This is a genomic window from Burkholderia theae (assembly GCF_048565265.1).
GTDB classification, from domain to species: domain Bacteria; phylum Pseudomonadota; class Gammaproteobacteria; order Burkholderiales; family Burkholderiaceae; genus Burkholderia; species Burkholderia theae.
The window spans coordinates 398956-510945 of sequence record NZ_CP183462.1 but is presented as its reverse complement, the minus strand read 5'-3'; the positions used below and the strand labels follow the sequence as shown (position 1 = coordinate 510945).

Genomic DNA, 111990 nt, shown 5'->3' with positions numbered 1-111990 from the left:
TTCCACGTTCTGCAGCACGGTGAGCCACGGGAACAGCGCGAAGGTCTGGAACACCATCGCGACGCCTTCGGCCGGGCCGCTCAGCGGCTTGCCGAGGTAAGTCACTTCACCGCCGGTCGGCTCGATCAGGCCGGCGATGATCCGCAGCAGCGTGGACTTGCCCGAGCCGGAGCGGCCGAGCAGCCCGACGATCTCGCCTTCGCGCAGCGACAGGTTCGCGTCGTCGAGCACGAGCAGCTCGCCTTGCGACTTGTTGAAGCCGCGGTTGACGTGCTCCACGCGCAGGATTTCGTCGCCGAGGCGCGGCGGCTGGGGCGTCTGGACAGGGGCGTTGATAACGGTCGAATTTTGCATCGCGAGTACTCTCAATCGAGACGGAGCCGGGCTTCCGCGTAGGCGTACATCGGACGCCACAGCAGACGGTTGAACAGGGTGACGAACAGGGACATCACGGCGATGCCCAGAATGATCTTCGGGAAGTCGCCGGCGGCGGTCGTCTGCGCGATGTACGCGCCGAGGCCGTGCGCGACGACCTTCGTGTCGCCCCACTGCACGAACTCGGACACGATGCTCGCGTTCCATGCGCCGCCCGATGCGGTGATCGCGCCGGTCACGTAGTACGGGAAGATGCCGGGCAGGATCGCCTGCCGCCACCACTGCCGGCCGCGAATCCGGAAGTTCTTCGTGACTTCCTTGTAGTCGTTCGGATAGGACATCGCCCCCGCGATCACGTTGAACAGGATGTACCACTGCGTGCCGAGCACGATCAACGGCGACAGCCAGATATCGGCGTTCAGGTGGAAGCGCACGATCACGATCACGAACACCGGGAACAGCAGGTTGGCCGGGAACGCGGCGAGGAACTGCGCGATCGGCTGGACCTTTTCGGCGAGCGCCGGGCGCAGCCCGATCCACACGCCGACCGGCACCCAGATGACCGACGCGATCAGGATCAGGAACAGCACGCGCAGCAGCGTGATGAGCCCGAGCACGAGCACGTGGCCGACCTCGGCCATCGTCACGCCGGTCGACACGAAGGTGACGACGCGCCACACGACGTACACCGTCAGCAGGATCACGAGCGCGCCCCAGATGATGTCGCCGATCCGCGACGAACGGCGGCTCAGTGCGACGCGCGCGCCGACGCCCTTGAACGACGGCACGCGCAGCGGCACGCGGGCCGCCTGCGACAGCAGCCAGCCGGCCGGCACCAGCAACTGGTGGATCAGGTGCGTGCGACGCATCATGTCGAGCAGCCAGGACTGCGGCGCATCGCCGGACGCGGTGTTTTCCATCCGGAACTTGTCGGCCCACGCGACGAGCGGACGGAACAGGAACTGGTCGTACGCGAGAATCACGACCGTCATCGCGACGATCACCCAGCCGACCGCGCCGAGGTTCTTGTCGGAGATGGCCTGCGCGAGATACGCACCGATCCCCGGCAGCGTGATCGTCTGGTTGCCGACGGTGATCGCCTCGGACGCGACGACGAAGAACCAGCCGCCCGACATCGACATCATCATGTTCCAGATCAGCCCCGGCATCGAGAACGGCACCTCGAGCTTCCAGAAGCGCTGCCACGACGTCAGGTGAAAGCCGCGCGACACTTCATGCAGATCGCGCGGCACCGTGCGCAGCGACTGGTAGAAGCTGAACGTCATGTTCCACGCCTGGCTCGTGAAGATCGCGAAGATCGCGGCCAGTTCGGCGCCGAGCACGCGGCCCGGGAACAGCGCGAGGAAGAACGTGACGGTGAACGAGATGTAGCCGAGCACCGGCACCGACTGCAGGATGTCGAGGATCGGGATCAGCACCATGCCCGCGCGGCGGCTCTTGGCCGCGAGCGTGCCGTAGACGAGCGTGAACACGAGCGACGCGACCATCGCGGCGAGCATCCGCAGCGTGGTGCGCAACGCGTATTCGGGCAGGTTCGACGGATCGAGCGTGATCTTCTGCGTCTGCAGCACGCCGATCGGCGCCATCGTCTGATGGAAGCCGACGATCGCCATCGCCAGCAGGCAGATGATCAGCGGAAACGCGATGGCATCCCAGCGATTGGGGAGCACGCGCCACGCGGACGCGTTCGCGGTCCGGTTCGGATTGAAGAAACTGATATCCATCGGTAGCGTCTTGTATCGGATTGAAATTCGATGGGGTCGGCCGCGTGCCGCGCGGCCGGCGTTACATCAGCGGGCCCGGATCAAAAGAGCCCGTGCAGTGCCCAGTACAGGCCGGCCGACAGTGCGATCGATGCGGGCAGCGTCAGCACCCACGCGAGCACGAGATTGCGCACCGTGTCCCAGCGCAGGCCCGCGCCGCTCGCCGTCATCGTGCCGGCCACGCCCGACGCGAGCACGTGCGTCGTCGATACCGGCAGCCCGTATGCGTCGGCCATCCCGATCGTCAGCATCGCGACGGCCTCGGCCGACGCGCCCTGCCCGTAAGTGAGATGCGACTTGCCGATCTTCTCGCCGACCGTCACGACGATCCGCTTCCAGCCGACCATCGTGCCGAGGCCAAGCGCGATCGCGACCGCGACCTTCACCCAGGTCGGGATGAATTTGGTCGAGCGGTCCATCTGCTTCTTGAACGCATCGAGCACGCTCGCGTCCTCGACCGAGAACGCCGGCGCCTTCGCCTTCTCCATCAGGCGGATCGCCTCGGACGCGACGTACATGTTGTTGCGCACGTTGTCGACGAGGTTCTGCGGCACGCTCGAGATGCCGCCGGCCTGCGCGACCTGGTCGGCGATCGTGTCGGTGAGCTTGCCCAGCGCGGGGAGCGTCGCGGGCGTCAGCTTGTGCGTGCGCACGTACGCCTCGACGTCGGCGCGCGGGTCGGCGGACTGCACCGCGGGGGCCGTGTACTTGCCGAGCGTCGTCGACGCGTGGCGCGCAACCGCGACAAAGGTGCTCGTCTGGTCGGGTGTCACGGCCTTGTTCAGCGCGTACGCGGTCGGCATCACGCCGATCAGGATCAGCATGATCAGGCCCATGCCCTTCTGCCCGTCGTTCGAGCCATGCGCGAACGACACGCCCGTGCAGGTGAGGATCAGCAGCAGGCGGATCCAGAACGGCGGCGGCTTGTTGCCCTTCGGCTCCTGGTACAGCGCCGGCACGCGCACGAGCGCCTTCAGCAGCAGGAGCACCAGTGCGGACAGCACGAAGCCGATCAGCGGCGAGAACAGCAGCGCCTTGCCGACGCCGAGCGCCTGGTTCCAGTCGACGCCGCTCGTGCCCGACGGGCCGCTGACGATCTGGTTCATCAGGCCGACGCCGATGATCGACCCGACGAGCGTATGCGAGCTCGACGACGGCAACCCGAAATACCAGGTCGCGAGGTTCCACGTGACGGCCGCGATCAGCAGCGAGAACACCATCGCGAAACCCGAGCCGCTGCCGACCTGCAGGATCAGCTCGACGGGCAGCAACTGCAGGATGCCGAACGCGACGGCGCCGCTCGATACGAGCACGCCGAACAGGTTCCAGAGGCCCGACCAGACGACTGCCAGGTGCGGGTCGAGCGAATGCGTGTAGATGACGGTCGCGACCGCGTTCGCGGTGTCGTGGAAGCCGTTCACGAACTCGAAGCCGAGCGCGATCAGCAGCGCCACGACGAGCAGCACGAACGGCAGGACCGAACTTTCCTTGACCGGGCTGAGATCCGCGCTCAGGTGGATCGCGATATAGACGATGCCGCAGGCAATGATCAGAAAAAACAGCGCGAAGCTGAGGGTGCGCGTGCGCTGACTGGCCGCGCCGCTGGTTTCCGTTGCCGCGAGATTCGGCATGAAGGTGGCTCCGGATAGGTGACTCGGTGTCGCAGGCTATCGGGCGGTCGTGACGCAAATGTGACGTGTCACTTACAGGACATTAACAAGTCGTCGCCCGGCATCCGGACGGCCGCCTCGCGGGCTCCCAACTCCCCTGCGCGAATTTGCGGATCGCGGGAATAAAACCGTCGTCGCGCCGGTATGGCACGCGAAGGCGCCGGTTTATTCCAGGACGATCCGGCCGTCCCGTTTCGTCATACGATTGCGAGGCTCCCATGTCTTCATCGAATCCCACCCGCCCGTCGCGCCGCAAGGCCCTGCAATGCATGGCCTTCGGCGGCCTCGGCACGCTGTTTACGCTGTCGGGCGGCATCCTGACGCCGTTCGACCTCGCGCTCGCGCAGGCCGGCGACGCACTCCCGGCCGGTGCGGGCCGGCCGCTGTTCGTGCAGATCAGCGACTCGCACATCGGCTTCAACAAGGAAGCCAATCCCGACGTGTCGGCCACGCTGCGGCAGACGATCGACCTCGTGAACCAGATGCCCGCGATGCCCGCGCTGGCCATCCATACCGGCGACATCACGCACCTGTCCAAGCCCGAGGAATTCGACCACGCGTCGCAACTGCTGTCGGCGCTGCGCGTGCCGGAACTGCACACGGTGCCCGGCGAGCACGACGTCACCGACGGTTCGGGTGCCGAATATTTCAGCCGGTTCGGCAAGGCGTCGGACAACCGCGGTTATTACAGCTTCGATCATGCGGGCGTGCACTTCATCGGCCTCGTCAACGTGATGCACTTCAAGCCGAACGGGCTCGGCAGCTTCGGCGACGACCAGCTCGCGTGGCTCGAGCAGGATCTGAAGGGCCGCTCGTCGAGCACGCCGATCGTCGTGTTCTCGCACATGCCGATGTGGACCATCTACGAACCGTGGGGATGGGGCACCGGCGACGCGCCGCAGACGATGGCGCTGCTGCGCCGCTTCGGCTCGGTCACCGTGCTGAACGGGCATATCCACCAGATCGTGTCGAAGGTCGAGGGCAACATCACGTTCCATACCGCACGCTCGACCGCGTTCCCGCAGCCGACGGCCGGCAACGGCCCGGGCCCCGTGCCGCTCACGGTGCCGCGCGACCGGCTGCCGTCGATGCTCGGCTTGACGACCGTCGAATTCGCGGGCCATCCCGCCGCATCGACGCTGCATGACGCGACGCTCGCCTGACCCATACGCAAGGAGACCGACATGACCCGTTTCAAGCAACCGACAATCATCGCGGCGCTGATCCTGTGCGCGGCCGCCGCCGGCGCCCCGCTCGCCGCGTTCGCGCAGGGCCCGGACGGCCCGCTCGTGACGATCCACAATTTCATGTTTTCGCCGATGTCGACCACGATCAAGGCCGGCACGACGATTACGTGGAAAAACCTCGACGGGGAGCCGCACACCGTCGTCAACGACGCCGGCATCTTTCACTCGTCGGCGCTCGACCAGGGCGACACGTACTCGTTCCGCTTCGACAAGCCGGGCGTCTACAAGGTGTTCTGCGGGATTCATCCGTACATGAAGGAGACGATCACCGTCGAATGACGCGGCCTCCCGTGAAACGCGCGGACGAACCGCGGGCGGCGGCCGCCTACAATGAGCCCCGTCCCATTCGCCCGCGTGGCAGCCGGAGCCGCCCATGCCCAGGATAGATATCAGCGCCGTGCCCGAACGCCCGGGCAGCGGTTATCCGAAGCCGTTCGACGCGCCGTGCGCGCAGCGCATCCGCCAGCGCGTCGGCGACGCCGGCGGGCTGCGTGATTTCGGCGTCAACCTGATGCGCGTGCCGCCGGGCGGCTGGTCGAGCCAGCGCCACTGGCATTCCGACGAAGACGAATTCGTCTACGTGCTCGACGGCGAACTCGTGATGATCGAGGACGGCGGCGAGACCGTGCTGTGCGCGGGCGACTGCGCGGCGTTTCCGAAAGGCTCGGGCAACGGCCATCATCTGGTCAACCGGTCGAATGCGGTCGCCGTCTATCTCGAGGTCGGCTCGCGCTCGCCGGACGACGTGATCACGTGCCCGGACATCGACATGATGAGCCCGAGCCGCGACGGCCGGTTCCTGCACAAGGACGGCACGCCGTACCCGGACGCCTGACGCCTGACGCACATCCTCGCGCTGTGGCGTGGCGGGCATTGCCGCGCCGCCGATCGCCTACACTGAATCGAACTGTTCGGATCCGACCCACCGTCACACGCAGCGAGGCAAGCCATGACCGCGAGCCAGCCGGCACGAATGGACCTCCCCGGGCAAGTCGTGCTCGTGCTCCAGGGCGGCGGCGCACTGGGTGCGTTCCAGCTCGGCGTCTTTCAGGCGATGGACGAAGCCGGTATCCGGCCCGACTGGGTGGTCGGCACGTCGATCGGCGCGATCAACGCGGCGCTGATCGCCGGCAACCCGCCGGAACAGCGCTACGAGAAGCTGCTGGCGTTCTGGCAGCGCGTGACCGAACGGACCCGTTTCGACGTCCCCGCGCTGCTGCCCGGCTGGGACCGGACGCTGGCCGAGATGATGATCATCGGCGGCGGCATCGCGGGATTCTTCCAGCCCAATCCGGCGTCGTGGTTCGGGCCGATGGTCCGCCTCGGCGTCGATCACGCGTCGTATTACCGGATCGCGCCGCTGCGCGATACGCTCGTTTCACTGATCGAGCCCAGCCTGCTGAACGCGGGCCACCCGCGCCTGACCGTCAGCGCGGTCAATGCGTGCACGGGCGCGATGCGCTATTTCGATTCGCGCGATACACAGCTGGGGATCGACCACATCATGAGTTCGGGCGCGCTGCCGCCCGCGTTCCCGGCGATCCGGATCGACGGCGAGCCGTACTGGGATGGCGGCGTGTATTCGAATACGCCGGTCGAGGTCGTGCTCGACGACAATCCGCGCCGCAGCTCGATCATCTTCTCGGTGCAGGTGTGGAATCCGGCCGGCCCCGAGCCCGAGAGCATCTGGCAGGTGTCGGAACGGCAGAAGGACATCCAGTACGCGAGCCGCACCGACAGTCATATCGCGCGCCAGCAGCAGATCCACCGTCTGCGCCACGTGATCCGCGAACTGGCCCGGCACGTGCCGGAAGCCGAACGCGCGTCGCCGGCCGTGCGCCGGCTTGCCGCGTGGGGATGCGAGACCACGATGCACCTGATCAAGCTCGCGGCGCCGCGACTCGCCGGCGACAATCAGTTGAAGGACATCGATTTCACGCCGGGCGGCATCGCAGCCCGCCGGCAAGCCGGCTACGAGGCCGCGAAACGGGCCATCGCGGCCCGTCCGTGGGACCTGCCGACGGACCCGACGGAAGGCCTGACGGTATTCGACCCGGACGCACCGCCCGTCGCCGAAAAACCGGCATGACGCGCGGCGCCGCAGCCGTGCGCCGATCGCCCCGGCGCGATCACGCGCGATCGGCCTGAAGGCGCGCGCGGCCGGCCGCACTCACCTCGACCTGGGCCACGCCGCCGGGCGCATGGTGCCGGATCACGTAGCCGCGCACGCAGGCCTCCTCCCACACCGGCAGGCGCGGGCACGACGTGCGCCATGCATCGATCACCTCGTCGTACGGCCGCGCGCCGGGCCCGATCCATTCGAGCAGGTCGAGGATCAGCGGCTCGATCGACGCCGCTTCGCGCGCGAGCACGTCCGGGTTGACCACGTGGATCGGCTGCCCGGCCGCATAGGACACGATCTGGTCGAACACATCGGAGAACTGCGTCTCGTATTCGTCCTCGGTCACGTAGCCGATATGCGGCGTACACACGACATTCGGCAAGCGCAGCAACGGATGGCGAGGGTCGCGCAGCGGCTCCGTGTCGTAGGCGTCCACCGCCGCCATCCCGGGCCGGCCGGCCTGCAAGGCCGCTTCGAGCGCGCCCGGTGCAACGAGGCCCGCACGGCTCGTGTTCACGAGCAGCGCGTCGGGTTTCATCCGGCCCAGATCCTCGGCCGTCACGATGCCGCGCGTGGCCGGCACGAGCCGCATGTGCAGCGAAAGCACGTCGCATGTTTCGAAGAACGATCGCTTGTCCGGTGCGGTCTCCCAGCCGTCGTCGCGCGCCCGCTGCAGCGACGCTTCGCGCGCCCAGACCAGCACGTTCATGCCGAACGCGGCGCCGTATCGGGCGACTTCCGCGCCGATCCGGCCATAACCGTAAATGCCCAGCGTGCGCCCGCGCAGCGTCCGTCCGACGCCGATCTGCCAGTGGCCGGTTTGCAGCGCGTGCATCTGCTGCGGAATCTGACGCATCGCGGCCAGCACGAGGCCCCACGTCAGCTCGGCGGCTGCATAGGAAGGTGTCCCTGCATGCTGGTTCGACGACACGATCACGCCTTGGGCGGTGCACGCATCGATGTCGATGTGCGGATAGACGCTGCGCTGGCTGATCAGCCGCAGCTTCGGCAGCCGCGCGATCAGCGGCGCGCGAATCTGCGTGCGCTCGCGGATCAGCACCAGCACTTCCGTGTCGCGCAGGCGCTCGGCCAGCGCGTCGACGTCCTGCACGTGATCGTTCCAGATCGTGACCGCGTGCCCGTCCAGCTTGCGGAAGCTCGGCAGCGTGCGCAGCGTGTCGAAATAATCGTCGAGAATCGTGATGTTCATGGGGGCGCTCCTGGCAACGCCGTCATCCTGAACCGCGAGCGATCAATCGGGAAATGAATTTATCTTGCCGATTCCTGCATTTTTCTGATCGATCCTCTGGTGCCGCCGCGGATGGCGCACGCTCACTGCCCGGCCGCGCGCACGACCGGCGCCGTACCGGCGACAACCGGACACGATTGCGGCAATGTCTGGTCGAACAGCACGGCCAGCCCGCAAGCGGAGGTGAACATGCCCAGATTGTCGTGCCCGATGCCCGGCACTTCGACGACCTGCTGCGCAAGGCCGGCCGGGTGCCGCTTCTTCAGGTAATCGAAGTAAGCGAGCCCGCGCGCGAGCCGGTACGGGCCTTGCGCCATCGCCGCGCACGAGCGGTCGATGAAATGCGTGTACGGGTTCGTGTCGGCCTGGCCGAGCAGGTACACGACGTTGCGCGCGACGTAGCGCGTTTCGAGATCGCCGACGTCCTGCGACGCAACGTACGGCGGCGCCGACTTCAAGCCATATTTCCATTCCGTCGCGCTCGGGCACGCGCCGCCCGCGAGCACCTGGTCGTCCGGCCGTTCGTCGTCGAAATACAGGTAGCTCGACGGATTCGCGACCACGTAACGCACCGCAAGGCCGGCGCGCGCCAGCGCGTCGCCGCCGTGCCCGGCCACCGCGTAGCGCTGCAGCAACTGCGCGCCGGCCGAATGGCCGATCACGACCACCGTCGACAGCGCGGGGTACAGGCTGCGGTCGGCGAAATGCGCGAGCAACGCATCGAGCGCGGCGAACGAACTGATCGGGCCCGGCTGGCGGGCCGGCTCACCGCCCTTCCACCCTTCCTGCGTCCACGCGAGCGTTTGGGCCGGCAACGAGAATGCGCGCGTATCGGCGCGCGTCAGGAACTGCGGCGCGACGACCATCGTGCCCTTGCCCGCTGCGCCAGCCTTCTCGACGACCTTGAGCCCGGATGCGTAATACGCGTCGGCATTGCGCAGCGTGCCGTGAATCACGATGAAGACGCGCGTGACGCCGGGCGCGGGTTGGTCGAGCGGATGGTCCGCATAGACGGGCAGCACCGCGCTGCCCTGCGGTGTATCGACGGCCACGCGCTGGTCGGCAACGGCCTTGACCGGCGCTTCGAGACGTTCGCGCTGCGTGGCGGCTTCGGCCGGACGCGCGCCGCCCGGCACGCCGGCCGTGGCGCAGGCTACCGCGAGCGGAATGGCACATGACAGCATGCGGGAGGACCGGATTCGGGCAAGAGCGACGGAAATGAGCGACATGGTGGCGGACCTGGTGGCGGGTATGACTTTAACGGCGATGGTCGCAGAATCCGTCGCTCGCTGCCGACCGGTTGCGGAACACGGTTCAGCCGGCCGGTTCGGACACCCGCCCGGCATCCGCGCGGGATGCTCGCCCGTCGCCGCGCGGCGCGTTCGCGCCACCCGCCGGCGGCGGCGAGCCATCCGTCGCCACGGCGAGCAACGGCCGCTCGGGGTGCACGAACAGCCACAACACCGCGCCGCAGGCCGCCGCGGCGCCGATCACGATCATCCCGCTGCCCCAGTTGCCGGTGACCTTGACGACCAGCGCGAGCGTCATCGGGCCCGCGACGTTCGACAGCGCACCCCACACGTTCGTCCAGCCCGACATCACACCGGCGAACGGCCGCCCGAGATCCTGCGCGGCCGACCACACGACCACCTGCGCGAACCCGACCGCGGCAAACGACAGGCACAGCAGCCCGATGACCACCGCCATCGCATCCGCGCGCGACGCCGCGACCAGCGCGAGCGTGCTCACGACGAATCCGGCGATCGCGACCGGCGTGCGCGCCCAGTAGATCGAGCCGGTTTTCCGGAGCAGCCGGTCGCTGACGGTTCCCGCGACGAACACCGCTGCGAACACGGCCACCCACGGCAGCGACGCGTACAGCCCCATCGCCTTCAGCGACAACCCGCGCGCGCGCATCAGGTAGGTCGGCAACCAGGTCGTGTAGAAGCTCTGGATCAGCACGAGCAGGAAGTACTGGATGCCGAAGATCCAGAAACGCCACAACCGCAGGCAGCGCAAGAGCGAGCCCGACTCGGCCGCTTGGCCGGGCGGCTGGTCGGCCGCGATGGTGTCGGCCTCGGCCTGCGTGATGAGCGGATGCGACGCCGGCGCATCGCGATAGCCGAGCCACCAGATCGCACCGAGCAGCAGGCCGAGCGCGCCGAACCCGTAGAAGACCGCATGCCAGCCGAACCGCACGATGGTCCATGCGGTGAGCGGCGCCGACACGATCGGGCCCAGATACAGCCCCGCGAGCAGCACCGCGTTGCCTTTCGCGCGTTCACCGGTCGGGAACCAGCGCTTGAGCGCGACGACGCTGCTCGACCAATCGGCCGACTGCGCGGCGCCGAGCACCAGCCGGCAACCGAACAGCCAGGCGAACGACCCGCCGAACGGCGTGACGATCATCATCAGCGACCACAGCGTGCTCGTGCCGAACAACACCTTGCGCGACCCGAAGCGTTCGGCCGCGCGCCCGGCCGGAATCTGGCCGATCGCGTAGGCCCAGAAATAGACCGTCAGGATCATCGACATCTCGACGATCGACAGGCCGAGTTCGCCCTGGATCGTCGGCGCAGCCACGGCCATCGCCGCGCGATCGAGCGTCATCACGAAGGTCAGCGGTGCGACCAGAAAGGCGACGATCTTCCAGCGGAGATGGTTCACGTGGCGCGGCATCGTGCGATTCCCGATTCAGGAGGAGGCGCGGTGCGCGCCGTCAGGCGTCGCGCCGACCCGGCGCGTCGGCCGTGTCGTGCTGTATCCGCTGCACGATTTCGGCCAATTCGCCGATATGCGTGTTCACGGCCTGCTTGCCCGCACGCGCCCATGCGTCGAACGACGTCATGCCGCTCACCGCGCCGACGAACGGCATGCCGGCGCGCTCGGCCGCCTGCGCGTCCACCGCATGATCGCCCACGTAGATCGCCGCGCCGGCCGGCACGCCGAGCCGCGCCAGCGCCAGCGCCAGCACGAGCCCTTCCGGATCCGGCTTGTGACGCTGCACGTCTTCCCCGCCGATCAGCACGTCGACCAGCGCTTGCAATCCGTTCAACGCGAGGATCGCGTCGATCCGGTAACGAAACTTCGACGACACGATCGCGACCGCGAGCCCCTGCTCGCGCAGACGCGCAAGCAGCGGCGGTACTTCGGGATAGATGCGGGTGCCGTGCACCATGATCTCGTCGGCGCGCGCCACGAAGTGCCGCGCGAACGCGTCGGCCCGCGCCGGGTCGGTTTCACCGGTCAACGAACGGAACATTTCGTGCAGCGGCAAGCCGATCACGACACCGATCTGCGCAGGCGTCGCGCCGGCGGCGTCAAGCTGATGCAGCGCGTACTCCGTGCATTCGATGATCGCGGCGGACGAATCCGCCAGCGTCAGATCGAAATCGAATATGACAGCGCGAACAGACATGAAAGGACTCCGCAAACAAAAATGGCTCACGCATGACGCATGAATCGGAATGATGTTGCAATGCGCGCCCGCCTGCCGATCGGTCAGCGCTCCTGACCCGATTGCTCGCGATCGGCTGCGTCAAACCCGTCCGGATCGCGCTTTGCCCACTGCCTCGCCCACCCCAGCAACGGCTGAAGCGCCGCTTCCAGCCGACGGCCTTCGGCGGTCATGCAGTAGCCGCCGTCGCCATGTTCGACCAGGCCCGACGCCTTGAGCTCGGCCAGCCGCGTATTGAGCAGGCGCGCATTCGTTTCGCAGGCCTCCTGCAGCGCGCGGAACGTGAGCGGCGGCCCGCGCAGCTCCCACAGGATGCGCAGCGCGGTGCGCCGCCCGAGCAGATCCAGCACGACCATGATGGGTCGTCCCGTCTTGGATCCGCGAACGCGTTGTCCGATTCTTGGTGTGGTCATGCTTTACTTTTTAAAGCAAGATTCCGGCAGTGTCAATGCGTCGCCGTGATGGCGAAGCGAGGCTTTCGTGATCGGTTCGTTGCTTTACTTTTTAAAGCATGATGCCTACGCTATCACGCATGCATCGCTCACGCACCGGAGTTCGCATGACTCAGCGTATTGCCAGCGCATCGCCGCCATTCGCGCCCGACATCGCGGCTTCGATCGACCGGATCATGCGGGGGCGGCCACCGTTGCGCCTCTTCACCACGCTGGCGCGCGACGCGCGCCTGTTCACGAAATTCTTTGCGGCGGGTCTGCTGGACAAGGGCCATCTCGACATCCGGCAGCGCGAAATCGTCATCGACCGCACCACCGCGCTTTGCCGGTCCGAATACGAATGGGGTGTGCACGTCGCGGTGTTCGCGCGGGCAGCCGGATTCAGCGATGCGCAGATCCTGTCGCTGGCACGCGGTTCCGCGCAGGACGCTTGCTGGACCGGCGAAGAACGGTTGCTCGTGCGGATGTGCGATGCGCTTCACGAGCGCTGCGACATCGACGACGACCTGTGGGATGCATTGCGTGCGTACTTCAGCGACGAGGCGCTGCTCGAGTTGCTGATGCTCGCGGGCTTCTACCGGACGGTCAGCTATCTCACGAACGCGCTGCGCCTGCCGCTCGAAGAACATGCCGCACGCTTTCCGGCGTAAGCGACGCTGCGAGCGTTTCATTCCTGCGATTTGCCGATGGAGGATGTGCCGTGATTACCGAAATTGTCTTCTTCAAGCTGCAACCCGACGTCGATGTCGCCACGCTGCAGGCGCGCTACGAAAGTACCGCGGCGAAATGGGCGCAGAACCCGGACCTGCTGCACAAGTGGTACTTCCACGACGCGGAAACGCACGAAGGCGGCGGTGTGTACGTGTGGCGCACGCGCGAAGCCGCGGCGCGCTGGCACGGCGCCGAGTACAAGGCGATGGTCGAGCGGGTGTACGGCCACCCGCCCGTGATACGCGTGCTCGATACGCTTGCGCATGTCGATGCGACGCAGGGGCGGTACGAGATCGTCGGGAAGACGGACTAAAAACCTGGCGCCCTCGTCGCGGAGCGGTCCGCCCCGCGACCTCCCTGTTCACCACGCTCCGACCCCACTATTGCCTGTTGCCTATCAACCCCATAGCCAGCAGTGCTTTCAAACATATCGTCAATTCCCGATATAAGATTCGCCCATCGACGATACCCGTCTGCCCGACCGAAACACCTGCTCCATCCATGCCGACCGAACTCGACATCGACGCGATCCTGAAAGCGCTCTCGAACCCCGTGCGCCGGGAGATCCTCGTCTGGCTGAAAACGCCGGGCGAGTACTTCCCGGCACAGACGCTGCCGCACGAACAGGGCGTCTGCGCGGGCCAGATCGACGCGCGCTGCGGGCTGTCGCAGTCGACCGTCTCCGCGCACCTCGCCACGCTGGAGCGCGCGGGGCTCGTCACGTCGACACGGATCGGCCAGTGGGCGTTCTTCCGACGCAACGAGGCCGTCATCGACGCATTTCACGACGCTTTGCGCCGCGATCTCTAGTCAACCGGCCGTATCGGCCATGCGGGCCCGCGTTGCGCATGACGCGACAGCGCGCCCGCCTTTCGTGAAGAGGTTATCTGCCATGCCCACGCTGTTCGACCCCGTTACCCTCGGCGACCTGACCCTGCCGAACCGCATCGTGATGGCGCCGCTCACCCGCTCCCGCGCGGGCTCGACGCGCGTGCCGAACGCACTGATGGCGCGTTATTACGCCGAGCGCGCATCGGCCGGCCTGATCATTACCGAAGCGACGTCGGTCACGCCGCAGGGTGTCGGCTACGCGGACACGCCCGGCATCTGGTCCGATGAGCAGGTCGAGGGCTGGAAGCGCGTGACGCAGGCCGTGCACGCGGCCGGCGGGCGCATCGTGCTGCAACTGTGGCACGTCGGCCGAATCTCCGATCCGATGTTCCTGAACGGCGACCTGCCGGTCGCGCCGAGCGCGATCGCCGCGGGCGGCAACGTGAGCCTCGTGCGTCCGCAGCGTCCGTTCGTGACGCCGCGCGCGCTCGAGCTCGACGAGATTCCGGGCATCGTCGCCGCGTACCGCAAGGGTGCCGAGAACGCGAAGGCGGCCGGCTTCGACGGCGTCGAGATCCACGGCGCGAACGGCTACCTGCTCGACCAGTTCCTGCAGGACAGCACCAATCGCCGCACCGACGCGTACGGCGGCCCGATCGAGAACCGTGCGCGCCTGCTGCTCGAAGTGGTCGACGCGGCGATCGACGTGTGGGGCGCCGGCCGCGTCGGCGTCCACCTCGCGCCGCGCGGCGACGCGCACACGATGGGCGATTCCGATCCGGCGGCAACGTTCGGTTATGTCGCGCGCGAGCTCGGCCGCCGCAAGATCGCGTTCATCTTCACGCGCGAATCGTATTCGGGCGACCATTTGAGCCCGCGCCTGAAGGAAGCGTTCGGTGGCCCGCTGATCGCGAACGAGCAGTTCACGTTCGACACCGCGCAGGCCGCACTCGCGGACGGCAACGCCGACGCGATCGCATGGGGCAAGCTGTTCATCGCGAACCCCGACCTGCCGCGCCGCCTCGAACTCGGCGCGCCGCTCAACAAGCCGGTGCCGGAAACGTTCTACGCGGAAGGCGAAACGGGCTATACCGACTACCCGGCGCTGAGCGACGCGGCCTGACGGCCGGGCAGCACGTGTTCAGGCGCGCACGTCCGCGCGCATGAACACGCGCTGCGTTTCGTCGAGCCCGCGCTCGACGTGGTGCGCGCGGATCGCGCGCAGCGTGTCGTCGAGTGCGGCCTCGTCGACGATCCGGAAACCGAGGCGCGCGTAGTACGGCGCATTCCACGGTGCATCGCGGAACGTCGACAGCACGACCTGTGCAATGTGTTGCTGCGCCGCGCGCGCCGTCACCTGTTCGATCAGGCGCGCGCCGATCCGCTGTCCGCCATGCGACGGCGCGACATCCAGTTCCTCCAGATAAAGCCGCTGCGCATCGAGCAGCCGGTAGAACGCAAACCCGACGCAGGTGCCCTGCGAGTCGACCGCGACATACGCGCGACCGCCGTCGATGCGCGCGAGCACGTCGGACGCATCGGTCGGCTCGGCATCGGCGATGTCGGTCATGCCGATCTCGCGAAACCGCTGCGCGGCGGCGACTTCCACGGCGGCCATCGCGGTCGCGTCTTCCCGCGTGGCGGGGCGAATCAGGATCGATGCGGACATGAAGGCAATTCAGGCAGGCAGTCTGGAACGGCCGTCACTATAATCGAAACCTCATACGTTTCGAACGCCCCACCCCCGAGGTCCGTCATGACGTTGTCCGCACTCGCCGTCTTCGCCTTCGCCCTGCTCGTCACCTCCGGCACGCCCGGCCCGAGCGTCGCCGCGCTCGTTTCGCGCGTGCTGACGAACGGCGTGCGAGACGTGCTGCCGTTCCTCGCGGCCATGTGGCTCGGCGAAGCGCTGTGGCTCACGCTCGCGGTCGCCGGGTTGTCCGCGTTCACGCGCACGTTCGCGGCGGGCCTGATCGTGCTGAAGTTGCTCGGCGTCGCGTACCTGCTGTTCCTCGCGTGGAAGATGTGGACCGCGCCGACCGACACGCGTGCGGACGAACTGCCGCGCGGCCAGTCGCCGTGGCGCATGTTCGTCGCGGGCATGCTGGTGACGCTCGGCAATCCGAAGATCATGGTGTTCTATCTTGCGCTGCTGCCGACCATCGTCGACCTCACGCACGTCGGCGTGACGGCCTGGGCCGAGCTGGTCGGCACGATGCTCGCGATCCTGATCGCCACCGACTGCGTCTGGTCGCTGCTCGCGTCGCGGGCACGGGCTTTCCTGACGTCGGCGCGCGCGAAGCGGATCGCGAATCGCACGAGCGCGGCGGCGATGGCCGGTGCGGCGGTGGCGATCGCGACGCGCTGAGCAATTTAGCGGAGTCGAAAGCCAGGGCCGCACGTCAGCGCATCAGGCACTACACCGAAATGCGTGTCTTTGTTACGAAGTCCCGATCAGCACGTCTGCAGGGATATGCAGCCCAGCATGCAGCTTGCGGATCATGGCAAGGCTCAGCGCCCGCCGGCCGGCCAGCACCTCGTACACGCGATTGCTGTTTCCAATGTACGGCCGCATGTCAGGAACCGACAGCTCTGCCTGCTCCATTCGGAACTTGATCGCATCGATCGGATTCGGTGCCTTCAATGGGAAGTGCTCGCTTTCGTAGCGCTCGATCAGGATCGCCAGAATCTCCAGTTCGTCGCCTTCCGGCGTGTCAGGCGCGGGATCGGCATCGACAAGCGCGGACACTACCTTCAACGCGGCATCGTAGTCAGCCTCGGTTCGAATCGGGTGAATGTTCATTTCGTTACTCCATGTCCACGGTTGCTGCATCCACCTTGTCGTATTCCGCATGCGTGCCGACAAACTTCACGTACACCACGCCGATCTGGTAGGCCACCGCAACGATCAGCCGAAAGTCGTTGCCCTTGATGTTGAAGACCACACGATTCCGACCGACAAAGCTGGCGCTAGCGTACTGATCCTTGATGTGCTGCGGAGCCTTCCAATCGGCCTTCGACGCTTCCGCATGCCACGCGAGCAATGCCTGCTCGGCCTGCACATGGCGCGCGATGAAGTTGAGCAGGGTTCTTTTGGCGACAATTCGCATGGGTATAATCCTAGTCCCAATTTGGGACTTGTGCAACTAGTGAAAGGTGCGCGTTGTCTGCAACCGAATCGAATCGTTCCGCTGCTCCGCGTTTCAGCAAGCACCCAAGCGCCCGGCGGCCTGGCAATTGCGCCAATTCAATCAGTTCGTGCACCGAAGCAGTCAACTCGAGGGTCTCCTGGATTTCCTTGAACGCGCCGTAACAGGCGTTGCATTGAGTCATGCACAGCGCGCATGGCAAAACGGAAATTCTAGCGATGACGATAGATATCGACGAACCCGCCGGACGCCTCAAACCTGATTGCGCAGCATTCAAACGACCCGACACCCTCCACCTCACTACCGCGAATCTTTCCGCGCATGCGCACCTGTCGCCCGATTATTCGTTATGAAGTGTGGCGAACAAGCCAGATCGCAGGCAGAACTCTCGCAGCGCCGCGACACGGCTGGCAGAGCCAGGTCGGCAAAGGCGCCTCTGTACACGGCTGCGGATTTTCGTCACGATACGCCGCATCGTGATGGCGATCTGCCAACGCCCTGCTCCGGGAACCATACACAATGAAAACCTGGCTATCGGCTGTCCTGCTCTGCCTGTCCGCAACCGTCGCGCACGCGGCCGGCGTCAAGTTCATCCGGATCCCGGCCGATGCAGGCGGCCCCGAACTGAAGGCCATCGTGTGGACGCCCTGCGCGGACGCCGCGCAGGCCCTCACGATCGGCCCTTACGAGCTGAAAGGGAAGCGCGATTGTCCGACCGTCGGCGACAAACTGCCGCTCGTCGTGATCTCGCACGGCCACGGCGGCACGTTCCTCGACCACCACGATCTCCCGGAAACGCTCGCTGACGCGGGCTTCGTGGTCGCGGCGATCAATCATCCGGGCGACACGTTCTCCGACATGAGCCACGCGGCCGACATTCAGGAGTTCGTCGAACGCCCCGTCGACATCAAGCGCCTGGTCGACTACATGCTGGGCAATGCATCCGACGCCGCTCGAATCGATCCCGCACGGATCGGCTTCTTCGGCTTCTCGCGCGGCGGTTATACCGGCCTGGTGCTGGCCGGCGGCAATCCCGATTACGTGCATGCGCCGGTCGCGTGCACGGACCCGACCTTGCTGATCTGCCGGCAGATTCGCGACCGCGACCTTGTCCTCCCGCCACTGACGCACGACCCGCGCATCAAGGCCTACGTGCTGGCCGATCCGCTCGACGAATTCCCGACCGCCGACACGGTGAAGAACGTTCATGCCCCGATCCAGCTCTGGGCGTCGGAGGAAGGCGGCGACGGCGTCGAGCCGGCCACCCTCCCCGCGCTGGCCGGCCTGTTGCCGCAGCGGCCGGAATTCCACGTCGTTCCGCATGCCGCACATTTCGCGTTCGTCGCACCCTGCTCCGACGCATTGAAACAAAAGGCGCCGCGCGTGTGCGTCGACGCCGGCGAATTCGATCGAGTCGCCTTTCACCAGGCATTCGACGCAAAGGCGCTCGCGTTCTTCAGCGCCAATCTCCGCTAACAGCGAAACGCCTTGCGCCACACACCTGACGCCGGCGCATGGTCGTTGCACGCGATCAGCGCGCGCACCAGCGCCCAGTCGTCGTCATCGCAGAAATCGAGCAGCATCGCGCCGTACGGGCCTGGCTGCTCGCGCAATCGTTCGGCCAGCCGCGCATGGATGCCTTGAACGCGACCGTCGCCATGTGCAACCACCGACGGATTCGCGCCCATCCCGGTCCCGCTGCAGAAATTGAGCGCCCAGCGGCCGCTATCCGGCATTGGCAGGTGCGTCAGGAGTGTGTCGATCGCGCGCCACTTCCAGCCGATCGACGCGGCAACGGGCACGCGATACTCGTCCTGGATCACGAACGCACCATCGGGATGATCGATCGTGAACGTCGCGTTGTCGGGCCACGCGGTCAGGTCGATGCCGAGCGGCCGGCCGCTGCGAAAGCGCCGCAGCAGCACGACCGCGCCGCGCACGTCGGCGAGCGCGGGCAGCGTACCGCCGGCATGCCAGCGCAGTCGCGGGTGCCGCGCGCGATGTGCGTCGAATGTCGCGTCGAAACCGCGCGTGCACGCGTGCGCCGGCCATTCGTCCTTCACCGACATCACGATGCATTCGCGCGGATGCGCATCGAGAAAGCTTGTGCAGGTTGCCAGCACGTCGTCGAAGGTCATGCCGAGCGCGATGCCGCCGTGATGGATGTCGAACGCATCGCGCACATGCCGGCAGCGAATGTCGAGCAGCCGCACGCCGTGCGCAAGCTGCGCGTCAAGCGGTGCGCGCTGCGTGCGCACGAGCCCATCGTCGACCGTATACGCACAGGTGTCATGGCTGCCCGGTAGGGTCAGCGTATGCAGCAGCCGCGCATCGTCGAGCGCCGACATCCAGTCGGCAGGCGGCATGCACGTATCGTGGTTCGAAGGAATCATCAATCAATGAATGACAAGGAAAGAAAACCGTGGGTGACGGCGTCGGATGTCGCGGCGCGTGCCGGTGTATCGCGTTCCGCGGTGTCGCGTGCATTCTCGCCGACGGCAAGCATCGCGCCGCAAACGCGCGAGCGCGTGATGGTCGCCGCGCGTGCGCTGGGCTATCAGGTCAACCTGATCGCGCGCGACATGATCACGCAGCGCAGCAGCATGATCGGCGTCGTGACGGCCGGTTTCGAGAACCCGTTCCGCGCGCGGCTGCTGTCGGACCTGATGGCCGCGCTCGGACAGCGCGGGCTCACGCCGCTCGTGACCAATGCGGAAGATCCGCGCCAGGTCCGGCAATCGCTCGAACAGCTGCTCAGCTACCGGATCGCGGGCCTCGTGATGACATCCGCGTCGCCGCCGCTGTCGGTGGCGCAACAGTATCTCGAACACCGGATCCCAGTCGTGATGATCAACCGCGAGGCGAACCTGCCGGGCGCGGATGTCGTCGTCAGCGACAACGCGGCGGGCGCCGTCCATGCGGCGCAGCAGCTCGTGCGGGCCGGCGCGCGCCGGCTCGCGTTCGTCGGGCCGCGCGGCGCGAGCTATAGCGCGCAGTCGCGCGCCGCGGCGTTCGAGCACGCGATCGGGCGCGGCGACGCGTTCGACGCGACGCTTGCGCGGGTACTCGACACACCGTCCGACACGCACGCAAGCGGGATCGACGCCGCGCGGCAGTTGTTCGCGGCCGGCGAGCGACCTGACGGCGTGTTCTGTTCGTCCGACCTGCTCGCGCTCGGCGTGATCGACGTCGCGCGCAGCGAATTCGGGTTGCGCGTGCCGGACGACCTGCGCGTGATCGGCTTCGACGACATCCCGGCCGCCGAATATGATGCGTATCGGCTGACGACGCTCCGGCAGGACACGCGCGGCCTCGCACACGCGGCGATCGACCTGCTTGCCGACCGGATGCAGACGTTCGACGGCCCGTCGCGCACACGCATCGTGCCGGTGACGCAGGTGGTGCGGCATAGCTGCGCGTAACAACGTGAGATGGGGCGCGGCATCGCCGCGCGTCACTTCAACCCGCCCGCGAATCCGCGCAACAGGTAGCGCTGCACATAACCGGCCACGGCCAGCGTGGGCAGCGATGCCATCAGGCCCGCGCTCATCAGGTCGCCCCAGTCGATGCCGTTCTCCGTCACGTAGCCGGCGATCGCGAGCGGCAGCGTGAAGCGGCTCGGCGTCGACACGAACAGCAGCGCGATCAGGAATTCGTTCCACGCGGCGATGAACACGAAGATCGCGGTCGCGATCAGCCCCGGCGCGCACAGCGGCAGCACGATCTGCACGAGCCGCCGCGCGAGCCCCGCACCGTCGATGCACGCCGCCTCTTCATACTCGACGGGCACGTCGCGCACGAACGCAAGCAGCATCCAGATCGCCATCGGCAACGCGTAGATCTGATACGCAAGCATCAGACCGAGCGTCGAATCGAGCAGGTGCAAGCGCTTCGCGAGCGCGAACAGCGGCACCGCGATCGTGATCGGCGGCATCAGCTTCAACGCGAGCACGAGCACCAGGAACAGCAGGTCGAGCCGCGCCGGAAACCGCAGCCGCACGAGCGCATATGCGGCCGGAAACGCGAGCGCCAGCGCCAGCAGCGTCGTGCCGAACCCGACCAGCAGCGAATTGAAAAGCGGTGCGCCGATGCCGTTGGACCACACCGACGCGAAATGCTCGAAGGTCGGCGCGGCCGGCCAGATCCGCAACGGATGATCGAGGCGCTCGAGCGTCGGCATGAACGCCGCACCGGCCATCCACAGGCACGGCAGCAGCAACAGCGCGAGCGCTGCAACACGCAGCGCCCACGGCATCGCGCGACCGAATGCGGCGCCCGTTCGCGCGCGAGTGATGCCCGCGGATTGCGCCGTCATGCGCGCCGCTTGCGAACCGTCTGCCATACATACCCCGAGACCAGCAGCGCGGACGCCGCAAGCATCAGCACCGACGCGGCACTCGCCGGCCCGACGTTGAAGAAGCGGAAGCCCGTGTCGTAGATATAGGTCGACAGCGTCTGCGTGGCGTTGCCGGGGCCACCGCCCGTCAGCGCATAGACCTTGTCGAACAGCTTGAACGTGTCGATCGAGCGCAGCAGCAGCGCGAGGCCGATCTGCGGTGCCGCGAGCGGCAGCGTGATGTCGCGCAGGCACTGCCACTCGCTCGCGCCGTCGGTGCGCGCGGCTTCGTACAGCTCCTGTGGAATCGACTGGAGCCCGGCCAGCACGATCAGGAACGCCATCGGCGTCCACTGCCACACGTCGACGAGCGCGAGCGACCACAGCGCGAGATGCGGATCGGACAGCCAGCGCACGCCTTCGACGCCGAACGTCGCGAGCAGCGCGTTCAGGAAACCGTCGAAGTTGAGCCAGTTGCGCCAGATCGCCGAGCACACGAGCGTGGACAGCATCATCGGCAGGATCGCGAGCGGCAATGCGATGCGTCGCCCCGGAAACGCGCGCACGAACAGCAGCGCGAGCCCGAAGCCGAGCGCGACCTCGGCGAGCGAGGCCACGATCGTGAAGCGCAGCGTGTTGCCGAAGCCGGCCGTGAACGCGTCGTCGCCGAGCACCGCGCGATAGTTCGCGAGCCCCGCGAACGCACGGCGGCCAGCCGCATAGTCGACCTGGCAGAACGAATCGATCAGTACCTGCGCGACCGGATACAGCGCGAGCGCGGCGAGCACCAGCAGCGCGGGCCCGAGCAGCGCGACGAACGGCAGACTGCGGCCGAGGGCTTTCATGCTCGGTGTCCGGGCGGCGAGTCGAGGCGGGCCGTCACTTGCCGGCCGTGGCCATCGCCTGCGCGATCTTCTGCTGCGCCTGGCGCAGCGCGGCATCGGGTGCCGACTGCCCGGTCAGCGCGAGCTGCAGCTGGTCGCCGAGAATGCTCTCGACCTGCTGCCAGTCCTTCACGCGCGGCCGCGCCCGGCCGGCCTCGAGCGCCTTCAGCTGATCCGGATACCAGCGGTACTGGCGCACCAGCGCCGGATCGGTGAACACGCTGCGGCGGGTCGGCGGAATGCCGATGCCGGCGAGGCGCGTCTGCGTGTCGCGGTTGGTCAGGTACGCCAGGAAGTCCTGCGCGAGCTTCGCGTGCGGCGCGTCCTTCGGAATGCCCATCTGCCAGATGCCGAGCATCGGCGCCGGCCCTGCGGTCTGCCCGGGCGGCGGTTGCAGCGCGATCTGCCCGACCACGCGCGACTGCTTCGGATCGTCGAGCGCCGGCACCCACGCAGGCCACACTTCGATCGACTGCGCGGCCGTGCCGCGTTGCAGCGCATCGCGCACTTCCGCCGCGCCGTACACGTCGACGTCCTTCGGCGCGGACGCCTTCAGCGCGAGAAAGGTCTTCAGCGCGGCCTGCGCCTCGCGCGAATCGATCGTCACGTTGCCGGCATGGTCGAACACGTCGCCGCCGTAGGCCCACAGGATCGGCAGGAAGCCCGTCACGACCGGGTTGCCCTTGGTGCCGCGAAACACCACGCCCGACACGCTCTTGTCCGCGCCGCCGACGGTCTGTGCGATCTTCAGCACGTCGTCCCAGTTGCGCGGCGGCTGCAGCTTGTACTTCGCGAGCAGGTCCTTGCGGTACGCGAACATCTCGACGTTGCCGACGATCGGCAGCGCGTACAGCGCACCGGCCGCGTTGCGGCCGAGCGCGACGGCGGACGGCACGAGGTCGGCGTCCGCGAGCGACGCGGGCAGCGGCTTCAGCCAGCCGTTGCCGATGAATTCGGGCGCCCAGGTGTCGTCCATCATCACGAGGTCGTACGCGCCGGTGCCTTCGCGCATCGACAGCTTGAGCTTCTGGTACAGGTTCGCGTTCGGCAGCTTGAGCAGCTCGATCTCGGTGCCCGGGTGCAGTTTGTTGAAGCCGGCGACGGCGTCGGCCAGCCCCTTGCCGTAAATGTCGTCGCGGCCCGCGATGACGAGATCCGCGGCAACGGCGTGCGTGGCGGCGAAGGACAGCGCAAGGGCGGCGGACAGCGCGCGCAGGCGGCTCAGCAAGGTCATGGGGTCTCTCTCGTTCGGCGTGGTGGCGGGACGGCCAGGCGTTGCACACGTGTGCAACACGAGTGGCGCTGCTGGCCGCCTGAAGCGAACGCCATTGTTCACGCCGATCGTTAAGAATTTATGGCACACGGCGGAACAGGCGGCCGCCGTGCCCGGCCGCCCCGCCCGCCCGGCTGCCCCGGCCCCGCCTTCCCGGCCGGACCTTCCCGGCCAGACCTTCCCGGCCAGATCAGAAGTTCACGCGGATCCCGGCCATCACCGCCAGCTGCCGGCTCGAGTTGCTGTTCGCGAGCACCGGGATCTGCGCGTAATTCACCGCGTTGCCGTTCGCGTCGGTGCCGAGCCCCGTCCCGCTCGCGATCTGGCCGATCGCGACCGCATACAGCGCCGTGCGCTTCGACAGGCTGTAGTTCGTGCCGACGTTCACCTGGTGGAAACGCGTCGTGCCGCGCCCGTCCGTATGGGCGGCGTTGAAGATGTACGCGACGCCGCCCTGCAGCGCGGGCGTGAACATGTACGTGACGTTCAGCTCGCCGATGTCGAACGTGAACGCCTGCGTGCGCGGCTGCGCCGTGGTCGAGAAGTAGCGGCTGTCGCCGAGGCGCGTATGCGTGTAGGTGAGCGCGACCGTCGCCGCGCCGAGCGTCAGCGAGCCGCCCGCGCCGAACGCGCGCATCGAGCCGGCGTCCTGCAGCAGGCAGTACATCGCGCCCGGGTTGCTGCACGCGAAATCGCCGATATAGCCGCTCGCGCCGCCGAGTGCCGCGTCGAGCGGCTGGTGCAGGTCGAGATAACCGACCGAGAACGCCACCGGCGCGCGCGTGTACGTCGCGGCCACCGAATAACCGCGCTTCGCGGAAAAGTCGCCGGCCTGCCCGCCGAAGCTGAACGTGCCGCCGACCGTGAGGCCGTTGAAATCGGCGCTCGTGAACTTCACCGCGTTGTTGAAGTTGAACGCGGCATTCAGGTTGTCGACGTCGCCGAGATGCGAGCCATACGGCGTCGCCCAGTTGTTGCTCGACACATACGCGCCGAGCATGTCCGTGTACGAATCGTATTGGCGGCCGAGGCCGAGCGTGCCGATCGTGTCCTTGCGCAGCCCGACCCACGCCTGCCGGCTGAACGCGGTGCCGCCCTGCAGCGCCTGCCCGTTCGCGGACAGGAACTGCTGCTCGAGGTTGAACACCGCGTCGAGCCCGCCGCCGAGCGGCTCGGCACCCTGGAACCCGAAGCGGGACGGCACGAGGTTGCCGCCGCCCATCTGCCACGCATGGCCGCCGCCCGTGCTGCCGTCGGCGCGCGTGAACTGCTGGTTCGTCGAATAGATGATGCCGGTGTCCACCGTGCCGTACAGCGTCACGCTGCCCGAAGTCTGCGCGTGTGCGTGCATGCAACCCAGCGTGGCCGCGGCTGCGGCCAGTCGTCGTCCGATCTTCATGTCCCGCCCTTTGTGATGATCGATTCGCAGTGCAAACCGATGGTGTTGTCGATATGGGTGACAGGACTCTATCCAGCGAAAATTCAGGACCTCTATCGCAAATCGGCAAACGGTGGAATGTGCGGCGTGCGACGCGGCCCGACGGCTGCGTCGCGGGGCGCGTGCGTCATGCGGGACGTGTCGTCTGGGAAGGCAGCTCGCCGAACAGGTCGCGATACTCGCGCGCGAAATAACCGAGATGCGTGAACCCCCAGCTCGCGGCGGCCTCGCCGACACCGAGCTGCTGCACGGAGGTCGTGCGCAGCATGCGCCGCACCGCGTTCAGCCGGATCGTGCGCAGATAACCGACGGGCGTGACGTCGGCGACACGCTGGAAGCTCGTTTGCAGCGTGCGGCGGCTGCAGCGCAGCGCGCGGCACAGTTCGAGCACGGTGACGGGTTCCTCGGGCCGGTCGCGCAGATGCTTCTCGCAGCGGCTCACGATGTCGCTGTAAGTGGCGTGCGTGATGTCGCGGCGCTCGACGCCGATGCCCTGTTCGAGCGCATCGAGAAACATGCCGAGCATCGCGTCGCGGAACATCTTGCGGGTGGCCGCGTACTCGAGGTGACCGGGGTTGCGCTGCGCATCGTCGATCAGCGACGACAACCGCACGCCGAGCGCGACGCCCTGCGCATCGGACAGCCGCGTCACGTGCCGCAGCTTGCGCGCGCCGGCCGCGCCGAATTCGGCCTCGCACAGCTCGTCGACCATGTCGGAGGCCGCGCTGATCCCGACGAGCCCCATCCCTTCCGGCGTGTGGAATTCGAAATCCTCGCCGGCGCGCAGCGCGAGCAGCGCATAACCGTCGACCGGCTGGCCCTGGAAGGTGCCGGCGAGCGGCACGGACAGCGGCACCGCGAGCGACGTGCGCCCGGCCGGCGCGAGCCCGGTTTGCGCGACGCGCCGGTTGGTCGTTTCGCGGAAGAAGTGGAAATCGTCGTACAGCACCTGCGTGACCGTGCCCTTGAAGCGGCCCGGCGTCATCTGGCGGTAGACCTGATGCCAGCCCGCGATCGCGAGCCCGTGATCGTGCACGTCTTCGTGTGAGCGAGACTGGAACAACATCGGCGCCTCCGGTGAAACCCTGATTCCTGGATGCGGCCGTGGCGTTCGCCCGGCCGCAACGCCACAGCTTACCCGCGCAAAAACCTGTGCAGTGCGGTTTCGAACGCAAGACAGGCCGCCGACAGCGCGGCGGCCTGCTCGCCGGTCAGGCGGACATAACGGCGAAACGACGGCATCCGGTTCACGATCTCGCTGCCGCCGAACGGCACGATCGCAAGCGTCCACCGACCGTCGCGCGCGTCGATCGCGCAGTCGGTCAGGTGCAACGGCCGCAGCGCGTCGGCCAGCGACGGCTCGGCAACCAGCGCCGCCACCGTGTCGACGAATCCGGGGTCGCATCCGGGCACGAGCACCGCGTCGATGCCGGTGCGGCGCAGCCAGCCGGTCTGCCGTATGCGGGCGCGGCCCTGCACTGCCGGGCCGCAGACGGTCGCCGCCACCTTCACGCTGACCGTATGCATCAGGAACTGGCGCTCGACGCGCTCCTCGACGCTCACGCGCACGCCGTTCGGCAGCCGCGCCGCCGGACTGCCGGCACCGTCGGCGTCGCGCGCGGCATGCAGGTCGGCGAGCACGCGCGCGGCGATCGCGCCGGGCCGATGGCCGAGTGGCAGCTCATCGGGCGCCGCGCGCCACCGGGCGAGCGCGGCCTTCACGACGCGACGTGCTCGTTGCGCAGCACTTCCTCGACCGGCACCGGCTTGAACGGATGCCGGCGCTGCACGACCAGCGTCCAGAACAGCGCGTACAGCGCGGTGAGCCCGAGCATCGCGCCGAACGGCACGTAGATGTCGCGCGCGTTCATGCCGGGCGGCGTGATGTACCAGATCGCGAGCACGATGCCGACGCTCGACACGATCTGCGGCAGCGGGAACAGCGGCGAACGGTACGGGCGCGGCAGGTCCGGGCGGCGGATGCGCAGCATCACGACCGACGCGGTGACGAGCAGGTATGCGGTACCCCACGCGCAGGTCGCGGCGAGCACGAGGTGCAGGATGCTGTCGAGATTGCCGTTGATCAGCCACGCGTGAACGATCGGCACGACGGCCGCCGCGACGATGCCGACCACGGGCGTCTTGAAGCGCGGATGCAGGTACGCGAAGCAGCGCGGCAGCGCGCCGTCGATCGCCATCCCGTACAGGATGCGCGGCAGCCCGGCCATCAGCGTGTTGATCGTGGCGGCGCCCGCGAACAGGAACGCGACGCCGAACCAGATACGGCCGAACGGGCCGAGCACCTGCAGCGCGAACGCGGGAATCGCACCCGGCGTGTCGAGCAGGTGCGTGAGTCCGTCGGGGCTCACGGGCACGTTCGCGACCTGGCGACGGATCGCCGCGCCGTACAGGAACATGCAGATCGCGACGCCGACGAGGCCGATCGTCATCGCGCGCGGAATCGTGCGGCCCGGCGCCTTCATTTCCGGCGCGAGCGGCGTGACGAACTCGCAACCGACGAACATGAACATCGCCATCCCGACCAGCGACAGCACGGCCGGCACCGACGTGCCGACTTCCGAGCCGCCGAACCAGCCGTCGAGGTGCACGGCCGGCGCGGCCACGAGCCCGAGGATCCCGAAGATCATCAGCGACAGCCACATGCCGGCCGTCAGCACGATCTCGAGCTTGCTGAACACCTTGATGCCGATGATGTTGGTGATCGCGAACGTGATCACGAGGCCGACGCCGACGAGCCACGAGCTGTTGTGCTTCTCGAATGCCGCGTTCAGCGATTCGAAATTGACGAGCGCCATGATGCCGCTCAGGATCGTTTCCGCCGTGCCGGCGAACACGTGCACGAGGAAATACGCGGAGATCGTGCCGGTGATGGCCCAGAAGCGGCCCAGCCCGCACGACAGGTAATCGTAAACCGAGCCGGCCGTTGGCAGCATCGCGGCGGCTTCGGAGAACGTGGTCGCCTGCGCCTGCATCATCACGAACGCGATGATCATCGCGACCGCGAACGCCCAGCCGCCCATCCCGAAGCCCGACGTCGCGGTGAGGATCACCGGACTTGCCATGATGAGGCCGACGGCGCTCGCCAGCGCGGTCGGAAAACCGACCGCGCCCGCCTTCAGCGCCGTACCGCCGCCTGCTTCGGCCGGCGAGCCGGCGGGCGTGCCGCCCGCGGCGCCGGTAACTCCTGACCATCCCGACATCTTTGTCTCCTTCCTTTGTTGACCCGAACCCGCGCTGCGCGCCCGGGCTTCCTGTCGATCAAAACGCGATCCGATGTCGAAAAAATACGCAGGCAAAATAATCCGGTCATAGCGCAAATCGGCAAACCCGCGACGGCGGCCACGCCGCCCGCCACAGGCCTGCCGTCACGCGGTCGCGTCGTCAGGCAAACGGCACGGCCTCGAAGCCCGCCGCGAGCGCATCGACGATCCGGTCGAGCTGCTCGCGCTGGATCACGAGCGGCGGCGACAGGATGATCTTCGTGCCGACCGGGCGCACCATCACGCCGTTCTCGCGCGCGACTTCCGCCACCGCGTTCGCATAACCGGACAGCGGGTCGATCGGCTCGCGCGTCGCCTTGTTCGCGACGAGGTCGAGCGCGAGCATCAGCCCCTTGCCGCGCACTTCGCCGACCGCCGCGAAGCGTTCCACGAACGGTTGCAGCGCTTCGAGCAGATACGCGCCCTGCTTCGCCGCATTCGCCGGCAGGTCTTCCTTCACGACGATGTCGAGGCTCGCGATCGCGGCCGCGCACGCGACCGGGTGGCCCGCATACGTGTAGCCGTGCATGATCGCGCCGCCGAAGTCCGCATTCTCGGCGAACGCGTCCTCGATCCGCGCGTTCACGACCGTCGCGCCGAGCGGCACGTAGCCCGACGAGATCCCCTTCGCGAGACACATGATGTCGGGGCGCACGCCCCAGCCGCGGCTGCCGAACATACTGCCGCTGCGGCCGAAGCCCGTCACGACTTCGTCGGCGATCAGCAGCACGCCGTAGCGGTCGCACACCTCGCGCACCAGCGGCCAGTAGTTGGCCGGCGGCACGATCACGCCGCCCGCGCCCTGGATCGGCTCCGCGATGAACGCGGCGACCGTATCGGGGCTCTGGAACAGGATCTCGCGCTCGAGCATTTCCGCGCAGATCCGGCCGAGTTCCTCCGGATCCTGCGTGAACGGGTTGCGATACAGCCACGGCGTCTCGACGTGGAAGCAGCCGGGCAGGTTCGGCTCGTAGTTGCGGCGGAACACCGTGTTGCCGTTCACCGACGCGCCGCCGAAGTGCGTGCCGTGATAACCCTGCTTCAGCGAGATGAACTTCGTGCGATCGGCCTGGCCGCGCACTTTCCAGTACTGGCGCGCGATCTTCAGCGCGGTCTCGATCGAATCGGAGCCGCCCGAGCTGTACAGCACGCGGCGCATCCCTTCCGGTTCGAGCAGGTCGATCACTTTCTTCGACAACTCTTCGGCACGCGGATGCGAAATGCCGTCGAACAGCTGGAAGTATTCGAGCTCGTCGAGCTGGCGCACGATCGCGTCCTTCACTTCCTGGCGGTTGTGGCCGACGTTCACGTTCCACAGGCCCGCGACGCCGTCGACGAGCTTGCGGCCCTCTTCGTCGAACACATAGCAGCCGTCGCCGCGCACGATGCGGATCGGCTTGCGCTGCTTCATTTCGTTCGGGTGCACCATCGGATGCCAGAATTTCGCTTCGTTGTAGCTCATTGCAGTCTCCACTGTCGGATCGTTTGAACGTGGGTCGTTCGGGTTCGAGGTTCGCGCCGCGCGTCAGTGCGCGATGCAGACGGATTTGGTTTCGGTGAAGCCTTCGATCGCGTACTGGCCGAATTCGCGGCCGATGCCCGATTGCTTGTAGCCGCCGAACGGCATCGACGGGTCGAGCGGGATATGGCAGTTCACCCACACGGTGCCGGCCTCGATCTGCGGCACCAGGTTCATCACGCGCTTCAGGTCGTTGCTCCAGATGCTCGCGGCGAGGCCGTACGGCGACGCGTTCGCGAGGCGCACCGCGTCGGCCGCATCGTCGAACGGCACGACGACGATCACCGGGCCGAACACCTCGTCGCGCACGATCGCGCTGTCCGGGTGCGGATCGGCGATCACGGCCGGCTTCACGAAATAGCCGGGCAGGTCGTCGGCCGGCGTGCCGCCCGCGAGGAACGTGAGGCCCGCGCGGCGCGCGCCTTCGATGTGCTGAATAACCTTGTCGCGATGGTGCGCGGACACGAGCGGGTTGATCTGCGCGGTCGTGTCGAGGCCCGCGCCGAGTTTCATCGACTGCGCGACGCCCGCGAGGCCGTCCGCGAGCTGTGCGTACTTGCTGCGGTGCACATAGATGCGCGACGCGGCCGCGCACACCTGCCCCTGGTTGAAGAACGCGCCGGCGGCGACACCGTCGAGCGCCTGCGCGACGTCGATGTCGTCGAGCATCACGATCGGGTTCTTGCCGCCGAGCTCCAGCGAGAAGCGCGTCATGTTCTGCACGGCCGCCGCGCCGACCAGCTTGCCGGTCGCGGTCGAGCCCGTGAACGAGATCTTCGCGATCGACAGGTGGCTCGCGAGCGCGGCGCCGCACGTGCGGCCGCCGGTGACGACGTTGAACACGCCGGGCGGCACGCCGGCTTCGCGCGCGAGTTCGGCGAGGCGCAGCGCGGTGAGCGGCGTTTCCGGCGACGGCTTCAGCACGATCGTGCAGCCGGCCGCGAGCGCGGGGATCAGCTTCCACACCGCGATCATCAGCGGGAAATTCCACGGCACGATCGCGGCGACCACACCGACGGGCTCCTTGCGCGTATAGGCCGTATAACGTGCGCCGGGCGGGAACGGGATCGACACGTCGAGCGTCTGGCCGGTGATCTTGGTCGCCCAGCCTGCCATGTAGCGCACGTATTCGACGCTCGCGCCGACCTCGATCGCACGCGACACGTGGATCGACTTGCCCTGGTTCAGCGTTTCGAGCTGCGCGAGCGTTTCGGCGTCGGCTTCGATCAGGTCGGCGAGTTTCAGCAGGATGCGTTCGCGGTCGGCCGGGCGCAGCCCGCTCCACACGCGGGCGTCGAACGCGCGCTTCGCGCTGGCGACCGCGCGGTCGACGTCGTGCTCGTCGGCGTCCGCGACCGTCGCAAGCCGCTCGCCCGTCGCGGGGTCGTACACGTCGAGTCGCGCGGCCGCGTGCGCGGGCTGCATGTCACCGTCGATGAAGAGGCCGAAGTCGCGCGCAACGAAGGTGCGCACGGTGTCGCTGACGGCGACGAAGTTCGTGTTGCTCATGGGCGTCTCGATGATTGTCGTGGCTAGGCCGCGTGTGCGTGGGCACGCGGGCGTCGTTCCACTGTATCGACGAGGGATCGCGCTCGGTGAGCGCAAATTGGCAGCGCGTGGGGGGAACGCGTCGGTGGGCACCGGGGACGGCAGGCAGACGCGCAGCGCCCGCCGAACGGGGATGAACGCCCCGTCGGCGTATTCAGTCAGCCGGCATCCGTATCAACTGGCGGTCAGCCGCTGACGTCCATGCAGCTCGCGGGCCCGACCAGTTCGTTTGCCGTGGCGCGGCCCGATGTGAACAGGCAGAAGCTGGCGCCGAGGTCGCTTTCGAATTCCATCAGGAAGTCCGGCCGGCCGTCGCGATCGAGATCGCCCGCCCAGATCAGCGACGCGCTGAACGGCGGCGAGCTGCCGCCGAAGTCATGCAGGACTGACCGCTTGCCGCCGCCTTCGGCAATCACCGAACCGGATGCGGTGTAGCGCAGATCGTACCGGTGGCCGTGAAAACCGAAACGCAGCGGTTTGGCGCCGGGCTCGATTGCCCTGCCGTCCTTCGGGAAAGTCAGGTTCGCCGCATCGACCTTGCCGGGCCTGAGCGACTTGCAACGAAACAGCGCCACGGCTTTTTTCAGGTCGGACTTGATGTCGACGATATCGCCTTCCGGCTGCACCGGTTCGAACCGGACGCGTGCCGGCGCGAGCTTCCAGTGGTTCCCGTCGGGTACCAGTCCCAGCCACCCGGCGCCTGAATGGTCGCCGGCTTCGCCGACGTCCTCCGGGGCAATCCGGGTCGGTTGCAGCACGAGACACGTGTCGGGTTCGCCCTCGTGTGCGAAGGCTGGGGTGGAGGCACCCAGCGAGACGAGCAGCACGACCAGCAGCGCTTTGGCTTGGGTTTTCATGAATCGGCGATCGCGATGGTTCGAAGTCCGGACCGCAATTATCCGATGAATTACAGGAACAACGCCCCGACCAGCTCGGTGCGGTTCGACACGCCGAGCTTGCGATACATGCGCATCAGGTGCGTCTTGATGGTCGGTTGGCCAAGCGCGAGATCGCGCGCGATCTCCTTGTTCGAACGGCCGTCGCGCACGAGGCGCGCGATCTGCTCCTCGCGGTAGGTCAGCCGCTCTTCGCAGCCGATCCGGTGGATTCCGCGGCGCGCGCGCAGCAGCGGGCTCAGCGCGGCTTCGGCGACCGGCTGCAGCCGCGCGAGCGCGTCGACCTCGCCGGGCGCGAACCGCCCTGCCGTGCTGTTCCCGGCCCCGCCACCGCCCGCTTCGCCCGTGCCGAAGCGCAGCAGCGAGAATGCGCCGACCGTTCGGCCCGCGTCGCGCAGCCAGATCTCGACGACGTCGGCCACGTCGTGCCGCCGCAGGAAACGAGTCCAGTACGCGGACGCCTCGCGTCTTTCGTCAGGCAATTGGGAAGCGAGCGTGACGACCGCGCATTCCCCTGCCGCGCAGCGCGACGGATGCAGCGGATCGAGCATCCGGTAGCGCGCGACATAGGTGCGATGCATCGATTCCGGCATCCCGAACAGCTCGAAATCGGCCGGTTCGCCGCTCTGGTCGAGCCGGTAGAACACGATCGCGGACGGGCTCGCGAACGCGTCGAACGCGTCCACGCACGCACGCAACGCGCTTTGCCAGTCGGCGGCGCCCTGGTCGGCGGGAACGGAGGGGGTCGGCATGGTGGAATCGGCTGGCGGGCGAACGCATCGAAGTTCGGGCCAGCCTACCGGCGCCGAAAAGCGCCGGTGAGCACAAATCGGCAAATCGTCCCGGTGGGGTCGGTGTGGCGGGTAAACCGGGACGACACGGGCGCGACGGTGCGCGCCCGCCCTGTCAGCGCGCGTTCGCCGCGAACGTGTCGCAGGCGCTGATCTCGCCCGACTCCATCCCGCGCCGCAGCCAGTACACGCGCTGGTCGCTGGTGCCGTGCGTGAAGCTTTCCGGCACGACGTAACCCTGCCCTTGCTGCTGCAGGCGATCGTCGCCGATCGCGGCCGCCGCCTTCAGCCCCTGCTCGAAATCGCCGGGTTCCATCAGCCGCTGGTTCGCGCGCTGCGCGTTGTTCGCCCACACGCCGGCGAAGCAGTCGGCCTGCAGTTCCATCCGCACCGACAACGCGTTCGAGTGCGACTGGCTCGAACGCCGGCGCGCGGCATCGACCTTGTCGGAAATGCCGAGCAGGTTCTGCACGTGATGGCCGACTTCGTGCGCGATCACGTAAGCCTGCGCGAAATCGCCGCCGGCGCCGAAACGCTTGCGCAGCTCGTCGTAGAAGCCGAGATCGATATACACCTTGCGGTCGGCCGGACAATAGAACGGCCCCATCGCCGTCTGACCGGTGCCGCAGGCGGTCGGCGTCGAGTTCGTGAACATCACGAGCTTCGGCGGCTCGTACTGCGCATGCAGCTGGGTGTTGAACACACCCGTCCACGTGCGCTCGATATTGCCGAGCACCTTGCGCGTGAACACCGCGCCCGGATCGCTCGACGGTGCGCCCTGGCGCTGCGTCGGCGCGGGCTGCGCCTGCTGCTGGTGGCCCTGCAGCGCCGATGCGCCTTCGAGCACCACGCGCGGGTCGATCCCGAAGAAATACGATGCGGCCAGCGCGACCACGATCGTGCCGATGCCGATCGTCGCGCCGCGCCCGCCGCCGAAACCGCCGGCACCGCGGCGATCCTCGACGTTCATGCTTTCTCTTTCGTCGTCCAGCCTCATGACCGGCCCTCCCTGTTCTTGTCGATGGTCCGATCGCGCCAGCGCGCAACCGGGCGATCCGCCGTGGCCACACGATCCACCGGCAGGCGCGATGTCTGCGCATCGGGCGCATGCTCGCGCCGATCTCGCCGGCCTGCCGCTCCGCTCGCACGACGGAATCGGCCGGCCGACGCGCCGCGCGTCGATGCGCGGGCACGCCCGCGCTATTGTGCCGGGCTTTCGTGACTTATCCCAAAAATGTGGAGGATAGAGCGATTCGGTGCCGGACATCGTCAGCCTTTGCAAAATGGGCCGCGACCGCTCCGGCCAGCCGGACGCCGTCCGCGTTCATCCTTTCGGCTGATACCGGCACTCGCCGGCGCCGCCTAAAGTGACCGGCAACGCCACCTTTCCGGAGAACGACATGACGCACCCGCAACCCCGCACGATCGCGATCACCGGCGCGGGCACCGGCATCGGCGCCGCGTGCGCGCGCCACTTCGCCAGCCGTGGCGACCGCGTCGTGCTGATCGGGCGCCGCCAGGCGCCGCTCGCCGCGCTGGCCGCCGAGACAGGCGGCCTCGCGCTCGCCGGCGACGCCGCGAGCACGGCCGACTGGGCGGGCTTCCTGCCGCGGATCGCCGAGCGTTTCGGCCGCGTCGACGCGCTCGTCGCGTGCGCGGGCGGTCACGGCGTCGGCCGCGCGGACGAAACCGACGACGCGCAGTGGCGCAACGCGATGCATGCGAACCTCGACACCGCGTTCGTCAGCGCGCGCGCATGCCTGCCCGACCTGATCGCGCAGCGCGGCAGCATCGTGCTGGTCGCATCGATCGCCGCGCTCGCGGCCGGGCCCGGCGTCTGCGGCTACACGGTCGGCAAGCACGCGCTGCTCGGGCTCGCACGGTCGCTCGCACGCGACTACGGGCCGCACGGCGTGCGGGCGAACGCCGTCTGCCCGGGCTGGGTCCGCACGCCGATGGCCGACGCGGAAATGGAACCGCTGATGGCCGCGCACGGCGACACGCTCGACGGCGCGTATGCACGCGTCAGCGCCGACGTGCCGCTGCGGCGCGCGGCCGATCCGGACGAAATCGCGGCCGTCTGCGCGTTCCTCGCGTCGCCCGACGCGTCGTTCGTGACCGGCGCGACGCTCGTCGCCGATGGCGGCGCGATGGTCGTCGACGTGCCGACGCTCGCGTTCGACACGCTTTGATGCCGCCGGAACGCGCGGCTCACGCCTTCGCTGCCGCCGAAATCCATTAACATCGACCCGATCCGCCGCTTGCGCGGCACCGCCTCACATTCGGGACGCGATGAACATCCGGTTTCTTGAAACCTTCGTCTGGCTCGCGAAGCTGGAAAACTTCCGGCTCACGGCCGAAAAACTGCATACGACGCAGGCCGCTGTGTCGAGCCGCATCGCATCGCTCGAGGAAGCGTTCGACGTGCGCCTGTTCGACCGCAACACGCGCTCGGCCACGCTCACGCCGGCAGGCCGGCGCATGCTGGCCTACGCGGAGCGGATCGTGCGGCTCGACGGCGAAATGCGCCGCGATATCGATGCCGCGAGCGACGCGGGCCTGATCCGGATCGGCGTGATCGAATCGATCGTGCACAGCTGGTTTCCAGCGCTGATGGCGCAAATGCGCGAACGCTATCCGCGCCTCGACGTCGAGATCACGAGCGACACGACGCTGCACCTGATCCGACTGCTCAGCACCGACGGCGTCGACCTGATCCTGCAGACCGACCCGGTGCCGGGCCCCGACTTCACGAACCTGCCGCTGTGCGAATTCCCGGTGCACTGGGCGGCGAGCCCGCGCCTCGGGCTCGGCGGCCAGCCGCTCGACGTCGCACGCCTGGCTGAATATCCGATCATCAGCTTCTCGCGCCACTCGGGGCCGCACGCGACGATCGAGCGGCTGTTCGCGGCCGTCGAGCGACCGGCCAGCATCAACTGCATCACGTCGGTTGCGGCAATGATCCGGCTCGTCGCCGACGGCTTCGGCGTGGCCGCGCTGCCGCCCGCGATCATCGGGCGCGAGCTGCACGAAGGTGCGCTCGAACTGCTCGACGTCGAGCCCGAATTCCCCGCGCTGCCGCTCGTCGCGACCTACCGCTCGCAGGGCCTGCCCGTCGCCGCACGCATCGCGGAACTCGCGAGCGAAGTCGCGCGCGCAACGTCGGCCGCCGCGAACCTGGCGAAACCGGCCGCACCTGCCAGGCCCGATGGCGTCGACGCATCGCCCGCCCGTACGGCGGCAAAAACACCGACGAAAGCCAAAGCGAAACGCACGACGAAAGCCGCGCCGCCCGCCGCCGCCCCTGCCGCGAAACGCCGCCCGCGCCGCTCATAAGAAAACCTGTTCACCGCGAATTTGTTTTCTTGTTGGACGGGCGCGGCCCGTCTTCGGGAAACTGCGGTTCCTGACACACCCCCGTCACGAGGAACCCCGCGATGACCCGCCTTTCCCTTCCGCACGGCCAGCTTTGCGTCTGGACGGATATCGACCCCGCGCACGAAGCCGACTTCAACGCGTGGTACGACCGCGAGCACATGCAGGAACGTGTCGCGATTCCCGGCTTCACGCACGCCCGGCGCTTTCGCGCGACCGATCGCGGCCCGCGCCAGTACCTCGCGCTGTACGTGACGGACGTACTCGACGTGTTCCGTAGCGACGCATACCGGCGCGCGTTCACGCAGCAGACCGCGTGGTCGCTCGCGAACTTCGAACGCATGACGGGCACGCAACGACGCGTCGGTGAACTGACGATCGAAGCCGGCGACGGTGAAGGCGCGCATCTCGCGCTGTTCGTGCTGCCGCCGGATCGCATCGACGTGCCGCAGCTGCGCGAACGCTTCGACGCCGCGCTGAACGAGCCGGGCATCCACGCCGCGCGGCTATTCTGCACCGCGCCGGAGCTGTCCGCGCCGATCGGCGCCGATGCGGCCGCCCGCCCGGCCGCCGATGCGCTCGTGCTGATCGAAGGCAGCGACGCGGCCACGACGCGCCGCGTAGCCGCCGCGCTCGCCGGACACGACGACGTGCGCACCTTCGACCTGCTGTGGCGCGCCGCCGCGCCACTGCCGGTGGCGCACCGCGGCAGCGAAGCCGAGCCGGCCACCGCCGCCGCACTGCCTGCCTGAACGCACGAACGCACGAACGCAAACGCCGACATCGGCCGCGCCGCATTCGCCATGCGGCCGACGCGTCGGCCCCGCGCTTCATCCCGCCATCCGTCACGACATGCCCGAACCCATGAGCACTCTCGCCCAGCCCGCCGCCCACGCGCCCCGCCGCGTCCGCAACAGCCGACTCGCGACCGCGAGCATGATCGGCACGTCGCTCGAGTGGTACGACTTCACGATCTACAACACGCTCGCCGCGCTCGTCTTCAACCACCTGTTCTTCCCGTCGGTCGATCCGCTGGCCGGCACGATCCTCGCGTTCTCGACCTATGCGGTCGGCTACGTGTCGCGCCCGCTCGGCGGCTTCGTGTTCGGCAATCTCGGCGACCGCATCGGCCGCCGCGCGGTGCTGATGTTCACGCTCGTGCTGATGGGCGTGACGACCGCGTTGATGGGTGCGCTGCCGACCTATGCGCAGGCCGGCATCCTCAGCCCGATCCTGCTCGTCGCGCTGCGCTTCGTGCAGGGCGTCGCGCTCGGCGGCGAATGGGCCGGCGCGGTGCTGCTGTCGGTCGAGCACGGCGACCAGAAACGGCGCGGGCTGTCCGCGTCGTGGACGCAGATCGGCCCGTCGTTCGGCACGCTGCTCGGCACCGGCTGCATCGCGCTCGTGACGCTGTCGACCACGTCCGAGAACTTCCTGTCGTGGGGCTGGCGCGTGCCGTTCGCGGCCAGCGCGCTGCTCGTCGTGTTCGGCTTCTGGCTGCGTCGAGGCGTCGACGAAACGCCGCAGTTCGAGCAGCTCGCCGAATCGCACGCAACCGCCGAAGTGCCCGTCGCCGACGTGCTGAAGTTCCACTGGCGACGCCTGCTGATCGCGGGCGGCTCGCGGATCGGCTCGGACGTGCTGTACGCGCTGATCGTCGTGTTCACGCTGACCTACGTGACGACCGTACTGCACCTGTCGCGCCCCGTCGCGCTGACGGCCGTGATGATCGGCACGGCCTGCAACGCGCTCGCGGTGCCGTTCTTCGGTGCGCTGTCGGACCGTTTCGGCCGCCGCCCCGTGTATCTCGCCGGCGCGATCGCCGGCATCGTCTGGGCGTTCGCATTCTTCGCACTGCTCGATTCGGCGCGGCCTGTCGCGATCGTCGCGGCCGTCACGATCGGCCTCGTGATCCATGCGGTGATGTACGGCCCGCAGGGTGCGTTCGTCACCGAGCAGTTTCCGACGCGGGTGCGTTATGCGGGGTCGTCGCTGGCCTATACGCTCGCCGGCATCGTCGGCGGCGGCTTCGCACCGCTCGTGATCGCCACGCTGTTCCGGCAGACGGGCTCGACGACGGCCGTGTCGCTGTACGTCACCGCCGCGCTCGTCGTCACGTCGATCGCGCTCCTCGTCGCACGCGAGACCGCGCACCAGCCGCTCGCGGATTGAGCGTCGCCGCATTCCAGTTCATGCCTTTGCACTTCAAACGGATACCCGCATGCAAGCCCTGTCGTTCAGTGTGATTTCCCTGCAAGACGCGCCGGCCGCCGTCGACGTCGAGATCGAGCGTGTCGTGATCGCCGGCTGGGCCGGCCGCGATCCGGAAGCGATCCGCGCGCATATCGACGAACTCGCGGCGCTCGGCGTCGCGCCGCCTTCGACCACGCCGTGCTTCTATCGCGTATCGGCCGCGCTGCTCACGCAGGCGCCGTCAATCGGCGTGCTCGGCGCACGCTCGGGCGGCGAGATTGAATGCGTGCTGGTCGACAGCCCGGTGGGCACGCTGGTCACGGTCGGCTCCGATCATACGGATCGCGAAGTCGAGGCGTACGGCGTGGCCGTGTCGAAGCAAGTGTGCGCGAAGCCGCTCGGGCGCGATGCGTGGCGATATGCCGACGTCGCCGATCACTGGGATGCGATCGAGATGCGCTCGTGGCTGATTTCGCGCGACGGCGAACGGATGGCGTACCAGCACGGCGCGGTCAGCGGCCTGCTGGCGCCGGAAGCGCTGTGGCAGCGCTTCGACGACCGCCGCACGATACCCGCGCGCTGCGCGATGTACGGCGGCACCGTCGCCGTGCATGGCGCGATCGCGACGATGGGCGACGGCGCTGCGTTCGAGATGGAACTGCACGATCCGGTGCTCGGGCGCAGCCTGCGGCACCGGTATTCGGTCGAGGTGTTGCCGGTTGTGGCGTGATGGACAGCGGGAAACCGCACGGGACGCGGGCGGGCGGCTTGCAGTCGTCGCGCCTGTTCTTACCTGGACGACTCAAAGCAGTGGTAGTCCGGGAAGTTGAACTGCGAGTTGTCGCAGTACAGCACACCGGCCAGGTTGGTACATCCACTCAATGTGAACATGATTGCGCCCGCAACCGACATTTTCCATCCGGAATACCCCATCGCTCCCCCGTTTTCGCCTTATCGGTGCTGACCGACATGATGCGCATCGGACACGCGTGGGTATGTGGAGAATTGTCGTCCCGGCGTTCTTCAATTCGCGATGACGCTTTCCCGTGCCCGGGCGTAGCCGTGGCACGGGCCCTGGCTCACTTCAGACACCCCAGCCCCGCCAGCGTCGCCTCCACCGCCGTATCGAGCGGCGTCAACGGTTCACGGCCGAGCACCGCGGTCACGCGTGCGTTGTCCATCCGGAGCGGCTCGCGCCACAGGTAGCGCATCTCCAGCATCTCGCGCAGCGTCGTGACGAACGGCGCCGCGGCCCACACGACCCACCACGGGAATTTGCGCACGGCCGGCCGCATCCCGTGCCGCTGCGCGACGCGACTGATGGCTGCGGCCATCTGCGTGCCGTCCGCATCCCAATGCCCGCCGAGATGGAAGCGCGCAAACGGCTCCAGCGTGTCGCGCCGCTCGATCAGCTCGACCATCGTGCGCGCGACGTCCGGCAAGTACGACCACTGATGGCCGACACCCGGCCGCCCCGGCACGCTGATGGTCGACACGGGCCGCCCCGCCTTGATCAACCCCTGCGCGAACCAGTTGTTACCGGCCCGCACCCCGAAGAAGTCGCCCGCGCGCACGATGATCGTCCGGACGCCCTGCGCGGTCGCTTCCTGCAGCCGCCGCTCCAGTTCGACGCGGATCGCGCCCTTGCGGGTCGTCGGATGCTGCGGCGCGTCTTCGCGCAGCACCGGAAACGCGTCGGCGCCGTAGTTGTAGACCGTGCCGGGCAGTATGACGGTCGCCTGCGCCACCGTCGCCGCCGCGATCGTGTTGTCGATCATCGGCAGCACCTGGGTCGGCCAGTTCCGGTAGCCGGGCGGGTTCACCGCGTGCACGATCACGCTGCAGCCGCGCGCAGCCCGCACGACCGCCTCGCGGTCCAGCGCGTCGCCGCGCATCCACGTGATGCCATCGCGCTCCACCACCTCGGCGTCGAGCCCGCGCTTGAGCGCGCGCACCTGCCAGCCGGCATCGCGCAGCTGCCGCGCGACTTCCCCGCCAATCCCGCCGCTCGCGCCGAGCACGAGTGCCTGTCGTTGCGTCCCGCCTGCGTTCGTCGTCATAACCGCGCTCCTTGAATGAATCGTCGTGAGATGCATTCTGGCGTGCGGCCGACTAATAAGGAATTGCTTAACCTGGCAGATCAGCTATACATTTATGTATGACCATCGATCTGAACTGGGAGCGTTACCGCACCTTCCTCGCGGTGCTGACGGAAGGCTCGCTGTCGGCTGCGGCTCGCGCGCTCGGCATCACGCAGCCGACGGCCGGCCGCCACGTCGCCGCGCTCGAAGCCGCGTTCGGCCAGACGCTGTTCACGCGCTCGCCGTCGGGCCTGCTGCCGACCGAAGCGGCCCTCGCGCTGCGCGGCCATGCGGAGGCGCTGCGCAGCGCGGCAGCCGCGTTCGAGCGCGCGGCCGCGAGCCACGGCGCCGGCGTGCGCGGCATCGTGCGGATCTCGGCCAGCGACGTGATCGCCGTCGAGGTGCTGCCGCCGCTGCTCGCGCAGTTGCGGCGCGACCATCCGGGGCTCATCATCGAGCTGGTGCCGACCGACCGCATCCAGGACGTGCTGAACCGCGAGGCCGACATCGCGGTCCGGATGGCGCCACCCGCGCAGGACGCGCTCGTCGCGCGGCGCGTCGGCGACATCGAAGTCGGGCTGTTTGCGCGTGACGACTACGTGGCGCGCAATGGTGCGCCCGCGACGATCGACGAACTCGCGCATCACGCGCTGATCGGCTTCGATACGGTCACGCCGTTCATCCGCTCGGCGGGGCGCGGGATGCCGCTGTGGAAGCGCGATGCATTCGCGCTGCGCACCGACAGCAACCTCGCGCAGCTCGCGATGATCCGCGCCGGCTACGGGATCGGCTTCTGTCAGACGGGGCTCGCGAAACGCGACGCGCGGCTCGTGCGCGTGCTGCCGGACGGGCCCGTGATGAAGCTGGAAACCTGGGTCGTGATGCACGAGGACCTGCGGACCAGCCCGCGCTGTCGGGCCGTGTTCGATGCGCTGGCGGACGGGCTGCGCGCGTATGCCAACGGCGAAGCCGCCGAATAGACGGCGCGAAGCGATTGCACGAATTGCCCGGAACGCGTTACTCGTAGATTTTCCCGGCGAACAGGATGTCGGCGATACGCCGCCACGGATTGTCGGGCACGTCGTAGAAGCGCAGCCCTTCCTCCGACGCCTCGGCCCAGTCGATCATCGCCTCCAGGTACTCGCCGATCGAGCGGTTTTCCCAGCCGAGCGCCGCGCGCGCGTACGGCGACGGCGGCAGGTCGGCTTCGAGCTGCCGCTCCGTGTTCCAGTCATGGCCGAGCACGCGCAGGAAATGGATCAGCGAGCGCTCGTCGACCACGCGCTCCAGCGCGTCCTGCAGCCGTTCGGCCATCTGGCTTTTCAGTTCGTCGTTCATGCTTGTCGTCCCTTGGCGCGCCTCTCGAATACGCACCGCCGCGTGTTGCGCGGCACGGTTTTACATCAGCAGTTGCCGCGACAGCACCTCGCGCGCCTGCGTGACCGACTCGCGCTCGCCCGGCATCGGCGGCGTCAGCGAAAACACCGCGTCGGGCAGCGGCGGCAGCCGGTATTTCGCGCCGAGCCGCATCAGGCCGTCGCCGATCGCCGATGCGCACAGGCAGCCGACGCCGAGCCCCGCCGCGAGCATCGACTGCAGCCCCGCGACACCCGACGCGCTGTGCACGAGCACGTACGGCGTGTGCTGCTCGTCGAGCGAGCGCACCGCGACCTGATGCATCATGCAGTCGTCCGGCAACAGCACCAGCGGCAGCGGCTCGGGCAACTGCTCGGCGAGCGCCGGCGACGTGACCCACGACAGCGGCTCGCGCCGCAACACCCAGCGCGTATCGGCCGACGCCGGCCGGAACGGCCCGCTCGACATGTTCATCACGACACCGAGATCGATCTGCCCCCGTGCGTGCGCCGTTTCGATATCCACGCTCTTCATCGCGCTCACATGCAGGCTCAGCTGCGGATAACACTCCCGCAGCCGCGCCAGCATGCCCGCGACTTCATTCGTGCGGTAGTAATCGGTGATCGCGACGCGCAGCTCGCCCTTGATCGCCTGCCCGCGCAACTCGTCGAACGCAGCCTCGTTCAGCGCGACGATGCGCCGTGCGTGCTGCAGCAGCCGCGTGCCGGCCGGCGTCGGCTCGACGCCGCGCTTGCTGCGCACGAACAGCGGCACGCCGGCGCGCGATTCGAGCTTGCGCACCTGCTCGCTGACCGTCGACTGCGACAGGTGCAGCAGCGGCGCCGCAGCCGTCAGGCTGCCGGCGTCCGCGACCGCCGCGAAAGTACGCAACTGGTCCAGATCGAAACCGCGCATCGCCATTCTCCATCCATCGATTAACCCGATGGATGCTACCACTCTTTCCCGCTTTTCCGAATCATGAGCCGCCACCAGAATACGGGGTCAATGGCCTGCCTGCGCCACTCACGCATACGGCCCTCATTTTTCGGACCCTGCTTCCATGACCAACCCTACCCTTGCCTCCTGCGCGCCGGCCGGCGCGGCCGCCGCGGCGACACCGCGCAGCCATCACGGCTGGGCGCTCGTGGTCCTGCTGGTCGGCGCCATTCTGCCGCCGCTCGACTACTTCATCGTGAATCTCGCGCTGCCGGCCATCCGCGACGGCATCGGCGCGCGCCCGGCCGAGCTCCAGCTCGTCGTATCGGCCTATGCGTGCGCGAACGCGGTCGTGCAGATCACGGGCGGCCGCCTCGGCGACCTGTACGGCCGCAAGCGCATGTTCATGCTCGGCATGGCCGGCTTCGTGCTCGCGTCGACGCTGTGCGGGCTCGCCAACAGCGGCACCGTCCTTGTCGGCGGCCGCGTGCTGCAAGGCCTGTTCGCCGCGATCCTCGCGCCTCAGGTGCTCGCGACGATCCGCAGCGTGTTCAGCCCGCAGGAACAGGTGCGCGTGATGGGCTTCTACGGGTTCGCGTTCGGCCTCGCGGCCGTGATCGGACAGCTCGGCGGCGGCGCGCTGATCAGCCTGCATCCGTTCGGGCTCGGCTGGCGCGCGATCTTCCTCGTCAATCTGCCGATCGGCATCCTGGCGCTGATCGGCAGCTGGCGCTTCATCCCGGAAAACCGGCCGCCGGCCGGCCAGCGTATCGACGTGCCGGGCATGGTGCTGATGTCGCTGTTCCTGCTGATGCTCGTGTACCCGCTCACGCACGGCCGCGAAGCCGGCTGGCCACTGTGGATGATCGCGTGCCTCGTCGGCGCGTTGCCGATGCTCGGCGCGCTGCTGGCGGTCGAAGCACGCAGGCTCGCCGGCGGCCGCGATCCGCTGCTCGACGTGCGCCTGTTCCGCAACCCGGTCGTCGCGCTCGGGCTAATGCTCGCGTTCCTGTTTTACATGCTGAGCGCGTTCTTCCTGAGCTACGGGATCTATCTGCAGGGCTGCCTGAACTGGTCGCCGCTCGCGGCCGGGTTCGCGATCCTGCCGCTCGGGCTCGGCTTCCTCGCGAGCCCGCTGCTGATGCCGCGCCTCGTCGGCCGGTTCGGCGGGTATCGCGTGCTGACGCTCGGCTACGTGATGCTGGCGGCCGGCGTCGCGACCGCCGCCGTGCTCGCCCGCGAAAGCGCGCCGGGGCCCGGCTTCTACGCAGGCATCGCGGCGATCGGCATCGGGCAAGGGCTCGTGCTGCCGTCGGTCGTGCGGATCGTGCTCGCGGAAGTCGACGCGGCGCGCGCGGGCGTCGCATCAGGGATGGTCAGCGCAATGCTGCAGATCGGCGCGGCCGTCGGCGCCGCGACGATCGGCGGCGTGTTCTTCGCGCGGCTCGGCGTGCATCCGGCCGCGGTCGATTACGTGCAGGGGTTCAGGACGTCGATGTTCGTGCTGACGGTCGTATTGGTTGCGTGCGTCGCGCTGTCGACGGCGCTCGGACCGCTGCATCGGCGACTGCATGCGGGTGCGTGACACGGGGCGGAAATCGCACCACTAGCCAAGCCCCCAGCGTAGAAGCGGTGCATACGCGCCGCTTGCCAGAATCCGGCTCAGCGGTGATGCGGGTGTTTCGCGTGGCGCGCTTCCCACTCGGCCAGTTCGATCCGATAACGCGCGAGCGCGTCGTCGTAAAGATCGAAGACGCACGGCGAGCAGCCGCTGTTGCAGCAGTCTTCCAGTTCGGGCTGTTGAGGCGGGGTCGGACGCGGATCGTCCTCGCACGGATCGGTGGGGGCAGGCGTGGGCACGGCGAAAATCGAATGACGAAGAGCGTCCAGTATAAGGGGATGCCGCCGGGCCTGCCCGCGGCATCGCCCGACCGGCGCTGCGTTACATCCCCGGTATCGTCACCTGGTCATGGCGAATCCGCACGTCGTGCATCGATGCGCCATCATGCGTTCATCGATAATGGCGCGATTGTCGACGACGCGCTCGCGTTGCACGCCGGGTCGCCGCCATTCGTGCAGCCGCGTCTTTCCCATCGACCGACAGGAGTTGCGTCATGGCTGAAGCAGTGAATCCGCCGGAAGTCTGGGCGCCGTTCGGCGCGTTCTCGATGGCCGTGATCCAGGGCGATGGCCGGATCGTGCACCTGAAGGGACAAGTGGCGCTCGATCGAGACGGTCTGGTGGTCGGCGCCGGCGACATGCGCATTCAGGTGCGCCAGACGCTCGACAACATCCGCGACGTGCTGGCCGCGATGGGCGGGCAGATGCGGGATGTGATCTCGCTCGTCCACTACGCGACCGACATCGACGCGTTCATGCAGGCCGGCGACAGCCGCAAGACGTACTTCGCCGAGCCCTATCCGGTGACGACGACCGTTCAGGTCGAGCGTCTCTATCATCCGGAGCTGCTGATCGAGATCACGGCCGTCGCCGAAATTCCGCTGACGCGGTTTCGGCGGCCTGCACCGCACGCGTGAATCGGCGGTCGGCCACAACGGCACGCGGGCCGACCGGGGCGTTCCCGGCCGGCCGCTTGCACGAGACCCGCGTGCTTACTTCGCCGGCTCGGCCGGCTTCACGACACCCGCGCCCGACTTGTCGGCGAGCGGCTGCCAGGCGGCGCCGAGCGAATACCAGTCGACGCGGCGCGTGAGCGTCATGATGCCGGCGAGGATCGCGAACAGCAGCAGCGAACCGAGCATCAGCGCGTTGTCCTCCGACAGCAGCAGCCCGTAGAGCGCCGCATACAGCAACGCAAGCAGCGCCGCGAACGTCGCGCCGCGCTTCACGCTTTGCAGCACGAACGACAGGTAGAAACCGAGCAGCCCGATGCACGCGCCGCTCGCCGCGAGATACGCATAACCGAACGCGATGTGCTCGGACAGGCTCAGCAACAGCAGGAAGAACAGCGCGAGCGACAGGCCGACCAGCGTGTACTGGATCGGGTGAATGCGCAGCCGCTTCACGAGCTCGTACATGAAGAAGCTCGCGAACGTGAGCATCACGAACAGCGCGCCGTACTTCGTCGCCCGTTCAGCCTGCAGATAGACGTTCACGGGTTCGATCACCGACACCGAAGCCATCTCGATCGCGCCTTGCCCGTCGCCGGTCGCGACCTGCTCGCGCGCTTTCGTGTTGAACGACGTCACGTGCCAGTTGCTGGTGAAACCGCGCGCGTCGATCGTGCGCTCGCCCGGCAGGAACGCGCCGCCGAAGCTCGGATGCGGCCACGTCGACGTCAGCGAGAAATCGTTCTGGTCGGCCACCGGCGCGAACGCGACGGATTCCGCGCCCGCCAGCGGCAGGTCGATGCTGAACGGCACGACCGCCGCCGCGTTTGCGTCCGCCAGCGCCGCGAGATCGACATTCGCGTGCACGCCCTGGCGCAGGCTGTCCAGCCGCGTGCCCTGCTCCACGTCGAAGTGCTTGCCCGCTACGCGCAGGTCGGGTTGCGCCTTCAGCCCGCGAATGTCGCCGATGCCGATCGCGACATACGTGCTGTCGACCGCGAAGCTCACGTGGCCGTCGGCCTGCGGCAGCTTCTTCAGGTCAGGCAGCGCCAGCGTGCCCGTCAGCCGGCTGTCCAGCCCGTACACGAGTGCCTTGTGGATGCCGCGATAGCGCGTCTCGACCTTGAGCGTGCCGTCGACCTTCAGCGTCTTCGGAAACACGAGCAGGCGTTTCGTTTCGCTTCTCAGGCTCGTCTTCGTCGCGCCGCCGGCCGGCGTCTCGTCGCGCACGCGCGTGACTTCGGTGTAGTGCACGACGAGCACCGGCCCCGTCACCGTCTGCGGCCCGGCGTAGCTGGCCCAGATGCTCTGCAGCGCACTCTCGCGATACGCGGCGCGTTCCTGCACGATGCTTTGGACCATGTGCAGCGGGATCAGGATCAATAGCGCGAGAAACGCGGTGATCACGGACTTGAACAACAGGACTCGATTCATTGCTGACGGGTACCGGAGTGGAAGATGCGGTCAGCATGATCAGGCCCGGTGAACAGCGATTGAAGCCGGCGTGAAGCGAATGTGTGGCGAGCGTGAAGCGCGCTCAGCCCGCCGACGGCAGCGTGAGCGTCGCACACGCGCCGCCTTCGTCGCGGTTCGCGAGCGCGACCTGGCCGCGGTGCAGCGTCGCGACTTCACGGACGAAACACAGCCCGAGGCCCGTGCTGCGATCCTGCCCGTCGGGGCGCGGCAGCGAGTAGAAGCGTTCGAACACGCGCGACAGCGCGTAGTCGGGCACGCCGGGACCATCATCGGTCACGCGCACCACCGCGACCTGTGCCCTGCCCGCCGGCTGTCGTTCGAGCGCGATCCGGATCGTGCTGCCCTGCGGCGCGAAATCCAGCGCGTTGTCGAGCAGGTTGCCGAGCGCCTGGCGCAGCAGGAACGGATCGCCTTCGACGACCGACGGATCGGCGGTGCCGTTCGTATCGATCCGCAGGCTCACGCCGCGCTGGCGTGCGCGCGGCTCGATATCGTCGACCAGTTGTTCGAGCACCGGCAACAGCGCCACCGGTTCGTACACCGACAGACGCTGCTTCTGCTCGACTTCGGCCAGCGCGAGCAGCTTGCGGATCATCTGTTCGAGACGGCCGGCCTGGCGGCGGATATTCTCGGTGAAGCGCCGGCGGTTCGCGACCGGCATGTCTTCCTGCAGCAGTTCGGCCGCACCGCTGATCGCGGCCAGCGGGCTCTTCATCTCGTGCGTGAGCGTGTGGATGTAGGTTTCGACGTACTGCCGGTCCTCCAGCCGCCGGTGCATGCTTTCCACCGCGCGCCCGAGCTCGGCCAACTCGCTCGCGCCCTGCAGCGGCATCGCCGCGCGCTCGCCGGCCGCGATCGCGCGCGCATAGCGCTGCAGGCGCCGCAGCCCGAGCACCAGCCACCACGTGCACGCGGCGCCGATCAGGATCGCGCCGCCCATCAGCAATGCGCCGTACAGCATGATCTTGCGCTGGCTGCGCGCGATGAACGGCGCGACGGTCTGGTTCGGCTTCGCGATCGTCAGCACGCCGATGATCTCGTTGCCGCGCCGGATCGGCGCCGCGACGTGCATCACGGTGCTGCTGTCGTCGTTCGGATCGGCGCGCGTGCTGCGCGCGCCGTATTCGCCGCGCAGCGTCCGGTACACGTCGTTCCAGCGCGAATAGTCCTGCCCCACCGCGCCACCGTCCGAGTCGTAACGCACGATGCCGCGCGCGTCGGTGATGTAGATGCGGTAGCTGATCGTGTTCTTGTGCATGCCCCACACGTTCGCGCTGACCGGGCTCGCGTGCAGTTTTTCGAGCTGCCGCGCGAAGGCGCCGTCGGCGATATGCCCGTTCGCCATGTCGTCGGCGGCCAGCGTCGCCAGCACCTGCGCGGTGTCGACGAGCGTGTCCTCCATCGCCTCGCGCACGCCGGGCTTCACTTCCTGCACGAACACACGCAGCGTGATCAGCGCGGCAAGACCGACGATCAGGAAAAAGCCGAAGAAGATGCGCAGGCCGATATGCATGGCGGTGCCGGTCGTTACGGTTGCAGCGAATAACCCATTCCGCGATGCGTGCGGATCGGGTCGCGCTCGGGATCGATCGCGCGCAGTTTCGCGCGCAGCGTCTTGATGTGCGTGTCGACCGTGCGGTCGGCCGAATCGAGCGCCTCGTGCCACACGAGGTCCATCAGCTGTTCGCGCGAATAGATGCGCCCCGGGTGCCGGACGAGCAGCGCCAGCAGGCCGAATTCGTAGCGCGTGAGGTCCAGCGCGTGGCCGAGCCACGACACGCGCGCGCCATCGATGTCGAGCACGAAACCCGCCGCGACGGGCGCGCTTGCCGCGGCCGGCGCAGGCATCGGTTCCGGCGCGGCCGTCCGGTAGAAACGCCGCAGGATCACGCGCACCCGCGCGGCCAGCTCGCGCGGCGAAAACGGCTTGACCACGTAATCGTCGGCACCGATTTCGAGCCCGACGATCCGGTCGATTTCGTCGTGCCGCGCTGTGAGGAAGATCACCGGGACATCGGTGAAGGTGCGCAGCCGCCGGCACACTTCGAAGCCGCTGAGGTCCGGCAGGCCGACGTCCAGCACGACCAGGTCGAAGCGCGTGTCGCGCAAATGATCGAGCGCCGCCTGCCCGAGCGTGCAGTGGACAGTCTGCATGCCGTCCGTGCCGAGGGCGTAGACGATCGTGTCCGCGATCGCCATTTCATCTTCGACGATCAGGATATTGGGCTGATTCATGGTGTCAGGCTGGGCTCGCGCGTTTCCGGTGCGACATTGTACGCACGGCCGGACCGCGCGCGAGCCGGGACGCGGCGCGCTACGCCACGCGGCCATTCACCGGAATCGACGCGCCGGTGATCGCCTGCGCATCGGCCGACAGCAGAAACCCGATCGTCGCCGCGATCTGTTCCGGCCGCACCCAGCGCGTGAAATCCGCGTCGGGCATGTCCGCGCGGTTCGGCGGCGTATCGATGATGCTCGGCAGGATCGCGTTCACCGTCACACCGCGGTCGAGCAGTTCGGCCGCCAGCGCCTCGGTGAGCCGCGCGACGCCGGCCTTCGCGGCCGCGTACGCGCCCATGCCCGCGCCGGCCTTGAACGCCGCACCCGCGCCGATGTTGACGATGCGGCCGGCCGGGCTCGCGAACAGATGCGGCAGCGCGGCCTTCGACGCATTCAGCGCGGTCTTCACGTTCAGTTCGTACATGCGGTCCCACGTGGCGGCGTCGCCGTCGGCGATCGTCTGCCACACGAATGCGCCCGCGATGTTCAGCAGCGCGTCGACCCGGCCGAATTCGCGCTGCACGGTATCGAGCGCCCGCGCGGCGGCCCGCGGATCGACGAGATCGATGCCGCCGATGCGCAGCGCGTCGGCCGGCACGCCGGGCAGCACCTGCTCGGCCGACACCGCGCCGCGGCCGATCAGCGCGACGCGTGCGCCGCGCTCGGCCAGCCATGCGGCCGTCGCGACGCCCAGATGGCCGAATCCGCCGGTAATCGCGACTGCCTTGCCTTTCAGGTCATGTTCCATCGATGTTCTCTCCTGGATCGAGGGTGGCTTGATGATGCGTGAGGATATGTGATGTCGGCCTCGGCACGGGCGCGTGCGCGTGCGGCCGGCGTGCCGACAGCGTAGCGCCGTTCACGCATCCGTGCGCACGGCGACGAGGCTGCGGCGGCGCAGTTCCTCCGTCGTTTCGCCCTGATTGCCCGGACGCCAGCCCGGCGGCAGCATCACGAAACGGATCGCGGTCCACACGTCGCGGGCCGTCGCGACGTCGCGGGCGAGGCTCGCCCAGTGCTCGAGTTCGACGACGAACGGATTGCGCGAGCGGGTCGGCGTAACGAGGCCGTAGCGGCACGGCTCGTCGGCGCGTTCGGCGACATAGGTGCCGAACAGCCGGTCGAACACGATCAGCACACCGCCGTAGTTCGCGTCGAGATAGTCGAGGTTCGACGCATGGTGCACGCGATGCGCGGACGGCGTGTTGAACACGTATTCGAGCCAGCCGAGCTTCGGCATCCACGTGTTGTGCAGCCAGAACTGGTACATCAGGTTGAACGACAGGATCGCGAGCACGGCTTCCGGACGCACGCCGAGCCAGACGAGCGGCGTGAAGAACATCGCGGCGCCGGCGATCTTGCCGGTCCAGCCGAGACGGAATGCGGACGACAGCGTCAACTGGTTCGGCGAATGGTGCACCGCATGGGTCGACCAGAAGAAGCGCACGCGGTGCGACGCGCGGTGATACCAGTAGTAGCAGAACTCCTGGCCGACGAACACGAGCAGCGCGAGCGCGACGCTGTGGAGCGGGATCGTGAAGAGCCGGTGCGCCCACGCGAAATCGAAGACTGGCGTGGCGAGCGACAGCGGCACCAGCGCGAGCAGCTTGCGGCCCGCGAGATCGGCCAGCGACAGCCAGACCTCGTTCCAGTCGAACGGTTCGGGCTGGCGGCTGCGGCGCCAGGTGAGCACGGCCGCCTCGACGAGCGAGACGGCGATGATGAAAAGTGTGACGAAGTAGGCGAGCTTGCCGGTGGTCGTGAGCATGATGGGTCGTTCCTGCGGTTGAAGTCGGACGCGTCATGTGCGGCACGTGCCGCCGTCGCGTCGAATGAAGCGCACTGTAGTGGGCGCGGAACGGAAAAACCACGCGGGAAATGTGTCGCCGTATGTCGCGGTGAAGCGCGTTCGCGCGACGGACGGCGGTCGCGGGCGCTTGCGGACTGGGGGTTCGCCAGTAGATGGCCAGGCGTGAACGTGTCGCGCGTGAAGTATGTCGCCGTATGTCGTGGCGGAGCCAGCCGACCGTGTGCGCGCCGGTTGTCGATGGATGCGGATGCGCGACACACGAACACTGTGGTTTCCGAACGCCGGGCCAATCGTCGGACGGTACGTGGCTGCGACTACATGTCGAGGTGGCGCGTGCTCCGGTTCTACGTGCAGCACTATCCGCGTTCGATATGCATGGCTCAACGCAGCGCATGCATGTTTCGGTCGGCAAATATGTCGCCGCATGTCACAACGACACCGGTTCGAACTGCGCAGGACACGTGTCGATCGATACCGTTGCCTGCCTCCCCCACGCGACTGCACCGCCGTCGGCCTTGTGTGGTGCGGCACGCCGACGATCGGCGCGGCCGACGCACGCATTCTTCGTACCGAAAAAAAGCGCCCCACGTGTAACACCGCGACATCTTTTATGACGCGACTGGCGCGCGTCGCCGTCCTAAAGTTCGTCCCGTCGCCACGCCACCGCGTGCACCGAAACGAACCGCAAGGACACCCGATGAAAACCCGCTTCCTTCTCACCGCCGCCGCACTCGTCACGCTCGCCAGCGCACCGGCTTTCGCCGGCTGGTCCGGCCACGGCACGGCCTACACGCCGCGCGGCACCTACAGCGGCGCGCACGCCGGCTCATGCGGCGGCGGCAGCTGCTCGCATGCGGGCGGCGTGATCGGCCCCGGCGGCGGCCTCGCGACCAATACCGGCACCGTCACGCGCACCGCACCCGGCCAGTTCTCGAACAGCGGCACGGCCGTCGGCCCGAACGGGCGTTCGGTCGAGCACAGCGGCGACACGAGCTGCGCGAGCGGCACCTGCTCGCATACCGGTTCGCTGACGGGCTCGGACGGCCGCAGCGCGTCGACGTCGGGCAGCGTGACGCGCAACGGCCCGGGCCAGTACTCGTCGAGCGGCACGGTCACGGGTTCCGGCGGCAACACGGCCAGCCACTCCGCGTCGACGAATTGCGCAGGCTCGACCTGCTCGCGCTCGGGCACCGTGACGGGCACGGACGGCGGGACCGTCACGCATTCCGGCAGCGCGACGCGCGTGGCGCCGGGCGTCGTGACGACGTCGGGCGGCTCGACGGTCGTGCACGGCGGCACGGTCTCGACCGGCGGCACGACGGTGATCCACGGCAGCACGGCGGCAGGCGGCGCAGTTGTCGTGGCGGGGGGAACGGTGCCAGTGCCAGTTCCTGTACCCGTCGCACCGCCCCCGTCGGCCGCAGTCGTCGTGACGGCACCGCCGGCTACCGCCGCGGTCGCTATCGCGGCGCCTGCTCCGGCGCCGGTACCGGCCGCCGTCGTGGTCGCGGCACCGCCGCCCGCGCCGGCCGCCGTCGTCGTCACGCCGCCGCCGAAGGTCGTGCATGTTGCACCGCCGAAAGCCGTCGTGATCGCGCCCGCCCCCGCACCGCGCATCGTGTACGTCGCACCGCCGCCGCCGAAGGTCCTGTACCTCGCGCCGCCGCTGCCGCGTTCCGTGTACGTCGCGCCGCGCGCCGTGTATGTCGCTCACCCGCCGCGTGCCGTCGTCTGGGTGCCCGCCCACTGGGCCGGCCGCATCTGGGTGCCCGCTCACTGGGCGTAACCCGGCACCGGCTGCATCGATTCATCGACCCGTTTCGTTTTCCATCCGTTTCAGTTTCATCAACCACCCGGCCGGCGCAGACCGTCGGCCACGCAAGGAGAAACCCCATGAAGTCCATCAAGAAGATGATTGCCGTCGTCGTTTTGTGTATCGTCTCAGCAGCAGCGTCGGCCCAGCAGGTGCCGCCGGGCGCGGCGAACGGCGGTGCACGCGTCGAACATGCGCTGATGCAGTTGCAGACCCGCTTCGCCAGCGCGAACACGACGCACGACGGCAAGCTCACCCGCGAGCAGGCCGCCGCGGGCATGCCGATGGTTGCGCAGCATTTCGACGAGATCGACGCGCAGCGCAACGGTTACGTCACGCTCGCGCAGATCGCCAGCTTCATGCGCCAGCGCATGGCGGCCCGCTGAACCCGGACGACCAGTCCGGCCGCGCGGCACGCACCGGGAGGCAGCCGATGGAACAGTCCTGCAGGATCGTCGTGCTCGACGACGAAGCCGAGCTGCGCAACATGCTGCAGCGCTTCCTGACCGGTCACGGCTTCCAGGTCCGCGCGGTCGCCGACGGCAAGCGGCTCGACCGCCTGCTGCAGCGCGAACCCTACGACCTGCTGGTGCTCGATCTGATGATGGAGCCCGAGGATGGGCTGAGCGTGTGCCGGCGCCTGCGCGCGGAAGGCCACACGCTGCCGATCCTGATGCTCACCGCGAAAGGCGACGCGGCCGACAAGGTCGTCGGCCTCGAAACGGGCGCCGACGATTACCTGGCGAAGCCGTTTCTCCCCGACGAACTGGTTGCCCGCGTCCGCGCGCTGCTGCGGCGGCAGAAGATGGCGGCCGGCGAGCCGACGGTGACGTCGCAGCAGCTGCGCTTCGGCGCGTTCACGTTCGACGTCGGCCAGCAGACGCTGATGCGCGACGGCGTGCCCGTCGAAATCCATTCTGCGCAGATGCTGTTGCTGCACGCGCTCGGCTCGTCGCCGAACCGCGCGGTGAGCCGCGAGAACCTGCTCGCTCGTGCGCGCGGCCGCGACCACGCCGCACTCGACCGCAGCGTCGACGTGCAGATCCTGCGGCTGCGCCAGATCGTCGAGGAGGATCCCGGCAAGCCGCGCTTCATCAAGACGGTCTGGGGCATCGGCTACATGCTGGTGGCCGGCGTCGAGCCGTGATGCGATTCCCGCTGCCGCGCTCGCTGCTCGCGCGCAACATCGCGCTGCTGGTCGCGCTCGTCGCGTTGTCGCTCGTCTGTTCGCTCGCCGTGTTGCTGCACTACGTGCAACGCCCGCGCATCGAGCGCGCATCGATCATCTTCTCCGACTACGTGCAATTGCTCGACCGCACGCTCGCCGGCCTGCCGGCCGACACGGGCCGCACGATGGTCGTGCAGCTCGGCGGTCAGGCATCGCCGCCGCCCGCCGCGCCACCGCATGCGCCGAGCCTGGCGGCCTTCTTCCGTACCTGGCAGCGCGACGTGTTCATGCAGGCGCTCCAACGCCATCTGCCGCCCGACCTCCCGGCCCGCTGGCAGTCGGGCGACGACGAACGCCTGTGGATCCGGCTGCATGCGGCCGGCTCGCCGGTCTGGGTGCCGCTGCCGATGGCCGCCGACGCGCAGGCAAGCGGCATCACGACGGCGCTCGTGCTGTCGGTCGGGCTGGCGTTGCTGGCGGCGCTGACCGGCTACCTGATCCAGCTTCACCTGAACCGGCCGCTCGATGCGCTGGCACGCGCGGCGCAGCGCGTCAGCGCGGGCGAGCGCCCGCCGCCGCTGCCCACCGACGGCCCGACCGAGATCGCCGACGTGAGCCGCGCGTTCAACCGGATGGCCGACGCGCTGCAACAGGCGGAAGCGACCCGCTCGCTGATGCTGGCCGGCGTGTCGCACGACATCCGCACGCCGCTCACCAAGCTGCGCCTTGCGCTCGCGATGGCGTTGCCGCGCGGCACGCACGACGCGCTCACCGCATCGGCCGAACATTACCTGGACCAGATCGATACGATCCTGCAGCAATTCATGGACTACGCGGGCAGCGGCGAGCGCGAGACGCCGCAACCCGGCGACCTGAATGCGCTGATCGGCCAGCTCGTCGCGGATTTCGCCGGGCTCGGTCACGAATTCGAATTCGACGAAGGCGACGTGCCCGCGTTCGCGTTCCGCCCGATCAGCCTGATGCGGCTGCTGATGAACCTGATGCAGAACGCCGTCGTGTACGGCCGCACCGGCCTAGGCGTGCGTACCTGGACCGAACGGGGCATCGCGTACGCGGTGGTCAGCGATCGCGGCAACGGCATCGGCGCCGCGGAACTCGAACGGCTCAAGGCGCCGTTCAGCCGCGGCGCGAACGCGCGCAGCCATGCGGGCGGCACCGGCCTCGGCCTCGCGATCGTCGAGCGGATCGCCCGCCTGCACGGCGGATCGCTGACGTTTCGCGACCGCGAGGGCGGCGGCCTGGAGGCCGTCGTCGCGCTGCCGCTCGATTCGTCCGGGCCGGCGCGGCCTTCGCTGTCGGCTTGAAGGTCTGGGGAGCCCGGGAGCCTGAGGGCTTGAGGGCCCGACTGCTTCGCCGCTTCGCTGCTTGACCGCCTGACTGCTCGATGGCCGTGCGCGCCGGCCCGTGACATGCGCCGACATAATTCCTGCGTAGCGTGTCGCGCCCGACCTCCGCATACTTGCGCCTGCGTGTTGCGCAACGGCATGAACCCTCTCCCCGCCAGCGTCCACGCCCCGCTTCCGATCGTTCGCGTTCCTGAATGCCGCGACAGTATCGGCATCCTTATCCAGGCCACGGAGATCGACATGTTCCCTTCCCTTCACGCACTGACCGCCCACGCCAAACGTCTGACCAGTGCCGCGCTGATCGCCGGCGCGCTCGCGATGACCGGCTGCGCATCGACCGCGACAACGGCGACCACCGCCGCGCCGGCAGCCCGCACGCTGCCGCAGGTTCATGCGGATGTCGTCTATGTGTCCCCGTTCGATGTGGACACGACCGACGTCAAGGTCGACGGCGGGATGATCAGCAAGCTCGCGACCCTCGCGAAGGGCTCGTCCGCCGACGTGCAGCGCCAGCAGAGCGCGCTGAAGACCCGCGAGCAACTCGCCGACGCGCTCGTGCGCGAACTCCGGTCGCAAGGCATTCCCGCGCTGCGCGGTCCGGCGCCCGACGGCCGCGACGCGCTGGTGGTCGAAGGCCGGTTCGAAACGATCGACGCCGGCAACCGCCGCCGCCGCATCCTGATCGGGCTCGGCGCGGGCAAAAGCGAAGTGGGCGCGTCGGTCACCGTATCGTTCCAGCCGGCCCACGGCGCACCGCAGCCGCTCGACACGTTCTCCGTCAGCGCGAACAGCGGCCACCTGCCCGGCATGGTCGAAACCGCCGGGGTCGGCGCGGCGGCCGGCCGCCTCGCGACGTCGGCGGCGGTCGGCGCCGGCCTGCACGGCGCGTCGGAAGTCAAACACGACACGGTGGCGTCCGATACGGACCGCCTTGCGCGCTCGATCGCGAAGCAACTCGCCACGCAGAACACGGCGAACGCGTGGCTGCCGACGGTGTCGGCGAGCTGACGCGCCGCGGCTCCGCACGCGCGGCCCGGCAGGCGCGCTTGCGGGCGGCCGGGCATAATGCGCGAGGCTGGCCCGGCGCGGCGCGCGACACAGCCATGCAGGGCTACCCGACGGCCCGCGTCGTTCCCGTCTCGAATCCTGAACTTCAACTCGTCAATCCCATGCAAGTACTCGTCGTAGGAACCGGCAAGCTGGCCAACGAGCTGCTCGGCTCGCACCGGCTCGATCCGGCAACCTGTCGCGTAATGCCGTGGTCGGATCGCGCGCAAAACGATGCGCGGCATAACGACGCCCGACGTAGTGACGCCCAGCGTAGCGACGCCCGATCGATCGTCGTGCATGCCGGTTCTGGCCGCGAACTCGCCGACGCGATCGCGTTCTGCCAGTCCACCGCGTCGCCGCTCGTCGAACTGTCCACCGGCTCCGACCTCGAAACCGGAACGCACGATTTCCCGATCGTGCTCTGTCCGAACACGAACATCCTGATGCTCAAGTTCATGAGCATGCTGGAAACCAGCGGCCACCTGTTTCGCGACTGCGAGATCAGCCTGTCGGAGTCGCATCAGGCAGGCAAGACGTCCGTCCCCGGCACGGCCGTCGGAATCGGCCAGTCGCTCGGCGTGCGGCCTGAGGACATCCGCTCCGTGCGCGACCCGGACGTGCAGCGCAACGAATTCGCGATCCCCGACGATCAGCTCGGCCGCCATGCGGTTCACCGGATCCGCATCGACGACGGCGCGTGCAGCCTGCAGTTCGAATCGCGCGTGTACGGCGATACGCCCTATGCGGATGGCGTATCGCGGATCGTCGAAGCCGTCGGGCAGCACGATCTCGAGCCCCGCCGCTATTCGATCGTCGAGTTCATCCGGAACGGCTGGCTGTAGTCGCGACGATGCGCTGCGCGGCCGACGATGGCGCCGCAGCAAGCAGCTTGCCGGCCGTGACCTCGTCGCGGCCGGCGTTCTCGCAGTTCTCGCAGTTCTCGCAGTTCTCGCAGTTCTCGCAGTTCTCGCAGTTCTCGCAGTTCTCGCAGTTCTCGCAGTTCTCGTCGCTCTCGTCGCTCTCGCCGGTTCTCCGTTACCCGTCTCCCAACACCGCCCCGCTCTCCGGCAACGTCGCGCCGCCGTCAACGACGATCGTCTGCCCGGTGATGTACGCGGCGTCCGCCGAGGCAAGAAACAGCATCGCGTTCGCGATGTCCTCCGGCTCGCCCATCCGCGCAAGCGGAATGTCGCGCGCGATCTGCGCCGCGACCGACGCGTCGCCGAGATTGCCGGCCGCCGGCGTACGGATCATCCCCGGCTCGACGCCGTTGACCGTCACGTTGCGGCGCGCGAGCTCCAGCGCCGCCGCGCGAATGAAGCCGTTCACGCCGGCCTTCGACGCCGCGTAATGCGCGAGCCCCGGATAGACGACGCGCGGCCCCGTCACCGACGACGTGACGAGCAGCCGCCCGGCCCCCGCGCGCTCGAATGCCGGCATCGCGGCCTGCGCGAGCCAGAACAGCGCCGACAGGTTGACCGACAGCGTCCGTTCGAGCGTCGGCGCGTCGATCTGCGCGAATGGTGTCAGCGGAAAATACGCGGCATTGTGGACAACCACATCGAGCCGGCCGCCGTCGCGCTCGACCGCCGCGACCAGCGCGCCCAGTTCGTCGCGGCTGGCGGCGTCCACCCGATAGGCACGCGCGTCGCCGCCCGCGCTGGCAAGCGTGTCGGCCTGCGCGGCGGCCGCCTCGCCGTTCAGGTCGGCGAGCGCGACGAACGCGTCGGATTCCGCGAAACGGCGCGCGATCGCCGCGCCGATCCCCTGCGCGGCGCCCGTGACGAGCACGACGCGCCCGCTGAAATCCGCACGCAGGCGGCCGCTGCCCAGCACGGCATTCATCGCTGCGCCTCGCCGCCGAGCGGATGCACGGTTTCGTTCAGCACCTGTGCATGGGCGCCGATCGGGAAGTTCGACAGCGTGCCGAAATCGCCGCCCTGGTAACCGAAGATCTTGCCGTCGGTCTTGCGCTGCGCGAGATCGATCAGTACGACGCCGAGCGTCGGTATCACCTTTTCGCGCCACACGAACAGATACAGCGCGTCGGCGATCCTGAAGTAATGGCAGCGGTCGACATCGGCCAACCCGCCTTCGACGCCCTGCAGGCACTGCCACGCGTAGAAGTTCTCGTTCAGGTAGATGTGCTCGTAACATTCGGTCGGGCTGTAGCGGTACATCGTGCGCTTGCCGATCAGTTCGCGCGTCGGCCCGTGCAACGGCCCCGGCTGCGCGTGGCCGCCGAGCGTGCCGTGCCGGAACTCCGCGTCGACACCTGTGAGCGGCAGCCCGCGCGCGACACGCGTGAATGCGTCGATGCGCGTGTCGGCTTCGGTCGGCAGCACGCCGACGACCGACGTCCACACGCCGTTGTCGAAATCGATCACGAGACTGACCGACGTCGCGCGAGCAGCCGAATCGATGTAGTCGACGAAGTACAGCCCATCGCGCAGCCGCGTCACGCGGCACGGCTCGCGGCCGCCCGTGTCGGTCGCCGCATTGCGCCACTGCAGCGCGCCCGGCTCGAACGTATAGACGCGCCACGCGCCCGATGCGTCGCCGAGCGCCACCGTGCGCCCGGCGAGCGCGTCGACGGGGGCGAGGATGTTCGCTTCCGGCGCGAAGCCGTCCGCAAGCGCGCCAACCTGAATGAATACCGGATCGTGTCGTTCCACCTGCCGTCTCCCGCGCAGCTTCAGGCCCGGCGGGCCGTGTACGCTGCTCATGTGCACATGGTGCGGGCTGCGCGCGCCGCGCGGTATCGGCCAAAAGGATGAAGGGCGCGCCGCGCCGGAACGCGCTAAAGTGCACGTCATCCGCGCCGCAACCGGCGCGAGGAGCGCACATGCACCGTGTCACCCACTACCGACGGACCGGCGAAGGCATCGAGGCGATCAGCCTCGAATCCGACCGCGCGTTTCCGCGCCACGCGCACGACGAATTCGGGGTCGGCGTGATCGTGAGCGGCGCGCACCGGTCGTGGAGCGGCCGCGGGCAGGTCGACGCGCTGGCAGGCGACGCGATCATGGTCAACCCGGGCGAGATGCACGACGGTTCGCCGATCGATGCCGGCACGGGCCGGCGCTGGCGGATGCTGTACCTCGCGCCCGCGCTGGTCGCGGGCGTCGCGGCGGAAGAAGGCCTCGGCGGCATCGAGCTTGCGCATCCGGCGGTGCGCGACACGCGGCTTGCCGCCGCCGTCGGCCAGCTGCATGCGCGCATCGTCGCAGGGGAAACCCAGCCGCTCGCCCGCGACGAGGCGCTCGTGATGCTGGTCGCCGGGTTGCTCGCCCGGCACGCGAACCGCACGCTGCCGGCGGCCGGCGTCGCGCCGGCGATCCGCGTCGCCCGGGAGCGGCTCGACGCGGCACCGGCCGCCTCCGTTTCGCTCGCCGAGCTGGCCGGCCTGAGCGGCGTGAGCCGCTTCCAGTTGCTGCGCGGGTTTGCGCGCGAACTCGGCATCACGCCGCACGCCTACCTGATCCAGTCGCGCACGCGGCTGGCGCGCGCGCTGCTCGCCAGCGGCCTGCCGATCGCGGATGCCGCGGCCGAGGCCGGTTTTGCCGATCAGAGCCACCTGACGCGTGCATTCGCACGCCAGTTCGGGATCACGCCGGGGCGGTTCACACAGGCCGTTTGACGCTGCCAACATCCCGGCGCGAGGCCGCCGGGTACACCGTGTGCGAAGGCGGTTGCCGCATCGACCGCAGCAGCCCCCATGCCGCCGGTGCGGGCACGCAGCGCACCGCATTCGACACGCTCGCACGTCCGCTGCAATTTCGTTCAAGACGCGCACAGCCGCCGTACGCGACGATGCGGCGCATGAAAACACGACTGATTGGCTATCTCTATCTCGCCGCCGCGATGGCGGGCGTCGGCAGTACCGTCATCGCGAGCCGTCTCGCGGCCGGCGGCCTGCCGCCGTTCGCTGCCACGGCGCTGCGCTTCCTGATCGCGACCCCGCTGCTGTTCGCGCTGATGCGCGCGCAGCGCATGCGCTGGCCGCGCATTTCCGCGCGCGACGGCGTGCTGCTCGTCATCCAGGCCGCGGCGGGCGGCGTCGGTTATACGGTGCTGCTGATCAGCGGCACGAAGCTGTCGTCGCCGCTCGACGCGGGCGTGATGCTCGGCACGCTGCCGGCAATGTCGACGCTGATCGCGGCCGTCGTGCTGCGCGAGCGGCAGACGCCACGCGACTGGCTGGCCGCCGCGCTCGCCACGGCCGGCGTCGTGTTCGTCACGTTCGCGCCCGGCCAGGCGATGCCGTCGCTCCAGACGCTTGCCGGCGATGCACTGGTGCTGGCCGCCGTCGCGTGCGAAGCCGTCTTCATCCTGCTCAACCGGCGGCTTGCCGCGCCGTTGCCGCCGCTTGCGCTGTCCACCGCGATGTCGGGCCTCGGCTTCGTGCTCGCACTCGTGCCGGCCGCGTTCGAATGGCGCGCGGTGGCAAGCGGCTGGACCATCGGCGCCGTATCGGCGATCGCCTACTACGCGCTGGTGCCGACCGTGCTCGGCTACCTGTGCTGGTACGCGGGCTCCGCGCGCACGAGCGGCACCGAAGCCGCGCTGTTCACCGCCGTCGCGCCGGTCTCGGCCGTGCTGTTCGCGGTCGCGCTGTTCGGCGAGACGCTGAGCGGCACGCGTGTCGCCGGCATCGCACTCGTCGTCGCGGGCATGCTCGTCGGCGCGACGCGGCGGCGCGAACCGCCCGGTCAGGCACGTGAAATAAAGCCGGTACAACCGGCCGGCCCCGCACCCTCCGCGCAAACGGCAGCCGACTGATTCGCGTTCATCGCGCTATGGCGGAAACGACGGTCGCACCGTCCCGTCACACGGCCTGTCGGCTCCCTGCGTTCCCGCGATGCCGGCAGCAGTTGTAGGAATGTGTCCGCACACCGCAAAACCGTTGCGCGCCACCCCGCAAGATGCAATATTCGCGTGGCCGGGACCTTTGACAACCATCGAACAACAATCTGCCAAGCAATGAACAGGAAGGAAGCCAAAACAAGAATCGCGGTGCTGCTGTCCGCGGGAACGAGGAAGGCCGACACGCTGGCCGAACTGTCCGGACAGGGGCTCAAGGATCGCGTGCTCGCCGGCCTGATCGCGTCGCGCCCCGATCCCGAACGCTGCCGCAAGAACAAGGTGCACACCTGGATCCTGGTCGCGCTCGGCATCGCCCAGCTGGCGATCAGCCTGATGCTCGCGTATTACTTCTCCGCAGCCGCCGGCGACGCCGGCGCATCGGGCGGCTTCGTCGCGCTGTTCCTCCTGCTGACCGTGCCGCTGTCGTTGCTGTTCATCTGGGGCTTCGCCACCCATCGCGTCGGCGCGTATCACGCGTTCATCCTGCTGTCGCTGCTGCAGCTGCCGAAGACCATCGCCGGTCTCGGACGCGATCCGTCGACCGCGCTGCCGGGCCTCGTGGTCACGCTCGTACTGGTGGGCTACGTCTGGTTCGTCCGCAACCGGATGTTCCCCGACTACGGCTGGTTCACGCCGCGCAAGGTCGAAGGCCGCTACGCATTTGTGGAAAACGCCTGACGCCGACGGCGTCGACGCAACCCGAAAAAAAGGCGCCGGGCCGCCCCGCAATCGCGGGACGGCCCGGCGCCTTCTGCATTCGGGAACCAGTCGGCTTACTTGGCCTTTTCGGCCGTATCGCTGATCGCCTGGCCACCCTTCGAAATATCCTGGCCCATGCCGGCGACCGTATTGCAACCGGCGAGCGCGGCGGTCACCACCAGCAGCATTGCAGCAATCGTACGCGTCATTCTCATCCTCCTTCGAATCAACAAGCCCGACCGGGCGAATCGTCTGCGGCGTGGTGCCCGGCAAGATGCGGGGCACGGGGCCTGACCTGATTATACGGAGACGGACGCCGCGCGCCAGTACGAACCCGCCGAGTGTCATGCGAGCCGCACAACCCGTTCGCGCAGATTTTCCTTGACTTCATTGCGCCACGAACTAATATACGCATCGCGTATATTTTTCGTCAGGAGCCGCCGATGACCGTTCCCCAGCAAGCCTTCCTACGCGACGCGATGCGCCGCCTCAACATGACCCGCGAAGCGTTCGCCAATCGCATCGGCGTCAGCCGGCGCGCGCTGGATACGTGGTTGCTGCCCGACGATTCGCAGGAATCGCGCGGGATGCCCGAGATCGTCGAGCGCTTCGTATCGGAAATCGTCGAGCGTTCGGCACCGGAAGGTGGCGGATATACGCAAAGCGTAGATAATCAAGGGCTCGCAAGGCAGTTCTTTTTCGAGGGCAAGCCGCAGCTGCTGTCGGTCGACCAGTTCTCGCGGGAATCGGTCGAGGCGCTGTTCCGCGTGGCCGACGTGATGCAGCCGATCGCGCGGCGCCACAAGATTTCGCGCGTGCTGGAAGGCGCCGTGCTCGGCAACCTGTTCTTCGAGGCCAGCACGCGCACGCGCGTGTCGTTCGGCGCGGCCTTCTGCCGGCTCGGCGGCTCGGTGTGCGACACGACGGGCTTCACGTTCTCGTCGATGGCCAAGGGCGAATCGATCTACGACACGAGCCGTGTGATGGCCGGCTACGTCGACGCGCTCGTGATCCGCCACCCGGAGAAAGGCTCGGTGGCCGAGTTCGCGCGCGCGACCAACCTGCCCGTGATCAACGGCGGCGACGGCCCCGGTGAGCACCCGAGCCAGGCGCTGCTCGATCTCTATACGATCCAGCGCGAGTTCTCGCGGCTCGGCAAAATCGTCGACGGCGCGCACATCGCGCTGGTCGGCGACCTCAAGTACGGCCGCACCGTGCACTCGCTCGTCAAGCTGCTCGCGCTGTATCGCGGGCTCAAGTTCACGCTCGTGTCGCCGCCGATGCTCGAAATGCCGGCCTACATCATCGACCAGATCTCGACGAACGGCCATGTGATCGAACAGACGACCGACCTCGCGGCCGGGCTGCGCGGCGCGGACGTCGTCTACGCGACGCGAATCCAGAAAGAGCGCTTCACCGACGAGTCGTTCGAAGGCTACACGCCGGATTTCCAGATCAACCAGGCGCTCGTCGACTCGGTCTGCAAGCCCGACACGCTGATCATGCACCCGCTGCCGCGCGACAGCCGGCCGGGCGCGAACGACCTGTCGGTCGACCTGAACCGCGACCCGCGCCTCGCGATCTTCCGGCAGACCGACAACGGGATTCCGGTGCGGATGGCAATCTTCGCGGTACTGCTCGGCGTCGAGAACCTCGTCCAGCATTCGATGCGCGACGCGACGTGGCGCCCGCCGGCGTACCTCGGGCCGGAGGACGCGGTGTTTCACGGGGTTGATTAAGCCGCACCGAAGGTATCGCGCTCGCCTGCCATCGCTTCAGATTGGCGGGCGAGCTTGCCTGAAACAAAACGCGCCGCATCGCACGGCGCGTTTTTCAATTGCGGCGCAGCCGGTGGGGCCCGCAACCGGAAACTAACACGCCCACGGGTCGATCACGCGAACCCCCATCGCCTCGAACGGTGTGACGTCGCGCGTAGCTACGATCAGGCCGCTTGACTCGGCCGTGGCAGCGATAAAACCGTCGGAAGGTGCGATCGCGGTGCCGGCGGCACGAGCGCGCGCGAGAAGGCTCGAACGGTAATCACAGGCATGATGCATCCCTTCAAAATGCTTTCAATGCAGCCATCCTGGCATTTTGCAGTCACATGGATTGCCTCGCGACATAACCACTCTAACCCGCTCAAAGAGCCCGCCATACTCGGCCAATCGGCCATTTCCCATCCTCAAACCGCTCCCCAACCACCCCGTAACATTCGTCAACAATCCCCTTACAAATACAAACAAGAACGCTTCTCATTCAACGGAAAATTACATAGAATGCCGCCTGAAAACAAATCGTAATAATTCCCGGCGGCATGCACATTTCCGCAGCGCACCGCTCCCGGGGCCACATCGCGAGGTCGAAGCGCACCATGAAGTCCCGTCCCGACGAGTTGAAGCTCGGTAAATTCACCACCCTGTGCAGCGTGCTCGCCGCGAGCCCCGCTTTCGCCGACGGCACGCCGCCTTCGGCCCCGTCCAGCACCGAAGGCCATCTCGCGCCGATCGAGATCCAGGGCAAGACCGAGCACAGCTACAAGGCCGACTTTTCCGCTTCCGCGAAATTCACCGCGCCGCTCGTCGACACGCCGAAGTCCGTCACCGTGATCCCGCAGGAACTGATCCGGAACAGCGGCGCGTCGACGCTGACCGAAGCGCTGCGCACCGTGCCCGGCATCACGTTCGGCGCCGGCGAAGGCGGCAACCCGCTCGGCGACCGTCCGTTCATCCGCGGCTACGACACGCAGGGCAGCATGTTCGTCGACGGCATGCGCGACACGGGCGCCACGACGCGCGAGATCTTCAACACCGAGCGCATCGAGATCACCAAGGGTTCCGACGGCGCGTATGGCGGCCGCGGCGGCGCTGGCGGCAGCATCAACCTGATCACGAAGGCCCCGCACCTCGGCACGACGGCCAGCGCGAGCGCCGGCCTCGGCACCGACCGCTATCGCCGCTTCACGGCCGACGGCAACTGGCAGTTCGCCGATCACGCCGCGTTCCGCCTGAACCTGATGAGCCACAACAACGACGTCGCCGGCCGCGACGCCGTCAACAACGAGCGCTGGGGCGTCGCGCCGTCGATCGCATTCGGCCTCGGCACGTCGACGCGCGTGACCGCGAGCTACTACCACCTGTCGACGGACGACATGCCCGACGGCGGCATCCCGTACTTCTACACGACGTCGAACAAGCCCGCGAACGTCGGCACGATCTATCCGGCACCCGTCGATCGCCACAACTTCTACGGGCTGATCGACCGCGATTTCCGCAAGACCACGTCGGACATCAGCACGATCAAGATCGAACACGACATCACGTCGTCGCTGACGGTCCGCAACACCACGCGCTACACGGAATCGACGCAGGACTACATCTGGACGCAGCCGGACGACAGCCAGGGCAACGTGGTCAACGGCAAGGTCTGGCGCCGCAACAACAACCGCGACAGCTCGATCAACAGCATCGCGAACCTGACCGAGCTGTTCGGCGAATTCCGCACCGGCCCGTTCAAGCACAGCTTCACGACCGGCATCGAGCTGACGCGCGAATGGGGCAAGCGCGATACGTACAACGTCGCCACGGACAACGGCAAGGTCTGCCAGAAAGGCATCGGCGCGGCGTCGGGCTACAACTGCACGAGCCTGTGGTCGCCGAACCCGAACGACCCGTGGGCCGGCTCGATCACGCGCGCCAACGACTACGCGCATGCACGCACCACGACGAAATCGATCTACGGCTTCGACACGATCGAGATCACGCCGCGCTGGCAGGTCAATTCCGGCGTGCGCGTCGACGACTACTCGACCCGCTTCACCGACACCAAGGCGAACGGCGGCAAGACCTATACGCGCGACGACACGCTCGTGAACTGGCAGGCCGGCCTCGTGTTCAAACCCGCGCAGAACGGCAGCATCTACGCGTCGTATGCAACGTCGTCGACGCCGGCCGGCATGATGCTCGGCGAAGGCAGCGAAACGCAGTCGCTCACGCCGGGCCGCGGCGGCGTCGGTCCTAACGCCGATCAGCTGTCGCCGGAGAAGAACCGCAGCATCGAGCTCGGCACGAAGTGGAACGTGCTGAACGACAAGCTGTCGCTGACCGCCGCGTTGTTCCAGATCGATACGACGAACGCGCGCGTGACGCTGCCGAACAACCAGTACGCGATGGTCGGCAACAAGCGCGTGCAGGGCCTCGAGCTCGGCGTCGCCGGCCAGATCACGAAGCAGTGGCAAGTGTTCGGCGGCTATACGTACATGAAGAGCGCGCTGCGCGACAACGGCAAGGACAGCGCGAACGACGGCAACCGCTTCCCGAACACGCCGAAGCACAGCCTCACGATGTGGTCGAACTACGACGTGACGCCGAAGTTCACGGTCGGCGGCGGCGCGTTCTACATGTCGGAAGTATTCGGCGATCCCGCGAACCTGCGCGCCGTGCCGTCGTACTGGCGCTTCGATGCGATGGCGCAGTACCGGATCAACAAGAAGCTCGACCTGCAGCTGAACGTGAACAACCTGTTCAACCGCACGTACTTCGATCAGGCGTATCCGGCGCACTACGCGTCGATCGCACCGGGCCGCTCGGCGTTCGTCACGCTGAACGCGCGCTACTGATCGATGGAAGCCGTATCGCTGAAGGCGCTCGCGTCGGTATCGCCGCGCGAGTTCGCCGACATCCTGGCCGGGCCGCCCGAGCGTGCCGCCGCGTGGGTCGCGGCGGCGGCCGATAACGGCATCGTCGATGCGCAGGCCGTCTACGGGCAGTACCTGCTCGACGGGCATGGCGTGGCACGCGATCCGGCTGCCGCGTTCAACTGGTTCCGGCACGCCGCGCGGGCCGGCCATCCGATGGCGATGAACATGCTCGGCCGCTGCTACGAGTTCGGCTGGGGCACGGCCGCGTGCGCGCCGGTCGCCGTGTACTGGTACCGGCTCGCCGCGCAGGCCGGGCTCGACTGGGGCATGTACAACTACGCGACGGCACTCGCGCTCGGCAACGGTGTCGACGAGAACCGCACCGACGCGCTCGACTGGTTCCGCCGCGCGGCCGGGCTCGGCCATGCGAAATCGATCAACCTGATCGGCGGCTTCTACGAGGACGGCTGGGTCGTGTCGGTCGACACCGACGCCGCGTTCGACCACTATCGCCGCGCCGCCGTTGCCGGCGATTTCCGCGGCCAGTTCAACCTTGCGCGGCTGCTCGCCGAGCGCGGGCAGATCGACGAAGCGATCACGTGGCTCGCACGCGTGCCGGCCACCGCGACGCCCGCATTCATCGCGAAGATGCGCGCGTATCTCGCGTCGTCGCCGCTCGACGCATTTCGTGCGGCGGCGATGCAACTGGCGCCGCACGTTATGGAATCCGCAACATGATGCTTCATATCCCCGGCGTACTGACCAAGGCGCAGGTCACGCAATGCCGCGACGTGCTCGATGCGGCCGAATGGGTCGACGGCAATGCAACGTCCGGCGCGCAGTCGGCGCTCGCGAAACGCAACCGGCAATTGCCGGAAGGCTCGCCAGCGGCGCGCGCGGTTGGCGACGCGATCCAGGATGCGCTCGCGCGCCATCCGCTGTTCTTCTCCGCGGCGCTGCCGCTCAAGGTGTTTCCGCCGCTGTTCAATCGCTATGAAGGCGGCGAGACGTTCGGCACGCATGTCGACAACGCGATCCGGCTGCTGCGCGGCACGGATTTTCGCGTGCGCAGCGATCTGTCGGCGACGCTGTTTCTCGAGGAACCCGATGCGTACGACGGCGGCGAGCTGTGTGTCGAGGATACGTACGGCGTGCATCGCGCCAAGCTGCCGGCGGGCGATCTCGTGCTGTATCCGGCGTCGAGCCTGCATCACGTGACGCCCGTGACGCGCGGCGAGCGCGTCGCTTCATTCTTCTGGATTCAGAGCATGGTGCGCGACGATGCCGATCGCACGCTGCTGTTCCAGCTGGATACGCAGATTCAGCAGCTCTCCGCGGACAAAGGTGGGCGCGACCCGGGCGTGATCGCGCTTACCGGGATTTATCACAACCTGCTGAGACGGTGGGCGGATACCTGAGCCATGTTGGGGGGCCGCGCAACGTCCTGAAACGCGAGCCCCCTTCCGGTTACTGCCAGTCCACCATCCAACGCAGCCGCCTTATGCCCGCTGCAGGATATCGATCGCCTTCTCCGCATCGTCCACCGAATCGACCGCGAAATAGGCAATGAACTGGGAACCCAGCACGGCGGCCGAAACGCCACGAAGATTGATCGCACCATCCGCGAGCATCTGGGTCAGTTGCCCGATGATGCCCATTTGATCCAGACCCATTACGCGGACGGAGTGAACGCTCGGGGTGACGCTGAACCCCACCTGCGTGGCCGTGCGAATCACCGCGTCTCCCTGCAGTGGTGCGACAAACACGACGCCCTTGCCCGGCGCCTCCGATGTGCGGCGCGCGACGATGAACTGCAAGTCTGCGCCGGCAGTCCGCAGAGCGCCTAATACGGCCGCGAGGCCACCCGGCTTGTCCTCGATGGTCGCCGCCCACACATCGACACGTTCTACGCTCAGTTCCATGGCAGTCCCTCCCGCCTGAGAACCCCGATAGAAAAAATCTAGATCACGGCAAGCACGCGAGCAAGGCGGACAGTGTCTTCCGGCCCCCGGGCATCGACGCACCCTGTCACGTTTTGCATGCATCCGGTCACGCGTGACCTTCGCGACTTGCCTCGCTCCGCCGCACTGCCATAAAATGACCATCGTCACATGACCAGGTCCATATCATGATGCCGCACGCTCCCGTTTCGAAATCCGAGTTCAAGGCTCGCGCACTCGAATACTTCCGGCTCGTCGAGTCGTCAGGCGAAAGCCTGATCGTCACCGATCACGGCAAACCGACGCTCGAGATCCGGCCGTATCACGCACGCGAAGCTCAGCCGTTGGACATATTGCGCGGCTCGGTCATGCGCTACGACAATCCTCTCGATCCGATTGCGGAAGATGATTGGGAGGCGTCGCGGTGATCGTGCTGGATACGCATGCATTGGTGTGGTGGGTGGCGGGCGATCCTTCGCTCAGCAAGAAAGCGCGAACCGCGATCGATCGCGCGCGCGGCGAAGGCGCGCTCGCCGCGTCCGCGATCTCGGCGTGGGAGATTGCGATGCTGGTGCGCAACGATCGCCTCGCGCTGTCGATGGATGTCGACGCATGGCTCGCCACGGTCGCGCAGATCGACGGCATGCGCTTCGTGCCCGTCGACGCCGACATCGCCGCGAAATCCACCGCCCTGCCCGGCGCGTTCCACAAGGATCCGGCCGACCGCATGATCGTCGCCACCGCGCGACGGCTCGGCGCACCGCTCGTCACCCGCGACGAAAAAATCCGCGCTTACGCGCACGTGAAGACGCTCTGGTAGGCGTCGGTAGCCCGCAGGTCAAACCACGGCACCTTCTCCGCCGGACTCTGGCATATTGGCGATTCGTCTGACCCAAACGCCTCCGGCCGGCCAGGCACGGTGCAACACCTCGCCCGCCGGCTCGTGACCCGCAACCGTCATCGCGCCACCTCACCCGCTATCGTGATATCGCTCTCCGATCCCGTTGTCCGGTCGATCGCCCTGATGGAGTCGCATGAAGGGTTTGTCGATCTCGCTACCTTCGACGAACGCATCGCCGTCGACCTCTCGCGCAGCGTCGTTTCGAACCCGAGCCCGCATTTCCTGAAGGTACGCCGCGGTATCGCCGAACGGCTGGTCGTCGCCGCGCACGCGCTGCCCGCCGACCTGCGCCTTTACGTCAAGGAAGGCTATCGCCCGCTCGCGCTCCAGCGTGAATACTTCACCCGCCATCTCGCGCAATTGCGTGCGACGCTCAATCCGCTGCCATCCGACGACGCACTGTACGAACTCGCGAGCCACCACGTCGCGCCCCCCGAAGTCGCCGCGCATCCGACCGGCGCTGCCGTCGACCTCACGCTGATATCGGCGAGCGGCATCGAAGCCGACATGGGCAGCATCATGAACGCCACCGACCACGAATCGTCCGGCGCGTGCTACACGCACAACGCATTCATCAGCCGCGCGGCCGCACGTAACCGCCAGGTGCTGATCGACGCGCTGACGGGCGCCGGCTTCACGAATTACCCATCGGAATGGTGGCATTGGTCGTTCGGTGACCGCTATTGGGCCGTCATGCAGCGTGAATCCCTCGCGATTTACGGCCCCGTCGAGGAAAGCATGCTCGACGAAGCGTCGCGATGACGGTATTTCCGATCTGACGGGCGCGACTCGGTAACATCCTCACTTGCCGATCCCCGCCCGGTCCCGCACAATCGCAGCACCTGTCTCACTCCCCTCGCGCCGATGCCCTATGCGTCACTCGCCACCGGCGTCCTGCTCGCCGGCGGCCTTGGTCAACGCTTCGACCCGAGCGGCCTGCACAGCAAGTTGCTCGCACTGCTGCCAGACGGCACACCGGTTGCGGTCGCGGCCGCCCGCCATCTCGCAGCGGCCACGGCCGACGTGATCGCCATCGTGCGTCCCGGCGCCGAAAAACTCGCGATTCTGCTGAACGAAGCCGGCTGCCAGGTCGTCTACGCATCCGACACCGAGCGCGGCATGGGCGCGACCCTCGCGGCCGGCGTGCGCGCGACCCCCGACGCGACCGGCTGGCTCGTCGCGCTCGGCGACATGCCGTGGATCGCGGCTTCGACCTACGAAGCGGTGACGCGCGCGCTCGATACGGACGGCGCATCGATCATCGCCCCCGCCCATCGCGGCGTGCGCGGCCATCCGGTCGGCTTCGCGGCGCACCATTACGACGCACTGGCCGCGCTCGACGGCGATACCGGCGCCCGCACGCTGTTCGCGAGCGCGCCCGTGCAACTGCTGGACGTCGACGATCCCGGCATCCTGCGCGACGTCGATACGCCGGCGGATCTGCGCTGACCGCGATCGCGCGGACCACACAACGCATTGCAGTAGACGAACCCGTTCGACGATCGACACCCCGCCGCAAGAATCCCGCTGCAAACGCCCGTTCGATTGCCTATAACGGAGACGAGGCGCACCTGCCGCGCCGCCGCCGTCACGCACTGCGCGAGTTCTCCATGACCGATCACACGACCCCGACGCCCGAGCCACCGGCCGACCCGAACCGCGATCCGGAAGACGACCCGCTGTCGTCGCCACCGGGTCATCACCACGACAACCCGCAACAACCGGACGGACCGCCGAGCAAAGACCCGGTCTAGCCGCGCGTCGGCCGCGCCGCACATTCGCCCCTATTTCCCGTCATGCGCGGCTGGCGGCCGCCGGCCGCCCGTCGCCCGTCACCGCATCGCGTGGCCTATCGCGCCGTATACCCGCCGTCGATCGGCAGCGACACGCCGCTGATCATCGACGCCGCATCGCTCAGCAAAAACAGGATCGGTTCGACCACCTCATCCGGCTCGGCAAAGCGCCCGAGCGGAATCGCCGCCAGCATCGGCGCGCGCTTCTCCGGTTCGCTCCACGCGAACTGCGCCATCGGCGTGAGCGTGACGGTCGGGTTCACGCTGTTCACGCGAATGCCGTGCGGGCCGAGTTCGATGCACAGCACGCGCGTGATCGCGTCCATCGCCGCCTTCGACGCGCAATAGCTCAGATGCGCGGGCAGACCGACGAGCGCGGCCTGGCTCGATACGTTGACGATGCTGCCCCGCGCACGTTCGGCGCCCCGTCCGTCGCATTCGATCATCTTGCGCGCGACGGCCCGCGCGACGAGCGCCGCACCGCGCGCATTGACCGCCATCACGCGATCGAAATGCGCGGCGCCGACATCGAGCGCCGCTTCGAGCGACGCGATTCCCGCGCAATTGACGAGGCCGTCGAACGCATCGTGCGCGGCGAGCGCCGCGTCGATCGCGTGTTCGTCGCCGCCGACATCGATACGCAACGTATCGCATGCCGTCTCGCCGGCCAGCGCATCGAGTGCGGCCATGTCGCGACCTGCCGCGACGACCCGCGCACCCGACTGCGCCAGCGCGACCGCGCACGCGCGCCCGATCCCGCTCGATGCGCCCGTGACGAGCACCCGCGAGCCGCTGAAGTCGAATCGTGTCTTCATGATGATGTGCTCAGGCGGTGCATGATCGGTTTGAGTGCCGGGTACAGCGCCGTGTAGAGCGCAAAACGCGCCGCATACGCTTGCGCACGTCCGTCATCGGGCCGTGCACGCTCGACGAGCGTGACCCAGCCGCCCTGCGCATCGTCGTGCGACACGAGCCCTGCCCCGACACCCGCGAGCAGTGCCGCCCCCATCGCGGCTTCGACATCCTGCTCGATCGTCCATACCGGAAAGCCCGTCACGTCGGCAATGATCTGCATCCACAGCGCCGAATGCGCGGCACCGCCGACGACGATCAGCCGATCGTCCAGCGCCGCCGCGCCGCGGCGGCCGGCCTCGATGTTGTGCCGCAACGCAAACGCGACGCCTTCGAGCACCGCGCGATACAGGTGCGCTCGCGTATGCGCGAGACTCAGCCCGACGAACGCACCGCTCGCCTTCGCATCCCACACGGGGCTGCGCTCGCCCATCAGGTACGGCAGGAACAGCACGCCGTCGGCACCGGCCGGCACGCTTTCGGCCGCTTCCTCGAGCAGCACGTGCGGATCGCCATGCGGCAGCAGGCGCGCCGCATCGAGTTCCGCATGACAGAACTGGTCGCGAAACCACGCGACCGACGCACCGGCCGTGATCGCGCCACCGAATACGTACAGGTCGCGCTGCCCGTTGAACACGTGCGGCATGCTGACGAGCCCGTGCCGCGCATCGACATGCCGGTTCACGTAGCCCCAGCACATGCTGGTGCCGATCATCGCGACGTGCTGCCCGGTGCGCGTCGCGCCGGCCGCGAAGGTCGCGACGGCCGCATCGACGCCGCCCGCGACGACGGGTGTGCCGGCCGGCAACCCGAGCTGTTCGGTCCATTGCGACAGCAGCCCGCCGACGATCTCGGTCGAATCGACGAGCCGCTCGGGCATCATCGTCGCCGGAATGCCGAGCATGTCGAGCGCATCGTCGGACCACTCGCGGCGCGCGACGTCATACACGCCGCCGATATTGCCGGCCGAACTGTGATCGACCGCGACTTCCCCGGTCAGCAGGTAGATCACATACGCGTTCGGCGGCAGGAAATAGCGCACGTTCGCCCACACGTCCGGCCGCTGGTCGCGCAGCCACAGCATCTTCGTGAAGCCGTAGTAGCTGTCGACGCCGTTGCCCGTGATCACGCGCAACCGCTCGACGTTGACGTGCTCGTCGACCCAATCGACCTGCGCGGTCGCGCGCCGGTCCATCCAGATCAGGCACGGATGAAGCGGCCGCATGTCGCTGTCGACCGGGATGCCCGAGCCGCCGTACAGGCTGCTCACGCACACCGCGCGGATCGCGTCGGCCGGCACGCCCTGCGCGCGCGCATCGCTCACGCAGCCCGCGATGCATTCGAGCACGGCATCGAACCACACCTGCGGCCATTGCTCGGCCCACAGCGGGCGCGGCGTGTCGGGCTGGTAACCGGACGAGCGCCGCGCGACGATCGTGCCGTGCCGGTCGACGAGCAGCGCCTTGGTGCTCTGCGTGCCGATATCGACGCCTATGACGTATTCCATGATGTCTCCGGTGAGGCGCACGCCGGCCGTCAGCGGGCCGGCTTCAGCAGCACCTTGATCGATTCGGGCGATTTCGCGACGCGAATCGCGTCGTCCCAATCTTCGAGCGCGAAACCGTGCGTGACGATGCCTTTCGATGTGACGAGCCCGCGCGCCAGCAGGTCGATCGCGATCGGATAGCAGTATGGCCCAAGGTGCGCGCCGCGCACGTCGAGCTCCTTGCGGTCGCCGATGATCGACCAGTCGACGGTCGTATCCTCGCCGAACACGCTGAATTCGACGAAACGGCCGAGCTTGCGGATCAGGTCGAGCCCCTGGTTCACGCCGACCGGCGCGCCGGTCGTTTCGATATAGACGTCGCAGCCGTAGCCGTCGGTCAGCGCGCGGATGATCTCGCGCGCATCGTCGCGCTTCGGGTTGATCGTCACGTCGGCGCCGTATTGCCGCGCGAGGTCGAGGCGCTCGTCGATCAGGTCGATCACGACGAGTTTCTTCGGCGTCTTCAGGTGCGCGACCTGCGTCATCATCAGCCCGAGCGGGCCCGCGCCCGCGATCACGACGACGTCGTCGAGCTGGAGGTCGCCGCGGTTCACGGTATGGATCGCGCACGACAGCGGCTCGATGATCGCGGCATCCTCGAGCGACACGCCGAGCGGAATCTTGTGGACGAGCGCGGTCGGCGGAATGCGCATGTATTCGGCCATGCCGCCGTCGGCGACGTCGCGCTGGAAGCCGAAAATGTTGTGCACTTCGCACATCCAGTACTGGCCCGACCTGCAATAGCGGCACTTGCCGCACGGCACGATCTGCTCGGCGATCACGCGGTCGCCCAATGCCACGCCGAAATGCCCGGCCGCGCCGTCGCCGAGCGCTTCGACGTAGCCGAAGAATTCATGGCCGGGAATCACGGGCGCCTTCACCCACGGGCTCGGGCCGCCCCAGAACATCTTCGCGCCCGTATAGCACTTGCAGTCGCTCGCGCAGATCCCGCACGCGGCGATGCGGATCACGAGCTCGTTCGCGCCGGGGCGCGGCTTCGCGACCTGTTCGACGCGATAGTCCTCGGGGCCGTGGCAGACGACCGCGGTCATCCGCGGCTGGGCTTCGGGTGTCGTCATGAGGTGTCTCTTTCGTTGATGATTCGGATATCTGATCGATCACGCGTTACCGCGATCGTTCTCGGCTGATGTAGATCGCGAGCAGGATGATTCCGCCCTTGATCACGTTCTGCACATACGGGTTCACACCGATCATGTTCAGGCCGTTGTTGAGCACGCCGAGCAGCAGCGCGCCGACCAGCGTGCCGAGGATCGCGCCGCGCCCGCCGGAGATCGACGTGCCGCCCATCACGACGGCCGCGATCGCGTCGAGTTCGAAGCCCACGCCCGCGTTCGGCTGCCCGCTCATCAGCCGCCCGGTCAGCACGATCGCGGCGAGCGCCGACGTGAGCCCGGCCAGCGTGTAGACGATCAGCTTCACGCGCGCGACACGCACGCCGGTGAGCCGCGTCGCCTGCTCGTTGCCGCCGATCGCATACACGTAGCGGCCGAACGGCATGCGGTCGAGCAGCAGCCACGCGATCGCATAGACCACCAGCATGATCAGCACGGGCGCCTGGATGCCGAGCACCTTGCCGCTGCCGAAGAACGCGACCCAGTCGGGCAGGCCGTCGATCGGATAGCCGCCCGTGTAGATCAGCGCGAGGCCGCGCGCGATGCCCATCGTCGCGAGCGTGACGATGATCGGCGGCATCCCCGCGAACGCGACGAACACGCCGTTCAGGAAGCCGAAACCGAGGCCGACCGCGATGCCGATCGCGAGTGCGGCGACCGCGTTGACGCCCGCGACCATCAGCCCGGCCGCGAGCGTGCCCGACAGCGCCATCACCGAGCCGACCGACAGGTCGATCCCGCCGGTCAGGATCACGCAGGTCATGCCGACCGCGATGATCGCGTTGATCGACACCTGGCGCAGCACGTTTTCCAGGTTCGCGGCGGACAGGAAGCTCGGGCTCGCGATCATCATCGCGATGCACACGACGATGAGGCCGACGAGCGGGTAGAACAGCGTCGAGCGCCGCAACCGCGCCCACATCGCGCGTGGCTGCAACGCATCGCCGGCGGCGGCCGCCGCGAGCGTCGTGGAAGGCGTGGAAGAAGAATCAGGCAGGTTCATGGGTCGCTCCTCGCGTGCCGGCCGTGGCATGGGTCATGACCGTGTCGGGATCGATCTCGTCGCCTTCGAGCGTCGCCTCGATGCGCCCTTGCCGGAACACGGCGACGCGATCGCACATGCCGACGATCTCCGGCAGTTCGGACGAGATCATGATGATGGCGTAGCCGCGCGCGGTGAGTTCGCGCATCAGCCCGTAGATTTCGGCTTTCGCGCCGACGTCGATGCCGCGCGTCGGCTCGTCGAAGATCAGCACCGACGTGTGATGGTTCAGCCAGCGCGCGATCACGACCTTCTGCTGGTTGCCGCCGGACAGCGTCGCGACTTCGGTGTGGATCGACGGCGCCTTCACGCCGACGCGCCGCATCACGTCGTGCGTCGCGCGCGCCTCGCCGCGCCGGTCGATCAGCCAGCGCATCGACCGGTACTTGCCGAGGTTGTTCAACGAGATGTTGTCGCGAATCGAAAACGACGTGACGAGCCCTTCCGTCTTGCGGCTTTCCGGCAGGATGCCGATGCCCGCGCGCAGCGCGTCGGCCGGATCGGCGAGCTTCGCCGCCGCGCCGCGCACGCGCACTTCCTTGCGGTGCGCGCGCGTCGCGCCGATCACCGCGAGCGCCGTTTCCGTGCGACCCGAGCCGACCAGCCCGGCGAAGCCGAGGATCTCGCCCGCCCGCAACGCGAAGCGGTTCACCGGGCCGCCGCGCTCGAGCTGCAGCGCGTCGACTTCGAGCACGGCCGGCGCGTCGGCCGGCAGCACGGGCTTCGGCGGGAAGCTGCTTTCGATCCGGCGGCCGACCATCATCCGCACGAGCTGCTCGACGTCGGTGCGCGCGACGTCGGTCGTCGCGACGTACTGGCCGTCGCGCAGCACGGTGATGCGGTCGCACACCGCGAAGATCTCGTCGAGGTGATGCGAGATGAAGATCATCGCGACGCCCTGCCGCTTCAGCTCGCGCATGATCGCGAACAGGTGTTCGGCCTCGGCCGGCGTAAGCGTGGCGGTCGGCTCGTCGAGGATCAGGATGCGCGCGTCGAGCGACAGCGCCTTGCCGATCTCGACGAACTGCTGCTGCGCGACCGACAGCGCACGGATCGGCGCATCGAGATCGATCGACACGCCGAGCCGCGCGAAGATGCCGGCCGCCGCGCGGCGCATCCGCGTGCGGTCGCGCGCGCCCCAGCGGTTGCGCAGCTCGCGGCCGAGGAACAGGTTGTCGACGGCGTCCAGGTGCGGGATCAGGCTGAACTCCTGGAACACGATGCCGACGCCCGCCGCGACCGCCTCGTGATAGTTCGCGAAACGGCGCGCGGCGCCGTCGATCTCGATCGTGCCGGCGTCCGGTTGATGAATGCCGCACAGGATCTTCATCAGCGTCGACTTGCCCGCGCCGTTCTCGCCGAGCAGCGCGTGGATCTCGCCGCGCGCAATCTCGAGATGAATGTCGGACAGCGCCTTCACGCCCGGAAAGCTTTTCGTGATGTGGCTGAGCCTGAGTATCGTAGCCATCGGCCTCTCCGTGCGAAGGGCGTCGGCCGTGCCGCCGCCCTTCGCGTCGTGTCGCACGTCGTTCACCAGCTGAAGCCCTTCGCGTTGCCGCGATCGACGACCTTCACGTCGACCGGGATCGCCTTCGGCACCGTCGCGCCCCACTTGCGCGCGATCGCGATGCCGAGCGCGATACGCACCTGGTCGGCCGGGAACTGCGCGGTCGTCTCGATGAACTTCGAGTTCGGCTTCTGGATCGCGGCGATTGCCTCGGGCGCGCCGTCGACGCTCGTCAGCTTGATGTCCTTGCCGGAGCCCTCGATCGCGGCGAGCGCGCCCATCGAGCCGCCGTCGTTCACGCTGAAGAGGCCCTTCAGGTTCGGATGCGCGGAGATCATGTTTTCGGTCACCGACAGCGCGGTCGCGCGCTCCTGCTTGCCGTTCTGCGTGTCGACGAGCTTCACGTTCGGAAATTTCGCGAGCCCGGCCTTGCAGCCGCGCACGCGTTCGAGAATCGGCACGACCGGAATGCCGTCGAGGATCGCGACCTCGCCGCTGCCGCCGATCGCCTTCGCGAGGTATTCGCACGACATCACGCCCGCGTCGTAATTCTTCGAGCCGACGAACGAATCGACCGGCCCGTTCGCGTTCGCATCGACAGCCACGACCACCGCGCCGGCCTTCTTCGCCTGCGTGATCGCCGACTGGATGCCGGTCGAATCGGTCGGGTTCACGAGCAGGATGTCGATCTTCTTCTGCAGCATGTCCTCGACGTCGCTCACCTGCTTGCTGACGTCGTGATGCGCGTCGGTGACGACGACCTGCGCGCCGATCGTTGCGGCCGCATCGGTAAGCGCCTTCTGCATCGTCACGAAATACGGGTTGTTCAGTTCCTGGAACGTCATGCCGATCCGCAGCGGCGCGGCATGCGCGGCGGCGGGCAGCAAGGCCGCGACGGCGAGCGCGGCAAGGGCCGCCATGCGGGCGGCGCGGCGGGGGGATGAAGCGGGCGATGCATGCGTCATGACGGTGTCTCCGGTTGTATAAGGCTTTTTCGTGGGTGAGCAAGCCCCTCGCGACGCGGGCGGCGCGATCGGCTGGGTACAACGGCGTGGAAAACTCAGGCGAGCGGCGGCCCGGCGATCATCCCGGCTGCGGCGCGAGTTCGGGCGCGCCGGGTGTCAGTACACGCGGCGGCATCGGGTTGCCGGTGGGCGCCGCATGCAATGCGAGTTCGCGACTGCGCGCGTTCAGGCGCTGCAGCGCGCGGAATTCGGACGGCGCCATCCCCTTCACCGCGCGGAACTGGCGATTGAAGTTCGATACGTTGTTGAAGCCGGCCTGGAAGCAGATATCGGTGATGCTCGTATCGTCGGCGAGCAGCATCTGACACGCGGATTCGATCCGCAGACGGTTCACGTACTGCACGAACGGCATGCCCGTCTGGCGATGGAACGCACGCGAGAACGCGCTGACGCTCTGCCCCGTCAGTTGCGCGAGATCGGATTCGCGCAGCTCGGACGCGAGGTTCTTGCCGATATACGACAGCGCATGGCTGAGCCGCGTGGGCGTGACGTCGGCCTGGTCGTACGCGGGGCTCGCGAGCAGCGTGCGCTCGTCGGCGCCGCACAGCCGCTCGAGGATCGTCATGAACAGCGCGATGCGGCGCATGCCGCGCGCCGCCAGCAGCTCGTCGAACAGCGGCGCGATCGCGGCACTGGTCGCGGCGTCGAAGCCGACACCGCGCCGCGCGTCGTCGAGCAGCGCCTGCGCATCGCGGCATTCGGGAAACGCGTCCATGCAGCGGCGCACGAACACCGGGTCGAACTGGATCACGAGATTGCGGCGCTCGACGGTTTCGCCTTCGGCCATGTCGCTGACCCAGTTGTGCGGCAGGTTCGGGCCGAGCAGCACGAGATGGCCGGGGCCGAACGAGCCGATGTGATCGCCGACGAAATACTTGCCGCGCGTCGCGACGATCAGGTGCAGTTCGAATTCGGGATGGAAGTGCCAGCGGATCGTGCGATACGGATAGCCGTGCGACCAGACCTTGAACGACTCGTCGCGTCGCACTTCGACCACTTCGAGATCGGGGTGCATCATCTTGGCGTCTCCATTCCCATGTATCGCTGGCCGGCCTGTTCGGCTGTTCGCGCGTGCGCCGCGTGTTTCGCGCGGCGACGCGACCGGTCGCATGGGAAGCAATGTAGGTCGATCGAGCGCGCGGCTCCACCAACTTTACGCCTGATTTTCGATACTTTTTTGCGCTTTCCGGCCGTAAACGGCGCCAGATGGCAAATTTGTGCAGCGCGGAACGTGCCGGGCGACCGCCCGCGCCGGTGTTTATGCGTCGGCGTGCTCGCGCGCCGTGCGCACCTCGTACGTCTTCAGGTGGTTGTACGCGATCCGCAGCAACGACAGCGCATCGGCCACCTGCGGGTCGCGGCGCGCGAGCAGATCGCCGATCACATGATCGGCTTCGACGCGCGCATGATTCTCGACGTCGCGCAGCATCGATGCGGTCAGCGGCGACGGCGTCAGCACCATCTGCTGCATCCGCTCGATCGCCACGGGGTCGGGCCGCTTGCCGTTGTATTCGGCGATCGCGCTGCATTCGCCGAGCATCGTCTCGAGCAGGCGGAGGCCGTCCGGCGCGGCGAGAATGTCGCCGACCGAGCCGCGGAACAGCGACGTGCTCGCGGCGAGCGTCGCGAGGAATACCCACTTCTCCCACATCCGCGCCGCGATGTCGTCGCTGAGCGTCGCGTCGAAACCCGCGCCATCGAACACGTCGGCCACCGCGCGCACGCGCGGCGATTCGCCGCCGACGAGCTCGCCGAACGACAGCCCGGCCGTGTCGTTCAGGTGCACGATGCGCTGCTCGCGATCGAGCGTCGCCGCGATCACGCACAGCCCGCCGAGCACCTGCGCGGCGCCGAACCGGTCGCGCAGCACGTCGAGGTGGCGCATCCCGTTGAGCATCGGCAGGATCAGCGTCTGCGGCCCGACGAACGGCGCGAACGAGAGAATCGCGTCGTCGAGGCTGTAGGCCTTGCAGCTCAGCAGCACGAGGTCGAACGGCGCGACCCCGGCGTCCGCATCGCCCGCACGCACGGTCTGCACGTTCGCGAGCGTCAGGTCGCCGCGCGGGCTGCGGATCAGCAGCCCGTCGCGTGCCAGCGCAGCCGCGCGGCCGTCGCGCACCAGGAACGTCACGTCGCGCCCCGCCGCAGCCAGCCGTCCGCCGAAATATCCGCCGACCGCGCCGGCCCCTACCACCAGAATTCGCATCGTTGCCTCCTTTCGGTTTCGTTCAGCGCCGCGCCGCCGCCCGCCCCGGGGCGCCACGCGCGCGCAATCGCCCCGACAGTATAGCGACGCCCGTTATGCATATGCATAGATACCCGTGCCGACGTCGCAGGCATGGGCAGTCGCGCGGCGTCTAAGGGATTACCCGTCTACGGCGATGCGCCGCGCGCGCCGTCAAGACACTTATCCCGTCACGCCGCTTTGGCGAGCATCCTCGACTGACCGACCACACACCATGCGCAACCTTTCCCTGAATCAGAAACTCGCCTCGATGATCGTCATCCTGTGGCTCGGCCTGCTCGTGATCGCCGGGCTCGGCGCGTGGCAGACGCGCGCATCGATGATCACGGACCGCCGCGACCAGCTCGCGTCGCTGGTCGCGCAAGCCGCCAGCGTGACCGACCATTACTACAAGCTGTCGCAGCAGAACGCGATGCCGGAAGCCGACGCGAAGCAGAAGGCGCTCGAAGCGATCGCCGCGATGCGCTACGGCGCCGACGGCTACATCTCCGTCAACGACTCGAAGCCCGTGATCGTGATGCACCCGATCAAGACGGACCTCAACGGCAAGGACGTGTCGAATTTCACCGATCCGAACGGCAAGCACCTGTTCGTCGAGATCGTGAAGGCCGGCAACATGGACGGCGGCAAGGGTTTCGTCGAGTATCTGTGGCCGAAGCCGGGCGCCGACAAGCCGCAGGAGAAAACCAGCGCCGTGCAGCGCTTCGCGCCGTGGGACTGGTATCTCGTGACGGGCATGTACATGAACGACGTGCGCACGGCCGTGCTCGAGAGCATCGGCCGCTGGCTCGCGATGACGGCCGTGCTCGGCGCGCTCGCGACCGCCGTCATGGTGCTGGTGCTGAAAAGCGTGCGCGCGAGCCTCGGCGGCGAACTCGAGGACGCGCTCGACGCCGCGCAGCGCATCGCGCAGGGCGACCTGACCGCGCGCGTCACCGTGAAGCACGACGATCGCGGCAGCCTGCTGCATGCGCTGCACACGATGCAGGGCGGGCTGATCGACATGGTGTCGCGCGTGCGGATGGGCACCGAGAACATCAACGTCGGCGCGAGCGAGATCGCGTCCGGCAACACGGACCTGTCGCAGCGCACCGAGGAACAGGCGGCCGCGCTCGTGCAGACCGCGTCGAGCATGGACCAGATGACCGCGAACGTGAAGCAGAACGCGGACAGCGCCGCGCAGGCCGCGTCGCTCGCCGGCGAGGCCGCGCAGGTTGCGACGCGCGGCAGCACGGTGGTCAACGATGTCGTGCGCACGATGAACGAAATCACCGACCGTTCGCACAAGATCGGCGACATCATCGGCGTGATCGACGGGATCGCGTTCCAGACCAACATCCTCGCGCTGAACGCGGCGGTCGAAGCCGCGCGCGCGGGCGAACAGGGCCGCGGCTTCGCGGTGGTCGCGGCCGAAGTGCGCTCGCTCGCGCAACGCTCGGCGACGGCCGCGAAGGAGATCAAGTCGCTGATCGTGTCGTCGAACGAGACCGTCGAGCACGGCGCGACGCTCGTCACGCACGCGGGCGAGACGATGGCCGAGCTCGTGCAGTCGGTGCGGCGCGTGAACGAGATCCTCGACGAAATCAGCCACGCGTCGCGCGAGCAGAGCGCGGGGATCGAGCAGGTCAATCGCGCGGTGGGCGAGATGGACCAGGTCACGCAGCAGAACGCGGCGCTCGTCGAAGAGGCCGCGGCCGCCGCGCACTCGCTGCGCGATCAGGCCGAAGCGCTGCGCGACGCCGTCACGCGGTTCGCGTTGCCGGCCTGACGGCGCGGGCCCGGTGCGCGCGTGCTTACGCCGCGCCGCCGGGCCGGTGCCGAGCCCGGCCACCGTGGGAATGGGAATCCCCTACGCGGACGATTCCCTGCATATGACCAATCCTCTGATTGATTCGCGTGGCGGCCACAACCGCACGAAACTCGCCGCACGTCTGCTTACCTCACCACGAATAGCCCTGCATGCCGTAATCGGTATCGTGTCGGCGGCCCCACCACGGCAGGTAAGCATTGTTCTCTCCGCGCGCGCGGAACCAGTCCTTGTCCGGATCAATCGGCGTCAACTTTGACGGCGGCACGACCACGACGGCCGTGGGGTGCTTCGGGTCCGTTGTTCCTGCGACCAAAGCGTTGCCACCGAAGTGATTGATCCGGCCGATTGCCAGCGCCACGTTGGTCAATGCGCTACCGGTTCCCATGTCGCCGAGCAGTGCCGCGGTGTTGAACGTCTGATTCTTGTGGTCGTATTCGGGCAGGACCTCGGTGAGTGTCTGTGACAGGCCGACAAGTCGCGCCGATGCGGCATCGCTACCGGCACCGGCATCGTGAACGATGTACTTGATATCGGTCGCGGCAATGCCTGCGTTGCGCGCTGCCCGATCGACGGTGACTTTCCAGGCTTGCACCGTTCGCGTCGTGCCGACCTTCCGCGAAACCTCGTCGGCGTTGCCGGTAGCGGCCTTGCCGATCCATGCGAGCGGCTCACGCTCGGTGTTGAAGGTCGGGCCGGCGAGGAACAGCACGACAAGGTTTTCGTTGATCTGCGCATCCGTGGGCGGGAAACTCGGTGCATCCCAGTTCATGACCCACACGCTCTTGTCGGGGTTCGCCTGCAGGTAGTCCAGCGCCTTGTTCAGCGACGCGAAGCCCGCGTTTGCGCCGCCTTGCGTGACTTGCACATCGGGGGGCGTGTCGCGGCTCCATACCTTGCGAAAATAGGGATTTCCGATCAAGAAGGTTTCCTTGATCTCTTTTGTCAAAATTGCTCGTGATTCTTCCAAATCGAGTCGCGCAGGAATCGCCAATTCGACATGAATTCCGGCAAGTTCGCGCCATTCTTTCTGGTTATCCGGCTTTACCGTGTAGAAGTAGGACGGATTCATCGCGTAGTGGCTACGCATCAAATCCAAAAATGCCTCCATGTACTTGTGATAGAAGCCTTTGAACGTCTCTTTTCCGCGGTTGCCATAGGCTACTCCTGCGACTGATCGCAACGCCGTGAAAGATTGCGGATCAGTACGCACCATGTCATCGTTCTTGTTCGGTGCGGCAAGCCCCTGTGTCCAGAGCGTTTGCCATTCCGTCGGGTAGTCCTTGCGTTGCAGTGGATTCAACCAAATCAGACCAACTACCTGCGCAACGAACGGCTTCGCGTGTTCTTCTGGAAAAATAGCGGCACTAGTATCAAGATTAGTGCTTGGCGCAGCTTGCACGGGGCGCATCATTGCCGTGGCTGTCAAAAATGCCATCAGCGCCAGCAGGCCGGGGGCAATCACCAATCGTTTCATCCAATCTCCTGTTTCGAGCAATGCCGGGTGCTGTTGGTCAAAATATGCCATCAGGACAACCATCATCAGAGCCGCCACGATCCATACCGCGACCGCAACAACAACGCGCCGAGGCCAAGTAGCAATCGGCGCTTTCATACGACACCCCCAGCTTTCAATAAGAGCTGGCCTTCGCGCTCGTCAACGATTGATGGAGGAATATTGCCCTCGCTGCCTTTCGCATGCACCCATTCGTGCATCGGGATGTTATCGACAAGGCCGGACTTGAAGTACCTTGCATACTTCCTGACCGGGCTGTCTTCCGCAACACCCGTTTCCATCCGCCAATCCGCCTCAATCCGCAAGTCGTATAGTTGATCTGGCGTCAGGTAACACAGGCCGATCGCCACATCATACGCAAGCGCCTTTTCGGCATGTTCCGGGTTAGTCATCGTCGTTGAGTGGTTCGTCGGGTTGTTGGTCTGGCCGCGGTCCATCCCGTCCGTGATTTGCTTGTCGCGCCATTCCTTATATCCTTCAGGCACAGCACTTTTCCCATCCTCGCCGATCACGCGACCTGACTGATCAACCCATCCAGAGTTCATCGTCCGGCGCGCTTCCATGCGCATCAGCGCGCGATCCTCGTAACGCTGTCCGGCTTCACTTTCGGCCGTGCCGTGAGCGTCACCCTCCTTGTTCTTCGCCTTGTACTGGTCGTAGGGGTCATCGGCCTGCTTGTCCGCCTTGGTCTTGCTTGCGTCGCGCCATGCGGACGGCGGGTCGTTACCTTCGTTGAAATCGCTTACCGCATCACCGTCGCTTGTTTCGACCGGCTTGCCGAATCGCAACGCTTTCGGCAGAAACGTTTCGTCCAACGCAGGTGCATCGGCGACAACCGTCCACCCCTTCGGCGGGTCTTCGTTCACACGAAACATCTTCAGCGTGGATGTCGCCGCAGTCGCCGCATACATGATCGGCGCGGTAATCAATGTCCCCATCATCCCGAAGATCGATTCGTTTCCTTTCAGTGCGCCGACCAGACCGAATTTCGCCGCCGGAGACGGGGGATACCAGAAACCCGATGTTGTCCCCTTCTTGTCATACCGCCAGTCGTCTTCCCAATACCGATACGCCTTCGGTACACCGACCGGGAAGCCGGACGCGAACACGCGCTGCGTCAGGACGCCGGATATGCCGATGTCGCCAAGTTCGTGCTTGCCGATCCCGCGCCAGCCAATACCCTGTACGGTCACGGCCGAGATCACTTGGTCGTGCGGGCAGCAATACGCCGTGACGCGTCCGAACGTCGATCCGTTTAGACCGTGACGTGCGCGATCATCCTGCGCGGCATACGATTTGCTGCTTGTGGGCGATACACGGCTGTTCGCCATGTCTTCGTCGACCTTGTCGGGCGATGGTTCGAATTCCGCACGCGCACCGATGATCGACAGAAACCTTCCAAACGTCTGCGTGCGCGCCGCGTAGGTCTGCCGGCCGCGATTGCCCTTGGCGTCCTTCGTCTCACGTTGCGACCACGTATCCATCCCGGTGGAGGACTTTTTTGGACCGTCCCCAGTCGCGAAACTATATGGCGCATTCGCCAGCACATACGCGTCTGCAACGCATCGCCCCGTACGCCCCCACGGGTCTTCAACTTCCTCCAACGCGTCGCCGAAAAATGCCCCCGTCAGACCGACGATATTGCCCTGGCTGTGGCAAACAACCGTAATCGGTACGTTGGCTTGCATCCTGCGGATCGACTCGATCAGTTTGGCAAGCCGCAAGGCTGCAAGCACACCATAAGCGCGTGGCGGCGCGCGATACAGTGGTCGGTTGGTTGGATTGATGGCCTGCACGGTCGTCCACCCGAAAGCCCGATCATCGAGGCCGCCATGCCAAAGATCGGGCAGACTCGAACAGCCATTGGTGAACGGCCCGCCACCCCAATAGTCCTTCTCGTTGAGAAAAATCTTGTCGCCGTACTCCTTGAGTTCTTCCAGTGTCGCCTTGTAGCCCCACCGAAAATGGATGACGGGGGAGAACGATGGATCAGGTTTGACATAGTTTCCCGCCCAAAGCTTTGGATTCAGGAACCCATCCGACGTCACGCCTTCCGTGTATTTCGCCGGCGTCAACTGTCCTGCGTCGATGCCTTGATACTTCATCTGATCTTCCAAGCGCCCGAGCCGACGATTCAGCCCGGCGCACAGTCCTTCTTCGGACGCTTCGAACCATTCGCCTTCGGAGTTCACGCCGTGCACGAAAATAATGATGCCCGGCAACGGTAGTTGCTTGATGCGGATAAGCCGCTTGTCCTTGTCGAACAACATCGGCCCTTCGGTTCTGCCAACGACGATAAGCGGCGGTTCGGAACGCAATGCAGCCGTGTCGAGTGCATCGGTCGTCGTGGCGGGTTCGTCGGCGCGTACATCCGCCACCGGCCGAGGATCGAGAAACGATTCGGTCATGGTCTTATACGGTCTTCTTGATGAACTGCACCGCCAGCTTTTCGAACTGGTCAGCATGGATTGCCGGCAGTTCGCCGGCCGTGTCGGTCGTAAGGCACGCCGAAAGTGAGACCGGCCGCTTTTTCCATTCGACAAGACCGGACGCAAAATTTCGAAATGTTGCAGCTTTCGACATAACGACAAACTCTTTATTTTTGTTCCGAATTCGGACTTGTCCGAATCCGGCTCTCAGTGAAATCAAACGACGCTACTCGGAATCGGGCACAAGCATATCAACCATTCCATATCAAAAAGCAGTCCTATATTTTGAGATGAAAAACATTCTCCGAATGTTTGCGGACGAGCAAGTCTGGTCGTATCGACCGATCCGTGTACGGACGCATGGATTGCCGCCCGGCTACCGCGTTCATTGGCGCAACTCGACCTCTATCAGAGACGAGTGCGCCGCCGGACTGACAGCGCCGGCACGGCGCGCGTGCTCACGCCGCACCGGTACCAAGCCCCAGCCCGGCCGCCCGCTGGATCAGCTCGACGTCGTTGTTCGCGCCGAGCTTCTTCATCGCGCTGATCTTCTGCGCACTGACCGTCTGCTTGCCCTTGCTCAGGCGCTGCGCGATCGTCTTGATCGGCACGCCCGACAGATACAGGCGAATCACCTCGATCTCGCGCACCGACAGCTTCACGGGCGCCTCGCCGCCCTCGTCGAGCGCGTCGACCGCACGCCTGACGAACGGCGACAGGTAGCATCCGCCGCTGTAGCTCGCATGGATCGCCGTGACGATATGGCCGACGTCGTCGAGCTTGCTGACAACGCTCACGCCGCCGATCGCAAGGATCGACCGGAAGATCAGCGGGTTCTCGTTCGCGACCAGCGCGACGATCCCGGCGTTCGGACGCGTGCGCCGCAGCCAGTCCAACAGCGCGAGGCCGTCCATCCGCTCGTCGCCGCGGATCGCGTAGTCGACCAGCACGATGTCGCAATCGACGCCGCCGAGCGACGCCACCAGTTCGGCCGCACTCCGGTAGACCGCGACGAGCTCGATCGCGCAGCCGCTGCCGGCGACCTGCTCGATGCCGGCCAGCGTCAGCGGCCAGTCGTACGCGAAGACGATGCGAACATTGAATTTCCTCATACGCGGTTCCTGGTTGTTCACCGGCCGCGCAATGCGGAACGCGCGCGACCGGTTCGACGTTGAAAGGACGTTCGGGATATTTTTATCCCGAACGTCGATTCTATGGAGCCGGGCGCGGGCGGGATATCGGACGGCATATGGATCGGCCGCCGGGGACGTAATACGAGTTTGATATTTGCGCGGGTTCGAACGGCCGGCGGCCGGTGCCCAACGGCCGCGGGCATCGGCCAAACGGCCAGTGTTGCGCGCCGCGCGGGCCATGCGGCCGGTCAACAGGTAAAATTGCGGCCTTTGCTGCCATTCCGGGCCACCGGCGGCGAGCGCTGCGCCGATGCCGGCCGCGCGCCACCGCCCTATTGCCGGCGGCCCGACTTTCTCGCGCTTCTCATGACCGAATCCGACCTGCAATCCGACGACACCTCCATCCACGAAGACGGCCTCTGGCGCGACAACGGCTGGACGGCCCGCATCATCAAGAACGAAGACGACGACGGCTGGGCCGTCGAGATGATCAAAGATGGCGAGTCCGAGCCCGCGCTCGTCGGGCCGTGGACCATGGGCCGCGACAAGAAGAACCCGAAGCCGATGGACGCGAACGCGTTCCGCACGCTCGTGAAGACCGCGACCGAGGTGCTGATGCGGCACGAGCAGCAGCGGCGCGCGATGCTGCACAAGGAAGTGGCGGTCCGGGGCGAGGACGGGCAGGATGTGTCGGTGACGCTCGACATCGTGCCGGACGAATTCGAGCCGTACGCGCAGCTCAAGGCATTCGATCCGTACGGCGACCTGCTGGCCGAAGCGAAGGTGTCAGCCGGCTTCAAGCTCAACAAGGCCAGCGCCGAGCGCTGGGTCGCCTCGGGCTTCGAGCGACCGGCCTGAGCGAACGCGGCACGGTCAGGCGCGCGATCAGGCGCCGGCGCCCTGCTGCTCGCGCTGCAGCCGGCGCGCCGCCAGCTTGCGCCGCACGAGCTGCTCGAACTGCTGCGTCGCGACCTCCGGATCGCGCGCGGCCAGCCCGAGCGCGTTGCGCACGAGCTGGATCGGCGTCAGCACGATGCCCCACGGCAGCCCCCACCAGCCGAGCGTGACCGACGCGAGCAGCGCGGCCGCCTGCTTCTTGCGGCCGCAGCGGCGGCAGCACACGTGACGACGCGTCGCCCAGCGCGTGACGAACACCAGCGACACGACACGATGCGACGCGTGGACATCGACCGGATTTCCCTCGCGCAGGCAGATCGGGCATGGCCCGTATCGCCAGTCGTCGACATACAGGCGAACCTTCTCGTCGGGCACCCGTTCGGCCTCGACGACGATCGGATGCGCTTGCGCGCACGCCGGACTGCAATAGCGGTGGCCGTCGATCGACCGCCCGCCGACCAGGAACGTCCTGCCGCAGTGACTGCACTCTGACACGATAACCTCGGATAAGCGTGGTGCGCCGCGTGCGGCCGCGCGCGCGTCGATGCGCGGGCGGTCCGGACGGGCCGTTTCCTGTCTTAACGGCCGCCGCCGCACGGTCTTGAGCGGATGCGCGCCGACGCGCGTCAGCCGTGCAGCCCGTGCGCGGTCATCAGGCGGTACAGCGTCGCGCGCGAAATGCCCAGCTCGGCCGCGACGTCCGCATGCTGGTGGCGGTGGCGCAGCAGCGTTTCCTCGATCGCGTGCCGCTCGGCCTGCCGGCGCACTTCCGCCAGCGTCGGCGGCTGCCGCGACGTGTACTGGTGCAGATCGAGATCGGCGGCGGAGATCATCGGGCCGTTCGTCATCACGACCGCGAACCGGATCCGGTTGATCAGCTCGCGCACATTGCCGGGCCACGGATAGTTGTGGATCGCCTCGACCGCGCAAGGCATGAAACCGCGAATCCGGTGCGAACAGTCGTCGCGATAGCGCCGCAGTACGTAATCGGCGAGCAGCATGATGTCGCGGCCGCGCACGCGCAGCGGCGGCTCGTCGATGCGCAGCACGCACAGGCGATAGAACAGGTCGGCGCGGAACCGCCCCGTCTGCATCGCGGCCTCGAGATCGACGTGGGTCGCCGACACGATCCGCACGTCCACCGGAATCGACGCGTGCCCGCCGAGCCGCTCGATCTTGCCTTCCTGCAGGAACCGCAGCAGGCTCGCCTGGCTCTCGAACGGCATGTCGCCGATTTCGTCGAGAAACAGCGTGCCGCCGTGCGCGGCCTCGATGCGGCCGATCTTGCGCTGGTGCGCGCCCGTGAACGCGCCGCGCTCATGGCCGAACAGTTCGGCCTGCAGCAGCGTCGCCGGGATGGCCGCGCAGTTCACGGCAACGAACGGCGCATCGGCACGCGACGACTGCTGGTGGATCGCCGCCGCCGTCAGTTCCTTGCCGGTGCCCGATTCGCCGGCGATGAACACGGTGGCGTCCGTGTTCGCGACCTTGCGGATCGTCGCGAACAGCCGCCGCATCGCATCGCACGAGCCGATCATCGTGCCGCCGGCCGGCGCCGCGTTCGCGCCCGGGTCGCCGTCCGCGAGCTTCAGCATCCCGTACGCATGGCCGACGAGATAGCCGATCGTCGTGTATGCGGTCGCATTGCGCACGTAGTCGAAACAGCAATGGCGGATCAGGCGCGCGATGGTGATGTCGCGCAGCCGCTCGCCATCGGCGAGCGCGACCCAGCCGACGCGCGGGTCGCGCAGCAGCGCCTCGAACGACGCGACGTCGGGCGACGCGAAGCTGCCGAAATCGACGATGCCTGCATGCGGGCGGTTCGCCTTGACGAGATTCAGTGCGTCCGCAACGGTTTTCGCGCGCCACACGTCCCAGCCGCGCGCCGCGAGACAGTCGACGAGCGCCGCATCGTGATGCTGCGACAGGTACACGAGCGGCCGCGACGGCGCGACATGGTTGCGCCGGATGGCCAGGAACGGTGCAGTGCCCGTGTCCCGTTCGACGTCCTGCGGGCCTGACAGCCTGATCTGGCAGCAATAGTTCACGATGGCCTCGTCGTGTGGGGTTATAGGTCGGAACAGCCCGTGCCGGATTGACGTTTGTTATCGGCAGAAAACGACGCGCTGCGTGTAGATCTGCGGCTCGATGACCGGCTTCGTCGACCGGTTGATATCCTCGCGATACGCCCGGTAGGTCTTGCCGTTCACCGTCACATCCTCCGCGCGGGCCGTCTCGATCGTATTGAGCCCTTTGCGCTGCCAATCGCTCACCCGGTCGGCCGCCGACAGGCTCGATCCGCCGGCGATCTTCTGCGTGATCGCGCTGCCGTCGCTCCACGGCTGCGACTGCATGTCCTCGGCATGCTGCATCGCCCCGATCGTCTTGCCGGTCGGCGCCGGCCCGTTCTGCGCTTCGAACGGCGTGCCGCGGCCGTACGCGGGCGATTGCCACGACGGCGCGTGACCCTCCTCCGGCATCATGTAAATCATCTGAGGGTCGCCGACCATCATCATCGGTGCGCATGCCGTGTTGTCGGCGCGGCCGAGCGTCGTCAGCGCCTGCTGGACGCTCACCGCGTTCGCGGCAGTCTGCTCGCTCAGGATCACGAACACCGCGGGATTCTGGAACACCGATTGCGCGGCGGCTTGCGCGCTGATCAGCAGCAGAGCGACCAAAAAGATCCTCATGATTGAGGCCTCCTTGTATCCTCGTCGGGCAAAAAGAGGTGTTGACCTCGGGGATGGGACCAACACCCGTCAAACAGGGACGTCCTTCGTGCATCGGGTCCGAACGACTCCCGTGCGACCGGTGTTCCGGTTGCACGGAAGATGGACCCGCATGCTCACGACGACGTGCTCGTCGAGATGACTGCCGGAGCCGGCGTGGCCGGTGCAGCCGGTGCGGCCTGCTGGTCGGCCGGGGCCGGCGGCAGTCCTTGCGCCGGATCGGACAACGCCGGCATGTCGGCGGACGGCGCAGGTGCGGCGGCAGATTCGGCCGCGTCCGGCACCTTCGCGTCGGCAGCCGGCATGTCGGCGACCGCAGGCTGCGCGGCTTCCGGTGCGGGTGCGGGGGCTTCGACGGCGGCCTGCGGAGCCGGTTCGACGGCCTTCGCATCGGCTGCCGGCGCGGGCATCGCAGCGTCCGCTGCCTGCGGCGCGGCGTCGGTGGCGGCCGGCGCGGCTTGCGCGCTGTCCGCCGCCTTCGCATCGGCCGCGGGCATCGCGACGACGGCAGCGGCCGGCGTCGGGTCGGCAGCCGGCGCGGCAGCGGCTTGCGCTGCGTTGTCGGTCGCGGCCGGCATCGGCTCCGGCGCCTTGTCGGCGACGGGCTGCACGGGTTCCGGTGCCTTGTCGGCGTCGACCGGCGCGGGCTCCGGTGCCTTGTCGGCGACAACCGGCGCGGGTTCCGGTGCCTTGTCGGCAACCGCCGGTGCGGGTTCCGGTGCCTTGTCGGCGACGGCCGGTGCGGCGATGACGGCTGCCGCCGGCACGGCTGCCACGGCGGCTGCCGGTACGAGCGACGCTGCGGGTGCGGCTGCGACAGCCGGTGCGGCAGCAACCGCGGGCACGGCAGCAGCGACCGGTGCAGCGGCTGCAACTGCAGGCGCTGCAACTGCCGGTGCTGCTGCTGCCACCGCCGGTGCTGCGACTGCCGGTGCTGCGGCAACCGGCGCCATCGTCGGCACGGGCACCGGGACCGGCACCGGGATGGGCGCCGCCTGCACCGCGGTCGTCGCCACCGGGCGAGTCTGCGCCGGCGCCGGCGCGGCTGCGTCGAGCGGCGGCAGGCCCATGCGGTTGCGCACGATCGGATCGTGATACTTCACGTCGTCGGCGACGGTCGCTTCGGCGCTTGGCGCGACGTTCGAACGCGCGAGCGGCGCGGTCGTGCCCGGGCACAGGTGCCCGGTCGCTTCCACCGCGCGCCGGTTCGCGTCGCTCTGGCAGAGCAGCGCGAGCGCCACGTCGGTCAGGCCCATCGCGCGGAATTCACGCGCATCGAGACGGCGGACGCAGGCCTGGTCGACCAGCGTCGTGCCACCCGTCGCGCCGAACCCCGGGAACGACACGCCGACGCTCACCGACCCCATGCAGGTGTCGGACAGCGTGGTCGTGAGGCCGGGCGCCTGGATGGCCGGGTTCGTCTTGATCGTCTGCGTACCCGAGTAGTTGACGTTTTCCGACGACTGGGTGTTGTACGGGTTGGTACCGGGCGAACCGGCTGTCTGGAGCGCGCTCGTGCTCTGCGGCGTCACGTTCGAGCCGCCGCTCGTGCTGGACGGCATCGTCACGTTCACATTCACGCTCGAATTGCCGCTGCCGCGAACCCCGCTGCTGCTCGTGGCGTTGCCGCCGCGCGAGCTCGTGGTGTTCGTGTTCATGCTCGAGCCGCCGCCCTGGCTGACGGCCGTCGACGACGTCGAAGACTGTGCGCTCGAAGTCGAATCGGCGGTTTGCGCCTGGGCCCCGATCGTGGTCATCGCGAACATTGCCGCACATGCCACCTTGATCCTGTTGCTGTTCATTTCACTCTCCGGACGAGGTTTGACCTCCCACCCAGGCAACCGTACTAATTCCCCTGAATCCCTTCAGCTTTTCCTGCTTCCCCGAACTGCTTCCAGCCGCTGCCCAGCTGGGACCACGAGCCGGCCGACATTCCCTGCCACTGCTGGGAGTCCGGTCCGCCGATGGCGTTGCCCGACGAAAGCGTTTGTTGTTCTGACGGTTTGGTTGTCTGGTCAGGGTTGTTTGACGTCTGCATATTCGATTGCACGTCCTCGGCAGCACGGTCAGCGCCATATGCCGTCAGTGACGCAAGCATCAGAGCGGCGGCAATCACTTTCTGCTTCATGCCAACTCCTTACGTGACAACAATGCGGAAAAGAGACCAGCGTCGCTGAGAAACTGGTCCCCCCACACCTGACTAATGACTGCTCCCGGTCGCGCTCGAACTTGCCTGGCTTCCGCCTGATGCGGACGGAGAGCCGGCGGGCCCGGTACTCCAGACGGTCGACGAGTTGTAGTGATTCGAACCCGTGATCGCGCCAGAACCGCCACTGCCCGTAAGCCCGGCGGCACCTGCGTTGGCATTTCCCTGGTCGTTCGCACTCGATGCGGTGTAGTGGTTCGCGCCCAGCACGATCGTGGCGGAAACCCCTCCCGAAAGCGCATTCGCGTTCTCGTTCGTGCTGCTGTTTCCACCGAACGAGCCTGCGGCACCGATACCGCCGCCTGCCGCGAACGCTCCCCCGTTCGTGCCCGAACCGCTGGCCGTCGACGTCGAGTTGTGAAAGGCCGATGCCGTACCAACGGAACCGGACGGTGTCACGGTACTTCCGGCGCTTGCGCCTGCAACCGAATTCGAATTGCTCGTATAGCTGCCGGAGCCGACCAATACCGAACCGGAAACGCCTGCTGCAACGGATTGCGTCTGGTTGGTCGTGAACGAACCGGCGGCCAGCACGGCCGACGATAGGACGGTGAGCGCTGTCGCTAAAATCACTTTGGCTTTCATAGCAATTCCTTGCTGTGAGGTGGTTCGGCAGTCCAGGAACCGGGCCCGCCCTTGCGGAACAAAACCCGGCCCCCGTACCGCCAGCCAATGACGAACGCTACGCGCCCCGGCTTAGTGGTGATACGTCCAGCCGATCGAACCGGCATTCGCGCCGCTCGTGCCACCGGCTTGCGAACCGCCGAAGCCGAAGCCACCGACCGTCGAGGTTTGCGTGTGGTTGGTGTACGAGATCGAGCCGCTGCCCGGGCCGCCGGCAACTGCACCGGCTGCGCCGAGCGCCGAGCCGGAATCGGTCGCGGAGAAATGACCGAACCCGGCCACACCGGCCATCGTCGAACCGCCACTCGTCGAGCTGCTGCCCGACACCGTGCCGCTACCTGCGAACGCTGCACCCGAAACCGCCAGAACTGCTGCTGCAATCAGAAGCTTCTTCATGGTCGACTCCATAACGGCGTGAACTGAATGAGCCAGGAAGATCGCACGCCATCAACCTTCCCGACTTGAGCAATCCTAAAAATAAGGATCACTATCTGATTACGAGAATCGTGTTGCTTTTGCGATTCATTTATTTTTCGATTTTGGCCAGCCGAAGTTTAGTTTTGTGTTTTTAAGTTGTCCAAAATTTGTTAGTAGGTGTTTTCGATGATTCCTATGAACTTTTAATATTGTCCGAAAACACCGCTATTGAATTAACCGAAACGACGCGCACGCCTTTCCGGCTCGCGATATTCGATACCCCGCCGGACGGGATGCCGGAACGCGGCATCCCTTTCCAGGATCGAAAATTCGCGAATACATTTACCACCGCAAAATGCAGCGCCGCTCAAAATGCCCTTTTAACCGAGCGATAACGGGCCTGCATCGCAGCCAGGTAACATGCCTGCTCCCTGAGCGATCAAAGAAAGGTCTTCCGGATAATCCGGTCGACAGGTATTCGATTTAATCCGGCCGGCGCCAGTATTGGCCTGGCGCGATCGAAACCACCCTGCACGGTCGAAGACGAATCGGCGTCACGCTGTCCGGCACGAACAGCCTGACCCATCCGGGTGAACTGAATGAAGGCGAGCGGCGCTGTCGCCCGATTGCCGCGTGGCGCGACAACCGCTCCAGCACGCGAAGCGTGCCGAGGCCGAGAAAGCGACATGCAGAAACCCGCGAAGCTGGCACTGCGTCGCGAGCCACACCCCGATCTTTCCGACTACCCCACCGATGCGCAAAGTACGCGCCGATCAAGCTACTGCTTATAGTCTTCATCGCCGTTTCCCCGACTGGCTTATTGACGAGGTGGTCGCCCCACATCTTTGTTGCGTCATGTCGACCGCTCGCCGATGCGACCAATATCGCAAGCAGCGTGCCACGCGTTATTCCACCGTTCGTTGCGCGCGGCAAACGGCCGCCACGCGGGCACGAATCGCCGGGAACGTCATTTTTTGTTTCAGGAATGTATCGCGGCAACGGTCCGGCACACGCGGCGATCGTTGAACATCGCGAAGCAATGCCATGATTTGACGGACGAATCCGGCACGCCGGCCCTCGCCGAACGGTCATATGAACGGTTGTTTCAAACTTGAGAAGCGCGCCGCCGCTCTGGTCGGGCGGTGCCGGTCTTTCCGCTTGCAAACCACGCGGTGTGGCGCGTGCGGCCGGCCTCCGATGCCCGAACAAACGGGGATCGAATCGTTCGGCGCCCGGTTCCGCCCGCCCGGCACGACCGCTTCCGATACGTCGTCGACATGCATTCGCGCCGGCAACCGGAACGATTTTGATTCATCCGTGAAAATACCGACACGATCACACGGCAATCGAAAGGTCGAAAAACAGTAAGAATGAAAATATATGTGTCGGCCGATGATGTTGTCATCTCGCCCGTTTACCTGCGTAACAATTAAAACAAATGAAAACTTTCAATTGACCCGGAACCGGCGCATCGATTTTTTACGTTCATGCGATCTACCTTTCACAACACGGATCGCCTGATGGTCACGCCATTCAAGAAACGTTTTTAATCCTTTATCGACTCAATTCTCATCATTGAAACATGCTCAACCCACACACTTTTAAAGCCTCTCACCCGGCAAAATCCTGATCTATCGCGAGTTTCGTCGTATCGAATTGCATCGATCCGGCACTCGTCCGAGTCGCTTTCCTGTCCCCACGATACACACATGAAACACAAATTCGCGTGCCGCACGGCAATTGCGCGACCGCACGTGCGCACACCGGGACTGCGGTGTCCCTGGCATGCCGATTGCCTGATATCCGGCGCTCACCGAGAGGCATGCCACGGCACGAAGTACACGGATGGCGGCCCGCTCGTCAATCAGCTTGTCGGGGAAACGGCGATGAAGATCACCAGCGATCGATCGACGCTTGCGTCATTCAAGCATCAGCGGGGAAGTCAGCGAAACCGGAGTGCCTGTCGCGGCGCTTCGTCGACATCAGTTCATGCGAACCGTCGCTTGCCGAAACGCTGCCCGTGCAGCGGGATGGAACGTGTACGCGCCGCCGTCGAGCAGATCGACATGTGGTTCGACGAGCTGTACGACGAAGGAGAGAGCCATGAATGACCGGGTCGCGCTCGAGACGCGTGCCGGTCGGCGCGTCCTCGTGACGGGTGGCGCCGGTTTTCTCGGCAGCTACGTGTGCGAGCGCCTGGTCATGGAAGGTGCATCCGTCACGTGCATCGACAGCCTGCTGACGGGGCGCAAGCTCAACGTCGCCGACCTGAAAGCGTCCGGCCGCTTCGAGTTCGTGAAGGGCGACGTGTCGCTCGGCCTGCCCGAGCTGCAGGTGGACGAGATCTGGAATCTCGCGTGCGCGGCCTCGCCGCCCACGTATCAGATCGATCCCATCCACACGATGATGACGAACGTGCTCGGCATGAACCATTGCCTGGCGCTCGCGCGCAAGACCGGCGCACGCGTGTTCCAGGCGTCGACCAGCGAGATCTACGGCGATCCGGGCGTGCATCCGCAGATGGAAACCTATCGCGGCAACGTGAACACGATCGGCCCGCGCGCGTGCTACGACGAAGGCAAGCGCGCCGCCGAGGCGCTGTGTTACGACTACTACCGCGCGCACGGCATCGACGTGCGCGTCGCGCGCATCTTCAACACGTACGGCCCGCGGATGTCGCCGCGCGACGGCCGCGTCGTGTCCAACTTCATCGTCGGCGCGCTCAACGGCGTGCCGCTCGAGATCTACGGCGACGGCAAACAGACGCGCTCGTTCTGCTTCGCCAGCGACCTGATTGACGGCTTCTTCTGCCTGATGGGCGCCGAGCGCAACGTCGGCACGCCGGTCAACATCGGCAACCCCGGCGAATTCACGATGATCGAGCTCGCGGAGAAAGTGCTTGCGATGACGGGCTCGAAATCGGAGATCGTGTTCCGGCCGCTGCCGATCGACGATCCGCACCAGCGCAAGCCCGACATCTCGGTCGCCGCGACCGAGCTCGGCTGGCGGCCGGCCATCGACCTCGACGAAGGGCTGCGCCGGACGGTCGACTATTTCGCCCGTGAACTGTGGCTCGAGCCGGTGCTGCGCACGACCGGAGCGACCGCATGAAAGTGCTCGTGACCGGCGGAGCGGGTTATATCGGCAGCCATGCGTGCAAGGCGCTCGCTCAAGCGGGACACGAGCCGGTCGCCTACGACAATCTGTCGACCGGTCATCGCGACGCGGTTCAGTGGGGGCCGCTCGTCGCGGCCGACATTCTCGACCGCGACGCGCTGTCGAAGGCACTCGCCGCGCACCGGCCCGACGTCGTGATCCATTTCGCCGCGCTCGCCTATGTCGGCGAATCGGTGCTCGTCCCCGAGCGTTACTACACGGTCAACGTGACGGGCACCTGCACGCTGCTGAGCGCGATGCGGGCGGCTGGTGTCGGCCGGATCGTGATGTCGTCGTCGTGCGCGACGTACGGCGTTCCGGACGTGCTGCCGATCTCGGAGCGCACGCCGCAGCAGCCGATCAATCCGTACGGCTTCACTAAATACGCGATGGAGCGGATGGCCGCCGATTTCGAGCGCGCGTACGGGTTGAAGTGGGTCGCGCTGCGCTACTTCAACGCGGCGGGCGCGGACCCCGACGGCGCGATCGGCGAATGCCACGAACCGGAAACGCACGCGCTGCCGCTCGCGATCCGCGCGGCGCTCGGCACGGGCAGCGCGTTCAAGGTGATGGGCACCGATTACCCGACGCCCGACGGCTCGGCGATTCGCGACTACGTGCACGTGAGCGACCTCGCCGACGCGCACCTGAAGGCGACCGTCTATCTGTGCGGCGGCGGCCACAGCGTCGCGCTGAATCTCGGCACCGGCCAGGGGACCTCGGTACTCGACGCGCTGCGCGCCGTCGAAGCCGTGACGGGGCGCAGCGTGCCGACGGTGATGGCCGCGCGCCGGCCGGGCGATCCGCCCGCGCTGTACGCCGACGCGACGAAGGCCGCACTGGTGCTCGGCTGGCGGCCGCGCTTCACCACGATCGAACCGATGGTCGAACACGCCGTGGCGTGGTTTCAGAAGGAACTGCAATTCGAATCGAACAAGTAGTCGCGCAAGTTTCACGGAAAGGCACCCAGGGGAACAACCATGAATGTGCGGATCGCCATCGTCGGCACGGGCTACGTCGGGCTGGTGAGCGGCGCGTGCTTTGCGGATCTCGGGCATGACGTCGTTTGCATCGACAACAATCGCGGCAAGATCGACGCACTGAACGAAGGCCTCATGCCGATCTACGAGCCGGGCCTCGACGCCGTCGTCGCACGCAACGTCGAACGCGGCACGCTGCGCTTCAGCAGCGACCTGGCGGCGAGCGTGCGCGATCGCGACGCGGTGTTCATCGCGGTCGGCACGCCGACGCTGCCGGGCACCGATCACGCGGACCTGCAGTACGTCGAAGCGGCCGCGCGGGAGATCGCACCGAACCTGACCGGTTTCGCGGTCGTCGTCACCAAGTCGACGGTGCCGGTCGGCACGAACCGGATCGTCAAGCAAATCGTCGAGCGCTGTGCGCCGGACGGCGTCGACGCGGCGATCGCATCGAATCCGGAGTTTCTGCGTGAAGGGTCGGCGATCGACGATTTCATGCATCCGGATCGCGTCGTGTTCGGCGCCGAGCATCCGCGCGCGATCGAGATCATGAAAGCGATCTACGCGCCGCTCGAAGCGACGGGACATCTCGTGCTCGCCACCGAGATCGAGACGGCCGAACTCGTGAAATACGCGGCGAACGCGTTCCTCGCGGTGAAGATCAGCTACATCAACGAGATCTCGGACCTGTGCGAAGCGGTCGGCGCCGATGTCGAACTGGTCGCGAACGGGATGGGCCTCGACCGCCGCATCGGCGCGTCGTTCCTGAAGGCCGGCCCCGGCTGGGGCGGCTCGTGCTTCCCGAAAGATACGCGCGCGCTGAAGGCGACGGCCTCCGAACATGCGGTGCCGCTGCGCATCGTCAGCGCGGCGATCGAATCGAACGCACTGCGCAAGGAACAGATCCTGCACCGCATCGAGAAAGCCTGCGGCGGCTCGATCAAGGGCAAGCGCATCGCCGTGCTCGGCCTCACGTTCAAAGGCCAGACCGACGACGTGCGCGAAAGCCCGAGCATCGACGTGATCCAGTTGCTGGTCGGTGCGGGCGCGCATATCCGCGCATACGACCCCGCGCGCCCGCACGAGGCGTCGCGGCTGCTGCCGCAGGTGTTCATGGAAGGCTCCGCGGTCGACGCGGTGCGCAGCGCGGACGCCGTCGTCGTGATGACCGAATGGAAAGCGTTCGAGGCACTCGATCTCGCCGACCTTGCGGATCACATGGCCGATCCCGTGATGCTCGACATGCGCAACCTGTTCAGCGAACGGCTGGCGGTCGACGGCGGCTTTCGCCGCTACGAACGCGTGGGCCGCTCATGCGGCGAACGCGCGCCGGCGGACCCGGCATCGGAACAACCGCAAGACAGCGAGGACACCCGGCTGCAACGCGGCCTGCTTCACAACTGATGGTCTGACCTTGACGGGAGAACACCATGAAGAAGCTGGTTGCGTCGCTTGCCGGCGGCCTCACCCCGGACACCACCGACACCACCGAAACCGACACCGACAACAAAGCCGAAACCGAAGCCGATCGCACCGACTCGCTGCAAGCAGACGTCCCGCTCCTCGTCCCGCTGATGGACGACGGGACCAAATTCATCTTCCAGATCCTCGCGCTGTGCTGGTTCGTCGCGCTGGGCATCTTCTGGCGCTGGTGGCTGCGCGACGAGCACTACGTCGACGCATTCCGCTTCGGCGTCAACTGCTTCGTGCTGTTCTGGACCACCTTCATCCCCGGCTATTTCATCTTCATCATCCGCTCGGCGGTCGTTCCGAACCCCGCGTTGCCCGTGCCGCGTGACTGGCGCGTCGCGATGGTCGTCACCAAGGCGCCGTCCGAGCCGTTCGACATCGTCCGCACGACGCTGCTCGCGATGCTCGACCAGACCTATCCGCACGACACCTGGCTCGCCGATGAAGACCCGACGCCCGAAACGCTCGACTGGTGCCGCGAGCACGGCGTCTTCGTGTCGACGCGGCGTGGTGTTGCCGCGTACCACCGGACGAGCTGGCCGCGCCGCACCCAATGCAAGGAAGGCAACCTCGCGTACTTCTACGACATGGTTGGCTACGACAACTACGATTTCGTGTCGCAGCTCGACGCCGATCACGTACCGACCCGCACCTATCTCGAGGAGATGCTGCGGCCGTTCGTCGATCCGAAAGTGGGCTACGTGTCGGCGCCCAGCATTTGCGACAGCAACGCCGCCGAGAGCTGGAGCGCGCGCGGCCGCGTGAACGTCGAGGGGCCGCTGCATGGCACGATGCAGGCCGGCTATGCGGGCGGCCTCGCGCCGCTGTGCATCGGCTCGCACTATGCGGTGCGCTGCCGCGCGCTGCGCGAGATCGGCGGGCTCGGGCCCGAGCTCGCCGAGGATCACTCGACCACGATGATCTTCAATTCGAAGGGCTGGCGCGGCATGCACGCGCTGAACGCGATCGCGAACGGCGAAGGGCCACGCACGTTCGCCGACCTGGCGATGCAGGAATTCCAGTGGTCCAAGAGCGTGATGATCATCATGCTGCGCTATACGCGCCACTATTTCGCAGGCCTGCCGCTGAAGCTGAAGGCGCAGTTCCTGTTCTGCCAGCTGTGGTACCCGCTGTGCGCGCTCGCGATGGCCGGCAGCGTCGTGATTCCGGTCGTCGCGCTGCTCACCGGCCGCGTCTGGGCGCACGTCGACTACCTTACGTACCTCACCTACGCGCTGCCGCTCACGGTGCTGATCCTCTGCGTCGTGACCTGGGCCACCCATTCGACCCAGTCGTGCCGCCCGCTGAATACGAAGCTGCTGTCGTGGGAAGGGCTGTCGTTCGTGTTCGCGCGCTGGCCGTGGGTCGTGCTCGGCTGCGCGTCGGCGCTGTTCGATTTCATGCGCGGCAAGGAGTTTGCGTTCAAGGTCACGCCGAAGGGCGGCACGATCGAACAGGACGCGTCGCTGCGCGTGGTCGCGCCGTACCTGCTGATCTCGCTGTTCTGCAGCCTGCCCGTCGTGATGGTCGAGAACCCGCGCAACGCCGCCGGCTTCTATCTGTTCTCGACGCTGACGAGCATCCTGTATCTCGTGATCGCAGCCGTCGTCACGGTGAATCACGGCCGGGAGCAAGGGCTCGACGCGTCGACGTTCAGGCAGATGTTCTTCAGCCGCCTGCCGATGCGCAACGCGCTGTTCATCTACGCGCTCGCGATGCTGTTGATGGGCATCGGGCTGCGCGCGCCGAAAGGCTGGCAGGCGATGATGTGGCGCTCCGGGTTGCCGGTCGTGGTCGCGCCCGCGCCGGGCGAACCGGTGAAGCAGCCCAAACTCGGCGCATACGATCCCGACAAGACGCTCGCGACCGATCCGGGCCTCGCGTTCGACCACGTGTTCGTGTCGTGGAACGCGCCCGACATCGGCACGGAAATCGGCGAGGCATACCAGAGCGCGCAGGCCCGGAACCGCTCGCTGATGCTGACCGTCGAGCCGTGGGCGGCCGACGGCACGCGGCAAGGCGCGCTGCTCGCGGACATCGCGCACGGGCGCTACGACACGCGGATCGCGGCCACCTGCTCGGCGCTCGCGGCACTGAAAGCGCCGGTGTTCGTGCGCTGGGGCCACGAGATGGAAACGGACACCGGGCGTTATCCGTGGGCCATCGGCGACGCATCGGGCTACATCGACGCGTACCGGCGGGTCGTGACCGCCTGCCGCGCGATGACCGACCAGATCCGCTTCGTGTGGTCGCCGGCCGGCAACCGCAACCTCGACGACTATTTCCCGGGCCGCGGCTATGTGGACGAGGTCGGCCTGTCGGTATTCGACTGTCCGCGCTGCGCGAGCTGGCCGGCCGGCGGCCATTTCTCCGCGGCGAGCATCCTGCGGACCAAATACGAGCGGGTGAACGACTACGGGCTGCCGGTGATGGTCACTGAGCTTGGTGTCGACGGGTCGACTGCGCGCAAGCGCGAGGAACTCGACGAATTCCAGCGGTCGCTGTGGCGCTATCCGCTGCTGAAGGCGGTGATCTATTTCAACGCGGTCGACACGCCCGGCGCGTGGCCCGCGCACTATGTGCCGGACTGGCGGATCGCGCCGGCGTCGCTGCAGACGGCCGTCGTCGCGAAATGACCGGCCGCCCGGGAAGCGGCCGTGATCGGCAGTCGGGCGCGGGCCGCATCGCGGCAGCCCGACGATGCGCAATCGACGCGGGTTACTGGTAATCGAGTAAAACCGTCATCGCCCCGGATACCGTTCCCGGCGTAATCGCCGCGGCCGTCTGGATATATGACGCCTGCATCGGTATCGCATACGACCCGCCCGTGGCCTTGTCATAGGCGTCAACCCTGATCGACGTACCGAAGGTTGCCGCTACACCCTTGTCGTCCGCGACGCGAATCCGCACGCCCTTCGCGCTCGAACCGGCGACGAGCGGCAGCACGCCCGGTGAGCCTACGATGGCGCCCCCGACCGGATTGAGCAGATACCCGATCCGGTTGTATCCCCGCGGACAGTTGTCGACCCGGAGCTGAAAGCTCTTCGCGCCGGCGGTCGAACCGATACCGCTGAATTGAGAGGGCCTCGCACTCGGCAACGTCACGGTCTGGTTCGGCGCCGAGCAGGTACCCACGATCGCCGTCACTTTTCCGTTCGGCGACAAAAAGATGCGCGCTCCGTCGGGAACCTCCGTCGTGAACACCGTGAAGTACCACGTTCCTCCGAACGAACCGGACTGGATAGACTGACCATTGCTCAGCAGTTGCACTTCAATCGAACTGCTGAACTGTTCAGACAGGTAGTTCCCCGTCTTGTATCCCTTTCCATTGATCAGCAATTGGGCCGACACACCCGTGACAGTCGTTGAAATGATCGGCCCTGCCCCGGTGCTGCCGCTGCCAGCCGGATAATTATTGATCCCCCTGAACGTGCACGTCGCCTTGCCACACGCCTGCATCGGCGTAATGTAATAACGGGATATCACGCTGCCGCTCGGCAAATGCTGGGGAACGGAGATGTCTTGCCCGAACGCATGAACCGTGATGAAGGCCGCCCATGCTACCGGCGATGCCGCCATGACGATCCCGGCAACTGCGAGCTTGACGACGGGCGTCACGCTCCTGCCGCCCCACGTTCTTTTAGCAATACTGATTATTTTTCCAATTTTTGCCGTCCCGATGAAACCATGCCCGAGCACAAGAAATCCCTCCACCCAGTTGAATGCCATCTGCACGTCGGGTGCCTGTACCTCGGGGGCTGTCCGGCTCCCCGAATTTGGCGGACAACGCACAGTGACATTTATCTCAAAGAGGCGATTGTAGAATTTGTCACGTCCGAAAAATATATGACAATGATCAATCTATTGGCAAAAACAGGTAGTACAAGTCCTATATTCAACCGTTTTTTGGGCTCGTCCTATTTTTGTTTCTGACGTGGACGATGCCCGAACCTGACGGACCGCTCATCATCCCAAAAGCTCCTTCCGCCTCAGGTGCACGACGTCGCGCATTGGCGGCGCGCCGAACAGCCGGCTGTATTCGCGGCTGAACTGCGACGCGCTTTCGTAGCCGACGACGGCGGCCACCGACCCGACGTCGCCACCCTGCCTCAACAACAGCCGCCGCGCCTCGTGCAGCCGCAGCTGCTTCTGGTATTGCAGCGGGCTCAGCGTCGTCACGTGCTTGAAATGATGGTGCAGCGACGACACGCTCATGTTGACCGCCTGCGCGAGCGACTCGACGCGCATCGGCTCCGCGAAGTGATCGCGGATCCATTCGATCGCGCGCGCGATCCGGTGCGTCTGGCTGCCCGCGATGGCCATGTGCCGCAGCCGCGTGCCCTGCCCGCTCGTCATCAGCCGGTACAGCAGTTCCTTTTCGATCAGCGGCGCGACGACCGGGATATCGGCCGGCGTATCGAGCAGCCGCAACAGCCGCAGCGCGGCATCGAGCAGCGGCGGCGTCAGCTCGGCGAGCGCGATCCCCTCGCCTTCGGGGCCCGCGTCGGGCTCGGGCAGCCGCATCTCGGCCGCGAGCTCGACGATGCGCTGCGGATCGAGCGTCAGCGACAGGCACAGGTAGGGCGCTTCCGGCGATGCGCGCGTCACGCGCGACAGGATCGGCAAGTCGATCGACGTAATCAGGCAATTGTGCGTGTCGTATTCGTAGGCCTGGCCGGCCACGATCACGCGCTTCGCGCCCTGCGCGGCGATCACGAGCGCGGCGCGCGACACGCCGCAGCCGAGATCGACCGGACGCGTGTGCCGATGCAGCATCAGGCCCGGCACGGCCGTCGAATGCGAGCCGTCCGCCGGCGCGAAGCGGCCGATCAGCGTCGCCAGTTCGCGCCGCCCGGATTCGCGCGACGCCGCGATATCGGTCATGTCCATGACGCTTCCTCGATTGATTTCCCCGTGTCGCGGGAGCATAGCGAAACGGCCCGCGGTGTGCCCGGGATTTGCAGGATTGTTCAATAAATTTGCAGGATTGGGTAGACGCAAAAACCGGCTGCTCGCGCACACTGCCCGCTAACCGGGCGCATGCCGGGTTTTCCCCATGGAGACATACACAATGCCAACCTCCTTTGTCCTGAACGGCAAGAACGTCACGCTCGACGCCGATCCGTCGATGCCCGTCCTCTGGGCGATTCGCGAACACGCGGGACTGACCGGCACGAAGTTCGGCTGCGGCATGGCGCAGTGCGGCGCGTGCACGGTGCATCTCGAAGGCCAGGCCGTCCGCTCGTGCGTGCTGCCGCTCGCCGGCATCGCGGGCAAGCACATCACGACGATCGAAGGCCTGCAGAGCAAACCCGCGCAGGCCGTGCAGGCCGCGTGGGTCAAGCTGCAGGTTCCGCAATGCGGCTATTGCCAGTCCGGCCAGATCATGTCGGCCACCGCGCTGCTCGAACAGAACCCGAAGCCGACCGACGCGGACATCGACGCCGCGATGAACGGCAACCTGTGCCGCTGTGCGACCTACGCCCGCATCCGGGCCGCGATCCACGACGCGGCCACGACGCTGGGAGCCTGACCATGACGATCGAACTCGACAACACCGGCTCGGTACGGCCGTCGCGCCGCACGTTCCTGAAGGCCGCGGGCGCCGCGGCCGCCGTCAGCCTGACCATCGGCTTCGAATGGGCCGGCCTCGGCCGCCGCGCGCTGGCCGCCACCGCGCCCGCCGCCGATTTCGCGCCGAACGCGTTCCTGCGCATCACGCCCGACGGCGCCGTCACGGTCATCGCGAAGCACGTCGAACTGGGCCAGGGCGCGTATACGGGCATCGCGACGATCGTCGCCGAGGAGCTCGACGCCAACTGGTCGAACGTGCGCGTCGAAAGCGCGCCGGCCGACGCGAAACGCTATGCGAACCTCGCGTTCGGCACGATGCAGGGCACGGGCGGCAGCTCGGCCATGGCGAACTCGTGGCAGCAGTTGCGCGAAGCGGGCGGCAAGGCCCGCGCGATGCTCGTGTCGGCCGCGGCGGCCCGCTGGAAAGTGCCGGCCGGCGAGCTGACGACGGCGGATGGCGTCGTCACGCACGCGAAGAGCGGCAAGACGGCCGCGTACGGCACGCTCGTCGCCGATGCGTCGAAGCTGCCCGTGCCGGACAAGGTCGTGCTGAAGCAGCCGGCCGATTTCAAGCTGATCGGTCAGCGGATTCCGCGTGTCGACGCATCGGCGAAATCGAACGGCACCGCGCATTTCACGCTCGACACGACCTTCCCAGGCATGCGCGTCGCGTTGCTGCAGCGGCCGCCGCGCTTCGGCGCGACGGTGAAGTCGTTCGACGCGACCGCGGCGAAGGCCGTGCCGGGCGTCGTGTCGGTCGTGCAGGTGCCGGGCGGCGTCGCGGTCGTCGCGACGGGCTTCTGGGCCGCGAAACAGGGCCGCGACGCGCTGAAGGTCGAATGGGACGAGGCGAACGCCGAAAAGCGCGGCTCGGACGAGATCATGCGCGAATACCGGCAGCTCGCCGACAAGCCGGGCACGTCGGCGCGCAAGGACGGCGATGCCGACGCGGCGATCGCCGGCGCGGCGCGCAAGCTCAGCGCGACGTACGAATTCCCGTATCTCGCGCACGCGCCGATGGAGCCGCTCGACGCGGTCATCAAGCTGACGGCCGACAGTTGCGAGATCTGGGCCGGCGACCAGTTCCAGACGGTCGACCAGGCCAACGCGGCCCGGGTCGCGGGCCTGAAGCCCGAGCAGGTGCAGATCCACACGCTGTACGCGGGCGGCAGCTTCGGCCGGCGCGCGAACGCGTGGTCGGACTACGTGGTCGAGGCCGTGTCGATCGCGAAGGCGCTCGGCGCGGACGGCAAGCCCGTCAAGCTGCAGTGGACGCGCGAGGACGACATCCAGGGCGGCTTCTACCGGCCGATGTACTTCCACAAGCTCGACGCGGGCCTGACCGCGGACGGCCGGCTGGTCGGCTGGCGTCACCGGATCGTCGGCCAGTCGATCCTCGCCGGCACGCCGTTCGAGGCGTTCATGGTCAAGAACGGCGTCGACGCGACGTCGGTCGAGGGCGCGGCGAACCTGCCGTACGCGGTGCCGAACGTGTCGGTCGAACTCGCCACCGTGAAGACGGGCGTGCCCGTGCTGTGGTGGCGCGTGGTCGGCAGCTCGCACACGGCCTATGCGGTCGAGGCGTTCATCGACGAAGCCGCGCACACGGCCGGCAAGGACCCGTACGCGTTCCGCCGCGACCTGCTCGCGAAGGAGCCGCGCATGCGCGCGGTGCTCGACCTGGCCGCGCAGAAGGCCGGCTGGGACCCGGCCAAGCCGCTGCCGAAGGGCCGCGGGCGCGGGATCGCGGTGGCCGAGGCGTTCAAGAGCTACGTCGCGCAGGTGGCCGAGGTGTCGGTCGACGCGGACGGCAAGGTGAAGGTCGAGCGCGTGGTGTGCGCGGTCGACTGCGGGATCGCGATCAATCCCGACATCGTCGCCGCGCAGATGGAAGGCGGCATCGGCTTCGGGCTCGGCGCGGTGATGCACAGCGCGATCACGCTGAAGGACGGTCACGTCGAGCAGCGCAACTTCGACGGCTACCACGTGCTGCGCATGGCCGAGATGCCGAAGGTCGAGGTGTATATCGTGCCGTCGGCCGAAGCGCCGACCGGGGTCGGTGAGCCCGGCGTCGCGCCGGTCGGGCCGGCGGTCGCGAACGCGATCTTCGCGGCGACCGGCAAGCGGCATTACGTGCTGCCGTTCGATTCGGCGGATAGCGCGAAGGCTTGATGGCTGGGTGATGCGCCGGCCGCGGGGCGACGTTTGCGCTGCGGCCGGCGTTTTTTGAAGCCAGCCATCCTGCTTCCGTGTCGGGTTCGATGTCGGGTTTGATATGCACTTACGGCGCTGATTTATATCGATTTTTACGAAGGCCATGTAGGGTTCGATGTAGGGTTGCCCCTGCCCGCCTCGTACCCAAACCGAGCGTGCGTTGCCCGCATCATTTCCCGCCTCCCCCGCACGTTACGTCAGACGTAACGCCCGTAACGTCGCCGGCCGATGCTACGTAACAATCCTTCAATATTGCTCCGACCCTTTCTGTACCCGCGCCACGCCGCTCGTTAAAAATTCTTTTAAATTCAAGGCCGCCGCGCCGGCGGCCGCAGTGCGATCCGCTGTCGATTCGTGACAATCCTCCACCTGGCCCGAAAGTTGCAGCATAAGGCTGGCAAACACTCCTTTATGGACATGCGAGGGCCACCATGGATTGCAAATATCTGTACATCGACAACATAAAAATCAACTTCGTGCGCCGCACGATCGAAATCGACAACGAAATCATTGACGTCACGCCGCGCGAATTCGACGTCGTCGAATTCCTGCTCGACAACATGAACAAGATCGTGCCGCGGCAGGCAATCCAGGAAGCCGTGTGGGGCCGCGAGCTGGGCGTATCGTCGCGCACGCTCGACACCCATATCTCGCGTATCCGTTCGAAACTGCAACTCGATCACGACAAGAACCTGCGGATCATCCCGATCTACGCGGTCGGCTATCGCCTCGTGCTGTTCGGTGCGGCGATGACGCACGTCGAGCGCCACGACGCGGCGCCGGTCCTGCGCGCGGCGCCGCAAGCCGTGATGGCCGCCGACTACGCCTGACGCTTTACCCCGCGCGACGCCTGCCCGCGGCGCGCCTGCAACGCTCCCCCCACCGCGCTGCGTCGTTGCGCAGCGCCTCGCGGCCCGCCAGCCGGGCGCGGCCTGCATGCCGCCCGGCCCGCCAGCCAGTCGCGACCCGACCGCCGCCTCCGGGCGGCGGTCGCTTTTGGTCGCTCGCTCTCGCGTATCCCTCTGCCCATCCCGCTGCATTGCGCTTCGTAGCACCCCGCTCCCCGTTCCGTCGCGTGATGCGCACGACTACGGATTCCGGCGCGGCACGCAGCCATTGCCGTCCCTACAATCGACGCAGCAGCCGCGTGCCCCTCCGCGCCACCGGCCCCAGAACAACCCGTCGAACCAACGCCGAATTCGCCCCGATCCCGCCGTGCCTGCGCTGTTCCTGACGAATGCCGACGCCGGCGATGCCGCGAACCGGGCCATGCCCGCCGCTTCCGCGCCGCCCGCCGCTGCGCCGGCCGCGGTCGCGCTCGACGCGTCGCCCCACTTGCCGCGCCTGTCCGCCGCCACCGCGCGCGGGCTGTCGCACGCGTACGGCGCGACCGGCGCCGTGCCGGTCACGCTCGGCGAGCACGCGTATGAAGTGCGCTGGCGCGTCGACGCCGAGCCGGCCGCCGATGCGCACGCGTACCGCTTCGTCGTCGGCCCGGCCGCCGGCACGCTGTGGATCGACCCGCTCGCGGAAATCGAATGGCTGGGCGACGCGGCCGATCCGGCCGTGCCCGCGGTGATCCGCGCGGCGCTGCTCGCCGACCTGTGCGCACCGCTCGCGGGCGTGCTGCAGGCCGCGACGCGGCAGCGCGTGGAATTGCTGCCGCCGCCCGAGCACGCGCCCGCGTGGCGCGTTTTGCCGGCCGCGCTGCGTTTCGAATTGCGGCGCGCCGACGGCGCATGGCGCTGCCACGGCGCGCTGCTGTTCGATGCGCCGGATGCGCTGGCCGTGTTCTTCGCGGCGGCGCCGGCCGCGCTTGCCGACGCGCGCGCGGCCTACGCGAACCTGCCCGTGCCGCTCGTGTTCGAGATCGGCCGCACCGAGCTGACGACGGCCGAGCTGGCCGACGTCGTCGGCGGCGACATCATCGCGATCGAGCGCTGGCAGGCGCACGAGCAGAACCTGCTGTGCGTCGCGCGGCTGCCGGCCGCGCCCGCATGGGAGATCACCGGGCGGCCGTCGGGTAACCGGCTGACCGTCGAACGAATCAGGGAGATGCCTTTGGAACCGACCCGCACCGACACCGCGCCCGCGACGACGCACGACGCGCCGCCCGCCGATGCGCCACGCACGCTCGACGGCCTCGCAGTCGATCTGCGCTTCGAGCTGCCGCCCACGTCGATGCCGCTCGGCGAGCTGAGCGCGCTGCAGCCGGGTGCCGTGATCGAGCTGCAGCAAGGGATCAACCAGAGCGTGATCCATCTCGTCGCGAACGGGATGCTGATCGGCACCGGCCACCTGATCGCGGTCGGCCAGAAGCTCGGCGTGCGTGTCGTCACGCTGACGCAACCCGCGCCGCGCGAGCGCTGAGCGATGGGCAACCTGCCGAATCCGGTCGCGCTGATCGCGGTGATCGCCGCGCTCGGCGTCGCGCCGTTCGCGGCGCTGATGGTGACGAGCTACACGAAGCTCGTGGTCGTGCTCGGTCTCCTGCGCTCCGCGCTCGGGATCCAGCAGGTGCCGCCGAACCTCGTGCTGAACGGCATCGCGCTGATCCTGTCGCTGTTCATCATGGCGCCCGTCGGGATGTCGATCCGCGACGCGCTGCAGGCCCGCCATTTCGACGCATCGGGGCAACTGTCGACCGCCGACATCGGCGCGCTCGCCGATGCCGCGCTGCCGCCGATCAAGGATTTCCTCGTGTCGCACACGCGGCAGCGCGACCGCGAGTTCTTCGTGCGCACCGCGACGTCGGTCTGGCCGAAAAACCGCGCGGACGGCATCAAGGACGACGACCTGCTCGTGCTGGTGCCGAGCTTCACGCTCGCCGAACTGACGAAGGCGTTCCAGATCGGCTTCGTGATCTATATCGTGTTCATCGTCGTCGACCTGCTGGTCGCGAACATCCTGCTCGCGCTCGGGATGCAGATGATTTCGCCGACGACGATCTCGGTGCCGTTCAAGCTGCTGCTGTTCGTCGCGCTCGACGGCTGGTCGCTGCTCGTGCACGGGCTCGTGATGTCCTACCGCGTAGCGGGCGCGGGATGAACGCGCACGGCCTGCGCACCACCGCCGCGTGCCTGTGCGCGCTGGCCGGGCTCGCGCTCGCATTCGCCGGCATGCAGCCGCGCAACGCGCAGGCGGCCAGCGGCGCGGGTTTCGCGCAACTCGCACGCGCCTGCGCGCCGAACGTCGATCCCGACACGCTCGCCGCGCTCGTGCGCACCGAGTCGGGCTTCAATCCCTATGCGATCGGCGTGGTCGGCGGGCACCTGGCGCGCCAGCCCGCATCGCTCGACGAGGCCCGCGCGACCGCGCGCGAACTCACGACGCGCGGCTTCAGCTACAGCGTCGGCCTCGCGCAGGTGAACGAACGCAATTTCTCGAAATACGGGCTCGACGAAGCGACGATGTTCGAGCCGTGCCGCAACCTGCAGGCCGGCGGCGCGATCCTGACCGAATGCTTCGCGCGCTCGTCGGGCACCGGCCGCGCCACGCAGGCCGCGTTGCGCGCGGCGCTGTCGTGCTACTACAGCGGCAACTTCACGACGGGCTTCTCGAGCGGCTACGTGAGCCGCGTCGTCGCAAGCGCGCAGCGCAACGCGCGCGAAGGCGGCATCGAACCGATTCCCGTCGTGAGCGACACGCCGCCGCCCGAGCGCCGGCGGCGCATGGAAGCCGCCGCCACCACGCCGCCCGAACGCGCGCGCCGGCTGGCATCGCCTGCGGCATCCGCCGATGCGCCGTCGTGCCATGCACGCCCGGTGATGATGATGTGCCACGGGCTGCCGGCAAACCAGGCGAAGCGGCTGTGCGTGCGGTGTCTCGATCAGTGACGGCGCACGGCCGCCGCGTGGCCGTACTCGTCTCGTAGCGTGCGGCGCGCTCGCGCGCCGGGCGCTTTGCAGCGCTACGAAACAGCGGCGATCCGGCCGCAACCCGTGTCCCTACACTCGTCGGATCGCGTCGCGGCGCGCATCACACGGTTCAGGGGAGACGAGCATGCTGTCGATCGATGGATTGGGAATGGGCGTCAACTGGCAGCGTTTCCTGTCGGATACGCTGAACCCGGTCGTCGCGCCGCCGCCCCCGCCTCCCCCGCCGAAGCAGGGCGATCCGTCCGCCGGCCCCGCGAACCCGACCGTGTCGCCGCCGATTCCCGTGA

Annotated in this window: 110 protein-coding genes and 2 pseudogenes (2 of these 112 cut by a window edge); 52 read left to right on the top strand and 60 right to left on the bottom strand. The window is 67.3% G+C overall.

The annotated features are described in order from the left end of the window. From ACN22W_RS19865 to ACN22W_RS19855, 3 genes are all read right to left on the bottom strand, one after another. Window positions 1-354, bottom strand: partial view of an AAA-associated domain-containing protein gene (locus ACN22W_RS19865; RefSeq protein ID WP_129515297.1) — the 5' portion only. It extends 984 nt beyond the left edge of the window; only the first 354 of its 1338 coding nucleotides appear in the window; its start codon is at window positions 352-354; the stop codon falls past the left edge of the window. Between the two features lie 11 nt (window positions 355-365). Next, window positions 366-2120 (bottom strand): ABC transporter permease, encoded by a 1755-nt coding sequence (locus tag ACN22W_RS19860; protein WP_419689101.1) that lies wholly within the window; start codon window positions 2118-2120, stop codon window positions 366-368. Window positions 2121-2200: 80 nt separating this feature from the next. Beyond that, window positions 2201-3790 carry an inorganic phosphate transporter gene (locus ACN22W_RS19855; RefSeq protein ID WP_419689100.1) on the bottom strand — a complete coding sequence of 530 codons (1590 nt, stop codon included), beginning with the start codon at window positions 3788-3790 and terminating at the stop codon, window positions 2201-2203. A 257-nt stretch (window positions 3791-4047) separates the two neighbouring features. Here ACN22W_RS19855 and ACN22W_RS19850 point away from each other — a divergent pair, with 257 nt between their 5' ends. The 4 genes from ACN22W_RS19850 to ACN22W_RS19835 all read left to right on the top strand — a co-directional run bounded on the left by ACN22W_RS19850 (window position 4048) and on the right by ACN22W_RS19835 (window position 7165). After that, on the top strand, window positions 4048-4992 hold the full coding sequence (locus tag ACN22W_RS19850) for a metallophosphoesterase family protein (protein ID WP_412024208.1): 945 nt from the start codon (window positions 4048-4050) through the stop codon (window positions 4990-4992). Between the two features lie 21 nt (window positions 4993-5013). Beyond that, window positions 5014-5355: a cupredoxin domain-containing protein gene (locus ACN22W_RS19845; RefSeq protein WP_343493131.1), complete on the top strand. Its 342-nt coding sequence runs from the start codon at window positions 5014-5016 to the stop codon at window positions 5353-5355. A 94-nt stretch (window positions 5356-5449) separates the two neighbouring features. Beyond that, on the top strand, window positions 5450-5911 hold the full coding sequence (locus tag ACN22W_RS19840) for a cupin domain-containing protein (protein WP_419689099.1): 462 nt from the start codon (window positions 5450-5452) through the stop codon (window positions 5909-5911). A gap of 114 nt (window positions 5912-6025) precedes the next feature. Continuing rightward, window positions 6026-7165, top strand: a complete 1140-nt coding sequence (locus tag ACN22W_RS19835; RefSeq protein WP_419689098.1) for a patatin-like phospholipase family protein — start codon at window positions 6026-6028, stop codon at window positions 7163-7165. A 274-nt stretch (window positions 7166-7439) separates the two neighbouring features. On the opposite strand, the pseudogene ACN22W_RS19830 reads toward ACN22W_RS19835, so the two are convergent. The 5 genes and pseudogenes from ACN22W_RS19830 to ACN22W_RS19810 all read right to left on the bottom strand — a co-directional run. Further along, window positions 7440-8408 (bottom strand): annotated as a pseudogene (locus tag ACN22W_RS19830) (D-2-hydroxyacid dehydrogenase family protein); the annotation flags it as partial. A gap of 122 nt (window positions 8409-8530) precedes the next feature. Then, a complete protein-coding gene (locus ACN22W_RS19825) occupies window positions 8531-9676 on the bottom strand; it encodes an alpha/beta fold hydrolase (RefSeq protein WP_419689097.1) in 1146 nt (381 codons plus the stop codon). A gap of 85 nt (window positions 9677-9761) precedes the next feature. Further along, window positions 9762-11114: an MFS transporter gene (locus ACN22W_RS19820; protein ID WP_419689096.1), complete on the bottom strand. Its 1353-nt coding sequence runs from the start codon at window positions 11112-11114 to the stop codon at window positions 9762-9764. A 52-nt stretch (window positions 11115-11166) separates the two neighbouring features. Continuing rightward, window positions 11167-11865: an HAD family hydrolase gene (locus ACN22W_RS19815; protein WP_419689095.1), complete on the bottom strand. Its 699-nt coding sequence runs from the start codon at window positions 11863-11865 to the stop codon at window positions 11167-11169. A gap of 83 nt (window positions 11866-11948) precedes the next feature. After that, complete coding sequence (locus ACN22W_RS19810) at window positions 11949-12260, bottom strand: winged helix-turn-helix transcriptional regulator (RefSeq protein WP_419689094.1); 312 nt, start codon at window positions 12258-12260, stop codon at window positions 11949-11951. A 203-nt stretch (window positions 12261-12463) separates the two neighbouring features. On the opposite strand from ACN22W_RS19810, the gene ACN22W_RS19805 reads away from it, so the two are divergent. The 4 genes from ACN22W_RS19805 (at window position 12464) to ACN22W_RS19790 (ending at window position 15021) form a co-directional block, all read left to right on the top strand. Then, window positions 12464-13006, top strand: coding sequence for a carboxymuconolactone decarboxylase family protein (locus ACN22W_RS19805; RefSeq protein ID WP_419689093.1), 543 nt, complete (start codon window positions 12464-12466; stop codon window positions 13004-13006). Between the two features lie 50 nt (window positions 13007-13056). Continuing rightward, entirely contained in the window at window positions 13057-13380 is a 324-nt protein-coding gene (locus ACN22W_RS19800) for a YdhR family protein (RefSeq protein ID WP_053077668.1), read from the top strand. Window positions 13381-13568: 188 nt separating this feature from the next. Further along, window positions 13569-13877, top strand: coding sequence for an ArsR/SmtB family transcription factor (locus ACN22W_RS19795; RefSeq protein ID WP_129515308.1), 309 nt, complete (start codon window positions 13569-13571; stop codon window positions 13875-13877). An 82-nt stretch (window positions 13878-13959) separates the two neighbouring features. Beyond that, window positions 13960-15021: an alkene reductase gene (locus ACN22W_RS19790; protein WP_193100167.1), complete on the top strand. Its 1062-nt coding sequence runs from the start codon at window positions 13960-13962 to the stop codon at window positions 15019-15021. Window positions 15022-15039: 18 nt separating this feature from the next. On the opposite strand, the gene ACN22W_RS19785 is transcribed toward ACN22W_RS19790, so the two are convergent. Then, on the bottom strand, window positions 15040-15567 hold the full coding sequence (locus ACN22W_RS19785) for a GNAT family N-acetyltransferase (protein ID WP_419689092.1): 528 nt from the start codon (window positions 15565-15567) through the stop codon (window positions 15040-15042). An 87-nt stretch (window positions 15568-15654) separates the two neighbouring features. Between ACN22W_RS19785 and ACN22W_RS19780 the strand changes: the two genes are divergently transcribed. Continuing rightward, complete coding sequence (locus tag ACN22W_RS19780) at window positions 15655-16266, top strand: LysE family translocator (protein WP_419689091.1); 612 nt, start codon at window positions 15655-15657, stop codon at window positions 16264-16266. 72 nt (window positions 16267-16338) lie between these two features. Here ACN22W_RS19780 and ACN22W_RS19775 read toward each other — a convergent pair whose 3' ends face one another. Both ACN22W_RS19775 and ACN22W_RS19770 read right to left on the bottom strand, forming a co-directional pair. Beyond that, window positions 16339-16701 carry a helix-turn-helix domain-containing protein gene (locus ACN22W_RS19775; protein ID WP_419689090.1) on the bottom strand — a complete coding sequence of 121 codons (363 nt, stop codon included), beginning with the start codon at window positions 16699-16701 and terminating at the stop codon, window positions 16339-16341. A 4-nt stretch (window positions 16702-16705) separates the two neighbouring features. Continuing rightward, the gene (locus tag ACN22W_RS19770) at window positions 16706-17008 is read right to left on the bottom strand and encodes a type II toxin-antitoxin system HigB family toxin (protein ID WP_419689089.1); all 303 of its coding nucleotides are present in this window, start codon (window positions 17006-17008) and stop codon (window positions 16706-16708) included. 558 nt (window positions 17009-17566) lie between these two features. Here ACN22W_RS19770 and ACN22W_RS19765 point away from each other — a divergent pair. Beyond that, entirely contained in the window at window positions 17567-18523 is a 957-nt protein-coding gene (locus tag ACN22W_RS19765; protein WP_419689088.1) for an alpha/beta hydrolase family protein, read from the top strand. Here the strand turns inward: ACN22W_RS19765 and ACN22W_RS19760 are convergent. Then, window positions 18520-19440: a phosphatidylinositol-specific phospholipase C gene (locus ACN22W_RS19760; RefSeq protein WP_419689087.1), complete on the bottom strand. Its 921-nt coding sequence runs from the start codon at window positions 19438-19440 to the stop codon at window positions 18520-18522. The genes ACN22W_RS19765 and ACN22W_RS19760 overlap by 4 nt on opposite strands. A gap of 6 nt (window positions 19441-19446) precedes the next feature. Between ACN22W_RS19760 and ACN22W_RS19755 the strand changes: the two genes are divergently transcribed. Further along, a complete protein-coding gene (locus ACN22W_RS19755) occupies window positions 19447-20469 on the top strand; it encodes a LacI family DNA-binding transcriptional regulator (protein ID WP_419689086.1) in 1023 nt (340 codons plus the stop codon). Between the two features lie 32 nt (window positions 20470-20501). Here ACN22W_RS19755 and ACN22W_RS19750 read toward each other — a convergent pair whose 3' ends face one another. From ACN22W_RS19750 to ACN22W_RS19695, 12 genes are all read right to left on the bottom strand, one after another. After that, complete coding sequence (locus tag ACN22W_RS19750) at window positions 20502-21362, bottom strand: carbohydrate ABC transporter permease (protein WP_419689085.1); 861 nt, start codon at window positions 21360-21362, stop codon at window positions 20502-20504. After that, window positions 21359-22228 (bottom strand): carbohydrate ABC transporter permease, encoded by an 870-nt coding sequence (locus ACN22W_RS19745; protein WP_419689084.1) that lies wholly within the window; start codon window positions 22226-22228, stop codon window positions 21359-21361. Before ACN22W_RS19745 ends, ACN22W_RS19750 begins: the two co-directional genes overlap by 4 nt. Before the next feature lie 34 nt (window positions 22229-22262). Further along, on the bottom strand, window positions 22263-23501 hold the full coding sequence (locus tag ACN22W_RS19740) for an ABC transporter substrate-binding protein (protein WP_129515318.1): 1239 nt from the start codon (window positions 23499-23501) through the stop codon (window positions 22263-22265). 229 nt (window positions 23502-23730) lie between these two features. Beyond that, entirely contained in the window at window positions 23731-24939 is a 1209-nt protein-coding gene (locus ACN22W_RS19735) for a porin (RefSeq protein ID WP_343493911.1), read from the bottom strand. 166 nt (window positions 24940-25105) lie between these two features. Continuing rightward, a complete protein-coding gene (locus tag ACN22W_RS19730) occupies window positions 25106-26044 on the bottom strand; it encodes a helix-turn-helix domain-containing protein (protein ID WP_129515320.1) in 939 nt (312 codons plus the stop codon). 68 nt (window positions 26045-26112) lie between these two features. Next, entirely contained in the window at window positions 26113-26700 is a 588-nt protein-coding gene (locus ACN22W_RS19725; RefSeq protein WP_419689083.1) for a DUF3156 family protein, read from the bottom strand. Further along, complete coding sequence (locus tag ACN22W_RS19720; protein ID WP_129515322.1) at window positions 26697-28199, bottom strand: APC family permease; 1503 nt, start codon at window positions 28197-28199, stop codon at window positions 26697-26699. Before ACN22W_RS19720 ends, ACN22W_RS19725 begins: the two co-directional genes overlap by 4 nt. A 181-nt stretch (window positions 28200-28380) precedes the next feature. Then, a complete protein-coding gene (locus ACN22W_RS19715) occupies window positions 28381-29721 on the bottom strand; it encodes an aspartate aminotransferase family protein (protein WP_193100157.1) in 1341 nt (446 codons plus the stop codon). Between the two features lie 63 nt (window positions 29722-29784). Next, on the bottom strand, window positions 29785-31287 hold the full coding sequence (locus ACN22W_RS19710) for an aldehyde dehydrogenase family protein (RefSeq protein ID WP_419689082.1): 1503 nt from the start codon (window positions 31285-31287) through the stop codon (window positions 29785-29787). 224 nt (window positions 31288-31511) lie between these two features. Then, window positions 31512-32183 (bottom strand): hypothetical protein, encoded by a 672-nt coding sequence (locus ACN22W_RS19705; protein WP_419689081.1) that lies wholly within the window; start codon window positions 32181-32183, stop codon window positions 31512-31514. Between the two features lie 50 nt (window positions 32184-32233). Beyond that, window positions 32234-32974, bottom strand: coding sequence for a response regulator transcription factor (locus ACN22W_RS19700; protein ID WP_419689080.1), 741 nt, complete (start codon window positions 32972-32974; stop codon window positions 32234-32236). A 154-nt stretch (window positions 32975-33128) separates the two neighbouring features. Continuing rightward, complete coding sequence (locus tag ACN22W_RS19695) at window positions 33129-34010, bottom strand: neutral zinc metallopeptidase (protein ID WP_419689079.1); 882 nt, start codon at window positions 34008-34010, stop codon at window positions 33129-33131. Window positions 34011-34413: 403 nt separating this feature from the next. On the opposite strand from ACN22W_RS19695, the gene ACN22W_RS19690 reads away from it, so the two are divergent. The 5 genes from ACN22W_RS19690 (at window position 34414) to ACN22W_RS19670 (ending at window position 39311) form a co-directional block, all read left to right on the top strand. Continuing rightward, the gene (locus ACN22W_RS19690) at window positions 34414-35205 is read left to right on the top strand and encodes an SDR family NAD(P)-dependent oxidoreductase (RefSeq protein ID WP_419689078.1); all 792 of its coding nucleotides are present in this window, start codon (window positions 34414-34416) and stop codon (window positions 35203-35205) included. A gap of 100 nt (window positions 35206-35305) precedes the next feature. Beyond that, window positions 35306-36349, top strand: coding sequence for a LysR family transcriptional regulator (locus ACN22W_RS19685; protein ID WP_419689077.1), 1044 nt, complete (start codon window positions 35306-35308; stop codon window positions 36347-36349). Between the two features lie 101 nt (window positions 36350-36450). After that, window positions 36451-37140 carry a hypothetical protein gene (locus ACN22W_RS19680; RefSeq protein ID WP_419689076.1) on the top strand — a complete coding sequence of 230 codons (690 nt, stop codon included), beginning with the start codon at window positions 36451-36453 and terminating at the stop codon, window positions 37138-37140. A 100-nt stretch (window positions 37141-37240) separates the two neighbouring features. Next, window positions 37241-38560 carry an MFS transporter gene (locus ACN22W_RS19675; protein ID WP_419689075.1) on the top strand — a complete coding sequence of 440 codons (1320 nt, stop codon included), beginning with the start codon at window positions 37241-37243 and terminating at the stop codon, window positions 38558-38560. A 49-nt stretch (window positions 38561-38609) separates the two neighbouring features. Then, on the top strand, window positions 38610-39311 hold the full coding sequence (locus tag ACN22W_RS19670; protein WP_419689074.1) for a DUF2848 domain-containing protein: 702 nt from the start codon (window positions 38610-38612) through the stop codon (window positions 39309-39311). Between the two features lie 349 nt (window positions 39312-39660). On the opposite strand, the gene ACN22W_RS19665 is transcribed toward ACN22W_RS19670, so the two are convergent. Further along, window positions 39661-40641, bottom strand: coding sequence for an NAD-dependent epimerase/dehydratase family protein (locus tag ACN22W_RS19665; RefSeq protein ID WP_419689073.1), 981 nt, complete (start codon window positions 40639-40641; stop codon window positions 39661-39663). A 98-nt stretch (window positions 40642-40739) separates the two neighbouring features. Here ACN22W_RS19665 and ACN22W_RS19660 point away from each other — a divergent pair, with 98 nt between their 5' ends. Continuing rightward, window positions 40740-41642, top strand: coding sequence for a LysR family transcriptional regulator (locus ACN22W_RS19660; protein ID WP_419689072.1), 903 nt, complete (start codon window positions 40740-40742; stop codon window positions 41640-41642). A gap of 37 nt (window positions 41643-41679) precedes the next feature. Here ACN22W_RS19660 and ACN22W_RS19655 read toward each other — a convergent pair whose 3' ends face one another. Beyond that, on the bottom strand, window positions 41680-42000 hold the full coding sequence (locus tag ACN22W_RS19655; RefSeq protein WP_419689071.1) for a DUF7660 family protein: 321 nt from the start codon (window positions 41998-42000) through the stop codon (window positions 41680-41682). A 60-nt stretch (window positions 42001-42060) separates the two neighbouring features. Further along, window positions 42061-42933, bottom strand: coding sequence for a LysR family transcriptional regulator (locus ACN22W_RS19650; RefSeq protein WP_193100146.1), 873 nt, complete (start codon window positions 42931-42933; stop codon window positions 42061-42063). A gap of 145 nt (window positions 42934-43078) precedes the next feature. Here ACN22W_RS19650 and ACN22W_RS19645 point away from each other — a divergent pair, with 145 nt between their 5' ends. Continuing rightward, complete coding sequence (locus ACN22W_RS19645; RefSeq protein ID WP_419689070.1) at window positions 43079-44539, top strand: MFS transporter; 1461 nt, start codon at window positions 43079-43081, stop codon at window positions 44537-44539. A 77-nt stretch (window positions 44540-44616) separates the two neighbouring features. Here the strand turns inward: ACN22W_RS19645 and ACN22W_RS19640 are convergent, their stop codons facing one another. Then, complete coding sequence (locus tag ACN22W_RS19640; RefSeq protein ID WP_419689069.1) at window positions 44617-44814, bottom strand: oxidoreductase-like domain-containing protein; 198 nt, start codon at window positions 44812-44814, stop codon at window positions 44617-44619. 12 nt (window positions 44815-44826) lie between these two features. Between ACN22W_RS19640 and ACN22W_RS19635 the strand changes: the two genes are divergently transcribed. Together ACN22W_RS19635 and ACN22W_RS19630 are read left to right on the top strand one after the other, a co-directional pair. Continuing rightward, entirely contained in the window at window positions 44827-45084 is a 258-nt protein-coding gene (locus ACN22W_RS19635) for a hypothetical protein (protein ID WP_419689068.1), read from the top strand. Continuing rightward, on the top strand, window positions 45069-45491 hold the full coding sequence (locus ACN22W_RS19630) for a RidA family protein (protein ID WP_419689067.1): 423 nt from the start codon (window positions 45069-45071) through the stop codon (window positions 45489-45491). Before ACN22W_RS19635 ends, ACN22W_RS19630 begins: the two co-directional genes overlap by 16 nt. 75 nt (window positions 45492-45566) lie before the next feature. Here the strand turns inward: ACN22W_RS19630 and creD are convergent, their stop codons facing one another. The 5 genes from creD to ACN22W_RS19605 all read right to left on the bottom strand — a co-directional run bounded on the left by creD (window position 45567) and on the right by ACN22W_RS19605 (window position 51048). After that, a complete protein-coding gene (gene creD, locus ACN22W_RS19625; RefSeq protein WP_412024173.1) occupies window positions 45567-46958 on the bottom strand; it encodes a cell envelope integrity protein CreD in 1392 nt (463 codons plus the stop codon). A gap of 103 nt (window positions 46959-47061) precedes the next feature. After that, window positions 47062-48513, bottom strand: a complete 1452-nt coding sequence (creC, locus tag ACN22W_RS19620; RefSeq protein ID WP_419689066.1) for a two-component system sensor histidine kinase CreC — start codon at window positions 48511-48513, stop codon at window positions 47062-47064. A 14-nt stretch (window positions 48514-48527) separates the two neighbouring features. Beyond that, a complete protein-coding gene (creB, locus tag ACN22W_RS19615; protein ID WP_419689065.1) occupies window positions 48528-49235 on the bottom strand; it encodes a two-component system response regulator CreB in 708 nt (235 codons plus the stop codon). 79 nt (window positions 49236-49314) lie between these two features. Beyond that, window positions 49315-50028 (bottom strand): SDR family NAD(P)-dependent oxidoreductase, encoded by a 714-nt coding sequence (locus tag ACN22W_RS19610; protein WP_419689064.1) that lies wholly within the window; start codon window positions 50026-50028, stop codon window positions 49315-49317. 111 nt (window positions 50029-50139) lie between these two features. Continuing rightward, the gene (locus ACN22W_RS19605; RefSeq protein ID WP_048245656.1) at window positions 50140-51048 is read right to left on the bottom strand and encodes a sterol desaturase family protein; all 909 of its coding nucleotides are present in this window, start codon (window positions 51046-51048) and stop codon (window positions 50140-50142) included. A gap of 739 nt (window positions 51049-51787) precedes the next feature. Here ACN22W_RS19605 and ACN22W_RS19600 point away from each other — a divergent pair. From ACN22W_RS19600 to ACN22W_RS19575, 6 genes are all read left to right on the top strand, one after another. After that, on the top strand, window positions 51788-52876 hold the full coding sequence (locus tag ACN22W_RS19600; protein ID WP_419689063.1) for a hypothetical protein: 1089 nt from the start codon (window positions 51788-51790) through the stop codon (window positions 52874-52876). Between the two features lie 107 nt (window positions 52877-52983). Beyond that, a complete protein-coding gene (locus tag ACN22W_RS19595) occupies window positions 52984-53289 on the top strand; it encodes a hypothetical protein (RefSeq protein ID WP_080970799.1) in 306 nt (101 codons plus the stop codon). A 47-nt stretch (window positions 53290-53336) separates the two neighbouring features. Further along, a complete protein-coding gene (locus ACN22W_RS19590) occupies window positions 53337-54050 on the top strand; it encodes a response regulator (protein ID WP_048245653.1) in 714 nt (237 codons plus the stop codon). After that, window positions 54050-55396, top strand: a complete 1347-nt coding sequence (locus tag ACN22W_RS19585) for an ATP-binding protein (RefSeq protein WP_419689062.1) — start codon at window positions 54050-54052, stop codon at window positions 55394-55396. The genes ACN22W_RS19590 and ACN22W_RS19585 overlap by 1 nt, the downstream gene beginning before the upstream one ends. Window positions 55397-55678: 282 nt before the next feature. Then, window positions 55679-56446, top strand: a complete 768-nt coding sequence (locus ACN22W_RS19580; protein WP_419689061.1) for a DUF4410 domain-containing protein — start codon at window positions 55679-55681, stop codon at window positions 56444-56446. 161 nt (window positions 56447-56607) lie between these two features. Further along, window positions 56608-57330 (top strand): dihydrodipicolinate reductase, encoded by a 723-nt coding sequence (locus ACN22W_RS19575; RefSeq protein ID WP_419689060.1) that lies wholly within the window; start codon window positions 56608-56610, stop codon window positions 57328-57330. 193 nt (window positions 57331-57523) lie between these two features. On the opposite strand, the gene ACN22W_RS19570 is transcribed toward ACN22W_RS19575, so the two are convergent. Further along, the gene (locus ACN22W_RS19570) at window positions 57524-58333 is read right to left on the bottom strand and encodes an SDR family oxidoreductase (protein WP_419689059.1); all 810 of its coding nucleotides are present in this window, start codon (window positions 58331-58333) and stop codon (window positions 57524-57526) included. After that, window positions 58330-59214 carry a molybdenum cofactor biosynthesis F family protein gene (locus ACN22W_RS19565; protein WP_419689058.1) on the bottom strand — a complete coding sequence of 295 codons (885 nt, stop codon included), beginning with the start codon at window positions 59212-59214 and terminating at the stop codon, window positions 58330-58332. The genes ACN22W_RS19570 and ACN22W_RS19565 overlap by 4 nt, the downstream gene beginning before the upstream one ends. Window positions 59215-59333: 119 nt before the next feature. Between ACN22W_RS19565 and ACN22W_RS19560 the strand changes: the two genes are divergently transcribed. The 3 genes from ACN22W_RS19560 (at window position 59334) to ACN22W_RS19550 (ending at window position 62032) form a co-directional block, all read left to right on the top strand. Then, window positions 59334-60128, top strand: coding sequence for an AraC family transcriptional regulator (locus ACN22W_RS19560; protein WP_419689057.1), 795 nt, complete (start codon window positions 59334-59336; stop codon window positions 60126-60128). Window positions 60129-60310: 182 nt separating this feature from the next. Next, window positions 60311-61270, top strand: coding sequence for a DMT family transporter (locus tag ACN22W_RS19555; protein WP_419689056.1), 960 nt, complete (start codon window positions 60311-60313; stop codon window positions 61268-61270). Between the two features lie 201 nt (window positions 61271-61471). Next, the gene (locus ACN22W_RS19550; protein ID WP_419689055.1) at window positions 61472-62032 is read left to right on the top strand and encodes a permease; all 561 of its coding nucleotides are present in this window, start codon (window positions 61472-61474) and stop codon (window positions 62030-62032) included. 95 nt (window positions 62033-62127) lie between these two features. On the opposite strand, the gene ACN22W_RS19545 is transcribed toward ACN22W_RS19550, so the two are convergent. Beyond that, the gene (locus ACN22W_RS19545; protein ID WP_009688930.1) at window positions 62128-62262 is read right to left on the bottom strand and encodes an entericidin A/B family lipoprotein; all 135 of its coding nucleotides are present in this window, start codon (window positions 62260-62262) and stop codon (window positions 62128-62130) included. Between the two features lie 234 nt (window positions 62263-62496). Between ACN22W_RS19545 and ACN22W_RS19540 the strand changes: the two genes are divergently transcribed. Continuing rightward, complete coding sequence (locus tag ACN22W_RS19540; RefSeq protein WP_412024160.1) at window positions 62497-63792, top strand: aspartate carbamoyltransferase; 1296 nt, start codon at window positions 62497-62499, stop codon at window positions 63790-63792. 132 nt (window positions 63793-63924) lie between these two features. On the opposite strand, the pseudogene ACN22W_RS19535 reads toward ACN22W_RS19540, so the two are convergent. After that, window positions 63925-64080: pseudogene (locus ACN22W_RS19535) on the bottom strand (VapC toxin family PIN domain ribonuclease); the annotation flags it as partial. Window positions 64081-64424: 344 nt separating this feature from the next. On the opposite strand from ACN22W_RS19535, the gene ACN22W_RS19530 reads away from it, so the two are divergent. The 3 genes from ACN22W_RS19530 to ACN22W_RS19520 are packed head-to-tail and all read left to right on the top strand — an operon-like array spanning window position 64425 to window position 68107. Continuing rightward, a complete protein-coding gene (locus ACN22W_RS19530) occupies window positions 64425-66668 on the top strand; it encodes a TonB-dependent receptor (RefSeq protein ID WP_419689054.1) in 2244 nt (747 codons plus the stop codon). A 3-nt stretch (window positions 66669-66671) separates the two neighbouring features. Then, window positions 66672-67427: a tetratricopeptide repeat protein gene (locus ACN22W_RS19525; RefSeq protein ID WP_419689053.1), complete on the top strand. Its 756-nt coding sequence runs from the start codon at window positions 66672-66674 to the stop codon at window positions 67425-67427. Further along, window positions 67424-68107, top strand: coding sequence for a Fe2+-dependent dioxygenase (locus ACN22W_RS19520; RefSeq protein ID WP_419689052.1), 684 nt, complete (start codon window positions 67424-67426; stop codon window positions 68105-68107). The genes ACN22W_RS19525 and ACN22W_RS19520 overlap by 4 nt, the downstream gene beginning before the upstream one ends. Before the next feature lie 81 nt (window positions 68108-68188). Here ACN22W_RS19520 and ACN22W_RS19515 read toward each other — a convergent pair whose 3' ends face one another. Further along, window positions 68189-68611, bottom strand: coding sequence for an amino acid-binding protein (locus ACN22W_RS19515; protein WP_419689051.1), 423 nt, complete (start codon window positions 68609-68611; stop codon window positions 68189-68191). Window positions 68612-68817: 206 nt separating this feature from the next. On the opposite strand from ACN22W_RS19515, the gene ACN22W_RS19510 reads away from it, so the two are divergent. The 5 genes from ACN22W_RS19510 to ACN22W_RS19490 all read left to right on the top strand — a co-directional run bounded on the left by ACN22W_RS19510 (window position 68818) and on the right by ACN22W_RS19490 (window position 71284). Next, window positions 68818-69057: a type II toxin-antitoxin system Phd/YefM family antitoxin gene (locus ACN22W_RS19510; protein WP_048245635.1), complete on the top strand. Its 240-nt coding sequence runs from the start codon at window positions 68818-68820 to the stop codon at window positions 69055-69057. Beyond that, the gene (locus tag ACN22W_RS19505; protein ID WP_129517308.1) at window positions 69054-69449 is read left to right on the top strand and encodes a type II toxin-antitoxin system VapC family toxin; all 396 of its coding nucleotides are present in this window, start codon (window positions 69054-69056) and stop codon (window positions 69447-69449) included. Before ACN22W_RS19510 ends, ACN22W_RS19505 begins: the two co-directional genes overlap by 4 nt. Before the next feature lie 204 nt (window positions 69450-69653). Beyond that, entirely contained in the window at window positions 69654-70292 is a 639-nt protein-coding gene (locus ACN22W_RS19500) for a M15 family metallopeptidase (protein WP_419689050.1), read from the top strand. A 102-nt stretch (window positions 70293-70394) separates the two neighbouring features. After that, window positions 70395-70979, top strand: a complete 585-nt coding sequence (locus tag ACN22W_RS19495; RefSeq protein ID WP_419689049.1) for a nucleotidyltransferase family protein — start codon at window positions 70395-70397, stop codon at window positions 70977-70979. A 161-nt stretch (window positions 70980-71140) separates the two neighbouring features. After that, complete coding sequence (locus ACN22W_RS19490; RefSeq protein WP_165948077.1) at window positions 71141-71284, top strand: hypothetical protein; 144 nt, start codon at window positions 71141-71143, stop codon at window positions 71282-71284. 95 nt (window positions 71285-71379) lie between these two features. Here ACN22W_RS19490 and ACN22W_RS19485 read toward each other — a convergent pair whose 3' ends face one another. From ACN22W_RS19485 to panE, 8 genes are all read right to left on the bottom strand, one after another. Then, the gene (locus ACN22W_RS19485; RefSeq protein ID WP_419689048.1) at window positions 71380-72138 is read right to left on the bottom strand and encodes an SDR family oxidoreductase; all 759 of its coding nucleotides are present in this window, start codon (window positions 72136-72138) and stop codon (window positions 71380-71382) included. Next, a complete protein-coding gene (locus tag ACN22W_RS19480; RefSeq protein WP_419689047.1) occupies window positions 72135-73682 on the bottom strand; it encodes an FGGY-family carbohydrate kinase in 1548 nt (515 codons plus the stop codon). The genes ACN22W_RS19485 and ACN22W_RS19480 overlap by 4 nt, the downstream gene beginning before the upstream one ends. 29 nt (window positions 73683-73711) lie before the next feature. Beyond that, entirely contained in the window at window positions 73712-74800 is a 1089-nt protein-coding gene (locus ACN22W_RS19475; RefSeq protein WP_419689046.1) for an alcohol dehydrogenase catalytic domain-containing protein, read from the bottom strand. Between the two features lie 46 nt (window positions 74801-74846). After that, window positions 74847-75857, bottom strand: coding sequence for an ABC transporter permease (locus ACN22W_RS19470; protein WP_419689045.1), 1011 nt, complete (start codon window positions 75855-75857; stop codon window positions 74847-74849). Beyond that, window positions 75844-77364, bottom strand: coding sequence for a sugar ABC transporter ATP-binding protein (locus ACN22W_RS19465; protein ID WP_419689044.1), 1521 nt, complete (start codon window positions 77362-77364; stop codon window positions 75844-75846). Before ACN22W_RS19465 ends, ACN22W_RS19470 begins: the two co-directional genes overlap by 14 nt. Before the next feature lie 62 nt (window positions 77365-77426). Beyond that, window positions 77427-78368, bottom strand: a complete 942-nt coding sequence (locus ACN22W_RS19460) for a substrate-binding domain-containing protein (RefSeq protein WP_048245627.1) — start codon at window positions 78366-78368, stop codon at window positions 77427-77429. A 118-nt stretch (window positions 78369-78486) separates the two neighbouring features. Further along, window positions 78487-79446 (bottom strand): AraC family transcriptional regulator, encoded by a 960-nt coding sequence (locus tag ACN22W_RS19455; protein WP_419689043.1) that lies wholly within the window; start codon window positions 79444-79446, stop codon window positions 78487-78489. Window positions 79447-79686: 240 nt separating this feature from the next. Beyond that, window positions 79687-80634 carry a 2-dehydropantoate 2-reductase gene (panE, locus tag ACN22W_RS19450; protein ID WP_419689042.1) on the bottom strand — a complete coding sequence of 316 codons (948 nt, stop codon included), beginning with the start codon at window positions 80632-80634 and terminating at the stop codon, window positions 79687-79689. A gap of 253 nt (window positions 80635-80887) precedes the next feature. Here panE and ACN22W_RS19445 point away from each other — a divergent pair, with 253 nt between their 5' ends. Further along, window positions 80888-82441, top strand: coding sequence for a methyl-accepting chemotaxis protein (locus tag ACN22W_RS19445; protein WP_412024146.1), 1554 nt, complete (start codon window positions 80888-80890; stop codon window positions 82439-82441). 172 nt (window positions 82442-82613) lie between these two features. Here the strand turns inward: ACN22W_RS19445 and ACN22W_RS19440 are convergent, their stop codons facing one another. The 4 genes from ACN22W_RS19440 to ACN22W_RS19425 form a co-directional block, all read right to left on the bottom strand. Then, window positions 82614-84095 (bottom strand): virulence factor, encoded by a 1482-nt coding sequence (locus tag ACN22W_RS19440; RefSeq protein WP_419689041.1) that lies wholly within the window; start codon window positions 84093-84095, stop codon window positions 82614-82616. Beyond that, window positions 84092-86404, bottom strand: a complete 2313-nt coding sequence (locus ACN22W_RS19435) for an effector protein Tle3 domain-containing protein (RefSeq protein ID WP_419689040.1) — start codon at window positions 86402-86404, stop codon at window positions 84092-84094. Before ACN22W_RS19435 ends, ACN22W_RS19440 begins: the two co-directional genes overlap by 4 nt. Before the next feature lie 4 nt (window positions 86405-86408). Continuing rightward, window positions 86409-86579: a hypothetical protein gene (locus ACN22W_RS19430; protein WP_419689039.1), complete on the bottom strand. Its 171-nt coding sequence runs from the start codon at window positions 86577-86579 to the stop codon at window positions 86409-86411. A gap of 304 nt (window positions 86580-86883) precedes the next feature. Beyond that, window positions 86884-87537 (bottom strand): LuxR C-terminal-related transcriptional regulator, encoded by a 654-nt coding sequence (locus tag ACN22W_RS19425; protein WP_419689038.1) that lies wholly within the window; start codon window positions 87535-87537, stop codon window positions 86884-86886. Between the two features lie 387 nt (window positions 87538-87924). Between ACN22W_RS19425 and ACN22W_RS19420 the strand changes: the two genes are divergently transcribed. Continuing rightward, a complete protein-coding gene (locus ACN22W_RS19420; protein WP_419689867.1) occupies window positions 87925-88416 on the top strand; it encodes a hypothetical protein in 492 nt (163 codons plus the stop codon). A 27-nt stretch (window positions 88417-88443) separates the two neighbouring features. Here the strand turns inward: ACN22W_RS19420 and ACN22W_RS19415 are convergent, their stop codons facing one another. From ACN22W_RS19415 to ACN22W_RS19385, 7 genes are all read right to left on the bottom strand, one after another. After that, on the bottom strand, window positions 88444-88950 hold the full coding sequence (locus ACN22W_RS19415) for a hypothetical protein (RefSeq protein WP_419689037.1): 507 nt from the start codon (window positions 88948-88950) through the stop codon (window positions 88444-88446). Between the two features lie 131 nt (window positions 88951-89081). Next, window positions 89082-90503 (bottom strand): sigma 54-interacting transcriptional regulator, encoded by a 1422-nt coding sequence (locus ACN22W_RS19410; RefSeq protein WP_419689036.1) that lies wholly within the window; start codon window positions 90501-90503, stop codon window positions 89082-89084. A 57-nt stretch (window positions 90504-90560) separates the two neighbouring features. Further along, on the bottom strand, window positions 90561-91145 hold the full coding sequence (locus tag ACN22W_RS19405; RefSeq protein ID WP_419689035.1) for a hypothetical protein: 585 nt from the start codon (window positions 91143-91145) through the stop codon (window positions 90561-90563). Between the two features lie 155 nt (window positions 91146-91300). Then, window positions 91301-92986, bottom strand: a complete 1686-nt coding sequence (locus ACN22W_RS19400) for a chemotaxis protein CheA (protein ID WP_419689034.1) — start codon at window positions 92984-92986, stop codon at window positions 91301-91303. Window positions 92987-93030: 44 nt separating this feature from the next. Next, window positions 93031-93312 (bottom strand): hypothetical protein, encoded by a 282-nt coding sequence (locus ACN22W_RS19395; RefSeq protein WP_048245616.1) that lies wholly within the window; start codon window positions 93310-93312, stop codon window positions 93031-93033. Window positions 93313-93384: 72 nt separating this feature from the next. Beyond that, window positions 93385-93975 (bottom strand): hypothetical protein, encoded by a 591-nt coding sequence (locus ACN22W_RS19390; RefSeq protein WP_419689033.1) that lies wholly within the window; start codon window positions 93973-93975, stop codon window positions 93385-93387. Window positions 93976-94086: 111 nt separating this feature from the next. Further along, on the bottom strand, window positions 94087-94410 hold the full coding sequence (locus tag ACN22W_RS19385; RefSeq protein WP_412024137.1) for a hypothetical protein: 324 nt from the start codon (window positions 94408-94410) through the stop codon (window positions 94087-94089). A gap of 1730 nt (window positions 94411-96140) precedes the next feature. Between ACN22W_RS19385 and ACN22W_RS19380 the strand changes: the two genes are divergently transcribed. The 5 genes from ACN22W_RS19380 to ACN22W_RS19360 are packed head-to-tail and all read left to right on the top strand — an operon-like array spanning window position 96141 to window position 102673. Then, entirely contained in the window at window positions 96141-96542 is a 402-nt protein-coding gene (locus ACN22W_RS19380; RefSeq protein ID WP_419689032.1) for a hypothetical protein, read from the top strand. Next, a complete protein-coding gene (locus tag ACN22W_RS19375; RefSeq protein WP_419689031.1) occupies window positions 96535-97542 on the top strand; it encodes a UDP-glucuronic acid decarboxylase family protein in 1008 nt (335 codons plus the stop codon). Before ACN22W_RS19380 ends, ACN22W_RS19375 begins: the two co-directional genes overlap by 8 nt. Then, window positions 97539-98528, top strand: a complete 990-nt coding sequence (galE, locus tag ACN22W_RS19370; protein WP_419689030.1) for a UDP-glucose 4-epimerase GalE — start codon at window positions 97539-97541, stop codon at window positions 98526-98528. Before ACN22W_RS19375 ends, galE begins: the two co-directional genes overlap by 4 nt. Before the next feature lie 39 nt (window positions 98529-98567). Further along, entirely contained in the window at window positions 98568-99971 is a 1404-nt protein-coding gene (locus ACN22W_RS19365; protein ID WP_419689029.1) for a UDP-glucose dehydrogenase family protein, read from the top strand. Window positions 99972-99997: 26 nt separating this feature from the next. Then, window positions 99998-102673 (top strand): glycosyltransferase, encoded by a 2676-nt coding sequence (locus ACN22W_RS19360; RefSeq protein WP_419689028.1) that lies wholly within the window; start codon window positions 99998-100000, stop codon window positions 102671-102673. An 82-nt stretch (window positions 102674-102755) separates the two neighbouring features. Here ACN22W_RS19360 and ACN22W_RS19355 read toward each other — a convergent pair whose 3' ends face one another. Both ACN22W_RS19355 and ACN22W_RS19350 read right to left on the bottom strand, forming a co-directional pair. Then, window positions 102756-103766 carry a fimbrial protein gene (locus ACN22W_RS19355; RefSeq protein WP_419689027.1) on the bottom strand — a complete coding sequence of 337 codons (1011 nt, stop codon included), beginning with the start codon at window positions 103764-103766 and terminating at the stop codon, window positions 102756-102758. A gap of 237 nt (window positions 103767-104003) precedes the next feature. Continuing rightward, entirely contained in the window at window positions 104004-104927 is a 924-nt protein-coding gene (locus tag ACN22W_RS19350) for an AraC family transcriptional regulator N-terminal domain-containing protein (protein WP_419689026.1), read from the bottom strand. 181 nt (window positions 104928-105108) lie between these two features. On the opposite strand from ACN22W_RS19350, the gene ACN22W_RS19345 reads away from it, so the two are divergent. Continuing rightward, window positions 105109-105570, top strand: coding sequence for a (2Fe-2S)-binding protein (locus ACN22W_RS19345; protein WP_048245609.1), 462 nt, complete (start codon window positions 105109-105111; stop codon window positions 105568-105570). Between the two features lie 2 nt (window positions 105571-105572). Further along, entirely contained in the window at window positions 105573-107783 is a 2211-nt protein-coding gene (locus tag ACN22W_RS19340) for a molybdopterin cofactor-binding domain-containing protein (protein ID WP_419689025.1), read from the top strand. 288 nt (window positions 107784-108071) lie between these two features. On the opposite strand, the gene ACN22W_RS19335 is transcribed toward ACN22W_RS19340, so the two are convergent. Next, window positions 108072-108215 (bottom strand): hypothetical protein, encoded by a 144-nt coding sequence (locus tag ACN22W_RS19335; RefSeq protein WP_419689024.1) that lies wholly within the window; start codon window positions 108213-108215, stop codon window positions 108072-108074. A 41-nt stretch (window positions 108216-108256) separates the two neighbouring features. Here ACN22W_RS19335 and ACN22W_RS19330 point away from each other — a divergent pair, with 41 nt between their 5' ends. From ACN22W_RS19330 to ACN22W_RS19310, 5 genes are all read left to right on the top strand, one after another. Continuing rightward, window positions 108257-108655 (top strand): winged helix-turn-helix domain-containing protein, encoded by a 399-nt coding sequence (locus ACN22W_RS19330; protein ID WP_419689023.1) that lies wholly within the window; start codon window positions 108257-108259, stop codon window positions 108653-108655. Between the two features lie 385 nt (window positions 108656-109040). Next, window positions 109041-110195: a type III secretion system cytoplasmic ring protein SctQ gene (gene sctQ, locus ACN22W_RS19325; protein ID WP_419689022.1), complete on the top strand. Its 1155-nt coding sequence runs from the start codon at window positions 109041-109043 to the stop codon at window positions 110193-110195. 3 nt (window positions 110196-110198) lie between these two features. Continuing rightward, window positions 110199-110873 (top strand): type III secretion system export apparatus subunit SctR, encoded by a 675-nt coding sequence (gene sctR / locus ACN22W_RS19320; RefSeq protein ID WP_129515392.1) that lies wholly within the window; start codon window positions 110199-110201, stop codon window positions 110871-110873. Beyond that, window positions 110870-111661, top strand: coding sequence for a lytic transglycosylase domain-containing protein (locus ACN22W_RS19315; RefSeq protein WP_419689021.1), 792 nt, complete (start codon window positions 110870-110872; stop codon window positions 111659-111661). Before sctR ends, ACN22W_RS19315 begins: the two co-directional genes overlap by 4 nt. A 166-nt stretch (window positions 111662-111827) precedes the next feature. Then, window positions 111828-111990, top strand: the start of a protein-coding gene (locus ACN22W_RS19310; RefSeq protein WP_419689020.1) for an LWXIA domain-containing protein. 11582 nt of this gene lie beyond the right edge of the window; only the first 163 of its 11745 coding nucleotides appear in the window; its start codon is at window positions 111828-111830; its stop codon lies off the right edge, out of view.

What these genes read in the sequence shown, in the direction of transcription:
- ACN22W_RS19500 (WP_419689050.1), top strand. Translation starts at nt 69,654, where the DNA reads ATGGAGTCGCATGAAGGGTTTGTCGATCTCGCTACCTTCGACGAACGC.
- ACN22W_RS19480 (WP_419689047.1), bottom strand. Translation starts at nt 73,682, where the DNA reads ATGGAATACGTCATAGGCGTCGATATCGGCACGCAGAGCACCAAGGCG.
- ACN22W_RS19525 (WP_419689053.1), top strand. Translation starts at nt 66,672, where the DNA reads ATGGAAGCCGTATCGCTGAAGGCGCTCGCGTCGGTATCGCCGCGCGAG.
- ACN22W_RS19435 (WP_419689040.1), bottom strand. Translation starts at nt 86,404, where the DNA reads ATGACCGAATCGTTTCTCGATCCTCGGCCGGTGGCGGATGTACGCGCC.
- ACN22W_RS19585 (WP_419689062.1), top strand. Translation starts at nt 54,050, where the DNA reads ATGCGATTCCCGCTGCCGCGCTCGCTGCTCGCGCGCAACATCGCGCTG.
- ACN22W_RS19360 (WP_419689028.1), top strand. Translation starts at nt 99,998, where the DNA reads ATGAAGAAGCTGGTTGCGTCGCTTGCCGGCGGCCTCACCCCGGACACC.
- ACN22W_RS19690 (WP_419689078.1), top strand. Translation starts at nt 34,414, where the DNA reads ATGACGCACCCGCAACCCCGCACGATCGCGATCACCGGCGCGGGCACC.
- ACN22W_RS19335 (WP_419689024.1), bottom strand. Translation starts at nt 108,215, where the DNA reads ATGCTGCAACTTTCGGGCCAGGTGGAGGATTGTCACGAATCGACAGCG.
- ACN22W_RS19765 (WP_419689088.1), top strand. Translation starts at nt 17,567, where the DNA reads ATGAAAACCTGGCTATCGGCTGTCCTGCTCTGCCTGTCCGCAACCGTC.
- ACN22W_RS19530 (WP_419689054.1), top strand. Translation starts at nt 64,425, where the DNA reads ATGAAGTCCCGTCCCGACGAGTTGAAGCTCGGTAAATTCACCACCCTG.
- ACN22W_RS19750 (WP_419689085.1), bottom strand. Translation starts at nt 21,362, where the DNA reads ATGACGGCGCAATCCGCGGGCATCACTCGCGCGCGAACGGGCGCCGCA.
- ACN22W_RS19710 (WP_419689082.1), bottom strand. Translation starts at nt 31,287, where the DNA reads ATGAGCAACACGAACTTCGTCGCCGTCAGCGACACCGTGCGCACCTTC.
- ACN22W_RS19590 (WP_048245653.1), top strand. Translation starts at nt 53,337, where the DNA reads ATGGAACAGTCCTGCAGGATCGTCGTGCTCGACGACGAAGCCGAGCTG.
- ACN22W_RS19390 (WP_419689033.1), bottom strand. Translation starts at nt 93,975, where the DNA reads ATGAAAGCCAAAGTGATTTTAGCGACAGCGCTCACCGTCCTATCGTCG.
- ACN22W_RS19510 (WP_048245635.1), top strand. Translation starts at nt 68,818, where the DNA reads ATGATGCCGCACGCTCCCGTTTCGAAATCCGAGTTCAAGGCTCGCGCA.
- ACN22W_RS19730 (WP_129515320.1), bottom strand. Translation starts at nt 26,044, where the DNA reads ATGTTGTTCCAGTCTCGCTCACACGAAGACGTGCACGATCACGGGCTC.
- ACN22W_RS19405 (WP_419689035.1), bottom strand. Translation starts at nt 91,145, where the DNA reads ATGAGGATCTTTTTGGTCGCTCTGCTGCTGATCAGCGCGCAAGCCGCC.
- sctR (WP_129515392.1), top strand. Translation starts at nt 110,199, where the DNA reads ATGGGCAACCTGCCGAATCCGGTCGCGCTGATCGCGGTGATCGCCGCG.
- ACN22W_RS19760 (WP_419689087.1), bottom strand. Translation starts at nt 19,440, where the DNA reads ATGATTCCTTCGAACCACGATACGTGCATGCCGCCTGCCGACTGGATG.
- ACN22W_RS19465 (WP_419689044.1), bottom strand. Translation starts at nt 77,364, where the DNA reads ATGGCTACGATACTCAGGCTCAGCCACATCACGAAAAGCTTTCCGGGC.
- ACN22W_RS19365 (WP_419689029.1), top strand. Translation starts at nt 98,568, where the DNA reads ATGAATGTGCGGATCGCCATCGTCGGCACGGGCTACGTCGGGCTGGTG.
- ACN22W_RS19330 (WP_419689023.1), top strand. Translation starts at nt 108,257, where the DNA reads ATGGATTGCAAATATCTGTACATCGACAACATAAAAATCAACTTCGTG.
- ACN22W_RS19385 (WP_412024137.1), bottom strand. Translation starts at nt 94,410, where the DNA reads ATGAAGAAGCTTCTGATTGCAGCAGCAGTTCTGGCGGTTTCGGGTGCA.
- ACN22W_RS19485 (WP_419689048.1), bottom strand. Translation starts at nt 72,138, where the DNA reads ATGAAGACACGATTCGACTTCAGCGGCTCGCGGGTGCTCGTCACGGGC.
- ACN22W_RS19545 (WP_009688930.1), bottom strand. Translation starts at nt 62,262, where the DNA reads ATGACGCGTACGATTGCTGCAATGCTGCTGGTGGTGACCGCCGCGCTC.
- ACN22W_RS19795 (WP_129515308.1), top strand. Translation starts at nt 13,569, where the DNA reads ATGCCGACCGAACTCGACATCGACGCGATCCTGAAAGCGCTCTCGAAC.
- ACN22W_RS19520 (WP_419689052.1), top strand. Translation starts at nt 67,424, where the DNA reads ATGATGCTTCATATCCCCGGCGTACTGACCAAGGCGCAGGTCACGCAA.
- ACN22W_RS19685 (WP_419689077.1), top strand. Translation starts at nt 35,306, where the DNA reads ATGAACATCCGGTTTCTTGAAACCTTCGTCTGGCTCGCGAAGCTGGAA.
- ACN22W_RS19850 (WP_412024208.1), top strand. Translation starts at nt 4,048, where the DNA reads ATGTCTTCATCGAATCCCACCCGCCCGTCGCGCCGCAAGGCCCTGCAA.
- ACN22W_RS19655 (WP_419689071.1), bottom strand. Translation starts at nt 42,000, where the DNA reads ATGAACGACGAACTGAAAAGCCAGATGGCCGAACGGCTGCAGGACGCG.
- ACN22W_RS19350 (WP_419689026.1), bottom strand. Translation starts at nt 104,927, where the DNA reads ATGGACATGACCGATATCGCGGCGTCGCGCGAATCCGGGCGGCGCGAA.
- ACN22W_RS19665 (WP_419689073.1), bottom strand. Translation starts at nt 40,641, where the DNA reads ATGACGACGAACGCAGGCGGGACGCAACGACAGGCACTCGTGCTCGGC.
- ACN22W_RS19705 (WP_419689081.1), bottom strand. Translation starts at nt 32,183, where the DNA reads ATGAAAACCCAAGCCAAAGCGCTGCTGGTCGTGCTGCTCGTCTCGCTG.
- ACN22W_RS19810 (WP_419689094.1), bottom strand. Translation starts at nt 12,260, where the DNA reads ATGGTCGTGCTGGATCTGCTCGGGCGGCGCACCGCGCTGCGCATCCTG.
- galE (WP_419689030.1), top strand. Translation starts at nt 97,539, where the DNA reads ATGAAAGTGCTCGTGACCGGCGGAGCGGGTTATATCGGCAGCCATGCG.
- ACN22W_RS19745 (WP_419689084.1), bottom strand. Translation starts at nt 22,228, where the DNA reads ATGAAAGCCCTCGGCCGCAGTCTGCCGTTCGTCGCGCTGCTCGGGCCC.
- ACN22W_RS19495 (WP_419689049.1), top strand. Translation starts at nt 70,395, where the DNA reads ATGCCCTATGCGTCACTCGCCACCGGCGTCCTGCTCGCCGGCGGCCTT.
- creD (WP_412024173.1), bottom strand. Translation starts at nt 46,958, where the DNA reads ATGAATCGAGTCCTGTTGTTCAAGTCCGTGATCACCGCGTTTCTCGCG.
- ACN22W_RS19675 (WP_419689075.1), top strand. Translation starts at nt 37,241, where the DNA reads ATGCCCGAACCCATGAGCACTCTCGCCCAGCCCGCCGCCCACGCGCCC.
- ACN22W_RS19380 (WP_419689032.1), top strand. Translation starts at nt 96,141, where the DNA reads ATGAAACACAAATTCGCGTGCCGCACGGCAATTGCGCGACCGCACGTG.
- ACN22W_RS19700 (WP_419689080.1), bottom strand. Translation starts at nt 32,974, where the DNA reads ATGCCGACCCCCTCCGTTCCCGCCGACCAGGGCGCCGCCGACTGGCAA.
- ACN22W_RS19680 (WP_419689076.1), top strand. Translation starts at nt 36,451, where the DNA reads ATGACCCGCCTTTCCCTTCCGCACGGCCAGCTTTGCGTCTGGACGGAT.
- ACN22W_RS19580 (WP_419689061.1), top strand. Translation starts at nt 55,679, where the DNA reads ATGTTCCCTTCCCTTCACGCACTGACCGCCCACGCCAAACGTCTGACC.
- ACN22W_RS19610 (WP_419689064.1), bottom strand. Translation starts at nt 50,028, where the DNA reads ATGGAACATGACCTGAAAGGCAAGGCAGTCGCGATTACCGGCGGATTC.
- creC (WP_419689066.1), bottom strand. Translation starts at nt 48,513, where the DNA reads ATGCATATCGGCCTGCGCATCTTCTTCGGCTTTTTCCTGATCGTCGGT.
- ACN22W_RS19855 (WP_419689100.1), bottom strand. Translation starts at nt 3,790, where the DNA reads ATGCCGAATCTCGCGGCAACGGAAACCAGCGGCGCGGCCAGTCAGCGC.
- ACN22W_RS19425 (WP_419689038.1), bottom strand. Translation starts at nt 87,537, where the DNA reads ATGAGGAAATTCAATGTTCGCATCGTCTTCGCGTACGACTGGCCGCTG.
- ACN22W_RS19740 (WP_129515318.1), bottom strand. Translation starts at nt 23,501, where the DNA reads ATGACCTTGCTGAGCCGCCTGCGCGCGCTGTCCGCCGCCCTTGCGCTG.
- ACN22W_RS19340 (WP_419689025.1), top strand. Translation starts at nt 105,573, where the DNA reads ATGACGATCGAACTCGACAACACCGGCTCGGTACGGCCGTCGCGCCGC.
- ACN22W_RS19490 (WP_165948077.1), top strand. Translation starts at nt 71,141, where the DNA reads ATGACCGATCACACGACCCCGACGCCCGAGCCACCGGCCGACCCGAAC.
- panE (WP_419689042.1), bottom strand. Translation starts at nt 80,634, where the DNA reads ATGCGAATTCTGGTGGTAGGGGCCGGCGCGGTCGGCGGATATTTCGGC.
- ACN22W_RS19400 (WP_419689034.1), bottom strand. Translation starts at nt 92,986, where the DNA reads ATGAACAGCAACAGGATCAAGGTGGCATGTGCGGCAATGTTCGCGATG.
- ACN22W_RS19420 (WP_419689867.1), top strand. Translation starts at nt 87,925, where the DNA reads ATGACCGAATCCGACCTGCAATCCGACGACACCTCCATCCACGAAGAC.
- ACN22W_RS19780 (WP_419689091.1), top strand. Translation starts at nt 15,655, where the DNA reads ATGACGTTGTCCGCACTCGCCGTCTTCGCCTTCGCCCTGCTCGTCACC.
- ACN22W_RS19605 (WP_048245656.1), bottom strand. Translation starts at nt 51,048, where the DNA reads ATGCTCACGACCACCGGCAAGCTCGCCTACTTCGTCACACTTTTCATC.
- ACN22W_RS19695 (WP_419689079.1), bottom strand. Translation starts at nt 34,010, where the DNA reads ATGAGGCTGGACGACGAAAGAGAAAGCATGAACGTCGAGGATCGCCGC.
- ACN22W_RS19775 (WP_419689090.1), bottom strand. Translation starts at nt 16,701, where the DNA reads ATGAACATTCACCCGATTCGAACCGAGGCTGACTACGATGCCGCGTTG.
- ACN22W_RS19560 (WP_419689057.1), top strand. Translation starts at nt 59,334, where the DNA reads ATGCACCGTGTCACCCACTACCGACGGACCGGCGAAGGCATCGAGGCG.
- ACN22W_RS19770 (WP_419689089.1), bottom strand. Translation starts at nt 17,008, where the DNA reads ATGCGAATTGTCGCCAAAAGAACCCTGCTCAACTTCATCGCGCGCCAT.
- ACN22W_RS19395 (WP_048245616.1), bottom strand. Translation starts at nt 93,312, where the DNA reads ATGAAGCAGAAAGTGATTGCCGCCGCTCTGATGCTTGCGTCACTGACG.
- ACN22W_RS19840 (WP_419689099.1), top strand. Translation starts at nt 5,450, where the DNA reads ATGCCCAGGATAGATATCAGCGCCGTGCCCGAACGCCCGGGCAGCGGT.
- ACN22W_RS19630 (WP_419689067.1), top strand. Translation starts at nt 45,069, where the DNA reads ATGGCTGAAGCAGTGAATCCGCCGGAAGTCTGGGCGCCGTTCGGCGCG.
- ACN22W_RS19455 (WP_419689043.1), bottom strand. Translation starts at nt 79,446, where the DNA reads ATGATGCACCCCGATCTCGAAGTGGTCGAAGTGCGACGCGACGAGTCG.
- ACN22W_RS19735 (WP_343493911.1), bottom strand. Translation starts at nt 24,939, where the DNA reads ATGAAGATCGGACGACGACTGGCCGCAGCCGCGGCCACGCTGGGTTGC.
- creB (WP_419689065.1), bottom strand. Translation starts at nt 49,235, where the DNA reads ATGAATCAGCCCAATATCCTGATCGTCGAAGATGAAATGGCGATCGCG.
- ACN22W_RS19595 (WP_080970799.1), top strand. Translation starts at nt 52,984, where the DNA reads ATGAAGTCCATCAAGAAGATGATTGCCGTCGTCGTTTTGTGTATCGTC.
- ACN22W_RS19440 (WP_419689041.1), bottom strand. Translation starts at nt 84,095, where the DNA reads ATGAAAGCGCCGATTGCTACTTGGCCTCGGCGCGTTGTTGTTGCGGTC.
- ACN22W_RS19660 (WP_419689072.1), top strand. Translation starts at nt 40,740, where the DNA reads ATGACCATCGATCTGAACTGGGAGCGTTACCGCACCTTCCTCGCGGTG.
- ACN22W_RS19575 (WP_419689060.1), top strand. Translation starts at nt 56,608, where the DNA reads ATGCAAGTACTCGTCGTAGGAACCGGCAAGCTGGCCAACGAGCTGCTC.
- ACN22W_RS19755 (WP_419689086.1), top strand. Translation starts at nt 19,447, where the DNA reads ATGAATGACAAGGAAAGAAAACCGTGGGTGACGGCGTCGGATGTCGCG.
- ACN22W_RS19845 (WP_343493131.1), top strand. Translation starts at nt 5,014, where the DNA reads ATGACCCGTTTCAAGCAACCGACAATCATCGCGGCGCTGATCCTGTGC.
- ACN22W_RS19555 (WP_419689056.1), top strand. Translation starts at nt 60,311, where the DNA reads ATGAAAACACGACTGATTGGCTATCTCTATCTCGCCGCCGCGATGGCG.
- ACN22W_RS19790 (WP_193100167.1), top strand. Translation starts at nt 13,960, where the DNA reads ATGCCCACGCTGTTCGACCCCGTTACCCTCGGCGACCTGACCCTGCCG.
- ACN22W_RS19460 (WP_048245627.1), bottom strand. Translation starts at nt 78,368, where the DNA reads ATGACGCATGCATCGCCCGCTTCATCCCCCCGCCGCGCCGCCCGCATG.
- ACN22W_RS19645 (WP_419689070.1), top strand. Translation starts at nt 43,079, where the DNA reads ATGACCAACCCTACCCTTGCCTCCTGCGCGCCGGCCGGCGCGGCCGCC.
- ACN22W_RS19720 (WP_129515322.1), bottom strand. Translation starts at nt 28,199, where the DNA reads ATGTCGGGATGGTCAGGAGTTACCGGCGCCGCGGGCGGCACGCCCGCC.
- ACN22W_RS19860 (WP_419689101.1), bottom strand. Translation starts at nt 2,120, where the DNA reads ATGGATATCAGTTTCTTCAATCCGAACCGGACCGCGAACGCGTCCGCG.
- ACN22W_RS19835 (WP_419689098.1), top strand. Translation starts at nt 6,026, where the DNA reads ATGACCGCGAGCCAGCCGGCACGAATGGACCTCCCCGGGCAAGTCGTG.
- ACN22W_RS19345 (WP_048245609.1), top strand. Translation starts at nt 105,109, where the DNA reads ATGCCAACCTCCTTTGTCCTGAACGGCAAGAACGTCACGCTCGACGCC.
- ACN22W_RS19540 (WP_412024160.1), top strand. Translation starts at nt 62,497, where the DNA reads ATGACCGTTCCCCAGCAAGCCTTCCTACGCGACGCGATGCGCCGCCTC.
- ACN22W_RS19445 (WP_412024146.1), top strand. Translation starts at nt 80,888, where the DNA reads ATGCGCAACCTTTCCCTGAATCAGAAACTCGCCTCGATGATCGTCATC.
- ACN22W_RS19355 (WP_419689027.1), bottom strand. Translation starts at nt 103,766, where the DNA reads ATGGCATTCAACTGGGTGGAGGGATTTCTTGTGCTCGGGCATGGTTTC.
- ACN22W_RS19600 (WP_419689063.1), top strand. Translation starts at nt 51,788, where the DNA reads ATGAAAACCCGCTTCCTTCTCACCGCCGCCGCACTCGTCACGCTCGCC.
- ACN22W_RS19805 (WP_419689093.1), top strand. Translation starts at nt 12,464, where the DNA reads ATGACTCAGCGTATTGCCAGCGCATCGCCGCCATTCGCGCCCGACATC.
- ACN22W_RS19635 (WP_419689068.1), top strand. Translation starts at nt 44,827, where the DNA reads ATGACGAAGAGCGTCCAGTATAAGGGGATGCCGCCGGGCCTGCCCGCG.
- ACN22W_RS19785 (WP_419689092.1), bottom strand. Translation starts at nt 15,567, where the DNA reads ATGTCCGCATCGATCCTGATTCGCCCCGCCACGCGGGAAGACGCGACC.
- ACN22W_RS19650 (WP_193100146.1), bottom strand. Translation starts at nt 42,933, where the DNA reads ATGCGCGGTTTCGATCTGGACCAGTTGCGTACTTTCGCGGCGGTCGCG.
- ACN22W_RS19570 (WP_419689059.1), bottom strand. Translation starts at nt 58,333, where the DNA reads ATGAATGCCGTGCTGGGCAGCGGCCGCCTGCGTGCGGATTTCAGCGGG.
- ACN22W_RS19550 (WP_419689055.1), top strand. Translation starts at nt 61,472, where the DNA reads ATGAACAGGAAGGAAGCCAAAACAAGAATCGCGGTGCTGCTGTCCGCG.
- ACN22W_RS19430 (WP_419689039.1), bottom strand. Translation starts at nt 86,579, where the DNA reads ATGTCGAAAGCTGCAACATTTCGAAATTTTGCGTCCGGTCTTGTCGAA.
- ACN22W_RS19470 (WP_419689045.1), bottom strand. Translation starts at nt 75,857, where the DNA reads ATGAACCTGCCTGATTCTTCTTCCACGCCTTCCACGACGCTCGCGGCG.
- ACN22W_RS19475 (WP_419689046.1), bottom strand. Translation starts at nt 74,800, where the DNA reads ATGACGACACCCGAAGCCCAGCCGCGGATGACCGCGGTCGTCTGCCAC.
- ACN22W_RS19515 (WP_419689051.1), bottom strand. Translation starts at nt 68,611, where the DNA reads ATGGAACTGAGCGTAGAACGTGTCGATGTGTGGGCGGCGACCATCGAG.
- ACN22W_RS19375 (WP_419689031.1), top strand. Translation starts at nt 96,535, where the DNA reads ATGAATGACCGGGTCGCGCTCGAGACGCGTGCCGGTCGGCGCGTCCTC.
- ACN22W_RS19565 (WP_419689058.1), bottom strand. Translation starts at nt 59,214, where the DNA reads ATGAGCAGCGTACACGGCCCGCCGGGCCTGAAGCTGCGCGGGAGACGG.
- ACN22W_RS19715 (WP_193100157.1), bottom strand. Translation starts at nt 29,721, where the DNA reads ATGAGCTACAACGAAGCGAAATTCTGGCATCCGATGGTGCACCCGAAC.
- ACN22W_RS19825 (WP_419689097.1), bottom strand. Translation starts at nt 9,676, where the DNA reads ATGTCGCTCATTTCCGTCGCTCTTGCCCGAATCCGGTCCTCCCGCATG.
- ACN22W_RS19815 (WP_419689095.1), bottom strand. Translation starts at nt 11,865, where the DNA reads ATGTCTGTTCGCGCTGTCATATTCGATTTCGATCTGACGCTGGCGGAT.
- ACN22W_RS19315 (WP_419689021.1), top strand. Translation starts at nt 110,870, where the DNA reads ATGAACGCGCACGGCCTGCGCACCACCGCCGCGTGCCTGTGCGCGCTG.
- ACN22W_RS19670 (WP_419689074.1), top strand. Translation starts at nt 38,610, where the DNA reads ATGCAAGCCCTGTCGTTCAGTGTGATTTCCCTGCAAGACGCGCCGGCC.